The following is a 100,073-nucleotide window of genomic DNA, read 5'->3' on the forward strand; positions in this document are numbered from 1 at the left end:
GGCCCGACCGGCCCGCCCGGGGAACGGCGCGGCGGAACGTTTCCCCTCTATGCGCGTAGAGTCGGCGTGACTCGCGCCCCACCCCCGGCCGGAAGGATTCCCCTCCCATGGACGTCATCTCCGTCATCCGCACCAAGCGGGACCGCGGCGAGCTCAGCCCCGAGCAGATCGACTGGGTCATCGACGCGTACACCCGCGGCGAGGTCGCCGACGAGCAGATGTCCGCGCTGGCCATGGCGATCCTGCTGAACGGCATGAACCGCACCGAGATCGCCCGCTGGACCGCCGCGATGATCGCCTCGGGCGAGCGGATGGACTTCGGCACGCTCTCCCGCCCCACCACGGACAAGCACTCCACCGGTGGCGTCGGCGACAAGATCACCCTGCCGCTCGCCCCGCTGGTCGCCGCGTGCGGTGCCGCGGTGCCGCAGCTCAGCGGCCGGGGCCTCGGGCACACCGGCGGCACGCTCGACAAGCTGGAGTCCGTCCCCGGCTGGCGCGCCCACCTCTCCAACGCCGAGATGCTGGACGTCCTGGACACCACGGGCGCGGTGATCTGCGCCGCCGGTGACGGGCTCGCCCCCGCCGACAAGAAGCTGTACGCGCTGCGCGACGTCACCGGCACCGTCGAGGCGATCCCGCTGATCGCCAGCTCGATCATGTCCAAGAAGATCGCCGAGGGAACCGGCGCGCTCGTCCTGGACGTCAAGGTCGGCTCCGGCGCCTTCATGAAGACGATCGAGGACGCCCGCGAACTGGCCTCCACCATGGTCGCGCTGGGCACCGACAGCGGTGTGCGCACCGTGGCACTGCTCACCGACATGGCGACGCCGCTCGGCCTGACCGCGGGCAACGCCCTGGAGGTGCGCGAGTCCGTCGAGGTCCTCGCCGGCGGTGGCCCCCGCGACGTGATCGACCTGACCCTGGCGCTCGCCCGCGAGATGCTCGACGCCGCCGGACTCAAGGACGCCGACCCGGAGAAGGCCCTGGCCGACGGCTCCGCCATGGACGTCTGGCGCCGCATGATCTCCGCGCAGGGCGGCGACCCGGACGCCGCACTGCCCGTCGCCCGCGAGCAGCACGTGATCAGCGCCCCGTCCTCCGGTGTGCTGACCCGCCTGGACGCGTACGACGTCGGCGTGGCCGCCTGGCGCCTCGGCGCGGGCCGCGCCCGCAAGGAGGACCCGGTGCAGGCGGGCGCGGGCGTCGAGATGCACGCCAAGCCCGGGGACACGGTCACCGAGGGCCAGCCGCTGCTGACGCTGCACACGGACACCCCGGAGAAGTTCGCGTACGCCCTGGAGGCACTGCCCGGCTCGTACGACATCGCCCCGGCCGGCACGCCCTTCACCGCCACACCGGTCGTGCGGGAGCGCATCGCCTGACCCGCGGACACCCCCTGCGGACGGACGGGACCGGCGGACCACCGCCGGTCCCGTCCGGCTTCCCGGACCACCCGCGCCGGATCCGGGCCCCGGCGCGGACACGGGCCCGCCCGGCCGATGAGTTCCGGGCACCCCGCCGGTCTCTGTGGTGTGGACGCCATGACTCCGAACCCCCTCGTCGTCACCGGCCGGGTCACCCGGGCCGAGGTCCCGGGACTCTGCGCCGAACTGGAGGCGCTGCTGGCCGGCGCCCCCGGCGCCGCGGCGGTCGACTGCGACCTGGGCGGGGTGACGCACCCCGATCTCGTCCTGGTCGAGGCGGTGGCCCGGCTGGGGCTCGTCGCCCGCCGCGCCGGGGGCGTTCAGCTGCGGCTGCGCCGCACCCCGGCCGCGCTCCGCGCGCTGCTCGCCCTGGTGGGCCTCGCCGACGTGGTGGGGAACATCCGGACCTTCCCGGAGTGACGGACGCTCAGCGGGGCACGGCGTGGTCCCGGGCCATGCCGCAGCTACGGGCGACCTGCACCGCGTGTCCGTCCGCGTACCCCTCCGGCACCTTCTCCAGGAGCTCCGCGGTGCTCCCCGGGTCCGCCGCCGGGGCCGTGCACGGACCACCCTCCGGCTGCGGCCCCGGGGCGCGGCCGTCGCCGGTGGGGCCGGCGGCCGGGGCGGGGCGCGGGCCCGCCGTGGCGGACGGTTCGCCCAGCCACAGCGTCGCCGCCCAGCCGCCCACCGCCAGCAGCACCCAGCCCGCCACCACGAGCCTCCGCGTCCTCATCGCGCGTCGGCGTCCAGGTGGTCCGGCAGCCCGAACAGCGGGAACCAGCGCGGGGTGTCCAGGAAACAGTGCATCCCGGTGATGGCACCCTCCGAGATGTCGATGATCTGCACCGCCCACGGCACGAACCCCGGACCGTCCGGATTCGGCTTGTAGTGCGCGAAGGCCGGGGTCCCGTTGGCCTCGGTCGCCACCAGCCGTGAACCGGCGCAGCCCGCCCCGATGCTGAGCATGAAGCCGGTGATGTCGTCGTGTCCCCGCAGCCAGAGATCGAACGGCGGCATGGTCATCACGGCGTCCTCGTGGAGCAGCGCCGTCAGCGCCGCCATGTCGTACCCCTCGAACGCCGCCACGTAGCGGTCCAGCAGCTTGCGCTGCTCGTCGTCCAGCGGGTTCGCGGTGTCCGGCGCGGTGCTGTCCGTCTCCGACAGCGTCGCCCTGGCCCGCTGGAGGGCGCTGTTGACCGAGGCGACCGAGGTGTCGAGCAGCTCGGCGACCTCGCTCGCCCTCCACGCCAGCACCTCACGCAGGATCAGCACCGCGCGCTGCTTGGGCGGCAGGTGCTGGAGGGCGGCGACGAACGCGAGGCGCACCGACTCGCGCGCCACGGCGGCCTCCGCCGGGTCCGCCAGGGACGGCAGGATCCGGCCGTCCGGCATCGGCTCCAGCCAGGTGTTCTCCGGGAGGGGGTTCAGCGCGGCCTGGGCCAGCGGGGTCGGACCGGTCAGATCCACCGGCCTGGCCCGCTTGTTGCCCGCGTTCAGCATGTCCAGGCAGACGTTCGTCGCGATGCGGTACAGCCAGGAGCGCAGGGAGGAACGGCCCTCGAACTTGTCGAAGTTGCGCCAGGCGCGCACCAGCGTGTCCTGGACCGCGTCCTCCGCCTCGAAGGCCGAGCCGAGCATCCGGTAGCAGTACCCCGTCAGCTCGACCCGGTGTCCCTCCAGACGGCTGTCGATGTCCGTCGCCGCCGTCAGATCACCCATCGCTCCACCCCTGTTGCGCTGTGACACCGCTCACCCAGCACTCCGGAAGTTACCGCAGGGCACCGACAGCCGGGGCGGGAAGCGAGGAAACCGCCGATCAGGTGCCGGGCTTGCGCCCGTAGACGTAGACGTCGTCGCCGTTCCTCAACAGGTTCCAGTACGCCTTCGCGTCCGCCGGGCGCATGTTGACGCAGCCGGCCGACCCCGGGTTGTTGTACATGGACTTGGTGACCGAGTGGAAGGCCTGTCCGCCGTCGAAGAACTGGGCGTACGGCATGCGGACGTCGTAGAGCGTCGACCAGTGGTCGATGTTGCGCCAGTAGATCTTCTTGGCGCCCGTCCGCGTCTCGGCGCCGTCGCGGCCCGTGCGCACCGGCACCGGGCCGAACTTCAGCTTGGCCCCGTCCTGGATCCAGCTCAGCTGCCGGGTGAGGTCCACGCAGGCGATGCGCCCCTTGTTCGTGGGGCACTTCTTCGCCTTGTTCGGGGTCTTGCCCGCCGCCTTCTGAGCGGTGATCGTCTTCATCGTGCGCCAGGTGACCGGCCCCGCGTACCCGGCGGCCGGGGTGATGCCCGACGCGGACTGGAAGGAGCGGATCGCCTTGCAGTCGGCGGCCGACTGCCTGCCGTCGGCCGTCCGCTTGAGGTACTTCTCCACCTGCTTCTGGTACGGCCCGGCGGACGCCGTGCAGGACGCCGCCGTGGCGGCCGTCCCGGTGCCCAGGACCAGGGCCGGCGCGGCCACCAGCCCGGCGACGGACAGGACTGCCCCGCGCCGGACCCGCGCACCGGGTATCTTCCCCATGGTTCTCATGTACGCCCGCTCCCCTTCGTGTTCGTCCGCGGTGTTTCTCTCCGCTTGTTGGACGTGCGCCGGGGAGCCGCGGTTGTACCGGGGAGGTCTCAGTTGTGCACCGGTGCCGGGGCACCGGTGCGGAGCCGCTCGCTCCTGGCCGCCCGGGTACCGAGCAGGGTGATCGACAGGACGCCGAGGACCGCCAGGACGCCCAGCGCGACCGTGCCGGCCCAGCCCCCCGCGTGGAAGGCGACGGCGCCGAGCGTGCCGCCCGCGCTGGACCCCAGGTAGTACGCGGACTGGTAGAGCGCCGACGCCTGGGCACGCCCCGACGTCGCCGCACGGCTCACCGAGGACGAGGCGACCGCGTGCCCGGCGAAGAAGCCCGCCGTGATCAGGACGAGGCCGGCGAGGACGGCGGCCAGCTGGTCGGCCAGCGAGAGCAGCAGACCCGCCGCCGTCGTGGAGACGGCGAGGTAGAGCGCGCCCCGGCGGCCCAGCCGGGCCACCAGCCGGCCCGCGGCGGCGGAGGAGACCGTGCCCACCAGGTAGACCAGGAAGACCGAGCCGACGATGCCCTGCGGCAGACCGAAGGGCTCGTCGACGAGCCGGTAGCCGATCACGGTGTAGACCGCGCCGAACACCGTCATGAACAGGGCGCCGATCGCGTACAGCCGGCGCAGCAGCGGATCGGAGAGGTGACCGGTGACGGTCCTCGCCAGGGCCTTCGGGTTGAGCGAGGCGGGCGTGAAGTGGCGCGCCCGGGGGATCATGAGGTGGAAGACCACGGCGCAGGCCAGTGCCAGCAGCCCGATCGCGCCGAGCGCCGCCCGCCAGCCCCACAGCTGGGCGACCCAGCCGGCCAGGATGCGGCCGCTCATGCCGCCGACGCTGTTGCCCGCCACGAACAGCCCGATCGCGGCGACCAGGGCCTTGGGCCGCACCTCCTCGGCCAGGTAGGCCATCGCGGAGGCGGGCAGCCCGGCCAGCGCCGCTCCCTGGACCGCGCGCAGCGCGATCAGCCAGCCCAGCGACGGGGCGAAGGGGACGAGCAGCCCGATCACCACGGCGACCGCCAGGGAGGCCGTCATCATCTGGCGCCGCCCGAAGCGCTCGCTGAGCGCGCTCAGAGGCAGGACGCAGAGGGCCAGCGCACCCGTCGCCGCGGAGACCGTCCAGCTGGCCTGGCCGGCCGTCGCGCCGAAGGACGCGGAGACGGAGGGCAGCAGGGCCTGCGTCGAGTAGAGGAGGGCGAAGGTCGCGATCCCCGCCGCGAAGAGCGCGAAGCTCATCCGGCGGTAGCCGGGGCCGCCGGGCGCGAGGCGGTCCGGGACGGACGGGGAGGCGGCGGCGGGCGATGACGGAACGACGGCGTCCAGCGCGATGGTGGACGCCCCGGTACTGGCAGGAGGCATACGGCGAACGTAGAGGGCCCGGTTTCATGCGTCCAATGCATGAAACCCTCATAATCGTTCCCATGGCGCATCAATACAGCTCACAGCCACGGCTGTCACCGGGCAGTTACGAAGAAGACATCCGGGCCGTGCTCGCGCCGCGCCTCGCGTACTTCGAGGCGGTGGCCCGCCACGAGCACGTCACCCGCGCCGCGCACGAGCTCGGCGTCCCGCAGTCGACGCTGTCGCGCGCCATGGTGCGGCTGGAACAGGACCTGGGGGTCGCCCTGTTCGCCCGCCGCGGCCGCACCGTCTCGCTCACCCCCGCGGGCCGCACCTTCCTCGGATCCGCCGAACGCGCCCTGGCGGAGGTGGAGAAGGCCGCCGACTCGGTGCGCGCCGACGCCGACCCCACCGCGGGCAAGGTCGCCTTCGGCTTCCTGCACACCATGGGCTCCGAGACCGTGCCCGCCCTGATCCGCGCCTTCCGCGCCGACCACCCCCGGGTCCGCTTCCAGCTCGTCCAGAACTACGGCGAGGCCATGATCGAGCGGCTGCGGGCCGGCGGCCTCGACCTCTGCCTCACCTCGCCCGTCCCCGACGCCCCGGACCTCGTCGCCATGCGCCTGGACGAGCAGCGGCTGCGCCTGGTCGTCCCCGACGACCACCGGCTGGCCGGCCGGCGCCGCGTCCGCCTCGCCGAGGCCGCCGACGAAACGTTCGTCACCCTCGAACCCGGTTACGGGCTGCGCCGGATCACCGACGACCTCTGCGCCGAGGCCGGGTTCACCCCGCGGGTCGCGTTCGAGGGCGAGGAGGCGGAGACACTGCGCGGCCTGGTCGCCGCCGGGCTCGGGGTGGCCCTGCTGCCGCCGCCCGCCGTCGCCCGGCCGGGCGTGGTCGAGCTGACGGTGACCGCGCCCCGCGCGGCCCGCGAGATCGGGGTCGCCTGGCTGGACGGCCACCCCGACACCCCGCCGGTGGCCGCCTTCAAGCGCTTCCTGCTGTCCCGCCGGGGGAGCCTGCTGCCCGACTGACCCCGCCGCGGCGGCTCAGTGCCGCAGGGACCGCCCGAACCCCGCCGCGAGCGGCATCCTCAGCCCCAGCGGCGGCGGGGCGGCGAACGCGTCGGCGACCGGGCGGGCGTACGACCGGGCGAACAGCGACCCCCGTACGAAGTCCGAGGCCAGGGCCACCACTTCGGACCGGTGCTGGCGCAGGGCGTGCCCGTCGGAGTGGACCTCGAAGCGGCAGGTGTCCCGGTTGGCCTTCTTGGCCCGCTCGGCCATCCGGTAGGAGAGCTCCGGATCCGTCCGCGCGTCGTTGGTGCCGTGGACGATCAGCACCCGGCGCCCCGCCAGCTGTTTCACCGGTTCGGGTTCCCCGCCGCCGCCCTCCGGGAGCCAGGGGGCCATCGCCAGCACGGAGTTGACGGCGGTGTGCCCGGCACCCCGCAGGGCGGCCCGGCCCCCCATGCCGTGCCCCACGAGGCACACCGGGATGTCGCCGTAGCGCCGGACGACCTCGTCGGCCGCCCAGTGGGCGTCGGCCGCAGGGTCGGCGCCGGAGTTCCAGCCCCGCGTCCGGTAGCGCACGACGTGCACCGCGAGCCCGTCCTCCTGGCCCGCCCGGGCCAGGGTCCGGGCGAACGGCAGCTGCGCCGCGTACGAGAGGGTGGAGGGACGGCGTCTGGAGTCGGTCTCGCCGTCCGGGAGCAGCAGGACCACGCCGCTGACCTCGGGTGCTGCTCCGGCCGTGAGGACGGCCCGTCCCAGCCTGGCGGCAGGCAGGGGAAGTGCGCGCTGTGCCATGACAGAACAGTGTCAGAAGGGCAGGTGTATTCCACCTGGCTTCGCGGTCACTGTTACGCATCGACAGCCGCGCTCTACGCGCGTAGGCGTTAGAGTGCCCAGATGACGAGCCAGACCCTGAATGTCCCTGATTCCGACCAGATCCGCCGTGCGCCCAAGGTGCTGCTCCACGACCATCTCGACGGTGGCCTGCGCCCCGGCACGATCGTCGAACTGGCTCGCGCGCAGGGGTACGACGCCCTCCCCGAGACCGAGCCCGACAAGCTCGGCGTCTGGTTCCGCCAGGCCGCCGACTCCGGCTCCCTGGAGCGCTACCTGGAGACGTTCGCCCACACCTGCGCCGTCATGCAGACCCGTGAGGCACTGGTCCGGGTGGCCGCGGAGTGCGCCGAGGACCTCGCCGAGGACGGCGTCGTCTACGCCGAGGTGCGGTACGCGCCGGAGCAGCACCTCACCGCGGGCCTGTCCCTCGAAGAGGTCGTCGAGGCCGTCAACGAGGGGTTCCGCGAGGGGGAGCGCCGCGCCCGCGCCAACGGCCACCGCATCCGCGTGGGCGCCCTGCTGACCGCGATGCGGCACGCCGCCCGCGCGCTGGAGATCGCCGAACTCGCCAACCGCTACCGCGACCTGGGCGTGGTGGGCTTCGACATCGCGGGCGCCGAGGCGGGCTACCCTCCCACCCGGCACCTGGACGCCTTCGAGTACCTCAAGCGCGAGAACAACCACTTCACCATCCACGCGGGCGAGGCCTTCGGCCTGCCGTCGATCTGGCAGGCGCTCCAGTGGTGCGGCGCCGACCGGCTCGGCCACGGCGTGCGCATCATCGACGACATCGAGGTCGCGGAGGACGGCTCGGTGACGCTGGGGCGCCTCGCCTCCTACGTGCGGGACAAGCGGATCCCGCTGGAACTCTGCCCGACCTCCAACCTCCAGACGGGCGCCGCGGCGTCGTACGCCGAGCACCCCATCGGGCTGCTGCGGAAGCTGCATTTCCGCGCCACCGTGAACACGGACAACCGGCTGATGAGCGGGACGAGCATGAGCGGGGAATTCGAGCGGCTGACCGAGACTTTCGGATACACGCTCGACGACATGCAATGGTTCACAGTCAATGCGATGAAATCAGCGTTCATTCCTTTCGATGAACGTCTGGCGATGATCAACGACGTGGTGAAGCCCGGATACGCCGAACTGAAGTCCGAATGGCTTTTCCGGCAGACGTCCGTGACCAGTAGTTCTTCGTCCCTCGCGGGCTGATCCAGTCGAAAAGGGAACGGCCGGGAGCGTGCTGTCCCGGCCGTTTTCCGTGTCCTGGCGTGTTTGCGGAAGGGGTGTGGCGATGGCTAGTTTGCAGAGCCGCTCACATCCCCTTCCCCAAGGATGAATCTCCCATGAAGAAGTCTGCTGTCAGGACCATCGGCGCAGCCGCTCTCGGCGCCGCTTTCGTCGCCGCCGGCGCGGGCAGTGCCTCCGCCGTCGCCGTGCCCGTCGACGCCGTGGCCGGCGCCCTCCCCGCCGGTGTCGCCCTCGACTCCGTCGTCTCCGACGCGCTGCCCGCCGCGCAGAAGGCGGCCGGCGGACTTCTCGACCAGCAGCAGAACCAGCGCGGCGGCGGCAACCTCTCCGCGCCCGGCACCAACCTGCTCGGCGGCCTGCCCGCGGGCGGCCTGACCGGCGCCCTGCCGATCGGCCGCTGACCCGTCGCGCACGCAGAGGGGGCGCACACCCGGTCCGGGTGTGCGCCCCACAGCTCTGTCCCCGTGCCCGGTGATCACCAGGCCGTCGCGGCCGGGTCCTTCTCCGGCGGCAGCAGCACCCACAGCGCCAGGTAGAGCAGGAACTGAGGGCCGGGAAGCAGACACGACAGCAGGAAGATGACGCGCATCGTCCCTGCGGAGGTGCCGAAGCGCCGTGCCAGCGCTGCGCACACTCCGCCGATCATGCGTCCGTCGCGGGGGCGGGCAAGTGCGGCCATGGTGGGCTCCTTCGCGAACCGTTCCGGGGGAGCAGCTCCGTCGTGCTCCCATGACTCCATGGTCGCCCCGCGACGGAGGACAAAGCATCGCTCTACGGGGCGATACCGACCCTGGTAATCGTCGGGGTGGATCCCTGAGTGCCCTCACCCCGGGGCATCCGGGACACGCTCCCGATCCGCGACAGGTCGCCGGCCCCCGCACGGTTGCCCCGGCGCAGCCTCGACCGCGACAGCGGGACGACGAGCAGATGGGCCAGGGCGACGCCCACGGTGTTCAGGAGCAGCGAGTCGACGTCGACGACCTGGCCGGGGACCCCTGTCTGCCCCAGCTCGATGGCCATCGAGATCAGCGCCCCGGCCGCGACCGTACGGGCCAGCGAGGCCCAGGGGGAGACCAGCAGCCTTCCGCCGGCCATGGGGAGCAGCACGCCCAGGGGCGCCAGCAGCAGCAGCCCCTCACCGATGCGCCGCACGGCCTCGGCCCGGCCCAGGGCCAGGTCCGCCCTGATTCCGGCGAACGGCTGGAGGTTGGCGGCCGTCACCCAGGGGACGTCGAGCGGGCGCAGCGTCAGCCAGCAGACGAACAGAAGGTGCGCGAGGAGGAGGAGTACCCCCGCCGCGCGGAAGCGGATGACGGCCGGGCCGTCCGAACTGTGACGCACGTGCACCAAGACGCCACGACCGGCAGGATCGGTTCCGCTCGTTTCGGGGAAGGCGCTGTGACGAGCGGCACGGCCGCCCGGACCGTCCGGCGGCGCCGTCACGGACGCCCCGGCGCGTTCCGACGAGGGCGATCAGGGGCGCCCGGCGGGCCGGGTGAGGACCACCACGGGCACCCGGTGCCCCCGACGCATGCCCACCGGCGGCTTCGGAGCCGCGAAGGTGCCCACGGCCCGAGGCGCGGCCCCTCACGCCCGGCGGCGTGCGGTACGGACGGTCCGGGCGCCCCGGCCTCAGGACAGCCCGACCGCGCCCAGTGTCGGCACCTCGCCCGGACGGCTCTTCGTCTCCGCCGTGCACAGGTATCCCCGCGGGGCGTAGTTCCCCGGCCCGCCGAGCAGCACCGATCCCCCGGAGCCGATCGACCCGCTGTCCGCGTACGAACACACCACCTGTGCCAGTGCCTCCGCCGGCAGGTCGTCCGGCTGCTCACTGAGGCGCAGCGCACCCTTCGGGTCGTCCTTGCGGGCGCCGGTGACCTGGAGCCCGGCCGGCACGACGGTGGAGAAACCGGCGCGCCGCTCCTCGGAGTCCGGCTCCCGCTGGAGTTCGCCGAGCAGGGCCCGCGCGACCAGGAGGGGATCGGAGCGCGACTCGTCGACCCCGACGGTGCGCTCCACCGTGACCAGCTGTGAGGCGCAGACCAGGTAGATCCGCACCTGCACGCTCTCCGGCGGGGGCGCGGTCGCCCGGGCCGCGGTCGTGCGGCACGGCATCCGGGACGGCGCGGCCCCGGCGTCCACCGGGACCGAGGTGCTGCGGATGCCGCAGCCCGAGGCCAGCGCCGCACAGGCCGCGACGGCGGCCAGCGCGGCGAGAGCCCTGCGCGGTGCACCGGACGTCCGCTCGCCACGTGTCACTTCCCGCCGCCCTTCTCGTTCCCGTCGGGATCGTCCGGTCCCGGGGCGCCGGTCAGTGTCTCCGCGTCCCGGGGGAGCCGCAGCACGAACACCGCTCCCTGGCCGTCCGGCAGGTTCGAGGCCGTGATGTCGCCACCGTGGATGTGCGCGTTCTCCACCGCGATGGACAGGCCGAGACCGCTGCCCTCCGAGCGCGGGCGGGAAGCGCTCGCCTTGTAGAAGCGGTCGAACACATGCGGCAGGACTTCCTCGGGGATGCCCGGCCCGTGGTCGCGCACCTCGATGACCAGCTCGTCCTCGTCGGTCCGTACGGACACCCGTACCGGTGATCCGCCGTGCTTGAGGGCGTTGCCGATCAGATTCGCCAGGATCACGTCGAGCCGTCGGGGGTCCAGCCGCACCATGATGCCGCGCTCCGCGTCCAGATCGACCGCGTCCAGCCAGGCACGGGCGTCGATGCAGGCGGTCACCTGGTCGGCGACGTCGACCGTGTCCAGGACCAGGCGGGCCGTACCGGCGTCGAAGCGGGTGACCTCCATGAGGTTCTCGACCAGGTCGTTCAGCCGCCGCGTCTCGCTCACCACCAGGTGCACGGCCGGGGCGATCATCGGGTCCAGGCTGTCCGCCTCGTCCTCCAGCACCTCCGCGACCGCGGTGATGGCCGTCAGCGGGGTGCGCAGTTCGTGCGACATGTCGGCGACGAACCTGCGGCTCGACTCCTCCCGCGCGCTCATGTCCGCGACCTTCTTCTCCAGGGAGCTCGCGGCCTTGTTGAACGTATGGGAGAGGTCGGCGAGTTCATCGGTGCCGGAGACCACGAGACGGGTGTCGAGCTTGCCCTCGCCGAGCTTGCGCGCCGCGTCGCCCAGCCGCTGCACCGGCCGCAGCACGGTCGTCGCCGCGGCCTGGGCGAGCAGCGCCGAACCGACCAGGGCCAGCGCGGTGGCGATCCCCAGCGACCAGGCCAGCGAACCGAGGTCCTCGCGCTCCTGGTCCAGCGACTTCAGCATGTACCCGGCGGGACCACCGCCGATGATCTTCGTCCCGGCCACCAGGTAGGGCGTGTTGCCCAGCGTCGTCCGCTGCCAGAACAGGTGGTACTCGACGGTGTTGGACGACGTCAGCGGCTGCTTCTTGTTCACCTGCTTCTGAAGCGAGGCGGGCACGTCGGCCTTGGTGAACGAGTCCAGGTCGGACGAGCCCGTGACGGGCTTGCCGTCACGGGTGCCGATCAGCAGCACGTGGTAGCCGGCGCCGCTGTCCGCCATCTGCTCGGTGGCGCTCCGCAGATCGTCCGAGGTGGGCTGCAACGGCAGCGAGGCCGCCTGGTTCTGCATCTGGCGGCGGAAGTCGTCGAGCGCGGTGTCCTGCGTACGCGTCAGGACCGCCTCGCGGTTGAGCCAGTACGCGATGCCCGACGCCGAGACCGCCGCCGTGAGCGCCACCAGGGCGAACACGATCAGCAGCCGCAGCCGCAGGCTGGTCCAGCGCAGACCCGCGCGTATGGAGCGCTTCGCGGGATCGCTCACTGAGGAGTGTCCAGCCGGTAACCCACACCGCGCACGGTGCGGATCAGGGTCGGCGAGGACGGCACGTCCTCCACCTTCGCCCGCAGCCGCTGCACACAGGCGTCCACCAGCCGTGAGTCACCGAGGTAGTCGTGCTCCCACACCAGGCGCAGCAACTGCTGCCGCGACAGGGCCTGTCCGGGCCTGCGGCTCAGTTCGAGCAGGAGCCGCAGCTCGGTCGGCGTGAGCTGCAGGTCCTCCCCGTTCTTCGTGACGGTCATCGCCGAGCGGTCGATGACCACACTCCCGAACGTCGCAGAGTCGGTGGACTCCCTCTCCCCACGGCGCAGGACCGCGCGGATACGGGCGTCGAGCACCCGGCCCTGCACGGGTTTCACCACGTAGTCGTCCGCGCCGGACTCCAGTCCCACCACGACGTCGATGTCGTCGCTGCGCGCGGTCAGCAGAATGATCGGCAGCTGGTCGGTGCGCCGGATACGCCGGCAGACCTCGAAACCGTCGATCCCGGGCAGCATCACATCCAGCACGACCAGGTCAGGCCGCTGCTCACGGAGCAGCTCCAGCCCGTCCTCTCCCGTCGCCGCGGTGGCCACACGGTGGCCCTGGCGTGACAGCGAGAGTTCGAGGGCTGTGCGGATGGCGTCGTCGTCCTCGATCAGCAACAGGAAAGGCACACGGGCCATTCTGGCCCATGGTGGTGCCACGTTTCGACAATCCCCCCGACTTGAGCGGCCGGCATGCCCTGTGACAGCCCTGTGACAGTCGGGGGACAGCGCCATGAAACTGCCCCGGCAAGCTCGTTGGCACACGGAACGAACGGACTCCACCGATGGGGGGCGCCAGATGAACGCACTGCACAGCACCACCTCAAGCGCAGTTGTCACACGCCTTCACGACGTCGGGCGGAGCCCGGAGAAGTCCGGTGCCGGACGGGGGCGTGTGCGCGGCGCCGGGCGTCAGCACTCGTCGTACCTGACGATGGTTGACGCGACCACGGGGGAGAACGGGGGAAGCGCGTACGGGGAGGCCACGGGGGAGCGGAAGCCCCAGGCCGTGGCGGAGGACGCGGAAGCCGCGTTCACCGCCTACGTCCAGGAGCGCCGCGCCTCCCTGTACGCAACCGCCTACCACCTGACCGGCGACCGGTTCGAGGCCGAGGACCTGCTGCAGAGCGCCCTCTTCTCGACGTACCGGGCGTGGGACAGGATCAGCGACAAGGCGGCGGTCGGCGGGTACCTCCGCCGCACCATGACCAACCTGCACATCAGCGCGTGGCGCAGGCGCAAGCTGAACGAATACCCGACCGAGGAGCTGCCGGAGACGGTCGGCGACACGGACGCGATGCGGGGCACGGAACTGCGGGCGGTCCTCTGGCAGGCACTCGCCCGGCTGCCTGAACTCCAGCGCACGATGCTGGTCCTGCGCTACTACGAGGGCCGCACGGACCCGGAGATCGCGTCCATACTCGACATCAGTGTCGGCACGGTGAAGTCCAGCATCTGGCGGTCGCTCCGCCGGCTGCGTGAGGACGAGGTCCTCAGCTTCGGACGTGACGAGGAGGAGTCCTTCGGCGAGCTGGTGGCCTGAGGTCTGACGGGGGAACGGGGAACGGGGGAAAGGCCGTCGCTTCGGGGGAGGCGGCGGTACGGGGGTGGAACGCAGCGGGGTCGGACGGGCCGGGGGGTCTCGTCCGGCCCCGTTCGCGTGCGCGCCGGTCTCCGCACCGGGCCGCACGCCGGCCGCGGGCCCGGCCGCCCGGATCCGCCTACTCCGGGACCGGCGCTCCCACCGGGGCGCGGCGGCAGCGTCCCGCCGCGGCGGCGGCCAGGCGGCCCAGGGCCTCCTGACGGGCGCAGGGGTACGCGCCCAGTGCGGCCTGGCGGGCCACGATGCGCCGTTCGGCCCGCATCAGCCGCCATCCGCGGCGCAGCAGGAACGGGACCGACTTCCGCCCCTCCCGCAGGTCGCGCAGCAGCCGGCGGCGGAACGTCGTCGACGGCCGCCCGCGCAGGCACAGCGCGTCCGCGAGCAGACCCAGCTCCTGGCAGCGCCGCACGATGTCCGCGGCGAAGATGCCCTCGGCGACGAACAGCGGGGTGCGTTCGATGTCCAGGGTCTCCTCGCCCGTGCGCGAGCTCGTGGCGATGTCGTACAGGGGAACGGACGTACGACCCGTGGCGCACAGTTCCGCTATGGCCGCGACCGCTCCGTCGGCGTCCCAGGACAGGGCCGAGTCCCAGTCGATGTCCGCGCTGCCGGTGACCCGGGGCAGTGTCGGGTCGTTTCCCTCTTTGTAGAAGTCGTCCAGGCGCAGCACCGGGAGGCCGCTGCGGGCCGCGAGGGAGGACTTGCCGGAGCCGGAAGGGCCGGCGAGCAGTACGACGCGCGTGGGGATCGGTTGGGAACTCACAGAACAGAAGTGTGAGGCATTGACCCGCGTAGGGGATCCCCGGGAGGTCCTGTTGGTATCGAGCATCACACCTCAACTACTCTGCGCGCACGGATGATTACCCGAACCGTCCCGATCAGGTGGGAAAACATGGCACGTCATGCACTGTCCAAGCCCCGGCACCGCGCTCTGCTGCGTGCCGGTCTGACCCTCACCGCGCTCGGCGCGGCACTCGGCGCGGGAGGCGCGGCCGCTCAGGCGGCACCGCTGCCCGCGACCGGCGTGGATACCGCGGACAGCGCGCTGGGGGCGGTCGGCGACGCGGCGATGCCCGCGCTGACCAGTGCGCTCGGCTACGGGCTCGTCGGGGCGGTCAAGCCCGTCACGGACCTCCAGCTCGACCCGCTGGCCGGCACCGGCGCGGACCCGCTGGACAACGCGGTCGGTACCCAGATCGCCGACTTCAAGCCCGTGACCACCGCGCTCGTCACCGGTCCGCTGGCCAGTGGCGCCGCGCTCAGCGACCTGCCCGTGGTGGGAGAGGTCACCGGTCTGATCACCGGCTGACCCGGGCCGCACACGCGTGCGGGGGCCGCCCGGGCGCCCCCCGCACGCGTGGACCGGATCAGTACGACGAGCCGGAGGCGCCCAGCGCCCCCGTCGGGTGCCAGACCGTCTTGGTCTCCAGGAAGGCCGTCAGCCGACGGGTGCCGGGGTCGGCGGACCAGTCGGCCGTGTCCACAGCCTGTGGACGGCCGCCGCCCTCCTCCTGGCCGGAGCGCGCGTGCGCCGGGCGCAGCACGCGCTTGAGGTTGTCGGCCGCGGCGGCCTCCAGCTCCCCGGCCAGCGCGGCGTCCCCCGCCGCGCCCGTGAGGTCGATGGCGTTGACGTCCTGGTGCGCGGCCAGGGGCGCGGCGAGCTCCGCGGTCCTCCCCGACAGGATGTTCACCACACCGCCGGGCAGGTCCGAGGTCGCCAGGACCTCGCCCAGCGACAGCGCGGGCAGCGGGGCGTCGCACGAGGCGACGACGACCGCCGTGTTGCCCGTGGCGATCACCGGGGCGACCACCGAGACCAGGCCGAGGAACGACGACTCCTGGGGGGCCAGGACCGCGACCACACCCGTCGGCTCCGGGGTGGAGAGGTTGAGGAACGGGCCCGCGACCGGATTCGCCCCGCCCACGATCTGGCCGATCTTGTCGGTCCAGCCCGCGTACCAGACCCAGCGGTCGACCGCCGCGTCGACGACGGCCGCCGCCTTGGACTTCGACAGCCCCTCGGCGTCCGCCACCTCCCGCGTGAACTGCTCCCTGCGGCCCTCCAGCATCTCCGCGACGCGGTAGAGGACCTGCCCGCGGTTGTACGCGGTCGCGCCCGACCAGCCGCCGAACGCCTTGCGGGCCGCGACGACCGCGTCACGGGCGTCCTTGCGGGAGGACTGCGGGGCGTTCGCCAGCCACTTGCCCTTCGAGTCCGTCACCTCGTACACCCGGCCGCTCTCGGAGCGGGGGAACTTGCCCCCGACGTACAGCTTGTAGGTCTTGAAGACGCTCAGTCGCCCGTCAGACATCGAGGTAGGCCTCCAGACCGTGACGGCCGCCCTCGCGGCCGAAGCCCGACTCCTTGTATCCGCCGAACGGCGAGGTCGGGTCGAACTTGTTGAACGTGTTGGCCCACACCACGCCGGCGCGGAGCTTGTTCGCCACCGCGAGGATGCGGGAGCCCTTCTCCGTCCAGATGCCCGCGGACAGGCCGTACTGGCTGTTGTTGGCCTTCGCGACGGCCTCGTCCGGCGTGCGGAAGGTCAGCACCGACAGCACCGGGCCGAAGATCTCGTCCCGGGCGACGGTGTGCGCCTGGGTGACCCCGGTGAAGAGGGTCGGGGCGAACCAGTAACCGGCGGACGGGAGTTCGCACGGCGCGGACCACCGCTCGGCGCCCTCCGCCTCGCCGGTCTCGACGAGCGCGCTGATCCGGGCGAGCTGCTCCGCGGAGTTGATCGCGCCGATGTCGGTGTTCTTGTCCAGCGGATCGCCGAGGCGGAGCGTGGACAGCCGGCGCTTGAGGGCGTGCAGCACCTCGTCGTGCACGGACTCCTGCACGAGGAGCCGCGAGCCCGCGCAGCAGACCTGGCCCTGGTTGAAGAAGATGCCGGTCACGATGCCCTCGACGGCCTGGTCGACCGGGGCGTCGTCGAAGACGATGTTGGCGCCCTTGCCGCCCAGTTCGAGCGTGGCCTTCTTGTCCGTACCCGCGATCTGCCGGGCGATGGCCTTGCCGACGGCGGTGGAGCCGGTGAAGGCGACCTTGTTCACGTCGGGGTGCGAGACGAGCGCCTCGCCCGCGTCGCCGTACCCCGTCAGGATGTTGACGACACCCCGGGGCAGGCCCGCCTGGCGGCAGATGTCGGCGAAGAACAGCGCGGACAGCGGTGTCGTCTCCGCCGGCTTCAGCACCACCGTGTTGCCGGTGGCGAGCGCCGGGGCGATCTTCCAGGCCAGCATCAGCAGGGGGAAGTTCCACGGGATGACCTGGCCGGCCACACCCAGCGGACGCGGGTCCGGCCCGTATCCGGCGTGGTCCAGCTTGTCGGCCCAGCCCGCGTAGTAGAAGAAGTGCGCGGCGACCAGCGGGAGGTCCGCGTCGCGGGTCTCCCTGATCGGCTTGCCGTTGTCCAGGGTCTCCAGGACGGCCAGTTCGCGCGAGCGCTCCTGGATGATCCGGGCGATGCGGAACAGGTACTTGGCGCGCTCGGAGCCGGGCAGCGCCGACCACTTCTCGAACGCCCTACGGGCCGCCTTCACGGCCCGGTCCACGTCCTCGGCGCCCGCCCGCGCGACCTCGGAGAGCACCTCCTCGGTGGACGGGCTGACCGTCTTGAAGACCTTCCCGTCGGCCGCCTCGGTGAACTCACCGTCGATGAACAGGCCGTACGAGGGTGCGATGTCGACGACGGAGCGGGACTCCGGTGCCGGCGCGTATGCGAATGCAGATGCCATGGGGATCAGTCCACCGTCACGTAATCGGGGCCGGAGTAACGGCCGGTGCTGAGCTTCTGGCGCTGCATCAGCAGGTCGTTCAGCAGGCTGGAGGCGCCGAAGCGGAACCAGTGGTTGTCCAGCCAGTCCTCGCCCGCGGTCTCGTTCACCAGGACGAGGAACTTGACCGCGTCCTTGGTCGTGCGGATGCCGCCCGCGGGCTTCACACCGACCTGCACGCCCGTCTGCTCCCGGAAGTCGCGCACGGCCTCCAGCATCAGCAGGGTGTTCGCCGGGGTGGCGTTGGTCGCGACCTTGCCGGTCGACGTCTTGATGAAGTCCGCCCCCGCCAGCATCCCGATCCAGGAGGCCCGCCGGATGTTGTCGTACGTGGACAGCTCGCCGGTCTCGAAGATCACCTTCAGCCGGGCGGAGCCGCACTCGGCCTTCACGGCCACGATCTCCTCGTAGACCTTGAGGTAGCGGCCGGAGAGGAAGGCGCCCCGGTCGATCACCATGTCGATCTCGTCGGCCCCCGCCGCCACGGCGTCGCGGACGTCCGCGAGCTTGACGTCGAGCGCGGCGCGTCCGGCGGGGAAGGCCGTCGCGACGGACGCGACCTTCACCCCGGAGCCGGCCAGCGCGGCGACGGCGGTCGCCGCCATGTCGGGGTAGACGCAGACGGCCGCGGTGCGGGGGGTCGTGCGGTCGGTGGGGTCCGGGTTGACGGCCTTGGCGGCGAGAGCCCGGACCTTGCCCGGGGTGTCCGCGCCTTCCAGCGTCGTCAGGTCGATCATCGAGATGGCGAGATCGATGGCGTAGGCCTTGGCGGTCGTCTTGATCGATCGGGTACCGAGGGAGGCGGCACGCGCTTCGAGGCCGACGGTGTCGACGCCTGGCAGCCCGTGCAGGAAGCGGCGCAGCGCACTGTCGGACGCCGTCGCGTCGGCGAATGCAGGAGCAGTGGTGGGCATGGTCACCACCTGAGCATATCTACGCGCGTAGCGACCTGTACAGGGCCCTCCCCGTATCGGGCCCTCCCCGGCCGGCGAGCGGCCGCGCCGCGCCGCGGCCGGCCCGTCAGGCAGAATCGGGACCATGACGAGCCCCACACCCCCCGCCCAGCCCGCCCGAGCCGACCGGACCTTCCGGTCGGGCGGCGGGCTGGTCAGCGGCACGCTGCTGATCCTCCTGGTCGGCTGGATCGGCGGCGACGCGGTGTTCCAGGGCAAGGGATGGGTGCCCTGGCTGGCGCTGGCCGCCCTGCTGACCGTGATCCCGCTCATCGTGGCCTTCACCCTGCGCCCCGCGGTCTTCGCCGACGAGGAGCGCATCCGGATCCGTAATCCGTTCCGCACGATCGTGCTGCCCTGGACGGACGTCAGCTCCGTGCGCGCGGCGTATTCGAGCGAGGTCTTCACCCACGGCGGCGCGAAGTACCAGCTGTGGGCCGTCCCGGTCTCGCTGCGCGAGCGCAAGCGGGCGGCGAGGAGGGCCGGCCAGCAGGCCCACGACGACCCGTACGGCCGCACCTCCGTGCACGCGGACGTCCGGGACTCCCAGGCGCGCGCCGCCGCGGCCGACCGCACGGTGGGCGATCTGCGGGAACTCGCCGAGAAGGCCGGCCGTCACGAGGAGCCGAGCACGGTCACCGCGTCGGTGCGATGGGCCTACGAGGTGATCGCCCCGGCCGTCGTCGGCGCCGTGCTGCTGGTGATCCTGCTCGCGATCGGCTGAGGAGCGGCCGCGACGCGTACGTGCCGGGCGGGCGGGCGGTGCCGCGCGTCCCGCGTGCGCCCGGGGGCGGCCCGTGCCGCGATCCCGGCCGGGCGGTGAGACCCCTGCCGTGCCGGTGACGGCGCTGGGGCGGCCCCGGCCCCGCCGGGTCCTCGACGCGTACGTGCCGGGCGGGCGGTGCCGCGCGTCCCGCGTGCGCCCGGGGGCGGCCCGTGCCGCGATCCCGGCCGGGCGGTGAGCCCCCTGCCGTGCCGGTGACGGCGCTGGGGCGGCCCCGGCCTGCCGGGTTTTGCCCATACTCCTGAGGGGCCGGTCGGCGGCCGTACGCGCCCCGGAGACGGAGATCGCGGGCCGACGGCGACGGGGACCGCGGGCCGACGGGGACCGCGGCCTGACGGCCCCGGGCCGCTGGGTCCTGCCCGTACTCCCGAGGGGCCCGGTCAGCGGCCCGTACGCGCCCTGGCGACGGCCGGCCGACGGGGGGCAGCGGGCCGACGGCGACCGCGGCCTGACGGCCCCGGGCCGCCGGGTCCTGCGCGGCTTCCCGCTGGCCCCGGGCCGCGGCTCTGTCTGCCCGACTGCCCGACTGCCCTGCCGACGGCGACCGCGGCCCCGCGCCCCGGCCCGCCGGGGGGCGCTTTCGTACCCCCTTGCGGGCCGGGGCCTTCGCTCAGATGCCCGCTGCGGCGGCCAGATCGCGCTTGATGCCGGCCAGCAGTTCCGCGCCCTTGGCGGCGGCCCCGGGCAGCTCCGCCGCCGAGCCGACCGGGACGACGACCTCCAGGTAGCACTTGAGCTTGGGCTCGGTGCCGCTCGGGCGGACGATGACCCGCGCGCCCGTCAGGTGGTAGCGCAGCCCGTCCGTGGGCGGCAGGGAGTCCGTGCCCCGGGAGAGGTCCTCGGCCGTGACGACGGGGAGGCCCGCCAGGGCGGTCGGGGGAGTCTCGCGCAGGCGCCGCATGGCGTCCGCGATGACCGTCAGGTCCTCGACCCGGACCGAGAGCTGGTCCGTGGCGTGCAGGCCGTGCTCGATGGCGAGGTCGTCGAGCAGGTCGAGCAGCGTCCGGTCCTTCTCCTTGAGCACCGAGGCCAGTTCGGCGATCAGCAGCGCGGCCGTGATGCCGTCCTTGTCGCGCACGCCCTCGGGGTCCACGCAGTAACCCAGCGCCTCCTCGTAGCCGTAGCGCAGGCCGTCGACGCGGGCGATCCACTTGAAGCCCGTCAGCGTCTCCTCGTAGCCCAGACCGGCCTTCTCGGCGATCCGGCCCAGCAGGGACGAGGAGACGATCGACTCGGCGAACACCCCGTCGGCGCCCCGGTCCACCAGGTGGGCGGCGAGCAGGGCGCCCACCTCGTCGCCGCGCAGCATCCGCCAGCCGCCCTCGGCCGCCGGGTCGGGCACCGCGACGGCGCAGCGGTCGGCGTCCGGGTCGTTGGCGATGACGAGGTCCGGGCGGGCCCGGCGCGCGGTCGCGAACGCCAGGTCCATGGCGCCGGGCTCTTCGGGATTGGGGAAGGCGACGGTCGGGAACGCCGGGTCGGGATCGGCCTGTTCGGCCACGAGCACGGGCTCGGGGAACCCCGCCCGGGCGAAGGCGGCCGTCAGGACGGAGGTGCCGACACCGTGCATCGCGGTGTAGACCGTGCGCGCGGTGCGAGGGGAACCGGGGCTGAGGACGGCGTCCGTACGCTCCAGATAGGCGGCCAGGACCTCGTCGCCGAGGGTCTCCCAGCCGGACTCCGGACGGGGTACGCCGTCCAGCGGGCCGACCGCCGCGATCTCGGCGGCGATCTCCGCGTCGGCCGGGGGCACGATCTGCGAACCGTCACCGAGGTAGACCTTGTAGCCGTTGTCGCGCGGCGGGTTGTGGCTGGCCGTGACCTCCACGCCGGCGACGGCCCCCAGGTGCCGTACGGCGTACGCGAGGACCGGGGTCGGCAGCGGGCGCGGCAGCACGGCCGCGCGCAGGCCCGCCCCGGTCATCACGGCCGCGGTGTCGCGGGCGAAGTCCGCCGACCTGTAGCGGGCGTCGTAGCCGATGACGACGAGCCCGCCGGAGCTGCCCCGGGCCTTCAGGTAGGCGGCGAGTCCGGCGGCCGCGCGGATGACGACGGAGCGGTTCATGCGCATCGGCCCGGCGCCGATCTCGCCGCGCAGGCCGGCCGTGCCGAACTGGAGCGTGCCCGCGAAGCGCTCGGCGAGCGCGGTGAGGTCCCCGGCGTCGATGAGTCCGGCGAGCTCCGCGCGGGTCTCGGGGTCCGGGTCCTCGGCGAGCCAGGTCCTGGCCCGCGTGATGAGGTCCTGCTGCACGGTGTCCGCCTTTCTGCGGGTACGGGTGGGGGCCGGTGCCGCTGCGCGGGGGCCCGGGGGACTCTGCCCCCGGACCCCCGGCCTCGAACGCCGGTGAGGCCGGTTCCGGTCGCCCGGTGCCTCGGGGGAGGGGCGGCTCAGATCCGGTCCAGCACCCGCGCCAGCAGCGCGCCCATCCGCGTGGCGGAGTCACGGCCGGCCTGGAGGACCTCCTCGTGGTTGAGGGGCTCCCCGCTCAGGCCCGCCGCGAGGTTCGTCACCAGCGAGATGCCGAGCACCTCCGCACCCGCCTCACGGGCCGCGATGGCCTCCAGGACGGTGGACATGCCGACCAGGTCGCCGCCCATGACGCGGACCATGTTGATCTCGGCCGGGGTCTCGTAGTGCGGGCCGGGGAACTGCACGTAGACGCCCTCTTCGAGCGTCGGGTCGATCTCCTTGCACAGGGCGCGCAGCCGCGGCGAGTACAGGTCGGTCAGGTCGACGAAGTTCGCCCCCACGATCGGCGAGGCGGCCGTGAGGTTGATGTGGTCGTCGATGAGGACCGGCTGTCCGGGGCGCATGCCCTCGCGCAGGCCGCCGCACCCGTTGGTCAGGACGACGGTCCGGCAGCCCGCCGAGACGGCCGTGCGGACACCGTGCGCGACCGCGGCGACGCCACGGCCCTCGTAGTAGTGCGTGCGGCCCAGGAAGACCAGGACGCGCTTCTCGCCGATCCGGTACGAGCGGATGGTGCCGCCGTGGCCCTCCACCGCCGGGGCGGGGAAGCCGGGCAGCGCGGTGACCGGGAACTCGGCCTCCGGGACGCCCAGCGCATCGCCGGCGGGGGCCCACCCGGAGCCCATCACGAGAGCGACGTCGTGGGTCTCGACGCCGGTGAGCTCGCGCAGGCGGGCGGCGGCGTCGGCGGCGGCGGCGTGGGGGTCGCCCTGGATGTGGTCCGGAATAACAGATGCGTTCACGCGGATGAGGGTAACCGGTGATTCCCTACGCGCGTAGATGTGTCCGCGCAGAGGCTGGCCGGAGGTATTCGTACTTTCGTACAAAAAGGGCCGTGGAGGCGCGGTTCAGCAGGGGCGTTTACGCAGGTTCATCACGTAGTCGTGGGGCGCGCCCGCGGACTCGGCGGCGTCCGCCACCTCGCCCAGGTACCGGGCCGAGGGCAGCCCGCCCTCGTAGCCGTTCAGGACGTACATCCAGGCCGGTTCCTCGCCGTCCAGCGTGTGCACGCGCACCCGCATGCGCCGGTAGATGTCGAGGCCGACACCCTCCCAGCGGTCCATGGAGTCCTCGTCCATCGGCGCCAGGTCGTACAGCGCGACGAAGACCTGGGAGCGGGGCGCCTCCACCACCGTGGCCAGCGCGCCCTCCCAGCCCATCTGCTCCCCGCCGAACGTCAGGCGCCAGCCGTTGAGCCAGCCCGTGCCGCGCAGCGGGGAGTGCGGTGCGCGGCGCGTCATCAGCCGCGCGTCGAGGTTGCCGGCGTACGCGGCGTAGAGCGACATGGGGTCGAGGGTACGGGAGGTGACGGGGAGCGTGCCGGTTCCGGCGGGGAAGACGCCCGCCCGTGGGGCGGTCCGCCGGGAGCCGCGGGCCGTGGCCCGGCCAGGCGCGTTCCCGTATGGAGGGCCCCGGAGCGAAGCGGCTTGGCGCGTGCGGGACAATGAATTACGTACTGCATACGCCGGGGCGATCCCCCGGACCCCCGGCCGGGGCGGCAGACGGCCGTGGGATGACACCACGCGAGGCGGACTTTTCGTGACCCGGATCGTGATCATCGGCGGCGGCCCCGGCGGCTACGAGGCGGCACTGGTGGGCGCCCAGCTCGGCGCGGAGGTGACCGTCGTCGACTGCGACGGCCTCGGCGGCGCGTCGGTCCTCACCGACTGCGTGCCCTCCAAGACCCTGATCGCGACGGCCGAGGTGATGACCACCTTCGACTCCTCCTACGAGGAACTCGGCATCATCGTCGCCGACGACACCCCGCACGCGGAGCAGGCCGCCCGGGTGGTGGGCGTCGACCTCGGCAAGGTCAACCGGAGGGTCAAGCGCCTCGCGCTCGCCCAGTCCCACGACATCACCGCCTCCGTCACCCGCGCGGGTGCGCGGGTGATGCGCGGACGCGGCCGGCTGGAGGGCCTCCAGGCCTCCGACGGATCGCGCCAGGTCGTGGTGACGGCCGCGGACGGCACCGAGGAGCGGCTCACCGCCGACGCGGTGCTGATCGCGACCGGCGGCCACCCCCGGGAGATCCCGGACGCCCAGCCCGACGGCGAGCGCATCCTGAACTGGACCCAGGTCTACGACCTCGACGAGCTCCCCGAGGAGCTCATCGTGGTCGGCTCGGGCGTCACCGGCGCCGAGTTCGCCGGGGCCTACCAGGCGCTCGGCTCGCGCGTGACGCTGGTCTCCTCCCGTGACCGGGTGCTCCCCGGTGAGGACCCGGACGCCGCCGCCGTCCTGGAGGACGTCTTCCGGCGCCGCGGCATGAACGTCATGGCCCGCTCCCGCGCCCAGTCCGCCAAGCGGGTGGGCGACCGCGTCGAGGTCACCCTGGCCGACGGCCGCGTCATCTCCGGCACGCACTGCCTGATGGCGGTCGGCGCGATCCCCAACACCGCGGGCATGGGCCTGGAGGAGTCCGGGGTGCAGCTCAAGGAGTCCGGGCACATCCGGACCGACCGGGTCTCCCGCACCAGCGCCCCGGGCGTGTACGCGGCCGGCGACGTCACCGGCATCTTCGCCCTGGCCTCGGTCGCGGCGATGCAGGGGCGGATCGCGATGTACCACTTCCTCGGCGACGCGGTGGCCCCGCTGAACCTGAAGACGGTCTCCGCGAACGTCTTCACCGACCCCGAGATCGCCACGGTCGGCTACAGCCAGGCCGACGTCGACTCCGGCAGGATCGACGCCCGCGTCGTGAAGCTCCCCCTGCTGCGCAACCCGCGCGCGAAGATGCAGGGCATCCGGGACGGCTTCGTCAAGATCTTCTGCCGGCCCGGCACCGGCATCGTGGTCGGCGGCTGCGTCGTCGCCCCGAGGGCCAGCGAGCTGATCCACCCCATCGCGCTCGCCGTCGACAACAACCTGACGGTGGAGCAGATCGCCAACGCCTTCACCGTGTACCCGTCGCTCTCCGGCTCGATCGCCGAAGTGGCCCGGCAGCTGCACACCCGTAAGAGCGCCGGCGAGGCGTAGTACGCACCGCCTCCGGGCCGCTCGTGGCGACGGTGGGGTCCCCTATACCACCAAGGGGCCCCACCCGTGCACAACTTCTGTTATTCGGCGCAAACTGCTGAAAAGCAACCTACGGCCAGGTTACTGTCAGTTTCGTGTTCGCTGCAGAACGTCGTCAATTGATCCTCGAAATGGTGCGCGCCAACGGGGCGGTATCGCTCCGTGAGCTCGCCCGCGTCGTCCAGACCTCCGAAGTGACCGTACGGCGGGACGTGCGGGCGCTGGAGGCAGAAGGACTCCTCGACCGCCGGCACGGCGGTGCGGTCTTGCCGGGCGGTTTCACGCGGGAGTCCGGCTTTCCGCAGAAATCCCATCTCTCCACCGCGGAGAAGACGGCCATCGCCGATCTGGCGGCCGGGCTGGTCGGTGAGGGCGAGGCCATCGTGGTCGGCGCCGGAACGACCACGCAGGAGCTGGCCCGACGGCTCGCACGGGTGCCCGGCCTGACGGTGGTCACCAACTCGCTTCTCGTCGCCCAGGCGTTGGCCCATGCCAACCGGGTGGAAGTGGTGATGACGGGCGGCACGCTGCGCGGGAGCAACTACGCGCTCGTCGGCAGCGGTGCCGAGCAGTCCCTCCAGGGGCTGCGGGTGAGCCGGGCCTTCCTCTCCGGGAGCGGGCTGACCGCCGAGCGGGGGCTGTCCACGTCCAACATGCTCTCGGCGAGCGTGGACCGGGCCCTGGTGCAGGCCGCGTCCGAGGTGGTGGTCCTGGCGGACCACACGAAGCTCGGTTCCGACACCATGTTCCAGACGGTCCCGACCGAGCTGATCACCCGGCTGGTGACGGACGCGCCGCCGGTCCACGACGAGCGGGCCGCCACGGAGCTGCAGGCCCTGGCCGACCAGGGCGTGGAGATCACCGTGGCCGGGCCGGGCGCGGAGTCCACGGGCGGTGACGGCCTGCCACCGGGGCGGCCGCCCCGGCAGGAGATGCCGCTGCCGGGGCAGCGCCGTACCCAGGGCGGCCACGGCGGGCCGGGAGGACTCGGACCGCAGCTCCGGAGCGCGGCGGCCCTGACGGACGGCCCGGTGGGGCGCGTCGCGGACCTGCGGCGCCGGTAGGCCGCAGGCGGTTGCCGGACCGTCAGCCGCCTTGCGGGGCAGCCGACTTCGGCGCGGTCGGGTCCGCTCCGTCCACGGAGTCCTTCCCGCGGCTCCGGTCCGTCGGGTCCGGCCCGTCCACGGGGCCGGTCCCGTTTCCCGGGTCCGACGGGTCGGCCTTCAGGCCGCGGAGCGTCAGCCGGAGCAGGCGGTCGGCCAGGGCGGGATCGGCCGGGGTCTGCTCCGCGGCCAGCGCGATCGCGTTCGTCAGTTGCAGCAGGTCGTCGATCGACACGTCCGCACGCACCGACCCGCTCGACTGCGCCCGCGTCAGCAGCCTCGCCCCCGCCTGGCGCAGCGGTACATGACATGAGGTCAGTTCCGAGGTCGCGTCCCCCGAAGCCGACATGAGGGCCTGTGCCAGGCCCCGGTACTCACCCGCATGAGTGACGATCGCGCCCAGCCATTCCACCAGCGCACTGCACGGCTGACCGGCGTGCGCCAGCTCGCGGGAGCGGTCGAGCAGTGCGTTCAGGGCGTCCTGGAACACCGCGTTCATCAGGGCCTGACGGTTCGGGAAGTGCCGGTACAGCGTGCCGATGCCTACGCCCGCCCGGCGGGCGATGTCCTCCAGCGAGGCATCCGTGCCGTGGGCGGCGAAGGACGTACGCGCCTCGCTCAGCAGCCGGTCGTAGTTGCGGCGCGCGTCGGCGCGCATCGGCCGGGCCGGTGTCGGTGCCGTGCTCATCGCCATCGCCCTGTCCTCCTGGTGTCCGCCCCGCGTCCCAAGGATGCCACTGGGGGCCCGGCGGTCGCCGGGCCCCCAGTGGAAGAAGAACGAGCACTCAGTCCTTGATCTCGCAGATCGCGGCGCCCGACGAGATCGACGTGCCGACCTCCGCCGCCAGGCCCTTCACCGTTCCGGAACGGTGGGCGTTGAGCGGCTGCTCCATCTTCATGGCCTCCAGGACGACGATGAGGTCGCCCTCCTTGACCTCCTGGCCCTCCTCGACCGCGATCTTGACGATCGTGCCCTGCATGGGCGAGGCGAGGGTGTCGCCCGAGGCCGCCGAGCCGGACTTCTTGGCCGCGCGGCGCTTCGGCTTGGCCCCGGCCGCGAGGCCGGTACGGGCCAGGCTCATGCCGAGCGAGGACGGCAGGGACACCTCCAGGCGCTTGCCGCCGACCTCGACGACGACGGTCTCGCGCTCGGACTCCTCGTCGGTGTCCTGGTCCGCGGGGACCGTGAAGGGCTTGATGTCGTTCACGAACTCGGTCTCGATCCAGCGGGTGTGGATCGTGAAGGGGTCCGAGGTGAACGCCGGGTCGGTGACGACGGCACGGTGGAAGGGGATGGCGGTGGCCATGCCCTCCACGGTGAACTCGCCCAGCGCACGCGCGGCACGCTGCAACGCCTGCTCACGGGTCGCGCCGGTCACGACGAGCTTCGCCAGGAGCGAGTCCCACGCCGGGCCGATGACGCTGCCGGACTCCACGCCCGCGTCCAGGCGCACGCCGGGACCGGTGGGCGGGTCGAACCGGGTGACGGTGCCGGGGGCCGGCAGGAAGCCGCGGCCCGGGTCCTCGCCGTTGATCCGGAACTCGAAGGAGTGCCCGCGCACCGCCGGGTCGCCGTAGCCGAGCTCCTCGCCGTCGGCGATGCGGAACATCTCGCGGACGAGGTCGAGGCCGGTGACCTCCTCGGTGACCGGGTGCTCCACCTGGAGGCGGGTGTTGACCTCCAGGAAGGAGATCGTGCCGTCCATGCCGACGAGGAACTCGACGGTGCCCGCGCCGACGTAGCCGGCTTCCTTCAGGATCGCCTTGGAGGCCGCGTACAGCTCCGCGTTCTGCGCCTCGGACAGGAAGGGGGCCGGGGCCTCCTCGACGAGCTTCTGGTGACGGCGCTGGAGCGAGCAGTCGCGGGTGGACACGACGACCACGTTGCCGTGGGTGTCGGCTAGGCACTGGGTCTCCACGTGCCGCGGCTTGTCCAGGTAGCGCTCCACGAAGCACTCGCCCCGGCCGAACGCCGCGACGGCCTCGCGGACCGCGGAGTCGTACAGCTCCGGGATCTCCTCCAGCGTGCGGGCGACCTTCAGGCCGCGGCCGCCACCGCCGAAGGCGGCCTTGATCGCGATCGGCAGACCGTTCTTCTCCGCGAACTCCACGACCTCCGCCGAACCGGCCACCGGGTCCGGTGTGCCGGCCACCAGCGGCGCGCCGGCACGCTGCGCGATGTGGCGCGCGGCGACCTTGTCACCGAGGTCGCGGATCGCGTGCGGCGGCGGACCGATCCAGGTCAGGCCCGCGTCGAGCACGGCCTGGGCGAACTCCGCGTTCTCCGAGAGGAAGCCGTAACCCGGGTGGATCGCGTCCGCCCCCGAGTCCTTGGCAGCCTGGAGCACCTTGGCCATGTCCAGATAACTGGCGGCCGGAGTGTCACCGCCCAGAGCGAACGCCTCGTCGGCCGCGCGCACATGCAGAGCGTCCCGGTCCGGATCGGCGTAGACGGCTACGCTCGCGATTCCGGCATCCCGGCAAGCCCGAGCAACACGGACAGCGATTTCGCCACGGTTGGCGATGAGCACCTTGCGCACGATGACTCCCTCCTTGAGAACAAGCTGAGTTTAGGGACTACCGACACGGCCGTACGACCCGTCCCCAATAGTGAACTTGCCCACACGGAGTGTGATTCGAGGCTTGCTCGAGTCGCGAAAACCCTTGTCGCACCACGGTACGCCGGGATCCTCAACGGCACAGTAGCCACGAAGTGTGGCCCAAGTCTCTGTCCGGACGGTCAACGGCGCGCGGCGTTTCTTTGTGGACTCCCTACGAACGGCCGAGGGAATCTTTGCCTCGGCCACGGGGGCGGCGTCAGCCGGACAGGCGTCGTGCGCAATCCCTTGTCCCAGCCATTACCCGTTAGTAGGGTCCGCGCTGTACCGGACGTACTACAGGTAACAGGGGGTGGGCGCCGTGGTGCGCAGACCAGTGGCCTTCGTGACCGCGCTCGTTCTGTTCGTGGAAGCCGTGGGCATCGTGATCGTCAACGGCGTCCTCGCGACGGTCGCGGACAACCAGAGCATGTCCCTGGCCGGGATGGACCCGGACGCCATGGTGACCGGGACCTGGGTGCTGGGTGTCGTCTCCGGGGTGCTGCTGGTGCTCTGCGGGCTGATCCCGCTGCTGGCCGGGATACGCGACCGGGCCCCGGGCCGCTTCGGCCGGATCGCGCTCATCGCGGGCGCGGTCGTCCACGGGGTGCTGGGCGCGCTGGCGGTCGGGCTGATCGGCTGGGCGGCCTTCGTGTTCCTGATGGCCGTCCTGGCGCTGATCGTGCTGACCCTGGTGGCCTTCGAGCGGCCCGGCCCGGGAACGGGAGAGGCCGGCGCCGGGGAGGCCCCGGCGCCGGCCTGACGCGTGCGCCACCGCGACGTCCGCGCCGCTCAGACCCACAAGTCGGTGACGGAGAAGCCCAGTTCGCCGAGGAGCGTCCGCAGCAGCGGCAGCGAGAGCCCGATGACGTTGCCGTGGCTGCCCTCGATCGCCTCGACGAACGGCGCCGAGCGGCCGTCCAGGGTGAACGCCCCGGCGACGTGGAGCGGCTCGCCCGAGGCGACGTAGGCCGCGACCTCGGCGTCCGTCGGCTGTCCGAACCGGACCACGGTGGACGCGGTCGCCGAGACCGTACGCCCGGTCGCCGTGTCGACGACGCTGTGCCCGGTCCGCAGGACGCCCGACCGGCCGCGCATGGACTTCCAGCGGGCGGTGGCCTCCTCGGCGTCGGCCGGCTTGCCGAGCGCCTCGCCGTCCAGGTCCAGCACCGAGTCGCAGCCGATGACGAGCGCCCCCGCCGCCTCGGGACGGGCCGCCACCGCGGCGGCCTTCGCCTCGGCCAGGACGAGCGCCAGCTCACCCGGGGTGGGGGCCTCGATCGCGTCCTCGTCCACACCGCTGACGATCACCTCGGGGGCGAAACCCGCCTGACGCAGGAGACCGAGGCGGGCGGGGGAGGCGGAGGCGAGCACGAGGCGGCGCTGAGCAGTCATGCCCGCCATCGTAGGCGGGGCCGTCCCACGGCGGACGCCCGTGCCGGACACCGCTCAGCGGACGCCCAGGACGAACATCGCCACGACCATGGCCAGCGCCAGCAGCAGCCCCGCGCGGCGCATCATGTCCTGGGCGTCGCGCAGTTCCTTCGGCGGCTTGTTCTCGGGGTCGGACCACAGCATGGTTCCGATGGTGCTCCGGGCACGGCCGCGGCGCCTGAGTACGCGTACTCAAGCGCCGCTCCGCGGCCCGCCGTCAGGAGGGCCAGTACGTCCGCGCCCAGGACCGGGGCCCCGGCCTGAGCGCGCCGCGGCGGGCGATCCGCCCCGGGTCGGACCACTGCTCGGGCGGCAGCGGCGCACCGGACCGCGGTGCGGCCACCGCCGCGGCACGCGCCCGGACCACGGCGAGGGCCGCGGCCAGTTCCTCCGGGGTCGGATTGCCCCGTACGACCTTGATCATGGTGGCTCCCGGGTGCTCAGAGGGGGATGTTGCCGTGCTTCTTCGGCGGCAGCGACTCGCGCTTCGTACGGAGCTGGCGCAGGCCCTTCACGAGGTGCGCCCGGGTGTCGGACGGCATGATCACCGCGTCGACGTAGCCGCGTTCCGCCGCGACGTACGGGTTGAGCAGCGCGTCCTCGTAACCGGTCATCAGCTCGGCGCGGGTGGCCTCGGGGTCCTCGGCGGCGGCGATCGTGCGGCGGTGCAGGATGTTCACCGCGCCCTGCGCGCCCATCACCGCGATCTGCGCGGTCGGCCACGCCAGGTTCAGGTCGGCGCCCAGGTGCTTGGAGCCCATGACGTCGTAGGCGCCGCCGAACGCCTTGCGGGTGATGACGGTGATCAGCGGGACGGTGGCCTCGGCGTACGCGTAGATGAGCTTCGCGCCGCGGCGGATGATGCCGCCGTACTCCTGGTCGACGCCCGGCAGGAAGCCGGGCACGTCGACGAAGGTGACGACCGGCACGTTGAAGGCGTCGCAGGTGCGGACGAAGCGCGCGGCCTTCTCGGACGCGTTGATGTCCAGACAGCCGGCGAACTGCATCGGCTGGTTGGCGACGATGCCCACCGGGTAGCCCTCGACGCGGCCGAAGCCGGTGACGATGTTCGGCGCGAACAGGGCCTGCGTCTCCAGGAACTCGCCTTCGTCGAGCACGTGCTCGATGGCGGTGTGCATGTCGTACGGCTGGTTCGCCGAGTCCGGGATGAGCGTGTCGAGTTCACGGTCCTCGTCCGTCGTCGCGAGGTCCGCCTCCTCCGGGAAGGCCGGGGCCTCGGAGAGGTTGTTCGACGGGAGGTAGGACAGCAGGGACTTGACGTACTCGATGGCGTCCTTCTCGTCGCCCGCCATGTGGTGGGCCACGCCCGACGTGGTGTTGTGGGTGCGGGCGCCGCCCAGTTCCTCGAAGCCGACGTCCTCGCCGGTGACCGTCTTGATGACGTCGGGCCCGGTGATGAACATGTGCGAGGTCTGGTCGACCATGACCGTGAAGTCGGTGATCGCGGGGGAGTAGACCGCCCCGCCCGCGCACGGCCCGACGATCAGGGAGATCTGCGGGACGACCCCCGAGGCGTGGACGTTGCGGCGGAAGATCTCGGCGAACAGCCCGAGGGCGACGACGCCCTCCTGGATGCGGGCCCCGCCCCCGTCGTTGATGCCGATGACCGGGCAGCCGGTCTTCATCGCGAAGTCCATGACCTTCACGATCTTCTCTCCGTAGACCTCGCCCAGCGAGCCGCCGAAGATGGTGAAGTCCTGCGAGTACACGCAGACGGGCCGGCCGTCGACCGTGCCGTACCCGGTGACGACCCCGTCGCCGTACGGGCGGTTCTTCTCGATGCCGAAACTGGTCGACCGGTGCCGCGCGAACTCGTCGAGCTCCACGAAGGAACCCTCGTCGAGCAGCAGCCCGACCCGCTCACGGGCTGTCAGCTTGCCCTTCGCGTGCTGCTTCTCGACGGCACGGGCGGAACCCGCGTGCGTGGCCTCTTCGATACGGCGCTGCAGGTCCGCGATCTTGCCCGCGGTGGTGTGGATGTCGCTCTGCGGCTCGGACATCGGGTGGCGGCTCCCTGTCTGTCACGGGACGGCCGGTCCACCGGGTCAAGGTGATGGACCGGTACGTGCTCGACGGCGCCCTGCTCGTCGGCGGGTGGATGCTACTGACCCGTAGCGTATCGGCGTGGATACCGTTCGGCAGTGCGTCGTTTGACACACCTAATCTGGGTTGCATGACACCTCCCGATGCGCCGCACAACCGCTGGTCGGACCTCGACAGGCCGCCCCTGAACGCCGCGGCGCTGCGCCGCGGGCTGCTGAAGCCGGGCAGCCTGTGGACCTCGCTCGACATCGTCGACGCGACCGGTTCCACCAACTCCGACCTCGCGGCCCGGGCCGCCGGCGGCGGTCTGGCCGAAGGGACGGTGCTCGTCGCCGAGGAGCAGACCGCGGGCCGCGGCCGGCTCGACCGCAGCTGGACGGCACCGCCCCGCTCCGGCCTCTTCCTCTCCGTCTACCTGACCCCCGGCGGCGTCCCGGCCGAGCGGTGGGGATGGCTGCCGCTGCTCGCGGGTGTCGCCGCCGCCACCGGCCTCGCGCAGTCGGCCGGCGTCGACATGGCACTGAAATGGCCCAACGACCTCCTGGTGACGATCGGCGGCACGGAACGCAAGACCGGGGGCATCCTCGCCGAACGCGCCGGGGAGGGCGTCGTCATCGGCATCGGCCTCAACGTCTCGCTGCGCGCGGCCGAGCTGCCCGCCCCGCACGCCGGTTCGCTGGCGCTCGCCGGAGCGGTCTCCACCGACCGCGAGACCTTGCTCCGGGCCGTCCTGCGCTCGCTGGAACAGTGGTACGGGCAGTGGCGCGAGGCCGACGGCGACGCCGCCGCGAGCGGGCTCCAGGCGGCCTACGCGGCGGGCTGCGCCACGCTCGACCGGCGGGTGCGGGCCGAGCTGCCCGGCGACCGGTCCCTCATCGGTGAGGCCGTCGCGATCGACGGGGACGGACGCCTCGTGCTGGCCACGGGCGACGGCCTCCAGGAACCCGTCTCGGCCGGCGACATCGTCCACCTGCGCGGGGAGGAGGGCGGGCTCACCTGATCCGTGCCCCCGCACATACGGGTGATGTCACCCGCGACCTGCCCGCGACCGCGCCACCGGGGACGTGAGCCAGGGCACACCTGCCGTATCGTTGAGGCGATCCAGCGACAGATCGGCAGGGCAGTGCGCAGGGAACGGGCAGGAGGCGGCCGGTGACCGTCGACGACACGAACTCCGACGACGGCGCGGAGCCCTCGTCGGGACCGTCCGTCCACTCGACACCGCATCACGAGGTCGACCACACGGCCGAACCGAGCGACGACCCGCTCGCCATCCGGCTGGAGGCCCTGATCCTGGGGGCCGACCGCCACTACACGCCGTTCCAGGCGGCCCGGACCGCCGGTGTCTCCATGGACCTGGCGTCCCGCTTCTGGCGGGCCATGGGCTTCGCCGACATCGGGCAGGCCAAGGCGCTCACCGAGGCCGACGTCCTGGCGCTGCGCCGGCTCGCCGGTCTGGTCGAGGCCGGGCTGCTGAGCGAGCCGATGGCGATCCAGGTGGCCCGCTCGACCGGGCAGACCACCGCCCGGCTCGCCGAGTGGCAGATCGACTCCTTCCTGGAGGGCCTGACCGAGCCGCCCGAGCCGGGAATGACCCGGACCGAGGTCACCTATCCGCTGGTCGAGCTGCTCCTGCCCGAGTTGCAGGAGTTCCTGGTCTACGTGTGGCGGCGCCAGCTCGCCGCCGCCACCGGCCGGGTCGTGCAGGCGGCGGACGACGAGGAGATGGTCGACCGGCGGCTCGCGGTGGGCTTCGCCGACCTCGTCGGCTTCACCCGCCTGACCAGACGGCTGGAGGAGGAGGAGCTCGGCGAACTGGTCGAGGCCTTCGAGACCACCTCGGCGGACCTGGTCGCCGCGCACGGCGGACGGCTCATCAAGACCCTCGGCGACGAGGTCCTGTTCGCCGCGGACGACGCGGGCACGGCGGGCGAGATAGCGCTCCGGCTGGTCGAGGCGATGGCGCAGGACACGACGATGCCCTCGCTGCGGGTCGGCATCGCGTTCGGCACGGTCACCACGCGCATGGGCGACGTGTTCGGCACGACGGTGAACCTGGCCAGCCGGCTGACGTCGATAGCGCCCAAGGACGCGGTGCTGGTCGACGGGGCGTTCGCCGCGGAACTGATCCGCACCGGCGACGCCCCCGCCTCCGAGGCCGAGGAGACCGCCGCCGCGGCGGAGCGGGCACGGCTGGCGGGCGAGGCGGGCCGCCGCCAGGACACCGAGCCTCCGCTGCCGACGTACCGCTTCGGGCTCCAGCCGATGTGGCAGCGCCCGGTGCGGGGGCTGGGCGTGGTCGAGCCGTGGCTGCTCGCCCGGCGCGGCAAGCCGTCGTCCTGACCCGGCGCGACGGGCCCGGCGGGGCCGCACCCTAGGATCCCGGTAACGCTCGTCAACCGGAGGGGTGCAGTCATGGGTGTCACGTCCGAGCAGAGGTTCGGGGAATTCGTCGTCGTACGCCGCCACGGGGACCAGGGGCACGTGGCGGAGCTCGTACTGGACCGGCCCGCGGCGATGAACGCCGTGAGCACCGCGATGGCGCGCGCCCTCGCCGGGGCCTGCGCCGCGCTCGGGGCCGACCCGGGGGTGCGGGCCACCGTGCTCACCTCCACCCACGAGCGGGCCTTCTGCGTGGGCGCGGACCTCAAGGAGCGGAACTCCCTCACCGACGCCGAGCTCGTGCGCCAGCGGCCCACGGCGAGGGCCGCCTACACCGGCGTGCTGGAGCTGCCCATGCCGGTCGTCGCCGCCGTGCACGGGTACGCCCTCGGCGGCGGCTTCGAGCTCGCGCTGGCCTGCGACGTGATCGTGGCCGACCGCACGGCCGTGGTCGGCCTTCCCGAGGTGTCCGTCGGCGTCATCCCGGGCGGCGGCGGTACGCAGCTGCTGCCCCGCAGGGTCGGCGCGGCGCGCGCCGCCGAGCTGGTCTTCACCGCCCGGCGCCTGGAGGCCGCCGAGGCGCGCGAGCTGGGGCTGGTCGACGAACTGGTGGAGGCGGGCCGGGACCGCGAGGAGGCCCTGGCCCTCGGCGGCCGGATCGCGGCGAACTCCCCGGTGGGCCTGCGGGCCGCCAAGCGTGCCCTGCGGCTGGGGCAGGGGCTGGACCTGCGGGCCGGTCTGGAGGTGGAGGACGCCGCGTGGCGGTCCGTGGCCTTCTCCGGCGACCGGGCCGAGGGCGTCGCCGCGTTCAACGAGAAGCGGAAGCCCGACTGGCCCGGCGAGTGACCCGGTGAGCCATCCGAAGATCATCAGCGCTGCCAACTGATCAAATCGTCACAGACCTACCTAAGCTGGGGCGATGGGCGGTGATGATGCGCGGCTGCGCGCCGTGGTTGCGCTGGCACAGACGATGGCGGCGGCCTACACGCCGCGCGAGTCCTGGCATGCCGCGGCGGTGGGGGCGTGCGAGGCGCTGGGAGGCAGCTTCGCCGCCCTCTCCGTGTGGGAACGGGACCGGGGCAGGCTGCGCGTGCTGGTGAACGCGGGCGAGCGGGCCGAGGGGGAGGAGGAGTTCCCCGAGTGCGAGGCCTACCCGGTGCACCAGTTCCCGGAGATCACCGAGTTCCTGCACGAGCGGTGGGCGGGCGGCGGTGAGCCCGACGCCTGGGTGGAGACCGCCGACGGCGCCCCCGGGGCGGGCGCCCCGGCCCGCGGGGCCCGCCCGTACTGCCACCAGCGGGTGGCGGCGCTGCGCCGGAGGGGGCGGGGCTGCTGTGTGGTCGCGCCGATCGTGCTGCACGGGCGCGCCTGGGGGGAGCTGTACGTGGCCCGGCCCTCGGGCGCCCCGGTCTTCGACCGGGACGACGCCGACTTCGCGACCGTACTGGCCGCCGTCGTCGCCGCGGGCATCGCGCAGACCGAACGGCTGGAGGAGGTCCGCAAGCTGGCCTTCACGGACCCGCTGACCGGTTTGGCGAACCGCAGGGCGGTGGATCTCCGCCTCGACGAGGCGGTGGACCTGTACCGGACCGAGGGGGTCGTGGTCAGCCTGGTCGTCTGCGATCTGAACGGCCTCAAGGAGGTCAACGACACGCACGGCCACGCGGTCGGCGACCGGCTGCTGGAACGTTTCGGCTCGGTGCTCTCCCTCTGCGGCGCGATGCTCCCCGGCGCCCTGTCCGCGCGCCTGGGCGGGGACGAGTTCTGCCTGCTGGCCGTGGGGCCCCCGGCGGACGACGTGGTCCGGGTGTCCGAGGAGCTGTGCGCGCGGGCGGTCGTCCTGGACCCCGGCAACGGCGTCGCCTGCGGGGTCGCGTCCACCGGGGACGAGATCGGGCCCGTGCGGTCCGCGCGCCGGCTCTTCCGGCTGGCGGACGCCGCCCAGTACCAGGCCAAGGCGGCCCGCTCCGGGCGGCCGGTCGTCGCGGGGCGCGACGGCGAGGTGATCCGGCTCGCCGACTCCCCGCCCCGGTCGCCGCACGACCGCCGCGGGCTGCGCGGCAATCCGCCGGGCGGCGACGGGTAAGGGGTCAACCGCACGACCACTGATGACATGAACGGTTTCAGTCCGTAGGGTTCTGAATATGGATATGCATACAGTCGTGGTGGGGACGTCCGGCACCACCGCCGAGGACGTCGTCGCCGTGGCCCGGCAGGGCGCCCGGGTCGAGCTCTCCGCCGCCGCCGTCGAGGCGCTCTCCGCCGCACGCGAGGTCATCGACGCCCTCGCCGCCAGGCCCGAGCCGGTCTACGGGGTCTCCACCGGCTTCGGCGCCCTCGCCAGCCGGCACATCAGCCCCGAACTGCGGGCGCAGTTGCAGCGCAACATCGTCCGCTCGCACGCGGCGGGCATGGGCCCGCACGTCGAACGCGAGGTCGTCCGCGCGCTGATGTTCCTGCGGCTCAAGACGCTCGCCTCGGGCCACACCGGCGTACGCCCCGAGGTCGCGCGGACCATGGCCGACGTGCTCAACGCGGGCATCACCCCCGTCGTCCACGCCTACGGCTCGCTCGGCTGCTCCGGCGACCTCGCGCCGCTCTCGCACTGCGCCCTGACCCTGATGGGAGAGGGCGAGGCCGAGGGCTCCGACGGCGTCGTGCGGCCGGCCGGCGAACTCCTCGCGGCGCACGGCATCACCCCCGTCGAGCTGCGCGAGAAGGAGGGCCTCGCCCTCCTCAACGGCACCGACGGCATGCTGGGCATGCTGGTGATGGCCCTCGCCGACCTGGAGAACCTCTACACCAGCGCGGACATCACCGCCGCGCTCTCCCTGGAGGCGCTCCTCGGCACGGACCGGGTCCTCGCCCCGGAGCTCCACGCCATCCGCCCGCACCCCGGCCAGGGCGTCTCCGCCGGCAACATGCTGCGGGTGCTCGCCGGGTCCGGCCTCACCGGCCACCACCAGGACGCCGCCCCCCGGGTCCAGGACGCCTACTCGGTGCGCTGCGCGCCCCAGGTGAACGGCGCCGGCCGGGACACCCTCGCGCACGGGCGGCTCGTCGCCGACCGCGAACTGGCCGCGGCCGTCGACAATCCGGTCGTGCTGCCCGGGGGCAGGGTGGAGTCCAACGGGAACTTCCACGGAGCCCCCGTCGCCTACGTCCTCGACTTCCTGGCCATCGTCGCCGCCGACCTCGGGTCGATCACCGAGCGCCGCACCGACCGGCTGCTCGACAAGAACCGCTCGCACGGCCTGCCGCCGTTCCTCGCCGACGACGCCGGCGTCGACTCCGGGCTGATGATCGCCCAGTACACCCAGGCCGCCCTGGTCAGCGAGCTGAAGCGGCTCGCGGTCCCGGCGTCCGTCGACTCGATCCCGTCCTCCGCGATGCAGGAGGACCACGTCTCCATGGGCTGGTCGGCCGCGCGGAAGCTCCGGGAATCCGTCGACGGGCTCACGCGGATCGTCGCCGTCGAGCTGTACGCCGCCACGCGCGCCGTCGAACTGCGCGTCGCCGAGGGGCTGACCCCCGCACCCGCGTCCCGGGCCGTCATCGCGGCGCTGCGGGCCGCCGGGGTCCAGGGGCCGGGCCCCGACCGCTTCCTCGCCCCGGACCTGGAGGCCGCCGACCGTTTCGTACGCGAGGGCAGGCTGGTCGAGGCCGTGGAGGGCGTGACCGGCCCGCTGGCCTGACCTCCCGCGGTGGGGGCCGGTACGCCGGCCCCCACCCGCCTCAGAGGCCGGTGACCGGCGTGCCGCCCCGGCGGACCGAGTACGCCACGAACCCCGCGCCGACGCACAGCGAGGCGGTGCCGCCGATCAGGTACGGCGTCGTGTCCGTCCCCGTGCCCGTGTCGGCCAGCCTCGCCCCGGAGGCGGACTCCCCGGCCGCGGACGCCTGCCGCACCCCGGTCGCGGATGCCTGCCGGACCCCGGTGGAGGTCGCGGCGGACGTGCCGGCGGGGCCCTCCTCGCCGGTCGCGTTGGCGGAGGGGACGAACCAGAGAGCACAGAGCAGGGTGCCTGCCGCGGTGGTGGTCAGCAGCGTGCGACGAGCCATGGACACAGAATCGATCCCCTTGCGACAACCATCAGTTAGCCCTGCGGGCCGATGCTAAGCAAAGCAGCGGGTCGGAGGAAAGTCAGGGCTCCGGGGAGCCTTACGCTCCCCCTCATGAGCACTTCGACGACACCCTCATTTGTTCGGCTTCGCGTGGAGATGGTGCTGGAGATCAGCGACGCGGACGCCCTGACCGGCACGGCACTGGAGAGCATCGCCGCCGATTTCGCCTCCTCCGGCTCCTCCGCCGACGAGTCCCCGGAGGAGCGCGTGCATGCGGAGGAGACGGTCAGGGAAGACGCAGCGGAGGCCGTCGCCTCGCTGATCGACCCGTTCGATCTGATCAGCCAGGTGCCCGGGGTCGAGCTCGCCCAGGCCTCCTGGAGCAGCGAGACGATCGACTACGACCCCGACGCCGAGGACTGGGCCGCAGGAGAGGACGGGGACCAGGAGTACTACGGGATCGAGGACAATGAGACCGACGACGAAGAAGGCGGCGGGAACACGGAACGCTGACGCCCGCGGGGCACTCCTCGGAGACGGCGGGAACCGCCGTGGACCCGGGCGCGTCGATGAGTGGTGTTCCCCACATCTTCGCGGGATGTGGAACGGAAGACCCGCTCGAGGTGTTCTTGGAACATTGACGGGGGATCGCCGTCCGGCGACCCTGTCCGGGGATCTTGGGGAATCGGCAACGATGGAGAAGCGTGTGATGACGGACAGCAAGCGGCGCCGGGGCCTGATGGCCGCCTCCGCACTGCTCGGCGGCGTGCTGGTGCTTTCGGCCTGCAGCGACGACGGCGGAAGCACGGGTGCCAGCGCCGACGGCTCGAAGACGTCACAGGCGCAGGTCGACGAGGCCGCGGCCAAGGACACCTCCGAGGCCCAGATAACGATCGCGCCGAAGAACGGCGCGACGAACGCGAGCATCAACAGCGCCGCGATGGTCACCGTCGCCAAGGGCAAGCTCACCGAGGTCACCATGACCACGGCGGACGGCACGGCCGTCGAGGGCACCCTGGCGTCCGACGGCTCCAGCTGGAAGCCCAGCGGCCAGCTCGAGCGCTCGACGACGTACAAGATCAGCGCCACCGCGGCCGACTCCAAGGACCGGCAGGCCCACGCCAACAGCTCCTTCACCACGGTCTCGCCCGAGAACAGCTTCATCGGGAACTTCACGCCCGAGGACGGTTCCACCGTCGGCGTCGGCATGCCCGTCTCGATCAACTTCAACAAGGCGATCACCAACCGGAAGGCCGTCCAGGACGGCATCAAGGTGACGTCGAGCAGCGGCCAGGAGGTCGTCGGGCACTGGTTCAACAACCAGCGCCTGGACCTGCGCCCCGAGAACTACTGGCAGGGCGGCTCCACGGTCACCCTGAAGCTGTCCCTGGACGGCGTCGAGGGCGCCGACGGCGTCGTCGGCGTCCAGCAGAAGACGGTCACCTTCAAGGTCGGCCGCAACCAGGTCTCCACCGTGGACGCCAAGGCGCACACCATGACCGTCACCCGTGACGGCAAGACGGTCAAGACCATCCCGATCTCCGCCGGATCCTCCGACAACCCGACGTACAACGGCCAGATGGTGATCTCCGAGAAGTTCAAGGAGACCCGCATGGACGGTTCGACGGTCGGCTTCACGGACGACGACGGCAAGGGCGAGTACGACATCAAGGACGTCCCGCACGCCATGCGGCTGTCCACGTCGGGCACCTTCATCCACGGCAACTACTGGGGCGCCAAGTCGATCTTCGGCAGCGCGAACACCAGCCACGGATGCGTCGGCCTGTCCGACACCAAGGGCGCCGGCGACTCGAACACCCCGGCCGCCTGGCTCTACGACAACTCGATGATCGGCGACGTGGTCGTCGTCACGAACTCCCCGGACAAGACCATCGCCCCCGACAACGGCCTCAACGGCTGGAACATGAACTGGTCGGAGTGGACGGCGGGTTCCGCCGCCTGACGCCGAGCACGCCCCTTCCCCCCGGAGGCGGCGGCACCCGGAACCTTCCGGGCGCCGCCGCCTCCGGCGTAGGCGCTCCGGCAGCGTTCTCATCCAGCTCTCATCGCAGCCTTAACTCCTCATCACGCCCGCTCCATATCTTCGCGCCATGTTCTTCACCTACCTCCGGCGCGAGCTGCGCCGCCGCAGAAAGGCGGCGCTCGTCGTCGCCTCGGGGCTCGCCCTCGGCATTGCGCTCGTCATCATCGTCAGCTCGGTCTCCTCCGGCATGAGCAAGGCCCAGGACAAGGTCCTGGAATCGCTGTACGGCCTGGGCACGGACATGACGGTGACCAAGGCCGCGGCCGCACCGGGATCCGGCGGCACCGAGCGCCCCCGGTTCGAGTTCGACGCCAAGGACGACGACGACGCGACCCAGAGCACCGACCGGGTCATGGTCCAGGGCTTCCAGACACTGGCCGCCGGCACCGTCGGCAAGGTCGGCGAGCAGGACGGCGTCGCGGACGCCGTCGGCGGGCTGAGCCTGACGGTCATGAAGGTCGACGGGCAGTTCAAGCGCGGCGAGTTCAAGCAGGACGGGAGCTCCGGGCAGGGCCAGGGCGGACCCGGCGGCGGCCAGGGCGGCGGCCAGCCGCAGGGCCGGGTCGAGGGCGGCGGAGCCTCCTTCGACGTCAACTCCTTCACCGTGTACGGCACCGACGTCACCCAGCAGGACCTCGGCCCGCTGACCTCGTCCAAGGTCACCTCCGGCCGCACCTTCAAGGCCACGGAGACCGACGCCGAGGTCGCGGTGGTCGACTCCGCCTACGCCAAGGAGAAGGAACTCGCGGTCGGCAAGACCGTCACCATCTCCGGCACCGCCTACGCGATCGTGGGCGTCTCCACGGCGGACAGCGGCGACGCCGCCGCCAACGTCTACATCCCGCTGAAGCAGGCGCAGACCGTCGCCGACGCCAAGGACAAGATCACCACGGTCTACGTCCAGGCCGCCGACTCCCAGCAGATCGACACCGTCAAGGCCGCCATCCAGAAGAACATCTCCGGCACGACGGTCACCACCTCCGCCGACCTCGCCGACACGGTGTCCGGCTCCCTCTCCACCGCCTCCGACCTGGCCTCCAGCGTCGGCAAGTGGCTCTCCGTCGCGGTCCTCGTCGCCGCGTTCCTCGTCGCGGGCCTGCTGACGTCCTCGGCGGTCAGCCGCCGGGTGCGGGAGTTCGGCACCCTCAAGGCCCTCGGCTGGAAGAGCGGACGCGTCACCCGCCAGGTCATCGGCGAGGCCCTCGTCAACGGCCTGATGGGCGGAGTCCTCGGTATCGCCATCGGCCTCGCCGGCGCGTACGCCGTGACCGCCATCAGCCCCACCCTCACCGCCCAGCTCGGCTCCACGGGCGGCGGCGGAGGCGGCGGTGGCATGGGCGGCGGCCCGATGGGCGGTGGCGGCCCCGGCCGCCAGACGGCGGCCAAGACCCTCGACATCGCGCTCACCGCACCGGTCTCCCTCACCACGATCCTCGTCGCCGTCGCCCTCGCGGTGGCCGGCGGACTCGTCGCGGGAGCCTTCGGCGGCTGGCGGGCCTCCCGGCTGCGCCCGGCCGACGCCCTGCGCCGCGTCGCCTGACCCCGCCCCGCCCCTCCCCTTCCGTACGTAGCAGCAGGAGTCCACACGTGTACCAGCTCAAGGGCGTCACCAAGCGCTACATGCGCGGCAAGAACCCCGTCGACGCGCTCGCCGGTGTCGACCTGACCATCGAGGACGGCGGCAGGCTCGTCATCCAGGGCCCGACCGGCGGAGGCAAGTCCACCCTCCTCCAGATGCTCGGCGGGCTGGACCGGCCCACGTCCGGCACCGTCGAGCTCGACGGCGTCGACCTCGCCGGACTCCCGGAGTCCCGCCTCACCAAGGTCAGGGCCGAGTCCATCGGCTTCGTCTTCCAGAGCTTCAACCTGATCCCGACGCTCACCGCCCAGGAGAACGTCGAGACCGCGCTGGTTCCCCTCGGCCTCGGGGCGAGGTCCCGCCGTGAACGCGCCGCGGAGGCCCTGGAGTCGGTGGGCCTCGGCGACCGGCCCACCCACCTGCCCAGCGAGATGTCCGGCGGTCAGCAGCAGCGCGTCGCCATCGCCCGCGCCCTGGTCAAGCGGCCGAAGGTGCTCCTCGCCGACGAACCGACCGGCAACCTCGACGAGTCCATGCGCGACGAGATCATGGAACTGCTCGACGGGCTGTGGAAGGAGCACGGACTGACCTTCGTGATGGTCACGCACGACAGCTCCCTCGCCCGCAAGGCGCCCCGGGTGGCGACGATCCGCAAGGGCAAGGTCACCGTGACGGAGAACGCGGCCGCCTGAGCGGCAGGGCGCGGACCTCACAGCCGTCCTCCTCCGGCTGTGAGGTTCGCCACCCGCACGGCCCCGCGGCGCGGGCGCCGTGCGGCCCCCCGGCCCCGGCGGGAACGGGCACGGACGGGCCGGGGCGCGTCCACCGGGGCGGCCGGCCGTGGCCACTATGTGGATGTCGTCCGGGCAAGGCGGGGCCGCACTGCGAGACTTGCCGGGTGCAGCGGCCCCCACGGGCCGGTGGCGCCTCCGGGGACAGGGAGCGCCGACGCGCATGAGCCCACCCACGGAAGGTCTTGATCAGATGCCGGCCAGTTCCGACTCCCTCACCCCGCGCACCGCCGAGAACCGTGTCATCGAGCCGCTGTACGCGGAGATCCTGCGGCGCAACCAGGGCGAGGGCGAGTTCCACCAGGCGGTGCGCGAGGTCCTCGAAACCCTGGGCCCCGTGCTGGCCCGGCGCCCGGAGTTCGTCGACGCCCGCATCATCGAGCGGATCTGCGAGCCCGAGCGCCAGCTCATCTTCCGGGTGCCGTGGTCGGACGACGCCGGTGACATCCACGTCAACCGCGGATTCCGCGTCGAGTTCTCCAGCTCGCTCGGCCCGTACAAGGGCGGGCTGCGCTTCCACCCCTCCGTCAACCTCGGCATCGTGAAGTTCCTCGGCTTCGAGCAGATCTTCAAGAACGCCCTCACCGGCATGCCGATCGGCGGCGGCAAGGGCGGCGCCGACTTCGACCCCAAGGGCCGGTCGGACGCCGAGGTCATGCGGTTCTGCCAGTCGTTCATGACGGAACTCCACCGCCACCTCGGCGAGTACACCGACGTCCCCGCCGGTGACATCGGCGTCGGCGGCCGGGAGATCGGCTACCTCTTCGGCCAGTACAAGCGGATCACCAACCGCTACGAGTCCGGCGTGCTCACCGGCAAGGGCCTCGGCTGGGGCGGCGCCCAGGCCCGCACCGAGGCGACCGGTTACGGCTGCGTCCTCTTCACCGCCGAGATGCTCCGGGTGCGCGGCGAGTCCCTCGACGGCCAGCGCATCGCGGTGTCCGGCTCCGGCAACGTCGCGATCTACGCCGTCGAGAAGGCCCAGCAGCTCGGCGCGACCGTCGTGACCTGCTCCGACTCGGGCGGCTACGTCGTCGACGAGAAGGGCATCGACCTCGGTCTGCTCAAGGAGGTCAAGGAGACCGGCCGCGGCCGGATCTCCGAGTACGCCGAGCGGCGCGGCGGGCACGTGCGGTACGTCGAGGGCACGGGCGTGTGGAACGTCCCCGTCGACGTGGCCCTGCCCTGCGCCACCCAGAACGAACTCCACGAGGCGGACGCCGTCGCCCTCGTACGCAACGGGGTGAAGGCGGTCGCCGAGGGCGCCAACATGCCGACCACCCCCGAGGCCGTCCAGGTCCTCCAGAAGGCGGGCGTCGCCTTCGCCCCCGGCAAGGCGGCCAACGCGGGCGGTGTGGCCACCAGCGCCCTGGAGATGCAGCAGAACGCGTCCCGCGACTCGTGGACCTTCGCCCACACCGAGGAGCGGCTCGCGCAGATCATGCGCCACATCCACGACTCGTGCCACACGACGGCCGAGAAGTACGGCAGCCCGGGCAACTACGTGGCCGGCGCGAACATCGCGGGCTTCGAGATCGTCGCGGAGGCGATGCTGGCCCAGGGCCTGATCTGACCTGCCGCGCCGCACCGCCCGGGGGACCGCCCCGGGCCGTGCGGCGCACGGCGTCCGTCCGCCCCCGGGCAGCCGCCGGTTCCGCCCGTCCGCCCGCGGCGGGGAGGCGACCGCCCTTCTGCCGACAGCAGATCCGCCCGGCGCGCGGGCACTTCCCCTCCCGTACCGGGCCCGCCGCTCCTACGCTGGGGCGATGAGCAGCCCCGCGACCGGCCGAGCCCGTGTCATCCCCCTGCGCCCCGTCCCCGCGACCCCCGCCCCCAGGGAGCCCCTCTGGCGGGACGTCGTCGGGGACGTGCTGCGCCGTGAGCGGCTCGCGCAGAAGCGGACCCTCAAGGACGTGTCCGAGGCCGCCCGTATCTCCATGCCGTACCTCTCCGAGGTCGAGCGCGGCCGCAAGGAGGCCTCGTCGGAGGTCCTCGGGGCGGCTGCCCGTTCGCTCGGGCTCGGCCTGGCGGACGTGCTGTCCCTGGCACAGGACGAGCTCGCCCGCCGCGGCGCGCCCTCCCGTACGTCCCCGGTCCGCGCCTCGACGGTCGAGGTGCGACTGGCCGCCTGATCTCCCCGCGCGGGCGGACGGGGCGTTCGTCAGGCGGCGGCCACCGGGGCCCGTCGGCTGAGGACCTCGTCCGCGAGCCCGTACTCCACCGCCTCCCGCGCCGTGAAGAACCGGTCCCGGTCGGTGTCCGCCCGCAGGGTCGCGGCGTCGTGGGGTGTGTGCCGGGCCAGGACCTCCTCGACCTGCGAGCGGATCCTGAGCATCTCCCGCGCGTGCAGCCGCAGATCGGACACCGTGCCCTGCTGTCCGCCGCTGGCCGGCTGGCCCAGCAGCACCCGGGAGTGCTCCAGGACGAACCGCCGCCCGGGGTCCCCGCCGGCCAGGAGCACCGCCGCGGTCGACGCGGCCTGGCCCACGCAGAACGTCGCGATGGGCGCCGAGACGAAGCTCATCGTGTCGTAGATCGCCATGAGCGAGGTGAACGAGCCGCCGGGCGAGTTGAGGTAGACCGCGATCTCTGCCCCCGGACTCGCCGACTCCAGGTGGAGCAACTGGGCGATGACGACGTTGGCGACCCCGTCGTCGATCTCCGTACCGATGAAGACGATCCGCTCGGACAGGAGCCGGCTGAAGACGTCGTAGGACCGTTCCCCCTGCGGGGTGCGCTCGACGACGTTCGGAATCGTGTACTGGCCCATGTCAGAGTCCCATCCGTCGTCGCGAGCCGGCCGGGCGGACGTCGGCGAGCGACTCGACGACGTGATCGACCATGCCGTACGCCTTCGCCTCCTCCGCCGTGAACCAGCGGTCCCGGTCGCCGTCCCGGGAGATCGTCTCCGCGGACTGCCCTGTGTGGGCCGCCGTGATCCGCTCGACGGCCCGCTTCGTGAACTCGAGGTTCTCCGCCTGGATCGCGATGTCGGAAGCGCTGCCGCCGATGCCGGCCGACGGCTGGTGCATCATGATCCGCGCGTTCGGCAGGGCGAACCTCTTGCCCGCGGTCCCGACGGTGAGCAGGAACTGCCCCATGGACGCGGCGAACCCCATGGCGAGGGTGGAGACGTCGTTCGGGACGAGCCGCATCGTGTCGTAGATGGCCAGCCCCGCCGTCACGGAGCCGCCGGGGCTGTTGACGCAGAGGCTGATGTCGGTGCGCGGGTCCTCGGCGGACAGGAGCAGCAGTTGCGCGCAGACCCGGTTCGCCGAGACCTCGTCCACCTGGGTGCCCAGGAACACGATCCGCTGGGCGAGGAGCCGGGCCGCGAGATGGTCGTCGAACCGTGTCGCCGGTGTGTCCTCTTCGGCGGCGCGTGGGCGGGCAGCGGGGTGGGGCGACATCGGACCTCCCGGTGGTGGGGCGGCCGGTACGGCCGCGTTCCCTCCACTCTTGGCCCACCGGGGCCCCCGCATCACCGATCTCTGCCCGCGGCGGATTCGCCGCGGGCAGAGCGGCCGTCTACTTCACCGCGACCGCGTCACCGGTGGAGACGACCTTCATGGTCGTCGTCGTACCGAGGAACGCCCAGCGCCAGCTGCCCGACGCGGAGGCCTTCACGGTCGTCCGCAGGTTGCCCCTGCCGTCCGTCGTCGCCGTCTTGACCGTGCGGTACGAGCCGCCGGGCTTCTTGTACTGCAGCTTCACCACCTGCCTGGTGAACCCGTGGTACCTGAGATCGGTCCAGTCGGCCCGGGACAGTGTGCCCACGACGGTGAGCGTTCCGCCCTTCCGCACCGGCTCGGGCGCCGCGTCCGTCGTCAGTGTCGCGGCGCGCTTCACCTTGAACGTGGCGATGCGGTCGGAGATCCAGTAGTCCTTGTCGTTGGCCTGGACCGTGGCGTTGACCTGCCAGGTCCCGGCCACCGCGTTGGCGTCCCAGCCCTCGTTGCCGCTTCCGTAGGAGTCGATCCACGACGGGTCGATCTCCATCGTCGCGGTGCACACGGACGTGGTGGAGCTGCTCCTCCTGCACGACGTGCCCAGGTACGACACCGGCCCGTGGGCGTTGGCCGTGTTGAAGGCGGACACGTGCGCCACGCCCTTCACACCCGAGTTGTCCTTGATCGTCATGACGATCGGGAACCGCTTCACGTTCTTGACGCCGACGATCACACTGCCGCCCGCGTTCACGACCGTCCTGACGACCCGGATGTCCCCCCGGCCCTCGGCGTGTGCGGCCGGAGCCGTCACCACCGCGGCGCCCACGGCCGCCACCGCCGCGAGTGCGGCGATCCCTCTGCGCATGTCCCACCCCTGTGTGTCCCCCCGCCCGCAACCGGGCGGGGGGACACAGTAGCGATCACGCGGCCACGGAGGCGCCCGGACTCCCGTCCGCGGACTCCGTGCGGCGGACGGGGCTCAGCTCTCCGTCGGCGCCGGGGCGATGCCCGTCGGGCAGGCACGGCCCCAGTTGGTCTCCGAGGGGGACTCCAGGGTGGCGCCGGTGCCGCCGATGCCGCAGTAACCGTCGGGGTTCTTGTCCAGGTACTGCTGGTGGTACGCCTCGGCGGGCCAGAACGTACGGCCCTGGGCCGGGAGGATCTCCGTGGTGATCGTGCCGAGACCGGCGCCGGTCAGCACCTGCTGGTACGCCTCACGGGACGCCTCCGCGGCCTCCGCCTGCTCGGGGGAGTGGGTGTAGAGGGCCGAGCGGTACTGCGTGCCCACGTCGTTGCCCTGGCGGAAGCCCTGGGTCGGGTTGTGGGACTCCCAGAACAGCTTCAGGAGATCCGCGTAGCTCACGGCCTTCGGGTCGAAGACGACACGGACCGCCTCGGTGTGACCGGTCAGGCCGGAGCAGGTCTCCTCGTACGACGGGTTCTCGGTGGAGCCGCCCTGGTAGCCGACGAGCGTCGTCCAGACGCCCTCCGTCTGCCAGAACTTGCGCTCGGCGCCCCAGAAACAGCCCAGCGCGAAGTCGGCGACCTCCAGGCCCTGCGGATACGGGCCGGTCAGCGGGTTGCCCAGCACCGTGTGGCGGGACGGCACCGTGAATTCGGGGGTGGGGCGGCCGCGCAGGGCCTCCTCGGGGGTGGGGAGCTGCGGGGTGCGGTGGGTCAGGAACATGCGGGGGCTCCTCCGGGGTCGGGGTTCGCTTCGTACAACGTCACGGGGGCGCCGCGGATTCCGGTGGACTGGGTGGGTCTCAGGCCGCCGGGGCCGGGGGGTCGCGGCGCTCATCGCCCTCGCGGCGCCCGTCACCCGCGCGGTCCGCGCCGGCCGGGTACTCGTAGGAGGCCAGGTAGTCGGCCGTCTTCCTGCGGGCCCGCAGCCAGAAGAAGACGGCGAGCCCCAGCAGGATCAGCGGGATCAGTCGTGCCATGGTGTGCCGGTCCAATCCGGAGGGCGGGTGTGCCGGGTCAGTGGAGCAGGGTCGCGGGGCTGCCGCCGTTCGCCTCGTACCCGGCGACGGCCAGCGCCCGGTACACCGTGTACTCGGCGGCCGGGTCGGGGTTCTGGGTCCAGGGCAGGGCGCCGACGTGGCCGTCGATGTGGACGAACTGGTGCATCGCCTCCGACCAGCGCTCCATGCGGACGAGGAAGAGGACCAGCAGGTGCCGGACGTGCGCGAGCACCGGGTCGTCGGCGCGGGCCGCGTGCACCGCGAACATCGCGCCCTCGACCGCCTTCGTCACGACCACGCTGCGGTAGAACCCCTGCACCAGATTGACCTCGGGCAGGTGCTCGTACAGTGCGAAGAGCGGCAGCGCGGCGAGCAGCGAGCCCTGCGGGGCGCGGGCGGCGGCAGCCGTGGCGAAGCGCTCGGCCTCCTCCCGGGAGCCGTGCCACTTCTCGCACCAGAAGTGCAGCGCCGCGATGTGCGCGCCCATGTGCCCCGGGGCCCGGTCGATGATCTTCGCCCAGGCCTGGTCGAACTGCTCGTGGGAGTAACCCAGGCCGCGCGCGACGGCCAGCTCCACGATGTAGGGGACGGGGTCGCCGGGAGCCAGCAGGGCCGCCTCACCGCAGACCGTACGGGCCTCCTCCAGGATGATGCGGAAGTCGTCCGTGCCCACCGTGCCGGTGCGCCACGCCTGCTGCACCAGGAACTCCGCGTGCACCGCCGCCGCGCCCGCGTCCTTCGGGGCCTCGGCGCGCCACGCCCTGAGCCACGCCCCGCCGGCGCCGGGCCGCTGCGCCAGCTCCAGGGAGGCCGCACCGGCGAAGGCCTGCACCCGCTGCCAGCGGATCTCGCTCTCCTTGGGCGTGCCCGCGAGCAGCTGGGAGGCCGCCTTCCAGCTCTGGGTGGCCTGGACGACGTCGAGGACGTCGAGCAGGTCCTGGTCGGGACCCGGCATCCGGACGTCGAGCTCCTCCTGGCGTGCGAAGCCGTACGTATCCGGGTCGGCCGCGTCGGGCGAACCGGGCGCGACCTGGCGGATACCGCCACGGCGACGCAGCATGATCGGGCCGACGACGGCGCCGAGCATGCACAGGGCGAGCAGGAACCACAGAATCTCCATGCGGTCCATTGTCCCCGGACGGGTAACCGGGCGGCGAGTGGCCCGTGACACCCCTCCTGACGAACTACGCTCGGGCCCCATGAGCGACCAGCACAGCTTCGAGACCCTTGCGATCCACGCCGGCAACACGGCGGATCCCCTCACCGGCGCGGTGGTCCCGCCGATCTACCAGGTGTCCACGTACAAGCAGGACGGCGTGGGCGGGCTGCGCGGCGGTTACGAGTACAGCCGCAGCGCCAACCCCACCCGCACCGCGCTGGAGGAGAACCTGGCGGCACTGGAGGGCGGCCGTCGCGGGCTCGCCTTCGCGTCGGGCCTCGCCGCGGAGGACTGCCTCCTGCGTACGCTGCTGACCCCCGGTGACCACGTCGTCATCCCGAACGACGCCTACGGCGGCACGTTCCGGCTGTTCGCCAAGGTGGCGTCGCGCTGGGGCGTGGAGTTCTCGGTCGCGGACACCTCGGACGTCGGCGCGGTGCGGGCCGCCCTCACCCCGCGCACCAAGGTGGTCTGGGTGGAGACGCCGTCCAACCCGCTGCTCGGCATCACCGACATCGCCGCCGTCGCCGGGGTGGCACGGCAGGCGGGCGCGCGGCTGGTCGTCGACAACACCTTCGCCAGCCCCTACCTCCAGCAGCCGCTCTCCCTCGGCGCCGACGTCGTGGTGCACTCCACCACGAAGTACATGGGCGGCCACTCGGACGTCGTCGGCGGCGCGCTCGTCGTCGGCGACCCGGGGCTGGCCGAGGAACTGGCCTACCACCAGAACGCGATGGGTGCGGTGGCCGGGCCGTTCGACGCGTGGCTGGTGCTGCGCGGCATCAAGACCCTGGCGGTCCGCATGGACCGCCACGACGAGAACGCGACGAAGGTCGCCGACCTGCTGACCCGGCACCCCAAGGTGACCCAGGTCCTCTACCCGGGGCTGCCGGAGCACCCGGGGCACGAGATCGCCGCCAAGCAGATGAAGGCCTTCGGCGGGATGGTGTCGTTCCGGGTCGCGGGCGGCGAGGAGGCGGCGGTGGAGGTCTGCAACCGCGCGAAGCTCTTCACGCTCGGGGAGTCGCTCGGGGGCGTCGAGTCGCTCCTGGAGCACCCGGGCCGCATGACGCACGCGTCCGCGGCGGGCTCCCCGCTGGAGGTGCCGGCCGACCTGGTCCGGCTCTCCGTCGGCATCGAGAACGCCGACGACCTGCTGGCCGACCTGACGCAGGCACTCGGCTGACGGGCGGCCCCTCCGGCGGCCGGGCGAGCCCCGGCCGCCGGAGGGGCACGCGGCGCTGTGCCGGGCGCACCGTGGCGGCGCCGGCCGTCCACCCGGCGGTTCCGCAGCCTCCCCCGCGTTCAGCAGATCCGGTCGAGGAACAGCGCCGCCGCGAACAGCGGTTCGCTGCCCCCGGCCCGCAGGCCGCGCGAGCGGAGCTCCTCGTCCAGGGCGTACAGCGCTTCGCGCCCTGTGGCCGTGCCCGTGCCCCCGGCGTCCAGGACGGTGCGTGCCCCGCTCTGGACGAGCCGCAGCCCGTGCGGGCCCGCACGGTAGAGGAGACCGGTGTCCTGAAGGGTGCTCATGACGCCCAGCAGTGCGTCCAGCCGGGCGTCCTCCTCGTCGGTCCCCCGGCCCCGCGAGCCGCGCAGTGCCTCCAGGGCACGCCGGGCGTGCGGGAATCCGGCCCGCGCCTCGCCCTTCGCCCCGGCGGCTCCGTAGCGCGCGGAGACCGAGGAACCCGGCGACGGGACACGGGGCGCCCCGCGGTCGCGGAGCAGGGCCAGCGATCTCGCCGTCGCTGTCACCTCGGCGGCCGCCGCCCCCTCGTCCAGGGCCGCCGCCGAGACCAGGAGCCCCAGGGCCCAGACCGCTCCCCGGTGCTGCCGGGTGCCGCACGCGGCCACCCGTGCCGTCCGTTCGGCGGCCCTGCCGATCGCCCCCAGTTCCTCCCGGAGCCGGCCGGTGGCCGCACCGGTGCGCGCCGCGGCCCCGGCCATCGCCGCGAGACCCGGACGCAGCGCGAGGGCCGCCCAGCGGGCCGTGGCGGCGTCGGGCGCCCCGGGACCCGGGCCGGCGCGGTCCGTCAGCCCCGGGGTGGGGGTGAGGGCGACCGCTTCGACCAGGGCGCTCACGGCCGCCTCCGCGAGGCGCGCCGCCCGGGCCGCCGTGCTGTCCGCCGTCAGGGCCTTCCGCCCGCCCGCACCGCTCTCGTCCATGGCCGGGACGGTACGGCGGCCACCTGGGCTTCCCCCGTGCGACGCCTGTGGCCCGGCTGTGCGGACGACGGCCCGCGCCGCTCGCCCCCGGCCCAGGCTCTTCGCGCCCCCGCCGACGCCGTACCGCCCCCGCACAGCCGACGTCCGGCGGCCGGGAGTGTGCTCCCGGCCGCCGGACGGTGCGTACCACGCTCAGACGGCGACCTTCTCGTCCTCCAGCGTGCCGCGGATCTGCTCGCGCAGTTCCGGGCTGTCCGTGTGCTCGTGGACCGAGACCGCGTGTTCGGCTGCGGCCCGGACCACCTCGTCCTCCTCACCGGAAATGGTGAGCGTGCAGTGCGAGACGCTCGGATACCTGCGGCAGTCGGCGATCTTCCGTGTCATCACGGCCTCCTCGACTCGCGGGTCCAGTCCCTTCCAGCGTAGGCCCGCGGAACGCGGGGGACAGCCGGGCGGGGCGGCCGGGACCGCGGGTCGGCCGGTCAGTTCTCCGGGGTCTGCTGGGCCGCCGTCTGCCGCGCAGCCAGCGAGGCGTTGAACCGGGTGAGCAGCGTGCAGAAGGTGTCCCGCTCCTCCGGGGTCCACTCGCCGGTCACCTGCGACATCAGCTCACGCCGGGAGGCGCGGACCTCCTCCAGGCGGGACTGGCCGCGGGGGGAGAGCTGGAGCACCACGGCACGCCCGTCCTCCGGGTGCGAGGTGCGCTTGACCAGGCCGGTGTCGACGAGCGGCGCGACCTGCCGGGTCACGGTCGAGGAGTCGATCCCCATACCCGCGGCCAGCGCCTTGACGCCCATGGGGCCTTCCACGTCGAGCCGGTTGAGCAACAGGTAGGCCGCCCGGTCCATCGAGTTGCGGACCTGGCCGACACCGCCGAGGCGGGTCTGCTCGGCACGGCGGGCGAACACGGCCACCTGGTGCTGGAGGGTGTCGAGGAGGTGGTCCGTTCCCGGATGTCCGGGGGCCGTGCCCCCGGAAGGAGACGCAGCAGTCGTCATGTCCTGAGGGGGCATGGCCGGGGGCTCTCTTCGTGCGGTGTCGGATGGGTGGGGGACAGAGTACGCGGCCACGGGGCAACGTGTAGCAGCGCTGCACAAACCTGTGGACACCACCGCAGGCCGCCCTGAGACGCTACGGCTCCGAGGGCTCCGAGCTGCAAGACTTGCTGTCATGACCTTCCGTACGTCAGGCCCCTTTCCTCCGCTGATCCTCGACGACATCCGAGGGGCGCAGAAGATGCTGTCCGGGGTGGCCAGAACGACCGGGATGGAAGGCAGCCGCCATCTCAGTTCACTCGTGGGCGCGCCCGTCCACCTCAAGTGCGAGAACCTCCAGCGCACCGGCTCGTTCAAACTGCGCGGCGCCTATGTGCGCATCGCCGGCCTCAGCCCCGTCGAGAGGGCGGCCGGAGTGGTGGCCGCGAGTGCCGGAAACCATGCGCAGGGTGTCGCACTCGCGTCTTCGCTGCTCGGCGTACGTTCCACGGTCTTCATGCCGGTCGGCGCACCCCTGCCGAAGGTCGCGGCGACCCGGGAGTACGGGGCCGAGGTCCGGCTGCACGGACACGTCGTCGACGAGACGCTCGCCGCCGCCCAGGAGTACGCGGAGCAGACCGGCGCCGTCTTCATCCACCCCTTCGACCACCCGGACGTCATCGCCGGCCAGGGCACGGTGGGCCTGGAGATCCTCGAACAGTGCCCGGAGGTCCGCACCATCGTGGTGGGCGTCGGCGGGGGCGGCCTCGCCGCGGGGATCGCGGTCGCGGTGAAGTCCCTGCGCCCCGACGTCAGGATCGTCGGCGTCCAGGCGGAGGGCGCGGCAGCCTTCCCGCCCTCGCTCTCCGCCGGCCACCCCGTGGCGCTCGACCCGGTGCAGACCATGGCCGACGGGATCAAGGTGGGACGGCCCGGCGACCTGACGTTCCCGCTGGTCCAGGAGCTGGTGGACGAGGTCCGCACGGTCTCCGAGGACGAGCTCTCCAGCGCGCTCCTGCTCTGCCTGGAGCGGGCGAAGATGGTCGTCGAGCCGGCCGGCGCGATCCCCGTCGCGGCGCTGCTGAGCGATCCCGGGGCCTTTCGCGGACCCGTCGTCGCGGTGCTCTCGGGCGGCAACGTCGACCCCCTGCTGATACAGCGCATCCTGACGCACGGCATGGTCGCGGCGGGCCGCTACCTGAGCCTGCGGCTGCGGCTCACCGACCGGCCGGGAGCACTGGCCGCGATGCTCGCCACCCTCTCCGTCGCCGACGCCAACGTGCTCGACATCAGCCACGTGCGGACCGATCCCCGGCTGGGGCTCACCGAGGCGGAGGTGGAACTGCACCTGGAGACCAAGGGGCCGGAGCACTGCGAGGAGGTCGCCGCCGCGCTGCGGGCCGCCGGCTATCTCGTACGGTCCTGAGCGGTCCGGGACTCCTTCGCGAAACCTGTTGTGGGTCGCGATGTATCGCGTTACGGTGCATCGCCGAACACTCCGGTGTTCCCCGCCCCGAGGGGCCGGGAACCCTACGATCCGCTCAGGAATCCACGCGAAGCAACTGGGGGAGTCCCGAATGCCAGGCGCCATCTACGCCGAAGGCCTGGTGAAGACCTTCGGCGATGTACGAGCACTGGGCGGCGTCGATCTCGACGTACCCGAAGGCACCGTCCTCGGGCTGCTGGGGCCCAACGGCGCCGGCAAGACGACAGCCGTGCGTGTCCTGACCACCCTGCTCCGGCCCGACAGCGGGCGGGCCGTCGTGGCGGGCATCGACGTCCTGAGGAATCCCGATTTGGTCCGCCGCTCGATCGGCCTCTCCGGCCAGTTCGCGGCCGTCGACGAGTACCTCACCGGCCGCGAGAACCTCCGGATGGTCGGCCAGCTCTACCAGATGACCTCGCGCGACGCGAAGAAGCGGGCCGGGGAGCTCCTGGAGAAGTTCCACCTCGCCGACGCGGCCGACCGCCCCGCGAAGACGTACTCGGGAGGCATGCGCCGCCGCCTCGACCTGGCGGCGGCGCTCGTCATCTCCCCGCCGGTGATGTTCATGGACGAGCCCACCACCGGACTCGACCCGCGCAACCGGCAGCAGCTGTGGGGGGTCATCGAGGAACTCGTCGCGGGAGGCACGACGCTGCTGCTGACCACGCAGTACCTGGAGGAGGCCGACCACCTCGCCCACGACATCTGCGTCATCGACCACGGCGAGGTGATCGCCCGCGGCACCTCGGACCAGCTCAAGGCCCGCACCGGCGGTGAGCGCGTCGAGGTCGTCGTCCACCGGCCCGACCGGATCGCCCCCGCCCGCTCGGTGCTCGCCGCGTTCGGCAAGGGCGAGATCTCGGTCGCCGAGCACACCCGCAAGCTGACCGTCCCGGTCACCGGCGGCGCCAAGCTGCTCGCCGAGGTCATCCGCGACCTCGACGCCAACGGCGTGGAGATCGACGACATCGGCCTGCGCCGCCCCACCCTCGACGACGTCTTCATCTCGCTCACCGGCCACGCCGCCGAGCTGGAGAAGAACGCCGGCACCACACCGACCGAGGCCGCGACGGGCCGGAAGGAGGACGCGCGATGAGCGCCGTCACGGATACGCCGGACCTGGCACCGCTCACGTCCCGGGGGGCCCTCGCCCGTTCGGTCGCGGACTCGCTGGTCGTCGCACGGCGCAACCTGATCCGCATGGCCAGGATCCCCGAGATGGTGATCTTCGGCCTGGTCCAGCCCATCATGTTCGTGGTGCTGTTCACCTACGTGTTCGGCGGTTCCATCAAGGTGGGCAGCTCCCTGTCGTCCACGGCCTACAAGGAGTTCCTGATGGCCGGGATCTTCGCCCAGACCGTCACCTTCGCCACCGCGGGCGCCGGAGCGGGCATCGCGGACGACATGCACAAGGGGCTGATCGACCGCTTCCGGTCACTGCCGATGGCCCGGGGCGCGGTCCTCACCGGACGTACCCTCGCGGACCTCGTGCAGACCGCGCTCACCCTCGTCGTCCTGGCCGGTGTCGCACTCATCATCGGCTGGCGCACCCACGAGAACCTCGGCAAGGTGCTGATCGGCTTCCTGCTGCTGCTCCTGCTCGGCTACGCGTTCTCCTGGATCGGCGCGCTCATCGGCCTCGTCGTGCGCACACCGGAGGCGGCCACCTCCGGCGGACTGATCTGGCTGTTCCCGCTGACGTTCATCTCGAACGCCTTCGTGGACGCGAACCAGATGCCGACCGTCCTGCGCTACATCGCGGAGTGGAATCCGTTCAGCGCCACCGTGGCCGCCTGCCGTGAGCTGTTCGGCAACGTCCCGCCCGGCTTCGTCGCCTCGGACGCCTGGCCCATGCAGCACCCGATCTTCGCCTCGGTGATCTGGTCGGTCCTGATCGTCGTGGTCTTCCGCACCCTGGCGGTCCGCAGATACCGCTCGGCCACCGCCTGACCCCGGACACGGGAGAGCCCCGGCCGCACGTGCGGCCGGGGCTCTCCCGTGTGCTTGTGCGGGTCAGCCCTGGTAGGGCTTCGCCGAGACGATCCTCACCGTGGCCTTCTTGCCGTTCGGCAGCTCGTACTCCGCGTCGTCGCCCACCCGCTTGCCGTTCACGCCCGTGCCGAGCGGGGACTGGGGGGAGTACGTCTCGATGTCGGTGCTCGCGTACTCGCGGGAGGCGAGCAGGAAGGTGACCGTGTCGTCCGGGTCGCCGTCGAAGGCGATGGTCACCACCATGCCGGGCTCGACCACGCCGTCGTCGGCCGGGGCCTCGCCGACCTTCGCGTGCTCCAGGAGCTGGGTCAGCTGACGGACCCGGAGCTCCATCTTGCCCTGCTCCTCCTTGGCCGCGTGGTAGCCGCCGTTCTCGCGGAGGTCACCCTCCTCGCGGGCCGCCGCGATCTTGACGGAGATCTCCGTGCGCGCGGGACCAGACAGGTACTCCAGCTCCGCCTTCAGCTGGTTGTACGCCTCCGGCGTGAGCCAGGTGACGTTATCGCTGGTCTGGGTCACAGGGTGCTCCTCGTCGGTGCTGGGAATACAAAGCAACGCCCTACCCCAAGCATGCGCTGCCACGGGTGGGCGAAACAACGAGCCTAACAATTCCGCGCGAAAAGGGGGAGAAGGTAAAACGTCACACGCGCGTCCGCGCAGGCCGGCGCGGGATCCCGGCGCTCAGGAGCGGCGCGCGCCCCCGGATGCGGTCACCCGCCGGCGGTGCACCCCGTCAGCTCCACCGCGGTCGCCCTGGAGGTGGTGCGCAGCGAGACGACCCGGTCGATCCGCTCCGAACGCTCGTCGAACCGGAAGTCCGCCCGCCCGACCTCGGCGCCCTCCTCGCTCAGGGCGCGGAGCGTGCAGTTCGCGTCCGTGCCGAGGTCCTTGCGGACCTCCAGATGGGCCTCGGCGCGACTGTCCGAGACGATCTTGGACTTGATGAGCTCGGCGCTGACGTCGGAGTTCGCCACGTAGTGGTAGCCGAACCAGCCGATCAGGGCGAGGAGGGCGGCACCCAGCACGGAGCCGATGATCCGCAGCCTGCGGTCCGCGCGCTGGTCCCGCGACCGGCCGTAGCGCCCCTCGGGCAAGGCCTCGCGCACCGCTGCCATGATCGTTCCTCCCGTACCGGGGATCGAGGAATTTTCCACCCCCCGGTTCAGTCACTATAGAAGCCGACCACCGCGACGAATCACTGAGGACCGAGTCTTGACCGAGCAGCTGCGACTGATGGCCGTTCACGCCCACCCCGACGACGAGTCGAGCAAGGGCGCGGCCACCATGGCCAAGTACGTGTCCGAGGGGGTGGACGTCCTGGTCGTCACCTGCACGGGAGGGGAGCGGGGATCCATCCTCAACCCGAAGCTCCAGGGCGACGCGTACATCGAGGCGAACATCCACGAGGTGCGCCGGAAGGAGATGGACGAGGCCCGGGAGATCCTCGGCGTCAAGCAGGAGTGGCTCGGCTTCGTCGACTCGGGTCTGCCCGAGGGCGACCCGCTGCCCCCGCTTCCCGACGGCTGCTTCGCCCTGGAGGACGACGTGACGGCCGCGGGGCGGCTCGTCGCGAAGATCCGCGCGTTCCGGCCGCAGGTGATCACCACCTACGACGAGAACGGCGGCTACCCGCACCCCGACCACATCAAGACCCACACGATCTCGATGATCGCGTTCGAGGGCGCCGCGGACACCGAGAAGTTCCCCGAGGCGGAGTTCGGCCCGGCCTTCCAGCCGCGGAAGCTCTACTACAACCAGGGCTTCAACAAGCCCCGCACGCTCGCCCTCCACGAGGCGCTCCTCGCCCGCGGGCTGGAGTCCCCGTACGGCGACTGGCTGGAGCGCTGGAAGGAGTTCGAGCGCGCCGAACGCACGCTGACCACGCACATCCCGTGCGACGACTTCTTCGAGATCCGCGACAAGGCGCTGATCGCGCACGCCACGCAGATCGATCCGGACGGCGGCTGGTTCCGGGTGCCGATGGACGTCCAGCGGCAGGTCTGGCCCACCGAGGAGTACGAGCTGGCGAAGTCCCTGGTCGATACTTCCCTCCCCGAGAGCGACCTCTTCGCGGGCATCCGCGACAATGCCTGATATGTACGCGACCCAGGCACTGACGCAGCTCGTTCCGCTCGCCGCCGATGAGCTCGACAAGAACAAGGTGACCCCCGGCGTCCTCGGCTTCCTCGTCTTCGCGGCACTCGCCGTCGGCGTGTGGCTCCTGATGAAGTCGATGAACCGCCACATGGGCAAGGTCGACTTCGAGGAGGCGCCCGACCCGAAGGCGGAGCGCACGGCCACCGAGGCCGTGCCGGAGGCGGCCGCCTCCGGCACGGCGAAGGCGAACGCCTCGGGCAAGGGCTGACGGGGCGGGGCCGGCGACGGCCCCTTCCGGCCCTTGCCCCCGGGTGACCCGGCCGTTCCGGGGGGCCGCCGTCCCACGGGTGCGCCGGCTCAGGGCCGTACGCCCACCGGCACTCCCATCACCTCGCGGGCGTGCCGGGACGGCGTCAGGCCCAGGCGCCAGGCCTGCCAGCCGTCGTCCAGGTCCACGCCCCGGTTGAGGACCACCCGGAAGGCCTCCGCGCAGTCCTCCAGCTTGCCGTCCCGCAGCGGGTGGGCGGCCGCCAGCAGGTCCGCGAGTTCCTGCTGCGCCACCGCCGTGCCCACCTCGCTGCCGCCCGGTGAGGCGTACGGCAGCAGCGTGCACCGCAGGAACGCCGCCCAGTCGCCGCCCCGGACGTCGCCGTAGGAGGCGAACAGGGCGACCGCCTCGCCGCAGAGCTCCAGCGCCTGCGCCGCGCGGTCGTTCCCGCCGTCGATCAGCGCCAGCTCCAGGCAGGTCCACGCCTCGCCGTGGGCGACCCCGATGCGGCGGAAGTCGGCCCTGGCGTCCACCAGGAGCTGCCGCGCGAAACCGGAGTTGCGCAGGTTGCCCGTCTGCGCGGCCCGCTGGTCGCGGGTCACGCGCCCCGAGTGGTGGCGGGCGCACGCCAGTCCGTACACGTCCCGCATGCGGGAGAACATCGTGCGGGCCCGCTCCAGCTCCCGTACCGCCGTGTCGGTGTCGCCGTCCTCCTCCAGCGCCTGCCCCAGGTAGTAGCGCGTCCACGCCTCGCCCCGGGCGTCCTCGTTGCCCCGGTGCCGGGCGAGGGCGCCGCGGAGCTGCTCCACCGCGGGCGCGGGGTCGCCGTCCAGCAGCCGGGCGCGGGCCAGCTGGGTCAGGGCCCACGCCTCCCCGCGCTCGTCCCGGGTGCGGCCGTACAGGTCCAGCGCCGTGGACAGCTCCTCCTCGGCCCTGGCGACCTCGCCCATCCGCAGGCAGACCTGGCCGAGCTGGAAGTGCGACCAGGCCTCGCCGTGCAGCGACTCACCCTCGCGGTGCAGGGCCAGCGCGGTGTCCAGCAGGGTCAGGGCCTCGGAGAGATTGGCGCGGTCGCGTTCGACGGCGGCCAGGGCGTGCAGCGACCAGGCCCGGTCCTCGGCCTGCTCCGGGGACGCCTGGAGGGCGATCGCCTCCCGCAGCCGCGCCGAGGCCTCCGTGAGATTGCCCTGGTGGTGCAGGGTGATGCCGAGCGAGCACAGCGCGAGGGCGGCGCCCGCGTCGTTCTGCGCCTCGCGGTAGAGGCCGACGACGGAGGACAGGGTGGTGCGGGCCTTGTCGAGCTCCCCGAGCTGACGGGCCGCGATGCCCGTACGCCACTGGACCGACCGCTCCAGCAGCCCCTGGTCGACCGCGCGGGTCAGCTCGCTGATCTCGCCGAGCCGGTAGAGGTCGCCGCGCAGCAGGCAGTAGTCGCACAGGGCGCCCAGCAGATGGAGCACGGCCCGCTGGTCGACGCCCTCCGTGTGGCGCAGCGCCGCGGTGATGAAGCTGGACTCGTCGTCCAGCCAGCGCAGGGCGGAGTCCAGCGAGCTGAAGCCGTGCGAGCCGAACTGCCCGGCGCGGGTGGACATCTTGCCGTCCACCATGCGGATCACCGCGTCGGCGAGCTCCGCGTAGTTCTGGATGAGGCGTTCCTGCGCGGCCGTACGCTCGGCCGCCGGCTCCTCGTCCAGCAGCCGCGCCAGGGCGAAGTCCCGTACGAGGTCGTGCAGCCGGTAGCGGGCGCCCCGTACGTGGACGAGGAGCCCGGCGCGGGCCAGGGCGTCCAGCAGGCGGCCGGCCTCCTGCTCGTCGGAGGACAGCAGCGAGGCCGCCGCCGCGGCCCCGAGGCTGGAACGTCCGGCGAGGGCGAGCCGCCGCAGCAGCGTGCGGGCCTGCTCCGGCTGGTCCGTGTAGCGCAGCCACAGGGCGCGCTCGACGGGGCCCACCGGGCCGTACGCCCCGAGCGCGGAGGCGAGTTCGGCACGGGTGCGCGCGCCGAGCGAGGAGCCCGCGACACGCAGGGCGAGCGGCAGCGCGCCGCACAGCTCCACGACGCTGTCGGTCGAGGGGTAGTCGTACGGGCCGCCCTCCTCGTCCTCGGCGGACTCGCGCAGCAACTCCTCGGCGCCCGCCGCGTCCAGACCCCCGACAGCGAGGTGGTGGACCCGTGCCGGGATGTCGTCGGGCAGGTCGAGGGGTTCGCGGGCGGTGACGAGGACCAGGCTGTCGGAGCGCTCGGGCACGAGCGTGCGGACCTGGGCGGCGTCGGTGGCGTCGTCCAGGACGATCGTGACCGGCGTGCCCGTCAGATGCTGGTGGTAGAGGTCGCTCAGGCGCCGCACCTGCTGTTCGGCGGAGGACCTCTCCCTGAAGAGCAGCTGTTCGCGCGGTGCCCCCAGCCGGTTGAGCAGGTGCAGCAGGGCGTCCCGGGTCGACAGCGGGGTCTCCCCTGCCACCTCGCCGCGCAGGTCGACCACGCACGCGCCGCGGAACTGGTCCTTGAGCGCGTGCGCCGCCCGCACGGCGAGCGCGGTGCGCCCGGCGCCCGGCGTGCCGTGCAGCACGACGACGGTCGGCCTGGTCTCCGTCGCGGCGCGTGCGGCGTGCACCCACTGGGCGATCTGGGCCAGTTCACCGCGGCGCCCCGCGAACGGGCCCTCCGCGGCGGGCAGATGACCGAAGGACTGTTCGAGGAGTGAGCGGGTGCGGGCTGCCGCGCTGCGGTCCCCGCCGCGCAGTTGCGCCACCACCGAGGCGCTCGCCTTCTTCGGCGGGCGCGCGGAGGCGGTCAGCATCCGCTGCTGGTCGAGGAACGGGCGGATGCCCCGCACCTCCAGTGCCGTCAGCCACTCCAGCCGCAGCTGCTCCGGCCCGCCCGGCTGGTTCCGCTCGCCCGCCCTGCGATGGGCGGCGGGCCAGTGCGAGGCGGTCACCCGGGCCATCGTCGCCGTGGTCCCCGCGACGGCGACCACCGCGCCCGCGCCCAGGGCCAGGCCCGTCGCGGTGCCGAGTGCCAGGTCCGCCCCGAACGCGGCGGCGGCGGCAACGCCCGTCACCAGCAGCGGTGTTCCCAGCGTCGCCCGGCTGAATCTCGCCGACAGCGGCTGCTGGCCGGCCCCCGCGGCGTCGAGCGCCCGGGTGTAGGCGGCGTACTCGTCGGCCGCGCCCGACGCCATGGTGTCGAGTGCGCCCCGCGCACGCGCCAGCAGTACGCCGGAGTCCGTCCGGCCCCCTGTCCTGCGTGCCTCTTCCTCCACGGCACGTACCAACAGCCGTTCGGCTTCCGCCCGATGGCTGTCCCGCATGCGTCCCCCTAGGTTCCAGCGACTTCGATCCGTCCGGCTGTCACGAGCCCCCAGTGTCCTGCGTACGGCCCGTCAGCGCGAGGGAGCGAGGCGGTCGGCCGTCGGGAGAACGCTGCGCGTCACCCGACCGGGCGGCGGCCGGAACGCGGTTCGGGCGAGCGGGGCGGCCCTGACCGGTCGGTGTCCGGCACCGGATCGGGGCGCCCTGCGCCGCCCCCGTGGAGCGGATCGCACCCGGCCGGGAGAGCCGGCCACGGCGCGAGGCGCCCCGGGGCGCGCCGGGCTGTCCGCCGGCCGGTGTTCCCCACCCGACGCCGGTGCGCCCGGAGGGCGGTACCGCAGCACGCCGAGGACCCGTCGACCGGTGTCCCCCGAGCGAGTGGACGTGCCGAACTCGAAAGCCGCGCCGTGGCACTGACGGTCAGGCTTCGCCGGCGGGGCGGCTTCTCGGTCCTTACACGATCCCGAGATCGACCGTGATGGGGAAAGGCGCGGTGGCCTTCACCGTGCCGGTGAACATCTCGCCGTCCCGGTAGGCCTTGGTGGCGGGGTCGAGGACGTAGGTGTAGACGATCGGGACCCCGGTGGCGGCCTGTTCAAGGCGCCAGTAGAAGGGGATGCCCGCCTTGGCGTACTGGTCCACCTTCACGATCCGGTCGGTGGTCTCCGAGCCGGGCGACACGACCTCGACGACCAGGAGTACGTGCTCGGGACGGGTGGGCGTGAGGTCGATGGTTTCTGCCCGGTAGACGATGACGTCCGGGCGGCGGTTGGTGAGGGGGACGTCCTGCAGGCGGACGTCGAAGTCGGTGTCGGCGTTCCAGTCCGGGCCTGCGGCGGCGTCCAGGGCGTTGGCCAGGATGCGGGCCGGCCGGTTGTGGCGCTTGGAGGCGCTCGGGCTCACGACGACCATCCCGTCCACGATCTCGATGCCGGCGCACTGCTCCTCGGACCAGGAGTCGTACTGCTCCGCGCTGATCTGCGTGTGCATCCACGCGGGCGCCACCATCTCGGCGGTCATGGTGTACCTCCTTCGAGAGGCCTCGGCAGGTCCGGCGCTGCTGCGCCAAGCCTACTGTTCCGAGGTGCCGGGCTGCCCGGTCCGGAAGGGGAGGAGCCGCCCGCCGCGTCATGGCGCCTACGTGCAATTCGGCCAAGTGAGGCGGGCGCGTCAGTGTTTCACCGGTCGCGGCAGACGCTGTGAGAGGCTGGGGCGTATGAACCGGTTGGCTGGTGTGACCTCGCCTTATCTGCTTCAGCATGCCGACAATCCGGTCGACTGGTGGCCGTGGGGACCTGAGGCGTTCGAGGAAGCGGAACGGCGCGATGTACCCGTTCTGCTGTCGGTCGGCTACGCCGCCTGCCACTGGTGCCACGTCATGGCCCACGAGTCGTTCGAGGACCCGGCCCTCGCCGACTACCTCAACGCGCACTTCGTCCCGGTCAAGGTCGACCGGGAGGAGCGGCCCGACGTCGACGCCGTGTACATGGAGGCCGTGCAGGCCGCGACCGGTCAGGGCGGGTGGCCGATGACCGTCTTCCTGACCGCGGCGGCCGAACCCTTCTACTTCGGCACCTACTTCCCGCCCGAGCCCCGCCACGGCATGCCCTCCTTCCACCAGGTGCTCGAAGGCGTCGTGGCCGCCTGGACCGACCGGCGCGAGGAGGTGGCGGAGGTGGCCGGGCGCATCGTCCGCGACCTCGCGGGCCGCTCCCTGGCCGCGGCCGAGGGGAGCCTGCCGGGCGAGGCCGAGCTGGCGCAGGCCCTGCTGCGGCTGACCCGTGACTACGACGAGAAGCACGGCGGTTTCGGCGGCGCGCCCAAGTTCCCGCCGTCCATGGTCATCGAGTTCCTGCTGCGCCACTACGCCCGTACGGGCTCCGAGGGCGCCCTGCAGATGGCCGCCGACAGCTGTGCGGCCATGGCGCGCGGCGGGATCCACGACCAGCTCGGGGGCGGCTTCGCCCGCTACTCCGTGGACCGGGAGTGGGTCGTGCCGCACTTCGAGAAGATGCTGTACGACAACGCGCTGCTGTGCCGGGTGTACGCCCATCTGTGGCGGGCCACCGGCTCGGACCTGGCCCGCCGGGTGGCCCTGGACACCGCCGACTTCATGGTGCGTGAGCTGCGGACCGCCGAGGGCGGTTTCGCCTCCGCGCTGGACGCCGACAGCGACGACGGGCAGGGGCGGCACGTCGAGGGCGCGTTCTACGTCTGGACGCCCGCGCAGCTGCGCGAGGTGCTGGGCGAGGAGGACGGAGCCTTCGCCGCCGCGTACTACGGGGTGACCGAGGAGGGCACCTTCGAGGAGGGCTCCTCCGTGCTGCGGCTCGCGCGGACCGGGGAGACGGAACCCGGCGACGCCGAGCGGATCGCCGGGGTGCGGGAACGGCTGTTCGCGGCGCGTGAGCTGCGGGTCCGGCCCGAGCGCGACGACAAGATCGTCGCCGCCTGGAACGGACTGGCGATCGCCGCGCTCGCCGAGACGGGGGCCTACTTCGACCGCCCGGACCTCGTCGAGCGGGCCACCGAGGCCGCGGACCTGCTGGTGCGGCTGCACATGGGCGATGCGGCCCGGCTCTGCCGCACGTCGAAGGACGGGCGGGCCGGGGACAGCGCCGGGGTCCTGGAGGACTACGGCGACGTCGCCGAGGGGTTCCTCGCGCTGGCCTCCGTCACCGGCGAGGGCACCTGGCTGGAGTTCGCGGGCTTCCTGCTGGACATCGTGCTGGAGCACTTCGGCGGGGAGAACGGGCAGCTCTTCGACACCGCCGACGACGCCGAGCGGCTGATCCGGCGCCCGCAGGACCCCACCGACAACGCGACCCCGGCCGGCTGGACCGCCGCCGCGGGCGCGCTGCTCTCCTACGCCGCGCACACCGGCTCCGAGGCGCACCGGACGGCGGCCGAGGGCGCCCTCGGGATCGTCGGGGCACTGGGCCCGAAGGCGCCCCGGTTCACCGGCTGGGGACTGGCGGTCGCCGAGGCGCTGCTGGACGGCCCGCGCGAGGTCGCGGTGGCCGGTCCGGTCGCCGGGGAGCTGCACCGCACGGCCTTGCTGGGGCAGGCACCCGGCGCGGTCGTCGCGGCGGGCGAGGGCCCGGACGCGGGCGCGGAGTTCCCGCTGCTGGCCGGCCGGCCGCCGGTGGGCGGCGCTCCGGCCGCGTACGTCTGCCGGCACTTCGTGTGCGACGCGCCGACGACCGACGCCGGGGAGCTGGCCGCGAAGCTGACCGGCTGAGGCCGCGAGCGGTACGGCGAAGGGCCCGGCCGTCGGACGGCCGGGCCCTTCACCGCGTTCGCGGCCGGGTCACTGCTGGTAGGCGACGAGCGAGATGCCGACGTAGTGCACGACGAACGCGGCCAGCGTCAGCGAGTGGAACACCTCGTGGAACCCGAACCAGCGCGGGGACGGGTTCGGCCGCTTCAGGCCGTAGATGACGCCGCCCGCGCTGTAGAGCAGCCCGCCGACCACGACCAGGACCAGCACCGCGATGCCGCCGGTGCGCATGAAGTCCGGCAGGAAGAAGACCGCGGCCCAGCCCATGGCGATGTAGCACGGGGTGTAGAGCCAGCGCGGGGCGCCGACCCAGAAGACGCGGAAGGCGATGCCCGCCGCCGCCGCGCCCCAGACCGCCCACATGAGCGGGCGCCCGGTGGCCTCGGGCAGGAGGAGGAGCGTCAGCGGGGTGTAGGTGCCCGCGATGATCAGGAAGATGTTCGCGTGGTCCAGCCTGCGCAGCACGGCCTCGCCCCGCGGGCCCCAGGTGCCCCGGTGGTAGACGGCGCTCACACCGAACAGCAGGCAGGCCGTGAGTATGTAGACGGCGCAGGCCACCCGGGCGCGCGTGCTGTCCGCCAGGACGATCAGGGTGATGCCCGCGATGAGCACCGCGGGGAACATCCCGGCGTGCAGCCAGCCGCGCATCCGCGGTTTCACGGGGACGGGGTCGTCCAGTTCGACAGGTCCGGACGCGGCGGCAGAAGTCATGGACGCCATGCTACCTACGCTTCCGTAGGTAACCGTTCCGAGTGGCGATGCTCACGTGTGCGGCCCTCTGGACATATGGGCGCACGCGTCGGATGATCAAATGAGTGCGGTCGGCACCGGATGAGCGCCAGGGGATTTCGAAGGGGTCAGCATCCGGGTCGCAGCCCCCACGGGGCCGGACAACACACCCTCTCGACTAGGAGCGATCGTGGCGCGAGACATCGCTGCTCCCCTCACCCTTCCCACTCGGCACCAGGAGCTCCTCTCCTGGGTGGACGAGATCGCCGCCCTCACCCAGCCCGACCGAGTGGTCTGGTGCGACGGCACCGAGGCCGAGTACGAGCGCCTGTGCGGGGAGCTCGTCGCCAAGGGCACGTTCACGGCGCTGGACCCGGTCAAGCGGCCCAACTCGTACTACGCCGCCTCGGACCCGAGCGATGTCGCCCGCGTCGAGGACCGCACCTTCATCTGCTCCGAGAAGGAGGAGGACGCGGGCCCGACCAACCACTGGAAGGCCCCCGCCGAGATGCGGGAGATCTTCGCGGGGCGGGACGGCGTCTTCCGCGGCTCCATGCGCGGCCGCACGATGTACGTCGTCCCCTTCTGCATGGGCCCCGTCGGCTCGCCGCTCTCCGCGATCGGTGTCGAGATCACCGACTCCGCGTACGTCGCCGTCTCCATGCGCACGATGACGCGCATGGGCCGCGAGGTCCTGGACGAGCTCGGCACCGACGGCTTCTTCGTCAAGGCCGTCCACACCCTCGGTGCCCCGCTGGCCGAGGGCGAGGCGGACGTGCCGTGGCCCTGCAACTCCACCAAGTACATCTCGCACTTCCCCGAGGACCGCGAGATCTGGTCCTACGGCTCGGGCTACGGCGGCAACGCCCTGCTCGGCAAGAAGTGCTACGCGCTGCGCATCGCCTCCGTCATGGCCCGCGACGAGGGCTGGCTCGCCGAGCACATGCTGATCCTGAAGCTCACCCCGCCGCGCGGGAGGAGCACGTACGTCGCCGCCGCGTTCCCGAGCGCCTGCGGCAAGACCAACCTGGCCATGCTGGAGCCCACGATCCCCGGCTGGACCGTCGAGACCATCGGCGACGACATCGCCTGGATGCGCTTCGGCGAGGACGGCCAGCTGTACGCGATCAACCCCGAGGCCGGCTTCTTCGGGGTGGCCCCCGGCACCGGTGAGCACACCAACGCCAACGCCATGAAGACCATGTGGGGCAACTCCGTCTTCACCAACGTCGCGCTCACCGACGACGGCGACGTGTGGTGGGAGGGCATGACCGAGGAGCCGCCCGCGCACCTCACGGACTGGAAGGGCAACGACTGGACCCCCGCGTCCGGTACGCCCGCCGCCCACCCCAACGCCCGCTTCACCGTTCCCGCCGGCCAGTGCCCGATCATCGCGCCGGAGTGGGAGGACCCGAAGGGCGTGCCGATCTCGGCCATCCTCTTCGGAGGCCGCCGCGCCTCCGCCGTCCCGCTGGTCACCGAGTCGTTCAGCTGGCAGCACGGTGTCTTCCTCGGCGCCAACGTGGCCTCCGAGAAGACCGCCGCCGCCGAGGGCAGGGTCGGCGAGCTGCGCCGCGACCCGTTCGCCATGCTGCCGTTCTGCGGCTACAACATGGGCGACTACATGAAGCACTGGATCGAGGTCGGCGCCGACAAGGCGGACCGGTCCAAGCTGCCGAAGATCTACTACGTGAACTGGTTCCGCAAGAACGCGGCGGGCTCGTTCGTCTGGCCCGGCTTCGGCGAGAACAGCCGGGTCCTCAAGTGGATCGTCGAGCGCCTGGAGGGAACCGCCGAGGGCGTCGACACCCCGATCGGCGTCCTGCCGGCCAAGGGCTCCCTGGACACCGAGGGCCTCGAACTCTCCGAGTCCGACCTCGACTTCCTGCTCGACGTCGACAAGGAGGTCTGGCGCGAGGAGGCGGCGCTCATCCCCGAGCACCTGAACACCTTCGGCGACCACACGCCGCAGGAACTGTGGGACGAGTACCGCGCACTGGTCCAGCGCCTGGGCTGACCCTCCTCCCGGCCCCGCGGCCGGGCCTCGTGGCATCCGCCCTGACCTGTGGGGCCGACGGCCCGCCGCGGCACGGCACCCGGAGCCCCCTCATGGTTCCGGGTGCCGCTGGTTCCCAGGAGACCCTTTCGTGCGGCGCTCCGCCCCATTTCGGCGGGAACGTCCATGCATCGCCGACAACTCGCGCACATGAACTCCACATCCGCCCCGGCGCCGAGGGGTGAGTGCGAGGGGGAGCGCTGCCGCGCGGGCCCGGCTCGCGCGTGGCACCCGGTCCACGCGTCCCCGTGACCCGTGGGCCGGAGCCGTCAGCGGGCGCCGGCCAGGAGGGCCGGCGCCGCGGGGGCGGACAGGGCAGCGGTGTGGGCGTCCATGGCCTCGGCCGCGAGGATCGCCACGGCGGTGTCGGCGCGGGACGCGGCCACCACGAGGACGCGGCCGGCCAGGGCGTGGGCGCGCCGGTGCAGGGCGGCCGGGGGTGCCTCGCTGCGCCCCGCGTGGCGGGCGGGCGGCGCGGTGCGGAGCCGGGCCACCTGCCCGGCGATGCGGTCGCCCATGGCGGACAGGCCCAGCTCGTCGGTGACGGCGAGCAGTGCCGCGAGATGGCCGGCGAGCTGGATGTCCAGCTCGTCCTCACGGCTGCGGTGCGGGAAATCGGCGTTGTCGGCCGATGTGTGGACCGACTTGGTGCGGATCGGCTCGTACATGGGTGGCCTCCTGGCGTATCAGTAAGGCCATCCTATCTTAGATTGAGTCTAATGTTGTGTTCGATCCGGAGGTGTGTGGCCGCTCAGGGCTGGCTGTAGCCGTCCAGGAAGTTGCCGATCCGCGTCACCGCGTCGGTCAGGTCCTTCGCCGGCGGCAGGGTGACCACCCGGAAGTGATCGGGTTCCGGCCAGTTGAAGCCCGTGCCCTGCACCACCATGATCTTCTCGGCCCGCAGCAGGTCGAGCACCATCTGCCGGTCGTCCTTGATCTTGAAGACCTTGGGATCGAGCCTCGGGAAGAGGTACAGCGCGCCCTTCGGCTTCACACAGGTCACCCCGGGGATCTGCGTCAGCAGGTCGTACGCCACGTCCCGCTGCTCCAGGATCCGCCCGCCGGGCAGCACCAGCTCGTTGATCGACTGCCGTCCGCCGAGCGCGGTGGCCACCGCGTGCTGCGCGGGCATGTTGGCGCACAGGCGCATGTTGGCCAGGATCGTCAGGCCCTCGATGTACGAGGAGGCGTGCGCCTTCGGCCCGCAGACCGCCATCCAGCCGGAGCGGTAACCCGCGATCCGGTAGTTCTTGGAGAGCCCGTTGAAGGTGAGCACCATCAGATCCGGGGCGATGGCCGCGGTCGGGGTGTGCGTCGCGCCGTCGTACAGGATCCGGTCGTAGATCTCGTCGGAGCAGACGACCAGGTTGTGGCGCCGGGCGATCTCGGTCAGCCCGCGCAGCATCTCGTCGTCGTAGACCGCGCCGGTCGGGTTGTTCGGGTTGATGATCACCAGGGCCTTGGTGCGGTCGGTGATCTTCCGCTCGATGTCGGCGAGGTCCGGCATCCAGTCGGCCTGCTCGTCGCACCGGTAGTGCACGGCCGTGCCGCCGGCCAGCGAGACCGAGGCCGTCCACAGGGGGTAGTCCGGGGCGGGGACGAGCACCTCGTCGCCGTCGTCGAGCAGCGCCTGCATCGACATCTGGATCAGCTCGGAGACGCCGTTGCCGAGGTAGACGTCCTCGACGTCCAGCTCGATCCCCTTGGTCTGGTAGTGCTGCATCACCGCGCGGCGCGCCGACAGCAGGCCCTTCGCGTCGCCGTAGCCGTGGGCGCCCGAGAGGTTGCGGAGGATGTCCTCGAGGATCTCGGGCGGGCACTCGAAGCCGAACGCCGCCGGGTTGCCCGTGTTGAGCTTGAGGATGCGATGACCCGCGGCTTCGAGCCGCATCGCTTCCTCCAGCACGGGGCCGCGGATTTCGTAACAGACGCCGGAGAGCTTCGTGGACTGGATGACCTGCATGTCAGCGAGCTTACGACCGTGTTTCGGACGGTGCTCCCGGTTCGCGTGCCGGTTGCTCCCAACGGGGACGTGTGGCGGCGCGCCGGGTCTTCCATCGGCATGCCGCCCCGGCCGCCCGCCGTGGGAACGGCCGGTCGCGGCGGCGCCGCGGCTTGGAATGCGGGCGTCGGCCGCGCGGCCGGGTGAGATGCGCCACGCGCCGGGGCGGACCCGGTCCCCGGGACCGCCTCCGGCGGCGGGCGCGCGCCGGTCAGTCCGGCAGGACGGTGTCCTCGGGGAGGCGTACGCCGAAGTCCTCGGCGAGCACGCGCAGCACCTCGGCCCGGCCGCCCAGCTCCCGCTCCACCACCGTGCCGTCGTCGGCGGTCTCCACCAGCGTCCGCCCGGACAGGGCCCGGTGCAGACCCGGCAGGGTGCGCTGGACGTGGACCGTCCGCCGGAACGGTGAGCGCGGGTGGGTGGCGATGTGCCAGTTGATGACCTCGTAGTCCGGGGCCTCGAACGGCTCCAGGGTGAACTCGTACTGCGGTTCCCAGTAGCCGCCCTTGTCCGTCTGGAGCTCCCACATCTCCAGCGGCCCGTCGTGCGGGGCGTGCACGAGGCGGTGGCGTCGCGGGGTGTCGAGCAGCTCGGCGTCCACCGCCAGGGGGATCGGCTCCAGCAGCGCGCCCTGCGAACCGAAGCCGACGTCGGCCAGCCAGGGGGTGGACTCACCCTCGGCGTGCACCTGCATCAGCATGTGCGTACGGGGCCTGATGTCACCGGGCGCGGCGCCCACCACCACCCGCGCGGTCAGCAGCGTCACCCGGAATCCGAGCTGCGTCAGGACGGCGGTGAGGAGGGTGTTGTGCTCGTAGCAGTACCCGCCGCGCTCGCTGCGGACGAGCTTCTCCTCCAGGTCCGGGAGGGCGAGGGAGGGGGCGCTGCCGAGGACGGGTTCCAGATTCTCGAACGGGATGCCCAGCATGTGGGCGCGGTGCACGGACCGCAGCACCTCCACGGTGGGGCGGCGCTCACCGGACCAGCCGATGCGGGCGAAGTAGGCGTCGAGGTCGAGTGTCATACCCCGACAGTACGCAGACAGCGCACGGGATTTCCTCCGTCCCGTGCGCACCGGAGGCGCGGGGGCGGGGCCGTCCGCCGCCGGGTGGCCGGGCCCTCCCGGTGGGGGCCGCCCGCTCCTCCCGGTGTCAGGCGCCCGGCCGGGGCGGCTCGACCCGGGCCAGCCAGACGGTCAGCAGCCGCTCCAGCCCGGCGGCCTCCTCCGGGGACAGGGCGTCCAGCAGGCGGCGTTCGTTCCGCATGTGGGCGGCGAACGCCTCGTCGATCAGGTCCCGTCCCGCCGGGGTGAGCGCGACGACCCGCCCCCGGCCGTCGGCCGCCGACCGGCGGCGCGTCACGAGGCCGTCGCGCTCCAGGCGGTCGATCCGCTTCGTCATGGCGCCCGTCGTGACCATGGTGCGCGCCGCGAGCTCACCCGGGGCGCGCTCGTAGGGCTCGCCCGCGCGGCGCAGCGCCGCGAGCACGTCGAACTCGCCCTCGCTCAGGCCGTGCCGGCGGTACACGGTGCACAACTGCTCGGTGAGCAGGGCCCCCAGTCGGTGGAGCCGTCCGATCACGGCCTGGGGGCCCACGTCGACATCCGGGCGCTCCCGGGCCCACTCGGCCTGGATGCGTGCCACGTGGTCCAGCGGTTCCCCGGGAATCTCCTGCATCCCCCCACTATAGCTTCCAGGGAAGATACATTAGCTTCCATGGAAGCTAATCTTCGCTGGACGCTCGTCACGGCTGTGGCTCCGGTCTCCTGGGGCACGAACTACTTCGTCACCCACGCCTATCTGCCCGCCGGCGACCCCCTCTACGGCGCCGCGATCAGGGCTCTCCCGGCGGGTCTGCTGCTCCTGGCGGTCCGCAGGCGGCTGCCGCGCGGCTCGTGGTGGTGGCGCAGTGCCGTGCTCGGCCTGCTCAACGCGGGCCTCTTCTTCGCCCTCGTCTACATCGCGGCCCAGACGCTCCCGACCAGCCTGGCCTCGACGGTCATGGCCACCTCGCCGATGGTGATGATGGCGGTCGCCTGGGGGCTCGTCGCGGAACGGCCGCGGGCGCGGCACCTGGCCGGGGCGGTGCTCGGTGCCGGGGGAGTCGCCCTCATGCTGCTCAGCGGTACGGCGTCCGCGTCGCCCGGCGGGGTGGCGGCCTCCGTGGCGGCCATGCTCCTGTCGTCCCTCGGGTACGTCCTCGCCAAGCGGTGGGGCGGAGAGGTCGACGCACTCGCCTCCACGGCCTGGCAGTTGATCGCCGGAGGGCTGTTGCTGCTGCCGTTCGCCGTACTCGTCGAGGGTGCGCCGCCCCCTCTGGACGGACCGGCCCTCCTGGGCTTCGGCTACGTCGCCGTGGTGGCGACGGCGCTGGCCTTCGCGGCCTGGTTCGCCGGTCTGCGGCACCTGCCCGCCGCGACGGTCGGCCTGGTGGGCCTGCTCAACCCGGTGACCGGGGTGCTGCTGGGGACGCTGCTGGCGGGCGAGGTCCTCACGGCCCGTCAGTTCCTCGGCCTGGCCCTGGTGCTGGCGGGGGTCCTCCTCGGGCGGCCGGCGGCCGGGAAGGCGCGGACGGGGCCGGCCGCCCTCGGCCCGGGCCGCGCGGCGGGCCGGCGGGCGGGCCGGGTGCCCTGAAGGCCGCCTCCCTCGCGGTCCGGCGCGGGCGGACGGGTCCGGTCCGGCGCGGACGCCTCCTCGTGGACGGCGGCGGCCCGGACCGGACGCTCCCGCCGCCGGACGGCCGGCCCGCCGCGCCCCCTCGCCCGGCCCGTGCCGACGGCTTGAATCAGCCCCTTGTCGCCCTCCGGTCGATACGGAAGCATGCGCATGTCAAAAACCGGAAGAACTCCGGTCACGGGCACCTCTGGAGGGGACTCCCCACATGAACAAGCCTCTCGTCGGCGCACTTCTTTCCGTGCTGCTCCTCGGCGCGGGTGTCGCACCCGCCGCCGCGTCCACGGCCACGAGCCCGGACGCGGCCGGAGTCCGCGCCAAGGCCGTCACCTTCGCCGGCACGGTCGCGCTCAGCAACTGCTCCGGTTCGGTGGTACGGACGGCCTCGTCGCTGCCCGGCGATCCCGCGCTCGTCATGTCCAACGGGCACTGCCTGGAGACCGGCTTCCCGGCCCCGGGCGCGGTCGTGCTCAACCGGGCGTCGACCCGCAGCTTCACCCTGCTCAACGCGGCGGGCACCGGTGTGGGCACCCTGCGGGCCTCCAAGATCGCGTACGGGACGATGACGGACACCGACGTCTCGCTGTACCAGCTGACCAGCACCTACGCCCAGATCGAGAGCTCCTACGGCATCAAGGCCCTGGAGCTCGACTCCGCCCACCCGGTGAAGGGGACGGCGATCACGGTCGCGTCCGGCTACTGGAAGCGCACCTACAGCTGTGCCGTCGACGGGTTCGCCTACCGCCTCAAGGAGGGCTCCTGGACCTGGAAGGACTCGGTCCGCTACACCTCCGCCTGCCAGACCATCGGCGGCACGTCCGGGTCCCCGGTGATCAGCGACGCGACGGGCAAGGTCGTCGCCGTCAACAACACCGGCAACGAGGACGGGCAGCGCTGCACGGACAACAACCCGTGCGAGGTGGACGAGAACGGCACCGTGACCGTGCGCAAGGGCATCAACTACGCCCAGCAGACCTACGGCATCGTGCCGTGCATCGGCACCGGCAGCCAGATAGACCTGAACCGGACGGGCTGCGCACTGCCCAAGCCGTAGGGACGGCGAAGGGGCGGCGGGCCCTGCCCGCCGCCCCCGGTCGCCCGTCTCCGAGCCCCGGCCCGCGCGCCGGGGCTCCGTGCGCCCCCCCGGCCTCAGACCCGGGCGCCCGTGCCCCGCACCGCCCGGCCCGCGAGCGTGGAGGTCCGCCTGCCGTCCTCGATGACGAAGCGGCCGTCGATCAGCACGTGCGGGATGCCCACCGGGAGGGCGCGCGGCTCGTCGAAGGTCGACCCGGCCGCCACCGTGGCCGGGTCGAAGAGGACCAGGTCCGCGCGGTACCCCTCCCGGACGTACCCGCGGTCCGGCAGGCGCAGCCGGGCCGCCGGGCGGGAGGTGAGGTGGGCGACGCACTCCTCCAGGGAGAGGATGCCCAGCTCCCGGACGTACCGGCCGAGGTACTGGGGGAACGTGCCGTACGCGCGGGGGTGCGGCTTGTCGCCCTGGAGGATGCCGTCGCTGCCGCCGGTGTGGACCCGGTGGCGCATGATCTGCCGGACGTTCTCCTCGTGGCCGACGTGCTGGAGGATCGTCGTGCCCAGCCGGTCCTCGACGAGCAGCCGACGGGCCGTCACCCAGGGCTCCTCGCCGCGCAGAAGGGCCGACTCGGCCACCGTACGGCCGACGTGGCCGGACAGCTCCGGGTTGCCGACGCCGGAGATCTCGATCCTGTCCCACTCGATCGGGACGCCGTGGCAGCCGTCGGAGCCCAGCACCTCCACGTGGTGGCGGATCCGCTCCGCCGTCGCCCCGTCCGCGAGCCGGGTCAGCACCGACGCCGGCCCGCCCTCGCTCGACCAGCTCGGCAGCATCGCCACGAGGGTCGTGCAGCCGGGCGTGTACGGGTAGGTGTCCAGGGAGATGTCGGCGCCCGCGTCGAGGGCGTCGTCCAGGAGGGAGAGGAGTTCGGGGGCCTTGCCCTCGTTCACGCCGAAGTTCATGGTGGCGTGGGCGAGATGGAGGGGACACCCGGCGTCGCGGGTGAGCCGCACCATCTCCTCGTACGCCTGGAGGGCCCCGGCGCCGTACGAGCGGTGGTGGGGGCAGTAGTAGCCGCCGTGCGCGGCCACCACCCGGCACAGCTCGGTGAGTTCGGCGTCCTTCGCGTACATCCCCGGGGTGTACGTCAGGCCCGAGGACATGCCGGCCGCGCCCTCGGCCATGCCCTGGGCGACGAGTTCCCTCATCCGGTCCAGCTCGGTGTCCGTGGCGGGCCGGTCGTCCCAGCCGACGGCGAGCATCCGCACCGTGCCCTGCGGGATGAGGTAGGCGGCGTTGACGGCGATGCCCTGGCCGCCGAAGTTGCGGTCGAGGCGGTCCAGGTAGCCGCCGACGGTACGCCAGTCGAAGTCGATGTCACCGCCGTCGCCGTTCCAGCCGGCGATGGAGCGGCGGACCTCGGCGAGGGTGCGGTCGTCGGCGGGGGCGTACGAGAGGCCGTCCTGGCCGAGGACCTCCAGGGTGACGCCCTGGGCGGCCTTCGCGCTGTGGTCGGGGTCGCGCAGCAGGGCGAGGTCGCTGTGCGCGTGCATGTCGATGAAGCCCGGCGAGAGCGCGAGGCCGTCGGCGTCCAGGGTGCGGGCGGCCGAGAGCCGGGGGCCGTCGCCCTCCGGGCGGATCTCGGCGATCCGGCCGTCCGTGACGCCCACGTCGGCGCGGTAGGAGGGGGCGCCGGTGCCGTCGACGACGCGGGCGTCGCGGATGACCAGGTCCATGGGTGTCGCCTTTCGGGAGGGGGCGCGGGGATCGTTCCGCGGGGATCGTGCCGCCGGGGCCGCTCGGCCGGGGCCGTCCGGCCGGGATCAGAAGAAGGTGCGGATGTAGTCGGTGACCGTGCCGTCCGCCTCCACCAGCGGGATCAGCTGCCACTTGTCGAAGGACGTACAGGGGTGCGAGAGGCCCATGCCGATCCAGTCGCCGACCTCCAGCTCGGCGCCCGGGTCCGTACGCACCCAGCCGTGCTGGTCGGACAGCCCGCTGACGGTGATCCCGGTGGCCGGCCGCACCGAGCCGTCGCGCGCGGAGCGCACGACCTGCGCCTCGGGCAGGTCCAGGTCGTAGGCGGCGTCGCGCTTGCCCGCGTTGACGAAGGCCTGCTCGGGCGTGGGGCGGGAGACGACCTGCGCCCAGAGCCGGAACGCGGGTCGCAGCGCACCCTCCTCGGGGATCCGGTTGAAGGGGGTCAGATGGCGGTAGTGGCCGTCGTCATGACTGACGTACGCGCCGGAGCGCAGCAGCTTCAGGACGGGCCGGCTGAGCGGGGGGACGTGGGCGAAGACGTCCGCGACCGCGTCGAACCACGCGCTGCCGCCCGCGCTGATCAGGATCTCCCCGCCGTCGGCCGGATCGCCGAAGCGGCCCTCGGCGTCGAAGGAGGCGGCCAGCGCCACGAGCCGGCGCAGCCACTCGCGCACCCGCTCGGGGGAGGCGTCCGGGACTTCGCCCTCGTAACCGGCGACGCCCACCAGGCGCAGCGCCGGGGTGGCGGCGACCGCGTCGGCGACCGCCGCGCAGTCGGCCTCCGTACGGGCGCCGGTGCGGGCGCCCCGGCCGGCGCCCAGCTCCACCACGACGTCCACGGGGCGCACCGCGCCGGCCGCGCGCAGCGCCTCGTCCATCAGCTCGACGCCGCGTACGGAGTCGACGTAGCAGGCGAACGTGAAGTCCGGGTCGGCGTCCAGCTCGCCGGCCAGCCAGCGCAGCGCCACCGCGTCCACGAGCTCGTTGGCCAGGAAGATCCGCCGGATGCCGTGGGCGCGGTACACCCGGGCCTGGTGGGGGACGGCCGCGGTGATGCCCCAGGCGCCGTACTCCAGCTGGCGTGCGAAGAGCTGCGGGGACATCGACGTCTTGCCGTGCGGGGCGAAGGCCAGGCCGTGCCGCTCCGCGTACGTCTCCAGGAGGGCGAGGTTGGCCTCGACCGACTCGGCCGACAGGGCCAGCACGGGGGTGGTGAAGCCGCCCGAGAAGAGGTTGCGGCGCTCGGCCGCCAGCGCCCCCACGGTCAGTCCCTCCGCGTCGGGCGGCAGCGCCTTGAAGCGGTGGTCGACCCGTTCGCCGGCGAGTGCCGTCACGGACTGTTCGGAGGACTGCTCGGCGGCCAAGGGGATCTCCTCGGAAAATTGTCGTTGCATTCTGTGCAACAGGCGTTGCGTATATCGCTCAGGGCTGTCTAACATCCGAGCCGATGCCGGGTCAATGGTGAGCACCGGCGCGCACGGCCGACCATGAGGAGCCCAGAGTGTCCGGATCCGCAGCCGGGACAGCCACCGCGGACGTCGTCTGCCTCGGCGAGTCCATGGTGACGTTCCTGCCCTCCAGGCCGGGCCCCCTCGCCGGCGTCCCCTCCTTCGGGCGGGGCATCGGCGGCGCCGAGTCCAACGTCGCCTGCGCGCTCGCCGCCGCGGGCCACCGGGCGAAATGGGTCGGCCGGGTCGGCGCCGACGGCTTCGGCGACCACCTCGTCGACACGATCGCCGGCTACGGGGTCGACACCTCCGCCGTGCGCCGCGACCCCGGCCGCCCCACCGGCATCTACTTCCGCACGGCGACGGACCGGGCCACCGACACCCACGAGGTCGCCTACTACCGGGCCGGTTCCGCGGCCTCCGCCATGTCCCCGCGGAACGTCCCGTACGAGGACCTCCTGCCCACCCGCGTCCTGCACCTGTCCGGCATCACCGCCGCGCTCTCCGCCGACTGCCTGGCACTCCTGCACGACCTCACCGCCCCCCGCGAAGGGCGCCCCACCGTCTCCTTCGACGTCAACCACCGCCCCGGCCTCTGGCGCGAGGGGGAGGCGGGCCCGGAGGTGCTGCTCGACCTCGCCCGCCGCTGCGACCTCGTCTTCGTCGGTGAGGACGAGGCGGAGGAGGCCTGGGGCGTCCACGGCACCGAGGCGATCCGTGAGGCCCTGCCCGAGCCCGGCGTGCTGGTCGTGAAGCGGGGCTCCGAGGGCGTCACCGTCTTCTCACGCACCGGCACCGGCGCGGCGGGGGACACCGTCACCACCGTGCCCTCCCTCCGCGTCGACGTCGTCGCCGCCGTCGGCGCGGGCGACGCCTTCGCCGCCGGATTCCTCTCCGCCACCCTGCGCGGGCTGCCCGTACGCGACCGGGCCCGGCACGGCCACCTCATGGCCGCCGCCGTCCTCACCGTCCCCGGCGACCTCACCGACCCTCCGGCACGGGCGCACGCCGACCGCCTCGCCGCCCTCGACGACGAGGCCTGGGGGACACTTCGTCTCGGCCCCGGCTGGACAGCCGCCGACGGGGCGAACGAGGAGGTACGAGTCACATGAGCCAGACCGTCGACCGCGCGCTGAGCATCCTGCCGCTGCTCGCCCAGGGCCCCGCCGACCTCGGCCAGGTCGCCGAACGGCTCGGCGTCCACAAGTCCACGGCGCTGCGCCTGCTCCGTACGCTCCACGAACACGGCCTCGTCTACCGGCAGGAGGACCAGCGCTACCGCCTCGGCGCGCGCCTCTTCGCGCTCGCGCAGGAAGCCGTCGAGAACCTCGACGTCCGCGAGATCGCCCACGGCCACCTCGTCGCGCTCAACGAGCAGTGCGGGCACACCGTCCACCTCGCGGTGTACGAGGAGAACGAGGTCCTCTACATCGACAAGGTCGAGAGCCGCTACCCCGTGCGCATGTACTCACGGATCGGCAAGCCCGTCGCGATCACCGTCGCCGCGGTCGCCAAGCTGCTCCTCGCCGACCTCTCCGAGCCCGAGCGGCGCGCCGTCGCCGAACGGCTCGACTACCCCATGTACACGTCCCGTTCGGTCCCGAACGCCGGTGCCTTCCTCAAGGAACTCGCCGTCGTACGTGACCAGGGATGGGCCACCGACCTCGGCGGCCACGAGGAGTCCATCAACTGCGTCGGCGCCCCCATCCGGGGCGCGGACGGCCGGGTCGTCGCCGCGATGTCGGTGTCCGCGCCGAACGTGGTCGTCACGGCCGAGGAACTCCTCACCCTGCTCCCGCTGGTGCGCCGCACCGCGGACACCATCAGCCGGGAGTACTCCGGCACCACCCCCGTCAAGAAAGCCTGAACCGCCATGACCGAGAAGACCGCCCTCACCCCCAGCACCCACACCACGCCGCCCGCGAAGTTCTCGCACGGCGTGAAGAAGGGGAACATCCTCCAGGTCGCCGGTCAGGTCGGTTTCCTGCCCGCCGTGGAGGGCCAGGCCCCCACCCCGGCCGGACCCACGCTGCGCGAGCAGACCCTCCAGACCTTCGCCAACGTCAAGGCGATCCTGGAGGAGGGCGGCGCGAGCTGGGACGACGTGATGATGATGCGCGTCTACCTCACGGACGTCGACCACTTCGCCGAGATGAACGCCCTCTACAACGAGTACTTCGAGGAGCAGGGCCTCACGGCACCCGCCGCCGCGCGTACGACGGTGTACGTCGGCCTGCCCAAGGGGCTGCTCATCGAGATCGACGCCCTCGCGGTCCTCGGCTGATCACCTGATCTGCCGAGCCGGCGCTCCGCCCCCGGAGAGCCGGCTCCCCCGAACCGCTCACTCACGGCACGGCGCCCCGTCCCTTCCCCCGAGGGGCGCCGTGCCGCGCTCCCCCCTGCCCCGAAGGACCCCGTCACCAACGGAGTTGACCGCTCATGCTGCTCGCCGCCGCCCCCGCACCCGAGGCACCACCCCACACCGGTGGACTGCTCCTCCTGATCGGCGGGACCCCCGGTCTGCTGACCGTCGCCGCCCTCGGGATCGTGCTCCTGCTCTTCCTGATCATCAAGGTCAGGCTGCAGCCGTTCGTCGCCCTGCTCGCCGTGTCCATAGCCGTCGGCCTGGGCGCGGGTCTCTCCGTCACCGAGCTGTTCGGCACGGTCCAGAAGTCCGCCGCGGTCTCCGTCATCGAATCCGGCATGGGCGGCATCCTCGGGCACGTCGCGATCATCATCGGGCTCGGCACGATGCTCGGCGCGATCCTGGAGGTCTCCGGCGGGGCCGAGGTCCTGAGCGCCCGGCTGCTCAACCTCTTCGGCGAGAAGCGCGCCCCCCTCGCCATGGGCCTCACCGGCCTCATCTTCGGCATCCCGGTCTTCTTCGACGTCGGTATCTTCGTCCTCGCGCCGATCGTGTACGCCGCCGCCAAGCGCTCCGGCAAGTCCGTCGTCCTGTACGCGATGCCGCTGCTCGCCGGCCTCTCGATGACCCACGCGTTCCTGCCGCCGCACCCCGGCCCGGTCGCCGCCGCGGGCCTCTTCAACGTCTCCCTCGGCTGGGTCATCCTGATGGGCGCCCTCGTCGGCCTCCCGTCCGTCCTCGCCGCCTGGGGCTACGCCGCCTGGATCGGCAAGCGCGTCTTCGTCGAGGTGCCCCAGGACATGGTCGAGGCGGCCGAGGAGTCCAAGGCCGCCGTCGTCGCCGAACAGCGCGCCGCCGGTGTCACCCCGCACGAGAAGCCCGTCCCGCTCGGCACGGTGCTCGCCATCATCGGCACCCCGCTGGTGCTCATCCTGGCCGCGACGTTCTCCTCCATCGCGCTGGACCCCTCCACCCCGCGCTCGGTCGTCGAGTTCTTCGGCAACCCCTTCGTCGCGCTGACGATCGCGCTGCTGCTCGCCTACTACCTGCTGGGCATCCGCCGCGGCTGGTCCCGCAAGTCCCTGGAGTCGGTCTCCACCTCCTCGCTCAAGCCCGTCGGCAACATCCTGCTCGTCGTCGGCGCGGGCGGGATCTTCGGAGCGGTCCTCAAGGGCAGCGGCATCGCCGACGCGCTCGCCGACACCTTCAACGACGTCGGCCTGCCGGTCATCCTGCTCGCCTGGCTGATCTCCGTCGTCCTGCGGGTCGCGCAGGGCTCGGCGACGGTCGCCATCGTCACCACGGCGGGCATCGTCGTCCCGCTCGTCGAGGGCCAGGACATGTCGCAGGCGCACCTCGCGCTGATCATCATGGCGATCTCGGCGGGCTCGATCTTCGCCTCGCACGTCAACGACGGCGGGTTCTGGATGGTCGCGAAGTACTTCGGCATCTCCGAGCGCGACACCCTCAAGACCTGGACGGTCCTGGAGACGGTCCTCTCGGTCGCCGGGTTCGTGGTCGCCGCCGCGCTGAGCCTGGTGATCTAGAGCCTCCCGCACCCGGCCGGCCCCGAGGAAGCCCCGGGGCCGGCCCCGCCCACCGGGGCCCCCGGGACCTCAGACCCACCGGACGCAGAGCACCGTCCGGTCGCCGTCCACCTCGAACCGCCAGTAGTCCTCCCGGTCGTCCTCGCTCTCCGCGCAGTAGCCGGGCGGGTACGCCGACTCCGCGCGCCAGCGGCCGGTGATCTCCAGGATCGCGTTGTACCCCTCCGGCACGCTGCCCCTGCCGCAGCCCCACACCGTCAGGAGCCGGCCGTCCACCATCCGGTCCCCCCGGTGCTTCGCGGGGAAGCACTGCCCGACGCGGAACTGGCGCTGCACGCAGAGCGTGGTGCCGAACTCCGGCTTCGAGCCGGAGTGGGTCCAGTGCGACGCGCCCGAACCGCTCGGGCAGTCGGAGGAGCTGACCCCGCTGCCGGCCGAGGTCACCCTCAGATAGGCGTCGGCGGCGTCGCAGTCCACGGTCTCCGGGGTGTCGGTCGACCAGTCTCCGTAGCCGTCGTCCGACGCCGTCAGGCAGTCCCCGGAGGACACGGCGCCGAACGCCTCGTCGTCCTCGTCAGGAGCCGGCTCCGGCACCGGGCGGGGTGAGGAAGCGCCCGTACCGCCGCTCGGCTCCGGGCCCGTACCGCTGCCGGTGGTCGCGCTCGCGCTCGCGTCCGCTCCCGCGCCGCTGCCGGAATCCGTACCGCCGTCCGGCCGTCCGGCCATCCACAGGACCATGGCGACGACGGCCAGCACCACCAGCAGGCTCAGACCGGAGAAGCCCCTGGCGGACGGGGGCGCGGGCGGCCGGGCCGGAGCCGGGCGAGGGGGTGCGGCGGAGGCCGGGGACGCCTGCTGCCCGGCCCTCACCGCGGCGTCCCCCGCCCGGGCGGCCTGCTTCCGTACCCGCATCCGCCCGTTGCCCTCCGCCGCCTCCCGCAGCCGGTCCCGCGCGCGCCGGGCCTGCTCCCGCTCGGCCCGCCCGTGATCCTGCGGGTGCGCGCGGGCCGGTCCCGTGGGCAGGGCCACGGCCGTGCCCCCGTCGGGACCGGTGCCGTCCCGGGCCAGCTCCCGTCCCTGGTGTCCGTACGCCCCGATCAGGCTCGTCCAGTCCGGCGGCAGCCAAGCGCGGCCGCCCCGCGCCTGCGGGAGCCCGGCCAGCGACCGCCGGAAGCGCGCCAGCATCTCGGCCGGGGTGGGACGCCGCGCGGGATCGGCCTCCAGGCAGGGGCGGATCAGAGCCGTCAGTTCCCCGGGCAGGCCGTCGAGGTCGAGCCGGCCCCGCTGCACCTGGGCCAGCAGGGCGAGCGTGTCGCTGCCGGCCCGGTAGGGAGGCCTGCCGAGCGTCAGGTGGAAGAGGGTCGCCCCGAGCGAGTACACGTCCGACGCCTCGGTCGACGGCTCGCCCCGCGCCTGCTCGGGCGAGGTGAAGGCGATCGTGCCCAGGGTGAGCGTCGTGCGGGTGAGGTCGTGCGCGTGCGAGATGCCGAAGTCGATGACCCGCGGCCCCGGGAGCGGCAGCAGGATGTTCCGGGGCTTCAGGTCCCGGTGGATGATGCCCACGCCGTGCAGCGCGACCAGGGCCTCCGCCGTGCCCGCGGCCACCCACTGCACGGCCGACGCGGACAGCACCCCCGCGGTCCGCACCAGTTCGGAGAGGGACGGTGCGGCGACGTAGTCGATCGCCATCCACGGGCGCTCCGCCCCGGGGTCCGCGTCCCGCACCCTCGCCGTGAACGCGCTGTCCACGCGCTGGGCCAGCTCCACCTCCCGGGCGAACCGGCGCCGGTCGTCGTCGCCGACGACCCCCTCGGCGAGCAGTGTCTTCACGGCCGCGAGCTGCCCCGCCGCGTCCCGGGCGAGGTAGATGCGCCCCATGCCGCCCGAGGCGAGCCTCCCGATCAGCCGGTACCTGCCGAGCGTCGCCGGATCCCCGCCTCCCAGCGGTTCAACTCGCGCGCCTGCCATGTCACTTCCCCCGTCCAGCGCCCTGCGGTCCTGCGCGACAAGCGTCGCACGGGGACCCGGGGCGGGTGCACCGCCGTCCCCTGTCACGGAACGTCCACAGCTGTACGCGGCCCGAGGGGGCCCGGCGGGGGTGTCACACGCCCTCTTGTGCGAAGCGGAACTTTACGCTTCGTTGACCGGCATGGCCGAGACAAGCGGAACCACAGAGACCGGGGAGCCGGACTCCCGTCCACGTCAGTCCAGTTGGAAGTACATCGGCCCCGGAATCGTCGTGGCGGCGACCGGGGTCGGAGCCGGGGACCTGGTCGCGACGCTCATCGCGGGCAGCAGATTCGGGTACACCCTCATGTGGGCGGCCGTGATCGGCTGCCTCGTCAAGATCTCCCTCGCGGAGGCGGTGGGCCGCTGGCACCTCGCGACGGGCCGCACCCTCTTCGACGGCTGGCGCACGCTCGGCGGCTGGACCACCGGCTACTTCGCCGTGTACGTCGTGGTCTGGGGCTTCGTCTACGGCGCGACGGCCATGTCCTCCAGCGCGCTGCCCATCGTGGCCCTCTTCCCCGACGGGCCGGGCCTCAAGACCTGGGCGATCCTCACCGGGCTGGTCGGTCTGGTCTTCGTCTGGTTCAACCGGTACGCCGTCTTCGAGAAGGTCATGACGGTCCTGATCGGCGTGATGTTCGTCGTCGTGGTCTACGTCGCGGTCCGGGTGGTGCCCGACGCCGGCGCCTCGTTCGCCGGACTGCTCCCCGTGCTCCCGGACGGCTCGCTGATCTACACGCTCGGACTGATCGGCGGGGTCGGCGGCACCATCACCATGGCGGCCTACGGGTACTGGGTGAACGCCAAGGGATGGTCCAACTCCTCCTGGATGAAGGTGATGCGGATCGACAACCGGGTCGCCTACCTCACGACCGGCATCTTCGTCGTCGCGATGCTCGTGGTCGGGGCCGAGCTGCTGCACTCCTCGCAGATCGCGCTGACGAAGGGCGACCGGGGGCTGGTCGACCTCGGACAGGTCCTGGAGGACCGGTTCGGCGCGGGCACCGCGAAGCTGTTCCTGGTCGGCTTCTTCGCCACGTCGTTCTCGTCGCTCATCGGTGTGTGGCACGGCGTGAGCCTGATGTTCGCCGACTTCGTGGAGCGGATCCGGGCCGGCCGCGGCGGTGCCTCGGCCGTGGAGGGGGCGGGCAGCGGGACGGTCGGCAGGCAGGAGCGCTCGGTGCCCTTCCGCGCCTACCTGCTCTGGCTGACCTTCCCGCCGATGACGCTCCTGTGGCTGGACGAACCCTTCGGACTGGTCATCGGCTACGGGGTCCTGGGCGCCTTCTTCATGCCGTTCCTGGCCCTGACCCTGCTGTGGCTGCTGAACTCCTCCCGCACCCCGAGGGAGTGGCGCAACGGCTGGCTCAGCAACGGGATGCTGGCCGTCGCGGGGCTGCTGTTCGTCGTGCTGTGCGTCCAGCAGGTCCGCGAACTCCCCTGGTGACGCCGGGCGCCGGCGGGGCCCCGGGGGTCCCGCCGACGCGACACGCCCGCCGCACCGGGTATGCGCCTTGTGGCGCGGGGAACGCCGGTGACAAGGTGGGAGGCATGGCGCACCCCCTTCACCCGCCGGATCACGCGGCGGTCCTCGCGGAGGTGCGGACGACACGGCGGGCGGGGGTCGTGGGGCTGCGCGGGCTCGCCACCCCCGAGCTGTCCCGCGTCGCGGCGCTGAAGAGCTCCGGCGCGGCCGGGAGCCGCCCCCTCACGGTCGAGGAACTGCTGCGGGCCGCCGTCGCCAGGACCGGCGGCGGCACCCTGCGGGACGCCGCCGAACTGAGCCTCGGCCTCGCCGACGGAACGAGGGACCGGCCAGCGGCGGACCGTCGCCGGCTCGCCGCCCGCGTCTACGGGGTGAGCGTCGAGCGGTTCCGCAAGCACCACGAACTGATGGTCCTCGGGCAGGTGGCGGAGCAGGTCCTGCTCATCGCCGCCGAGGCGGCGGCCGGGGAACGCCGCCCGGACCCCGCGGACGCCCCGGCGCACCCCGCGCTGCCCGCCGCGCACCGGGTGCTCACCCCGCTGGTGCACGGCCGCCGGGCCACGGTCACGGTCCACGTCCACTCCGTGGACCTGCTGCGGGACATCGACGTCGTGGTCTCCCCGTCCAACGTCTACTTCGCCCTGCCCGCCCCCTACAAGTCCTCCGTCGCCGCCACCCTGAGACGGGCCGGGGCGCGCAAGGACCCCACCGGGGCGCTCGTGGAGGACCACCTCCACGACGAGCTGCGGGAGTGGGCCGTACGCAACGGGATGCCGGGCAGGGCCGCCCTGCCCGGGACCGTGGCCGCCACCTCGGCGGGGGCGCTCGGCGACCAGGGCGTACGCCGCGTCTACCACGCGGCCACGGCCGTCCCGCGGCCCGACAGCAACGACTACGACGTCCGGCCGGTCGACGTCACGCGCTCGGTGACGGCGGTCTTCGCCCTCCTCGCCCGGGAGTCGCCCGCCCACACCCCGCCGCTCCGCAGCCTCTGCCTGCCGCTCCTCGGCGCGGGGCGCGGCGGCCTCACACCCGTGGAGAGCTTCGGGGCCCTGTGGACCGCCGTGGAGGCCGAGCTGGCGCGCGGGGCCCCGTGGGACATCCACCTCGTGGTCCGCCGGCCCGCCCGCGCGGACCTGGTCGCACGGCTCCTCGCCGGACCCGGCACGGCACCTGCCGCCGGGGGAGTCTGAGGCGGGCGGGAACCGCCGCGCACCGACGGGACCTGGCGGACCTGCGCCCGCAGCGCCGCCGGGGGAGCGGCGGCGCTGCGGGGCCTTCGGGGCCGGGGCTACGGAAGCCCGTGGACGTGCGGGCCGACCGCGCCGGACCACGCGTTGCCCGCGGTGGCGTCCCAGTTCGTGGACCAGGTCATCGCGCCGCGCAGGTCCGGGTAGGTCCTGGAGGGCTTGAACGAGCCGCAGGAGGTGCCCTTGGCCAGGCAGTCCAGGGCCGCGTTCACGACGGAGGGGGCGACGTAACCGCTGCCCGCGCCGCGGGTGGAGGCGGGGACACCGAGGCCGACCTGCGACGGGGCGAGGCCGCCCTCCAGCTGGATGCAGGCGAGCGCGGTGAGGAAGTCCACCGAGCCCTGGGAGTAGACCTTGCCGTCGCAGCCCAGCATCGAACCGCTGTTGTAGTACTGCATGTTGACGACGGTCAGGATGTCCTTGATGTTCAGCGCCGTCTTGAAGTACTCACCGGACGTCGACTGCATGTCGATGGTCTGCGGCGCCATCGTGATGACGAGGCCGGAGCCCGCCTTCGAGGAGAGGGAGCGCAGCGCCTTCGTCATGTAGGTGGAGTTGAGGCCGTTCTCCAGGTCGATGTCGACGCCGTTGAAGCCGTACTCCTGGATGAGCGCGTACACCGAGTCGGCGAACGCGGTCGCGGAGGCGTCGCTGTTGACGGCGACGGACCCCTTCTCACCGCCGACGGAGATGATGACGTTCTTGCCGGCGGCCTGCTTGGCCTTGATGTCGGCCTTGAACTGGGCGACCGTGTAGCCGTTCAGGCCCGCCGAGTCCAGGTTGAAGGTGACCGCGCCGGGCGTGGCCGTGGCGTCCGCGAAGGAGACGGCGATGATGTCGTAGTTCGCCGGGACGTCGCTGAGCTTCTGGACGGTGGCGCCGTTGTTGAAGTTCTGCCAGTAGCCGGTCACCGCGTGCTTGGGCACGGAGGTGCTGGGGCCGGGGCCCGGGTCGGTGGCCTTCGCCGTACGGCCGCTCACGGTCGCCGACTTCACGGACTCACCGGCGGAGTTCGTCGCGCTCACGGAGAACTGGTACGCCGTGTCGGCGGCCAGCCCGGTCACCGTCGCCGAGGTGCCGGTGGAGGTGGTGGCCTTCGCCCCGTCCCGGTAGACGGTGTAGCCGGTGGCGCCGGAGACCGCGGTCCAGCTCAGGGCGACCGAGGAGCTGGTCGTCGCTCCCACGGCCAGTCCCGCGGGGGACCCCGGGATCGCGGGCCCCGGGTCCGTACCGCCGCCGCCGTCGGGTCCGGTCACCTGGACGTCGTCCGCGAAGTAGGCGGCCTGGCCGTACCAGCCGTGGGTGTAGACGGTCACGGAGGTGGTGGAGGGGCCGGTGGTGAAGCTGGTCTTCAGCTGGGTCCAGGTGCTGGACCCGGGCGACCAGGTGGAGACGTCCGTCGTGCCCGTGCCGCTCGCGCCGATGTAGGCGTAGCCGCCCTGCACCCAGGAGCTGAGCGTGTAGGTGGAGCCGGGCTTCACGGCCACGGTCTGCGTGCACTTGGCGTTGTCCTGCCCGGCCGGGGTCGCCTTGAGCGCGGAGGTGCCGCCGTGCACGGGGGAGGAGACGGTGGTGCCGCTTCCCCCGGAACAGGTCCAGTTGGCGAGGCCGGACTCGAAGCCGGCGTTCTTCGCCACGTTGACATCGGCCGCCTGCGCGGTGCTGACGAGCCCGGTGACGGCCAGCGTCCCGGCCGCGACGACGGCGACGGCCCCGCCGAGGAGCGGCCGGACCCGGCTTCTTCTGTGCCTGCTGCTGCCTGCGGAGCGTTCCACTTGCTGCCTCCGGTGGGGGAGTTGGGGGTGCTGGCGGGGAACGGTGGCCACCGTTGGCCGATAAACTGGTCCAGACCAATCAAGTTGTCAAGACCTCTGGTGGTACGGATGCGTCCGGCGGGCGGAACAGGGTGACCGAACCGTGTCCTTGTCCACCGTCCGGGTGACCGTTCGAGAACCCCGGCACGCACTCGCACGGGTGATGCGGCCGGAGCCTCCGGACCGTGACCGGGGGGAAATGCCGAGGCGCCGGGGAAATCGGATCCGGCCCGTTCTGACGTGCGCGGATGAATTCCCCCGGATTTCAAACATCAACGGTCCGGGTAACTCTGCGCAGTGGTACAGGAGTTAACGAATCTGCTTTTCGTCCGATTTCGTACGGGCGCACCGCGAAGGGCTGCCGAGCACGACTTCGTGCGGGGTTCCGATATCTGTTCTCCGCCTGGTATGACGTGGCTAAAGTGCTGGGCAAGATGCACGGAGCAGGAGCGATTGCGGCCGGAGTCACCTCCGACGACGGCCGGAGCCGAACGGGGAAGAGCGTGCCGACCGCAATAGCAGTGACCAGTGCTGATCTGGTGCTACCGCCGACCGACCAGCAGACGCCGCCCGCGGCGCTCCTGCGGGCGCCGGGCGACCAGGGCCTGGACGCCGCGCTCTCCGACATGCAGCTGCTGCTCGACCAGCACGGCTACGTGATCGCCGTCTATCCCGCGAACCTCGCCCCGGCCCACGAACGCCGCCTGCACACCATCAGGTCGGTGCTGGAGAGCGACCGGATCGCCCTCCTCAAGGTGGACCTCCCGCCGCTCGGGGTGGCCGTGCTCGTCCGGCAGCTGAGGCAGCTGTCGGTCTGCGACTTCAGCGCCGGGGTGGTGGCGTCGGCGGCCCGGCTGCTCTCCCACTACATCCACGCCGGTGCCCAGCTGAACTCGGTGACCAAGCTCGACCGGGTGCCCGTGAGCCTGAAGGCCCACGCCAGGTCGTGGATGCCGGGGACCCAGTTCGGCGTACTGGCCAATCCGGCCCCCCAGCTCGTCAAGGTCGGCACGGGTGAACTGACCGGACCCGATTTCGGCACGCATCTCCTGGTCGCCAAGGGGCAGTTGCAATCCGACTGGGTCACCGCCACGGTGGCACCCGCCTGGCAGGTCCAGGCGGTCCACGAAGTCGCCCCGCTCGCGGATTCGCCGGGCTGGTGGGGCACCTCGAAGATGGTGGAATTCGCCGCCTTCCTGCCCGACATCTCGGTCGTCTACCAGCTGGTTTCCTCGGTCCGCAGGGAGGTCTGCACCTGGTGCCGGAACGAACTCATCGGTGACCGCTGCGGGTTGTGCTCGGCCCCGCTGAGACCGCAGGAGAGCAGGACGCGCGGTCCCGGAGCCCCGAGCCGCGCACTCGCGGTGCGGCAGAAGCCGTAGGAACACCCGCACGCCCCCGCGCCTTCCGGCCGGGGACGGGGCGGCCGGGCACCGGCTTCCCGGCACCGCACCCGCCGCACCTCCCGCACCCGGAACGCCACCGCGTCCCCACCGCACGTCCGCCCGACCGTCGGCCCACGTCTCCCACGAGGTTGCTCCGCCCATGAACTCACGGCAACGCCGCGGCGTCATCCTTCTGCTCCTCTCGGTCCTCTGCGCCTTCGGCGCCTTCGCCGGTGTGCTCTCGGTGATCAGCGACGTCAACTCGAAGGTGGGGCCGGAGGTCACCGCCTACCAGGTGAAGTCGGACGTGGCGCCGTACACGGCCCTGACCCCCGCGCAGTTCGAGAAGGTCGAGATGCCCAAGCGCTGGCTGTCCGAGAACGCGGTCACCGACCTCGCGGTCCTCAACGGGAAGATCGCCGTCACCCAGCTCCACAAGGGCTCCCTGCTCCAGGACGACATGCTGGTCAGGCGGCCCGCGGTGGAGAACGGCGAGCAGGAGATAGCCATCATGATCGACGCCGCGACCGGCGTCGCGGGCAAGATCCGCCCCGGCAACCTCGTCAACATCTTCGCGACCTTCGCCGCCGAGAACGAGGGCGACAAGGCCTCCTCCCGCGTCATCGTGCCGAACGCCCGGGTCATCGACGTGGGCCGGCTGACCGCCCTGGAACCGGACCGGGACGACCGCAACAGCGGCCCCACCGAGGCGGTGCCGATCACCTTCGCCCTCAACACCACCGACGCCCAGCGCGTCGCCTACGCCGAGTCCTTCGCCGAGCACGTGCGCCTCGCCCTCCTGCCGGAGAACAGCCCCACCACCCTCCGCCCGGGCGAGGGCAGCTACGACCTCGACGAAGACAAGAACAAGTGAGGGCCGGATGAGCACGAGAATCCTCCCGGCCGTCGGTGACCCCGACGCCGCCCGATCCATCACCACACTCCTCAGCCAGCTCCCGGACGCCGAGCCGGCCGGGCCGCTGGGCGACTCGACCGCGCTGCTCGACACCCTGGCCCGGCTGGCCGGCGAGTCCCTGGACGAGCTGCCCGAGGTCGTGCTGGTCCACGAACGGATCGGCCCGGTACCGGCACTGGAACTGATCCGCGAGGTGTCCCTGCGCTTCCCCGCGGTCGGGGTCGTCCTGGTCACCGCCGACACGAGCCCCGGGCTCTACTCGGCGGCGATGGACTCCGGCGCGCGGGGGCTGGTCGCCCTGCCGCTCTCGTACGAGGAACTGGTCCAGCGCGTCCAGGCGGCGGCGGGCTGGTCCGTCGGCGTCCGCCGGCATCTGAGCCAGGGGGCCGACGTCTTCACCGGCCCCGGCGGCACGGTCGTCACCGTCAGCGGCGCCAAGGGCGGTGTCGGGACCACCGTCACCGCCGTCCAGCTCGCCCTGGCCGCCGGCGCCTCCGGCAACACGGTGGCGCTGGCCGACCTGGACCTTCAGTCCGGTGACGTGGCGTCCTACCTCGACGTCCAGTTCCGCAGGTCGATCGTGGACCTCTCCACCATCCAGGACATCTCCCCGCGCGTGCTCCAGGACGCCCTGTTCGAGCACGACACCGGGCTGGGGCTGCTGCTCGCCCCGAACGAGGGCGAGCGGGGCGAAGAGGTCAGCGAGCGGGTCGTACGCCAGACCATCAGCGCCCTGCGGCACCGCTTCGACGTGGTGGTCATCGACTGCGGTACGCACATGAACGCGGCCAACGCCGCCGCGATCGAGATGGCGGACCGGGCGCTCCTGGTGACCACCCCGGACGTGGTGACCGTCCGCGCCGCCAAACGGCTGGTCCGGCTCTGGGACCGCCTCCAGGTGCGGAAGGCGGAGGAGACGATCACGGTCGTCAACCGGTACACCCGGAACACGGAGATCCAGCCGCCCCTGATCGAGAAGATCACCGCCACCAAGGTGGCCCGGATCGTGGTCCCCGCGAACTTCAAGGAACTCCAGTCCGTCGTGGACGCGGGCCGAATGCAGGATTTGGAAGCCAAGTCCACGGTGAAACAAGCACTGTGGGGACTCGCCGGAGACCTGGGACTCGTCAGGAGCGACGCGGCGGTTCCCGGACAGGGCAGGTCCAGGGGCGACCGGGGCGCGGCCGGCGGCCGGCGCGGACGTGCCAGATGACGACCGGAACGGTGAACGACCCAGCCGAGGGGGACAGTTGAACCATGAGACTTCCAGGAACAGGACCCGCCAGGGGCCCAGGAGGAGCAGCCGTACCCGTCTTACCCGGCGCCCGGGGACCGGCCGGTGACCCGGCCGCGCCCGCTCCGGGGCTGCGGGCCGCACTCCGCGGTGACCGGGGGCAGGCCGCCATCGAGTTCACCGGGACACTCCCGCTGATCCTGGTCACCCTCGCCCTGATGTGGCAGGCGGCCATGGTCGGCTACACCTTCATGCTCGCGGGCAACGCGGCCGACAAGGCCGTCACCGCGGCCACCACCGCCGACGGCAGCCGGCAGGCGGCCTGCGTGCGGGCCGGTGAGGAGGACCTGCCCGGCGCGTGGCAGGCCGACTTCCACTGCACGCAGGAGGGAGACCTCGTCCGGGCCCGGGCCGACGTCAAGGTGCCGCTGTTCTTCCCCGGCGGCTTCAACCTGCCCATCACGCTGCCCGGTGAGGCCGCAGCCAACACGGAGAGCCGCGGATCATGGTGACGGACACCCTGCGCACCGAACCCGCCCCGGCCGCGGGGACACATGTCGGACCCCGGCCCGTGACACGCGCCGCACCCGCCCCGGCCCCGGGGACACGGCCCGGCCCGAGGGCCCGCGTCGCCGCCCAGCGGGGGCAGGCCGCCATCGAGTACGTGGGCGTCCTCACCCTCCTCCTCGTCGTCACCCTGGCCGTCGTCCAGCTGGGCATCGCGGTGTACGCCGCCCAGCAGGCCGGCACGGCCGCCCGGGCGGGAGCCCGCGTCGCCTCGTACGACCGCGCGTCCATGGGCGCCGACCAGGCGGCACGCGCCTCCATGAGCGGATGGCTGGCCGACGGGGCGTCCGTCGAGGAGCGGCCCGGCTTCGACGGGACGACCGTGACCGTGAAGGTCCCCATCCCCGCCCTGCTCCCGATGTTCGACTTCGGATCGGTCACGAAGAGGGCCACCATGCCGCGCGGCTGACCGCCGTACCACCGCACGACGCAAGGGAGTTGAGGGCATGAGCCTGCGGGCGCGCATCACCGGTCCCGAACCGGCCAAGGGGCTGAGCGAGGAGAGCCGGCTGGTCGGGATCTACCGCGCCAAACTGCTGGAGGAGATCGACCTCGCCGAGATGTCCGCCCTCGCGGCGGCCGAGCGCAGAGCGCGCCTGGAGCGCGTACTGGGCCACATCATCAGCCGCGAGGGCCCCGTCCTCTCCTCCACGGAGCGCTCGCAGCTCATCCGCAGGGTCGTCGACGAGGCCCTCGGCCTCGGCATCCTGGAACCGCTGCTCGAGGACGCCTCCATCAGCGAGATCATGGTCAACGGCCCGGAACAGGTCTACGTGGAACGCGGCGGGCGCCTCGAACTGCTCCCCATGCGCTTCTCCTCCAACGACCAGCTGATGCAGACCATCGAGCGCATCGTGTCCACGGTCAACCGCCGCGTCGACGAGGCGAACCCCATGGTCGACGCGCGCCTGCCCTCCGGCGAACGCGTCAACGTCATCATCCCGCCGCTCTCCCTCAAGGGGCCGGTCCTCACCATCCGCCGGTTCCCCCGGGCCTTCACCCTCCAGGAGATGATCGGGCTCGGCTCGCTCGACGACCAGATGCTGGTGCTGCTCGCCGGACTCGTACGCGCCAAGTTCAACGTGATCGTCTCCGGTGCCACCGGCACCGGCAAGACCACCCTGCTCAACGCGCTCTCCGGGCTGATCCCCGACGGCGAGCGCATCGTCACCATCGAGGACTCCGCCGAACTCCAGCTCCAGCAGTCCCACGTGATCACGCTGGAGAGCCGCCCGTCCAACGTGGAGGGCAAGGGCCAGATCACCATCCGCGACCTGGTCCGCAACTCCCTGCGCATGCGCCCCGACCGGATCATCGTGGGTGAGGTCCGCGGCGGGGAGACCCTCGACATGCTCCAGGCCATGTCCACCGGCCACGACGGCTCGCTCGCCACCGTCCACGCCAACAGCGCCGAGGACGCGCTGATGCGCCTCCAGACACTGAGCTCCATGTCCGAGGTCGAGATCCCCTTCGTCGCCATCCACGACCAGATCAACAGCGCCGTCGACGTGATCGTGCAGCTCACCCGCCACGCCGACGGCTCCCGCCGCATCACCGAGATCGCGGTCGTCGACTCCCACGGGCGCGAGGACTACCGCATCGTGTCCGTCTGCCGCTTCGAGGCCCGGCCGATGGCCCCGGACGGACGCGTCCACGGCCGGTTCGCCTACCACCCGCTGCCCCGCAGGATCGCCGAACGCCTCTACATGACGGGCGAGGCGATCCCCGCCGCCTTCGGCGTCGCCCGGTCGGAGGACCAGCTGAGCGTACGCAGATCCACCGCCTGAGCCGCCCGGTCCCACACCCCACTCCGCCGCCCACCGAGAAGGTCCCGCCCGACATGGATAATCTTCCGCTCCTGACGATCGGAGCCACGCTGCTCGCCGGCCTGTTCGCCGTCATCGGGGTGCACGTCTACTCCTCGGGCAACGCGCAGCGGCAGATCCTGTTCGACCGGATGTCCCAGACGGGTCAGATCACCATCGGGGGGCGCACCCGCCGATTCCGCGGGGTCGACCGGCGGCTGCGCAGGACGCGCCTGGGCAAGCGCATCGAGCGCAAGATCTCGGCGACCGGCCTGGACCTCACCCCCGGCGAGTACGCCGTCTACGTCGTGGCCGCGCTGCTCGGCCTCTACTTCGTCGTCGGCTCGGTCTTCGCCCCGTTCTTCGGCCTGCTCGCCGCCGTCATCGGTCTGTGGGGCGGCAACGCCTTCCTCAACTGGCAGCGTGCCAAACGCACCGAGGCGTTCATCAACCAGCTGCCCGAACTGACCCGTGTCCTGGCCAACGCGACCCAGGCGGGCCTGGCCCTGCGCACCGCGATCGCCATGGCGGTCGAGGAGCTCGACGACCCGGCCCACGAGGAACTGCGCCGCGTCGCCGACCGGCTGGCCGTGGGCCACACCCTCGACGACGCCCTGAACGAACTGGTGGAACGGCTGCCCTCGCGGGAGCTGACCGTACTGGTCTCCACCCTCATCCTCTCCAACCGGGCCGGCGGCACCATCGTCTCCTCGCTGCGCAACCTCACGGAGACGCTGGAGGAACGCAAGGAGACCCGGCGAGAAGTGACGACCCTCCTGTCACAGGTCAAGGTGACAGCCGTCGCGGTCCCCGTCCTCGGCATGGGCTTCCTGCTGATCATCAACGGCATGCGGTCCGGAGCGCTCGACGACATGACCGCGGCCACACCGGGACGCATCGCCGTCGTCGTCGCCGCGGGCCTCTACGGCCTGGGCTTCTTCCTCATCAGCCGGCTCACCCGCGTCCGCATCTGAGACCGACGGCCCCACGAAAGAGGAGAGGACACAGCATGGACCTTCTGATCGCGGCCGTCTTCGGACTCGCCGTCTACGGGGCCTTCCAGGGCATCCGTATGTACCGGGCCGACGCCGAACTCCCCGGCGACCTCGCCATCGCCCTGGAGGTCGGCGCCAGCCGCACCACCGCCACCGGTTCCGCGATCGACCGCATGGGCATGCGGTACGCGCCCCGGGTCCTGCGGATGATGGGCCCCAAGCGGGTCGACAAGGTACGGCGCAAACTGGATATGGCGGGCAACCCGGGCGGGATGACGGTCGACCGGTACGCGGCACGCCGCGCCGTCTACACCGGGCTCGGCACCGTGGCGTCGCTCTCCATGCTCATGAACGGGCAGACGGTCCTCGCCGTCCTCCTGCTCGTCTACGGCTACTTCTGGACCGATGTCATCATCCGTTCCGCCATCAGCCGCCGCAAGGACGACATCGACCGCACGCTCCCCGACTTCCTCGACGTCCTCGCCGTCGTCGTCTCGGCCGGACTCGGATTCCGGCAGGCCCTGGAGCGGGTCGCGGAGAAGTACGCCGGCCCCTGGGCCGACGAACTGCGCATCACACTGCGCCAGATGGACATGGGCGTCAGCCGCCGCGAGGCCTTCGACCAGCTCCGCAGGCGCAACCAGTCCGAGCAGGTCTCGATGTTCGTCTCCGCCCTCCAGCAGGGGGAGGAGCTCGGCGCCCCGATCGTCGACACCCTCATCCAGATCGCCAACGACATGCGGCGCACCGACGCCCAGAACGCCCGGCGCAAGGCGGCGAAGGCCGTGCCCAAGGCGACGCTCATCATCACCAGCTTCATGCTCCCCGGCACGATGATCCTCATCGCCGTCGGCTTCTACTACGCGGCCGACGTCAACATCGGCGACGTCTTCGGATCCTGACCACCACCCCGCACACCGCACCACCGGCAGCCAGGAAGGAGGTGAGAGGCCCATGGGACCACGACGGGCGGGACCCGCACTCACCGGAGGACCCGACGCGACCACCGCCGGCGGCACACCCGGCCACGTCCCTGCGCTGCCCATCCAGGTCAACGCCCTCCAGGCGCTCTGCCGCCAGCTGTTCGGCTTCCGCCTCGCCATGACCGCCCTGGCCGCCCCCTTCGCCCTGGCAGGCGTCCACGACGAACTCGGCAGCTGGCTGGTGGGAGCCGCCGTCCTCGTCACCGTCATGGTGTCGTACGCCCTGATGCGGGACTGGGAACGCTTCGGGCCGGTCCTCCTGCGCCACCCCGCGCTGCTCGCCGCGGACATGCTCTTCGGCGCCCTCCTGCTCTTCGCCGCCACCCCCGGCTCCACCCTCACCTACGTCACGGTGTGCACCCCCCTGCTGGCCGGTCTGGTCTACGGCTGGCGCGGAAGCGCGATCTTCGCGGTCCTCCAGTCACTCCTGCTGGCCGCCGCCTACGGGGTCAGTGACGAGGCCGAGGCGGACGCGTCGGCGCTCCTCCTCGTGGGCCTCTGCATCATGGCCGGCGCGGTCGGCAGCGCCCTGCGGGGACTGCTGCTCCGCTTCGGCGCCGCCTCCCAGGCGCTCACGGAAACCCGGGCCCGCCTCGCGGTCAGCGGCGCGGTGGAGAAGGAACGGGCCCGCCTCGCCCGCGAGATGCACGACTCCGTCGCCAAGACCCTGCACGGCCTCGCGCTCGCCGCCGACGGGCTCGCCGGCTCGGCCGGCCGGATGGACCCGCTCACGGTCAGGCACCAGGCCGAACTCGTCGCACGCGCCGCCCGCCGCGCCGCCGCCGAATCCCGCGAGCTCCTCTCCGACCTGCGCCGGGAGTCCGGCCTCGACGGAGGCGTGGACCTGCTGGGCGAACTCGCCGCGCGGACGGCGGACTTCGAGCGGCGCCACGGGGTCAGGGCCGTCTTCCGCAGGCTCGGCGACGGCCCCGTACCGCCCGTCCCGCACGCCGTGGCCCGGCACGCGCTCACCATCGCCACCGAAGCCATGGAGAACGCCCGGCGCCACGCACACCCCAGCTACCTGGACGTCTCCGCCGGCCTGGTCCGCGACGTGGTGCGGATCAGCGTCTACGACGACGGGGAGGGCCTGCCCCCGGGCACCTCCCTCGCCGAGCTGCGCAAGGCCGGGCACTTCGGCCTGGTCGGCATGGTCGAGCGGGCCGCGTCCATCGGCGCCCGCATCCGGATCGGCCGGGGCCGGGCGGCACGGGGCACCGAGGTGCGGCTCGACCTCTCGCTCGCCGCGATGAACCCGGCACCGCCCGGCCTGCCCGCCCACCCCCCGTACCCACCCCCGCTCGGGCAGGTACCCGGCTGACACCCCCGACCGCGCACGACCCGCCCCCCCACGGCCGACGCCCACCGGGCAGCGGCGCACGACACAGTCCCCACCCTTGAGAGGAGGCCGCACCATGCCGGACGAGATCTCCCGCAGTTCCGGGGAGCAGTGGACACAGCACCCGCATGTCTCGCAGCACACGTCCTCGCACCTCGGCCCGCTCAGCTCACCCCCCACCCCCGGTACCCCCGCACCCGCGGCACCCGGAGAGCCCCCCGCGTTCCCCGGCCCCGACACCCCGCCCGCCGCGCAGCCGCTCAGGGTCGTCGTGGCCGACGACAACCCGGTCGTCAGAGCGGGCCTCACGGTCCTGCTCCAGGGGCGCGCGGACATCGACGTGGTCGCCGAGGCCGGAGACGGCCGGCAGGCCTACGAGGCTGCGGTGCGGCACCGCCCGGACGTCATCCTGCTGGACGTGCGGATGCCCGGCGTCGACGGCATCTCCGCCCTGCCCCACCTGGTGCGCCTGGCCCCGGTGCTGATGATGACGTACAGCCGTGAGAGCGCGATCGTGCACGAGGCCCTGCGCCTGGGCGCCGGCGGCTATCTCGTGCACGGCGAGTTCACCGCCGACCAGCTGGTGGCGGCCGTACGGGACACCAGGGACGGGCGGGCCCACTTCACGTACTCCGCCACGAGCGCGCTCCTGGAGTCGGTACGCGGCGGGGGAGCGACGGGCCAGGGCGCCCAGGCCCTCCCCGACGGACTGGGTACGGCCTTCGGCAGTCCCGGCCACCTTCCGGCCGGCCCGCCCGGGCAAGCGTCTGCATCCGCACACGAAGGGCGAGGGCTTTCCGTGGACGGATCCGGCGGTATCCCTCAGCCGGGCGCTCCCCAGGGGGAGTTGAGTACACGCCGATTCCCGCAAAATGCTTCGCTTCCGCAACCTTCTGTGGGACATTCGTCTCCGGAGACCCCTGTGGCGGTGGCCCGGGGGCCGGTCGGCGAGCTGAGCGAACGGGAGGTGGAGGTCATGGACCTGATCGCGTCGGGCATGACGAACCAGCAGATCGCCGCCGCCTGCTTCATCAGCCAGAAGACGGTCAAGAACCACATCAACCGCATCTTCGCCAAGCTCAACGCCGGCAGCCGCGGCGAGGCCATCGCCGTCTGGCACCGCCTGTCGTCCGGGGGGTCGACGAGACATGCCTGAGAATCCCGTGGGCCCGAAGACCCACCCCGCGAAGTGGGCCCGGAGTTGGGTCCGCAGACCCATGTGCGCGAGTGCGGCCCCGGCGTACGTTTCCCGTGTCGAAGGCGAGACCGGCCAGGAGGAAGCCGGAAGCGCGGACGGCAGGCGAACGTACGCAGCAGCGTCGGCCGATCCCAGGTCGGCCGAACTCGGAGGGGAACACCATGTCGAACATCACCCTGAAGGCCGCCACCACGACGCAGGCCTACGTCAACGGCTGGAAGAACACCGCCGTGGAGGCCATGAAGCGCCGGAGCGACAAGGGCCAGGGCGCGATCGAGTACGTGGGCATCACCATCCTGGTGGTGGCGATCGTGGTGGCGCTGCTGCAGACGAACCTGGGCGCCACGATCGGCAACAAGTTCACCTCCAAGATCAACGAAGTGCTCAACGGGTGATCCGTCGGGCGAAGTCCGAGGCAGGGCAGGCCGCACCGCTGTACATCACGGCGGTGGTCGGCCTGCTCTTTCTCGCGTTGATCTTCTTCGTGTTCGGCGAGGCGGACGTCAGGCGCAACGGAGCCCAGACCGCGGCGGACTCCGCGGCGCTTGCCGCGGCCCAGGAGTCCCGCAGCCTGGAAGAGGCGGAGCTACGGGCCCACATCTCGGACAGGGTCTACCTCGCCTACCTGTTCAACGGTCCGTTTCCCGGTACCCACAGCGGCTGCGCGCAGGCGTCGGGTTTCGCCGCGCGGAACGACGCCACCCGTCTCGCGTGCAGCCCGGTCTTCGGCGGGCGCTGGGGATTCGAGGTCGGAGTCAAGTCCAACAAGGGGATGAGCGCGAACCTGGTTCCGGGCACCGAGGGCAAGCACGCGACGGCATCGTCGGTGGCGGTCGTCGAGTCGCGCTGCAAATTTGTTCCGAACCCGGACACGACCGGGGTGTCACCCGGCACACTCTTCTGCGGCGCCAGAAACTGGGTGATCAACCCCAAGGACATGGCACTTCTGCCTGACATGGTCGACCTCTTCACTGTACGGCTGGCCGAAGACTGACCGCGATCGAAAAGGACCTTGACCAATGAGCATTCCGCATGTGGGGAAGCTGCGTCGAGCAGCCACTGCCGTGATCCTGGCAGCGGGCCTCACCCTGTCTGTGGCCGCCTGCGGCGGTGATTCAGGCAAGAGTGAGGAGAAGGCGCCCGCGGCGGCTTCGTCGAAGCCCCCCGAGGACTCCGGAAACGGTGACGGCGAGACCGTTCCCGACACCAGCAAGGTTCTGGTGACGGTCAAGGGTGATTCCGGCATCGACATGGTGATCAACTCGGCGAAGCGCGACTCCGGCGGCTTCCTCACCATCAGCGGACAACTCAAGAACACCGGCAGCGGTCTGTACACCACGCCCATTCAGTGGAGTGGTGACGAACAGGCCGTCGCCGGCACCGGACGGTCGCTCGCGGGGATGACCCTGGTGGATTCCCAGGAGAAGAAGCGCTACTACGTGCTGCGCGACACCGACAACCGTCCGCTGACGACGAGCGGGTTCGACCCGAGCATCGAAGCGGGGAAGAGCCTCACGTTCTTCGCGCAGTTCCCGGCACCTGCGACGTCGACCAATCAGGTCGATCTGCAGTTTCCCGGCTTCTCCAACGCGACGATTGAGATCTCTTGATGAGCAGCGCCATCATCGGTACCCAGCGGGCACGGGTGGCGATGACCGTGCTGGCCGGGGTGATGACCCTCTCCATCGCCGCTGTGCCGGACGCCGTGGCGGATGACAGCCCCTACCCTTCCGCTTCCGCGGAGGTCCCGGTCCAGGTCGACGCCAACGACTCCGACCTCAAGCTGCCGGAAGGCGCCACGCTGGCCGCACCCAAGGTCCTCGACATCAAGTCCGTCATCGAGGACCTCGGAGGCGAGGAACGTCGCGAGGACACCAACTCGGACATCAAGTTCGCCCTCCAGGCCGAGGTCCTGTTCGGCAAGGACAGCGCCAAGCTGAGCTCCGCCGCCAACGGCCGCATCAGCGCCATCGCCGCCGAGATCAAGAAGCAGGACGCGAAGAAGGTCCGTGTCTTCGGCTTCACCGACAACCTCGGCTCCTCCGCGCACGGAGACGTCCTCTCCAAGCAGCGGGCCGACGCCGTGCACAACGTCCTGGAGTCGTCGCTGACCGGCTCCGGCATCACCTTCGAGATCCGTGGCTACGGCGAGCAGTACCCGATCGCCGACAACAGCACGGAGGACGGCCGCAAGAAGAACCGCCGTGTCGAGGTCTCCTTCCTGCGCGGCGAAGGCTCGCAGAGCTGACCGGCCGCGGCAGGTGAGGCAGCCCCCGTCCGGGGGGGGGGGGGGGGGGGCCCGGCCCCCCCCCCCCCCCGGGGGGGGGGTGTTTAAAAAAAAAAAAACCCCCCACACCCCAAAAAAACAACGAAAGGGGGTTGTGGTTGGAATAGA

General features: G+C 72.4%; 98 protein-coding genes. 52 read left to right on the forward strand and 46 right to left on the reverse strand.

Annotated features, from left to right (window positions below):
• Positions 1–107 precede the first annotated feature (107 nt).
• Entirely contained in the window at positions 108–1,385 is a 1,278-nt protein-coding gene (locus ACFVS9_RS01725) for a thymidine phosphorylase (RefSeq protein ID WP_383119067.1), read from the forward strand.
• Between the two features lie 117 nt (positions 1,386–1,502).
• On the forward strand, positions 1,503–1,847 hold the full coding sequence (locus ACFVS9_RS01730; RefSeq protein WP_389929441.1) for an STAS domain-containing protein: 345 nt from the start codon (positions 1,503–1,505) through the stop codon (positions 1,845–1,847).
• A gap of 7 nt (positions 1,848–1,854) precedes the next feature.
• Here ACFVS9_RS01730 and ACFVS9_RS01735 read toward each other — a convergent pair whose 3' ends face one another.
• The 4 genes from ACFVS9_RS01735 to ACFVS9_RS01750 all read right to left on the reverse strand — a co-directional run bounded on the left by ACFVS9_RS01735 (position 1,855) and on the right by ACFVS9_RS01750 (position 5,357).
• Positions 1,855–2,160 carry a hypothetical protein gene (locus ACFVS9_RS01735; protein WP_389929442.1) on the reverse strand — a complete coding sequence of 102 codons (306 nt, stop codon included), beginning with the start codon at positions 2,158–2,160 and terminating at the stop codon, positions 1,855–1,857.
• The gene (locus tag ACFVS9_RS01740) at positions 2,157–3,146 is read right to left on the reverse strand and encodes a sigma-70 family RNA polymerase sigma factor (protein WP_383118880.1); all 990 of its coding nucleotides are present in this window, start codon (positions 3,144–3,146) and stop codon (positions 2,157–2,159) included. Before ACFVS9_RS01740 ends, ACFVS9_RS01735 begins: the two co-directional genes overlap by 4 nt.
• A 97-nt stretch (positions 3,147–3,243) precedes the next feature.
• A complete protein-coding gene (locus ACFVS9_RS01745; protein WP_383118879.1) occupies positions 3,244–3,960 on the reverse strand; it encodes a L,D-transpeptidase family protein in 717 nt (238 codons plus the stop codon).
• A gap of 89 nt (positions 3,961–4,049) precedes the next feature.
• A complete protein-coding gene (locus tag ACFVS9_RS01750) occupies positions 4,050–5,357 on the reverse strand; it encodes an MFS transporter (protein ID WP_389929444.1) in 1,308 nt (435 codons plus the stop codon).
• Positions 5,358–5,419: 62 nt separating this feature from the next.
• On the opposite strand from ACFVS9_RS01750, the gene ACFVS9_RS01755 reads away from it, so the two are divergent.
• Positions 5,420–6,373 (forward strand): LysR family transcriptional regulator, encoded by a 954-nt coding sequence (locus ACFVS9_RS01755; RefSeq protein ID WP_383118877.1) that lies wholly within the window; start codon positions 5,420–5,422, stop codon positions 6,371–6,373.
• Positions 6,374–6,388: 15 nt separating this feature from the next.
• Here ACFVS9_RS01755 and ACFVS9_RS01760 read toward each other — a convergent pair whose 3' ends face one another.
• Complete coding sequence (locus ACFVS9_RS01760; RefSeq protein ID WP_389929445.1) at positions 6,389–7,147, reverse strand: alpha/beta hydrolase; 759 nt, start codon at positions 7,145–7,147, stop codon at positions 6,389–6,391.
• 102 nt (positions 7,148–7,249) lie between these two features.
• Between ACFVS9_RS01760 and ACFVS9_RS01765 the strand changes: the two genes are divergently transcribed.
• Both ACFVS9_RS01765 and ACFVS9_RS01770 read left to right on the forward strand, forming a co-directional pair.
• Positions 7,250–8,404, forward strand: coding sequence for an adenosine deaminase (locus ACFVS9_RS01765; RefSeq protein ID WP_389929446.1), 1,155 nt, complete (start codon positions 7,250–7,252; stop codon positions 8,402–8,404).
• A 134-nt stretch (positions 8,405–8,538) separates the two neighbouring features.
• Positions 8,539–8,844 carry a hypothetical protein gene (locus ACFVS9_RS01770; RefSeq protein ID WP_383118874.1) on the forward strand — a complete coding sequence of 102 codons (306 nt, stop codon included), beginning with the start codon at positions 8,539–8,541 and terminating at the stop codon, positions 8,842–8,844.
• Between the two features lie 74 nt (positions 8,845–8,918).
• Here the strand turns inward: ACFVS9_RS01770 and ACFVS9_RS01775 are convergent, their stop codons facing one another.
• The 5 genes from ACFVS9_RS01775 to afsQ1 all read right to left on the reverse strand — a co-directional run bounded on the left by ACFVS9_RS01775 (position 8,919) and on the right by afsQ1 (position 12,905).
• The gene (locus ACFVS9_RS01775; protein WP_389929447.1) at positions 8,919–9,122 is read right to left on the reverse strand and encodes a PspC domain-containing protein; all 204 of its coding nucleotides are present in this window, start codon (positions 9,120–9,122) and stop codon (positions 8,919–8,921) included.
• Between the two features lie 92 nt (positions 9,123–9,214).
• On the reverse strand, positions 9,215–9,790 hold the full coding sequence (locus ACFVS9_RS01780; RefSeq protein ID WP_389929791.1) for a VanZ family protein: 576 nt from the start codon (positions 9,788–9,790) through the stop codon (positions 9,215–9,217).
• Between the two features lie 285 nt (positions 9,791–10,075).
• On the reverse strand, positions 10,076–10,702 hold the full coding sequence (locus ACFVS9_RS01785) for a hypothetical protein (RefSeq protein ID WP_383118934.1): 627 nt from the start codon (positions 10,700–10,702) through the stop codon (positions 10,076–10,078).
• The gene (locus ACFVS9_RS01790; RefSeq protein WP_389929449.1) at positions 10,699–12,231 is read right to left on the reverse strand and encodes an ATP-binding protein; all 1,533 of its coding nucleotides are present in this window, start codon (positions 12,229–12,231) and stop codon (positions 10,699–10,701) included. The genes ACFVS9_RS01785 and ACFVS9_RS01790 overlap by 4 nt, the downstream gene beginning before the upstream one ends.
• Positions 12,228–12,905 carry a two-component system response regulator AfsQ1 gene (afsQ1, locus tag ACFVS9_RS01795; protein WP_176724363.1) on the reverse strand — a complete coding sequence of 226 codons (678 nt, stop codon included), beginning with the start codon at positions 12,903–12,905 and terminating at the stop codon, positions 12,228–12,230. The genes ACFVS9_RS01790 and afsQ1 overlap by 4 nt, the downstream gene beginning before the upstream one ends.
• A 169-nt stretch (positions 12,906–13,074) precedes the next feature.
• On the opposite strand from afsQ1, the gene ACFVS9_RS01800 reads away from it, so the two are divergent.
• Complete coding sequence (locus tag ACFVS9_RS01800) at positions 13,075–13,818, forward strand: SigE family RNA polymerase sigma factor (RefSeq protein WP_389929451.1); 744 nt, start codon at positions 13,075–13,077, stop codon at positions 13,816–13,818.
• 178 nt (positions 13,819–13,996) lie between these two features.
• On the opposite strand, the gene ACFVS9_RS01805 is transcribed toward ACFVS9_RS01800, so the two are convergent.
• Positions 13,997–14,707, reverse strand: a complete 711-nt coding sequence (locus tag ACFVS9_RS01805; RefSeq protein ID WP_389929453.1) for a uridine kinase — start codon at positions 14,705–14,707, stop codon at positions 13,997–13,999.
• Between the two features lie 63 nt (positions 14,708–14,770).
• On the opposite strand from ACFVS9_RS01805, the gene ACFVS9_RS01810 reads away from it, so the two are divergent.
• Positions 14,771–15,187, forward strand: a complete 417-nt coding sequence (locus ACFVS9_RS01810) for a hypothetical protein (RefSeq protein ID WP_383118930.1) — start codon at positions 14,771–14,773, stop codon at positions 15,185–15,187.
• Positions 15,188–15,245: 58 nt separating this feature from the next.
• Here the strand turns inward: ACFVS9_RS01810 and ACFVS9_RS01815 are convergent, their stop codons facing one another.
• The 3 genes from ACFVS9_RS01815 to deoC are packed head-to-tail and all read right to left on the reverse strand — an operon-like array spanning position 15,246 to position 18,572.
• Positions 15,246–16,190, reverse strand: a complete 945-nt coding sequence (locus tag ACFVS9_RS01815; protein ID WP_389929455.1) for an aldehyde dehydrogenase family protein — start codon at positions 16,188–16,190, stop codon at positions 15,246–15,248.
• Positions 16,183–17,619, reverse strand: a complete 1,437-nt coding sequence (locus ACFVS9_RS01820; RefSeq protein ID WP_389929457.1) for an aldehyde dehydrogenase family protein — start codon at positions 17,617–17,619, stop codon at positions 16,183–16,185. The genes ACFVS9_RS01815 and ACFVS9_RS01820 overlap by 8 nt, the downstream gene beginning before the upstream one ends.
• A 5-nt stretch (positions 17,620–17,624) precedes the next feature.
• On the reverse strand, positions 17,625–18,572 hold the full coding sequence (gene deoC / locus ACFVS9_RS01825; protein WP_383117238.1) for a deoxyribose-phosphate aldolase: 948 nt from the start codon (positions 18,570–18,572) through the stop codon (positions 17,625–17,627).
• A gap of 124 nt (positions 18,573–18,696) precedes the next feature.
• On the opposite strand from deoC, the gene ACFVS9_RS01830 reads away from it, so the two are divergent.
• Positions 18,697–19,335: a PH domain-containing protein gene (locus ACFVS9_RS01830; RefSeq protein WP_383117239.1), complete on the forward strand. Its 639-nt coding sequence runs from the start codon at positions 18,697–18,699 to the stop codon at positions 19,333–19,335.
• Between the two features lie 670 nt (positions 19,336–20,005).
• Here the strand turns inward: ACFVS9_RS01830 and ACFVS9_RS01835 are convergent.
• From ACFVS9_RS01835 to ACFVS9_RS01845, 3 genes are all read right to left on the reverse strand, one after another.
• Positions 20,006–21,646, reverse strand: coding sequence for a phospho-sugar mutase (locus tag ACFVS9_RS01835; protein WP_389929459.1), 1,641 nt, complete (start codon positions 21,644–21,646; stop codon positions 20,006–20,008).
• Positions 21,647–21,783: 137 nt separating this feature from the next.
• Complete coding sequence (locus ACFVS9_RS01840; RefSeq protein WP_383117241.1) at positions 21,784–22,608, reverse strand: purine-nucleoside phosphorylase; 825 nt, start codon at positions 22,606–22,608, stop codon at positions 21,784–21,786.
• A gap of 105 nt (positions 22,609–22,713) precedes the next feature.
• The gene (locus ACFVS9_RS01845; protein ID WP_033297850.1) at positions 22,714–23,151 is read right to left on the reverse strand and encodes a gamma-glutamylcyclotransferase; all 438 of its coding nucleotides are present in this window, start codon (positions 23,149–23,151) and stop codon (positions 22,714–22,716) included.
• A gap of 253 nt (positions 23,152–23,404) precedes the next feature.
• Here ACFVS9_RS01845 and ACFVS9_RS01850 point away from each other — a divergent pair, with 253 nt between their 5' ends.
• Together ACFVS9_RS01850 and ACFVS9_RS01855 are read left to right on the forward strand one after the other, a co-directional pair.
• Positions 23,405–24,844 (forward strand): NAD(P)H-quinone dehydrogenase, encoded by a 1,440-nt coding sequence (locus tag ACFVS9_RS01850; protein ID WP_383117242.1) that lies wholly within the window; start codon positions 23,405–23,407, stop codon positions 24,842–24,844.
• 134 nt (positions 24,845–24,978) lie between these two features.
• Positions 24,979–25,947, forward strand: coding sequence for a DeoR/GlpR family DNA-binding transcription regulator (locus ACFVS9_RS01855; protein WP_383117243.1), 969 nt, complete (start codon positions 24,979–24,981; stop codon positions 25,945–25,947).
• 22 nt (positions 25,948–25,969) lie between these two features.
• On the opposite strand, the gene ACFVS9_RS01860 is transcribed toward ACFVS9_RS01855, so the two are convergent.
• Together ACFVS9_RS01860 and ACFVS9_RS01865 are read right to left on the reverse strand one after the other, a co-directional pair.
• Positions 25,970–26,680, reverse strand: coding sequence for a TetR/AcrR family transcriptional regulator (locus ACFVS9_RS01860; RefSeq protein WP_383117244.1), 711 nt, complete (start codon positions 26,678–26,680; stop codon positions 25,970–25,972).
• A 91-nt stretch (positions 26,681–26,771) separates the two neighbouring features.
• Positions 26,772–28,526, reverse strand: a complete 1,755-nt coding sequence (locus tag ACFVS9_RS01865; RefSeq protein ID WP_383117245.1) for an acetyl/propionyl/methylcrotonyl-CoA carboxylase subunit alpha — start codon at positions 28,524–28,526, stop codon at positions 26,772–26,774.
• A 379-nt stretch (positions 28,527–28,905) separates the two neighbouring features.
• On the opposite strand from ACFVS9_RS01865, the gene ACFVS9_RS01870 reads away from it, so the two are divergent.
• A complete protein-coding gene (locus ACFVS9_RS01870) occupies positions 28,906–29,346 on the forward strand; it encodes a hypothetical protein (protein ID WP_389929462.1) in 441 nt (146 codons plus the stop codon).
• Positions 29,347–29,375: 29 nt separating this feature from the next.
• On the opposite strand, the gene ACFVS9_RS01875 is transcribed toward ACFVS9_RS01870, so the two are convergent.
• The 4 genes from ACFVS9_RS01875 to ACFVS9_RS01890 all read right to left on the reverse strand — a co-directional run bounded on the left by ACFVS9_RS01875 (position 29,376) and on the right by ACFVS9_RS01890 (position 32,038).
• Complete coding sequence (locus tag ACFVS9_RS01875) at positions 29,376–29,987, reverse strand: nucleoside triphosphate pyrophosphatase (protein ID WP_389929464.1); 612 nt, start codon at positions 29,985–29,987, stop codon at positions 29,376–29,378.
• A 45-nt stretch (positions 29,988–30,032) separates the two neighbouring features.
• Positions 30,033–30,161, reverse strand: a complete 129-nt coding sequence (gene mmpB / locus ACFVS9_RS01880; RefSeq protein WP_383117248.1) for a morphogenic membrane protein MmpB — start codon at positions 30,159–30,161, stop codon at positions 30,033–30,035.
• Positions 30,162–30,234: 73 nt separating this feature from the next.
• The gene (locus ACFVS9_RS01885) at positions 30,235–30,441 is read right to left on the reverse strand and encodes an acyl-CoA carboxylase epsilon subunit (protein ID WP_383117249.1); all 207 of its coding nucleotides are present in this window, start codon (positions 30,439–30,441) and stop codon (positions 30,235–30,237) included.
• Between the two features lie 16 nt (positions 30,442–30,457).
• Positions 30,458–32,038, reverse strand: a complete 1,581-nt coding sequence (locus ACFVS9_RS01890) for an acyl-CoA carboxylase subunit beta (RefSeq protein WP_389929466.1) — start codon at positions 32,036–32,038, stop codon at positions 30,458–30,460.
• A 173-nt stretch (positions 32,039–32,211) separates the two neighbouring features.
• Between ACFVS9_RS01890 and ACFVS9_RS01895 the strand changes: the two genes are divergently transcribed.
• The 5 genes from ACFVS9_RS01895 to hutH all read left to right on the forward strand — a co-directional run bounded on the left by ACFVS9_RS01895 (position 32,212) and on the right by hutH (position 38,158).
• Positions 32,212–33,081, forward strand: a complete 870-nt coding sequence (locus ACFVS9_RS01895) for a biotin--[acetyl-CoA-carboxylase] ligase (RefSeq protein WP_389929468.1) — start codon at positions 32,212–32,214, stop codon at positions 33,079–33,081.
• Positions 33,082–33,233: 152 nt separating this feature from the next.
• Positions 33,234–34,424, forward strand: a complete 1,191-nt coding sequence (locus ACFVS9_RS01900; RefSeq protein WP_383117252.1) for an adenylate/guanylate cyclase domain-containing protein — start codon at positions 33,234–33,236, stop codon at positions 34,422–34,424.
• A 72-nt stretch (positions 34,425–34,496) separates the two neighbouring features.
• Positions 34,497–35,309 carry an enoyl-CoA hydratase/isomerase family protein gene (locus ACFVS9_RS01905; RefSeq protein WP_389929470.1) on the forward strand — a complete coding sequence of 271 codons (813 nt, stop codon included), beginning with the start codon at positions 34,497–34,499 and terminating at the stop codon, positions 35,307–35,309.
• 73 nt (positions 35,310–35,382) lie between these two features.
• Entirely contained in the window at positions 35,383–36,549 is a 1,167-nt protein-coding gene (locus tag ACFVS9_RS01910) for a diguanylate cyclase domain-containing protein (protein WP_383117254.1), read from the forward strand.
• Positions 36,550–36,607: 58 nt separating this feature from the next.
• Positions 36,608–38,158, forward strand: coding sequence for a histidine ammonia-lyase (gene hutH, locus ACFVS9_RS01915; RefSeq protein WP_389929471.1), 1,551 nt, complete (start codon positions 36,608–36,610; stop codon positions 38,156–38,158).
• A gap of 40 nt (positions 38,159–38,198) precedes the next feature.
• On the opposite strand, the gene ACFVS9_RS01920 is transcribed toward hutH, so the two are convergent.
• Entirely contained in the window at positions 38,199–38,531 is a 333-nt protein-coding gene (locus tag ACFVS9_RS01920) for a hypothetical protein (protein ID WP_383117256.1), read from the reverse strand.
• Positions 38,532–38,684: 153 nt separating this feature from the next.
• Here ACFVS9_RS01920 and ACFVS9_RS01925 point away from each other — a divergent pair, with 153 nt between their 5' ends.
• The 6 genes from ACFVS9_RS01925 to ACFVS9_RS01950 all read left to right on the forward strand — a co-directional run bounded on the left by ACFVS9_RS01925 (position 38,685) and on the right by ACFVS9_RS01950 (position 45,074).
• Entirely contained in the window at positions 38,685–39,041 is a 357-nt protein-coding gene (locus ACFVS9_RS01925; RefSeq protein WP_383117269.1) for a hypothetical protein, read from the forward strand.
• Between the two features lie 181 nt (positions 39,042–39,222).
• The gene (locus ACFVS9_RS01930) at positions 39,223–40,491 is read left to right on the forward strand and encodes an Ig-like domain-containing protein (protein WP_383117257.1); all 1,269 of its coding nucleotides are present in this window, start codon (positions 39,223–39,225) and stop codon (positions 40,489–40,491) included.
• A 148-nt stretch (positions 40,492–40,639) separates the two neighbouring features.
• On the forward strand, positions 40,640–42,112 hold the full coding sequence (locus ACFVS9_RS01935) for an ABC transporter permease (RefSeq protein WP_383117258.1): 1,473 nt from the start codon (positions 40,640–40,642) through the stop codon (positions 42,110–42,112).
• 47 nt (positions 42,113–42,159) lie between these two features.
• Positions 42,160–42,843, forward strand: a complete 684-nt coding sequence (locus ACFVS9_RS01940; protein WP_383117259.1) for an ABC transporter ATP-binding protein — start codon at positions 42,160–42,162, stop codon at positions 42,841–42,843.
• Positions 42,844–43,135: 292 nt separating this feature from the next.
• Entirely contained in the window at positions 43,136–44,515 is a 1,380-nt protein-coding gene (gene gdhA, locus ACFVS9_RS01945) for an NADP-specific glutamate dehydrogenase (protein WP_383117260.1), read from the forward strand.
• Positions 44,516–44,708: 193 nt separating this feature from the next.
• A complete protein-coding gene (locus ACFVS9_RS01950) occupies positions 44,709–45,074 on the forward strand; it encodes a helix-turn-helix domain-containing protein (protein WP_389929475.1) in 366 nt (121 codons plus the stop codon).
• 29 nt (positions 45,075–45,103) lie between these two features.
• On the opposite strand, the gene ACFVS9_RS01955 is transcribed toward ACFVS9_RS01950, so the two are convergent.
• The 6 genes from ACFVS9_RS01955 to ACFVS9_RS01980 all read right to left on the reverse strand — a co-directional run bounded on the left by ACFVS9_RS01955 (position 45,104) and on the right by ACFVS9_RS01980 (position 49,475).
• Positions 45,104–45,712, reverse strand: coding sequence for a ClpP family protease (locus tag ACFVS9_RS01955; RefSeq protein WP_389929477.1), 609 nt, complete (start codon positions 45,710–45,712; stop codon positions 45,104–45,106).
• A gap of 1 nt (position 45,713) precedes the next feature.
• Positions 45,714–46,352 carry an ATP-dependent Clp protease proteolytic subunit gene (locus tag ACFVS9_RS01960; RefSeq protein ID WP_389929479.1) on the reverse strand — a complete coding sequence of 213 codons (639 nt, stop codon included), beginning with the start codon at positions 46,350–46,352 and terminating at the stop codon, positions 45,714–45,716.
• Positions 46,353–46,470: 118 nt separating this feature from the next.
• Positions 46,471–47,256: a hypothetical protein gene (locus ACFVS9_RS01965; protein ID WP_389929481.1), complete on the reverse strand. Its 786-nt coding sequence runs from the start codon at positions 47,254–47,256 to the stop codon at positions 46,471–46,473.
• A gap of 114 nt (positions 47,257–47,370) precedes the next feature.
• Complete coding sequence (msrA, locus tag ACFVS9_RS01970) at positions 47,371–48,078, reverse strand: peptide-methionine (S)-S-oxide reductase MsrA (RefSeq protein WP_389929483.1); 708 nt, start codon at positions 48,076–48,078, stop codon at positions 47,371–47,373.
• Between the two features lie 79 nt (positions 48,079–48,157).
• The gene (locus ACFVS9_RS01975; protein WP_383117266.1) at positions 48,158–48,334 is read right to left on the reverse strand and encodes a hypothetical protein; all 177 of its coding nucleotides are present in this window, start codon (positions 48,332–48,334) and stop codon (positions 48,158–48,160) included.
• 37 nt (positions 48,335–48,371) lie between these two features.
• Positions 48,372–49,475: a hypothetical protein gene (locus tag ACFVS9_RS01980; protein ID WP_389929485.1), complete on the reverse strand. Its 1,104-nt coding sequence runs from the start codon at positions 49,473–49,475 to the stop codon at positions 48,372–48,374.
• A 79-nt stretch (positions 49,476–49,554) separates the two neighbouring features.
• Here ACFVS9_RS01980 and ACFVS9_RS01985 point away from each other — a divergent pair, with 79 nt between their 5' ends.
• Complete coding sequence (locus ACFVS9_RS01985; protein WP_383117268.1) at positions 49,555–50,700, forward strand: cystathionine gamma-synthase; 1,146 nt, start codon at positions 49,555–49,557, stop codon at positions 50,698–50,700.
• 119 nt (positions 50,701–50,819) lie between these two features.
• On the opposite strand, the gene ACFVS9_RS01990 is transcribed toward ACFVS9_RS01985, so the two are convergent.
• The 3 genes from ACFVS9_RS01990 to ACFVS9_RS02000 form a co-directional block, all read right to left on the reverse strand.
• On the reverse strand, positions 50,820–51,677 hold the full coding sequence (locus ACFVS9_RS01990) for a triphosphoribosyl-dephospho-CoA synthase (RefSeq protein ID WP_389929487.1): 858 nt from the start codon (positions 51,675–51,677) through the stop codon (positions 50,820–50,822).
• A gap of 192 nt (positions 51,678–51,869) precedes the next feature.
• Positions 51,870–52,061 carry a DUF1059 domain-containing protein gene (locus tag ACFVS9_RS01995; protein ID WP_383115548.1) on the reverse strand — a complete coding sequence of 64 codons (192 nt, stop codon included), beginning with the start codon at positions 52,059–52,061 and terminating at the stop codon, positions 51,870–51,872.
• 98 nt (positions 52,062–52,159) lie between these two features.
• Positions 52,160–52,690: a MarR family winged helix-turn-helix transcriptional regulator gene (locus ACFVS9_RS02000; protein WP_383115547.1), complete on the reverse strand. Its 531-nt coding sequence runs from the start codon at positions 52,688–52,690 to the stop codon at positions 52,160–52,162.
• Positions 52,691–52,847: 157 nt separating this feature from the next.
• Between ACFVS9_RS02000 and ilvA the strand changes: the two genes are divergently transcribed.
• The 3 genes from ilvA to ACFVS9_RS02015 all read left to right on the forward strand — a co-directional run bounded on the left by ilvA (position 52,848) and on the right by ACFVS9_RS02015 (position 56,087).
• Complete coding sequence (ilvA, locus tag ACFVS9_RS02005) at positions 52,848–54,077, forward strand: threonine ammonia-lyase (protein ID WP_389929489.1); 1,230 nt, start codon at positions 52,848–52,850, stop codon at positions 54,075–54,077.
• 151 nt (positions 54,078–54,228) lie between these two features.
• A complete protein-coding gene (locus tag ACFVS9_RS02010; RefSeq protein ID WP_389929491.1) occupies positions 54,229–55,233 on the forward strand; it encodes an ATP-binding cassette domain-containing protein in 1,005 nt (334 codons plus the stop codon).
• On the forward strand, positions 55,230–56,087 hold the full coding sequence (locus ACFVS9_RS02015; RefSeq protein WP_389929493.1) for an ABC transporter permease: 858 nt from the start codon (positions 55,230–55,232) through the stop codon (positions 56,085–56,087). The genes ACFVS9_RS02010 and ACFVS9_RS02015 overlap by 4 nt, the downstream gene beginning before the upstream one ends.
• 63 nt (positions 56,088–56,150) lie before the next feature.
• Here the strand turns inward: ACFVS9_RS02015 and greA are convergent, their stop codons facing one another.
• Both greA and ACFVS9_RS02025 read right to left on the reverse strand, forming a co-directional pair.
• Positions 56,151–56,648 (reverse strand): transcription elongation factor GreA, encoded by a 498-nt coding sequence (gene greA, locus ACFVS9_RS02020; protein WP_383115543.1) that lies wholly within the window; start codon positions 56,646–56,648, stop codon positions 56,151–56,153.
• A 191-nt stretch (positions 56,649–56,839) separates the two neighbouring features.
• Positions 56,840–57,244, reverse strand: a complete 405-nt coding sequence (locus tag ACFVS9_RS02025; protein ID WP_383115542.1) for a DUF4307 domain-containing protein — start codon at positions 57,242–57,244, stop codon at positions 56,840–56,842.
• A gap of 97 nt (positions 57,245–57,341) precedes the next feature.
• Here ACFVS9_RS02025 and mca point away from each other — a divergent pair, with 97 nt between their 5' ends.
• Complete coding sequence (gene mca / locus ACFVS9_RS02030; RefSeq protein ID WP_389929495.1) at positions 57,342–58,223, forward strand: mycothiol conjugate amidase Mca; 882 nt, start codon at positions 57,342–57,344, stop codon at positions 58,221–58,223.
• Between the two features lies 1 nt (position 58,224).
• Positions 58,225–58,494 (forward strand): hypothetical protein, encoded by a 270-nt coding sequence (locus ACFVS9_RS02035; RefSeq protein WP_383115540.1) that lies wholly within the window; start codon positions 58,225–58,227, stop codon positions 58,492–58,494.
• An 89-nt stretch (positions 58,495–58,583) separates the two neighbouring features.
• On the opposite strand, the gene ACFVS9_RS02040 is transcribed toward ACFVS9_RS02035, so the two are convergent.
• Together ACFVS9_RS02040 and ACFVS9_RS02045 are read right to left on the reverse strand one after the other, a co-directional pair.
• A complete protein-coding gene (locus ACFVS9_RS02040) occupies positions 58,584–61,802 on the reverse strand; it encodes a tetratricopeptide repeat protein (RefSeq protein ID WP_389929497.1) in 3,219 nt (1,072 codons plus the stop codon).
• A gap of 454 nt (positions 61,803–62,256) precedes the next feature.
• Positions 62,257–62,823, reverse strand: a complete 567-nt coding sequence (locus ACFVS9_RS02045; protein WP_383115538.1) for a Uma2 family endonuclease — start codon at positions 62,821–62,823, stop codon at positions 62,257–62,259.
• A 196-nt stretch (positions 62,824–63,019) separates the two neighbouring features.
• On the opposite strand from ACFVS9_RS02045, the gene ACFVS9_RS02050 reads away from it, so the two are divergent.
• The gene (locus ACFVS9_RS02050; RefSeq protein ID WP_389929499.1) at positions 63,020–65,044 is read left to right on the forward strand and encodes a thioredoxin domain-containing protein; all 2,025 of its coding nucleotides are present in this window, start codon (positions 63,020–63,022) and stop codon (positions 65,042–65,044) included.
• 69 nt (positions 65,045–65,113) lie between these two features.
• On the opposite strand, the gene ACFVS9_RS02055 is transcribed toward ACFVS9_RS02050, so the two are convergent.
• Entirely contained in the window at positions 65,114–65,794 is a 681-nt protein-coding gene (locus ACFVS9_RS02055; protein ID WP_383115531.1) for a hemolysin III family protein, read from the reverse strand.
• Positions 65,795–66,002: 208 nt separating this feature from the next.
• Here ACFVS9_RS02055 and ACFVS9_RS02060 point away from each other — a divergent pair, with 208 nt between their 5' ends.
• Positions 66,003–67,829: a phosphoenolpyruvate carboxykinase (GTP) gene (locus ACFVS9_RS02060; protein WP_389929501.1), complete on the forward strand. Its 1,827-nt coding sequence runs from the start codon at positions 66,003–66,005 to the stop codon at positions 67,827–67,829.
• A gap of 308 nt (positions 67,830–68,137) precedes the next feature.
• Here ACFVS9_RS02060 and ACFVS9_RS02065 read toward each other — a convergent pair whose 3' ends face one another.
• The 4 genes from ACFVS9_RS02065 to ACFVS9_RS02080 form a co-directional block, all read right to left on the reverse strand.
• Positions 68,138–68,536, reverse strand: coding sequence for a hypothetical protein (locus ACFVS9_RS02065; protein ID WP_389929503.1), 399 nt, complete (start codon positions 68,534–68,536; stop codon positions 68,138–68,140).
• An 83-nt stretch (positions 68,537–68,619) separates the two neighbouring features.
• Entirely contained in the window at positions 68,620–69,831 is a 1,212-nt protein-coding gene (locus ACFVS9_RS02070; protein WP_383115528.1) for a pyridoxal phosphate-dependent aminotransferase, read from the reverse strand.
• Positions 69,832–70,081: 250 nt separating this feature from the next.
• Positions 70,082–70,894 (reverse strand): arylamine N-acetyltransferase, encoded by an 813-nt coding sequence (locus ACFVS9_RS02075; RefSeq protein ID WP_389929505.1) that lies wholly within the window; start codon positions 70,892–70,894, stop codon positions 70,082–70,084.
• Positions 70,895–71,021: 127 nt separating this feature from the next.
• Positions 71,022–71,546 carry a MarR family winged helix-turn-helix transcriptional regulator gene (locus tag ACFVS9_RS02080; RefSeq protein WP_389929507.1) on the reverse strand — a complete coding sequence of 175 codons (525 nt, stop codon included), beginning with the start codon at positions 71,544–71,546 and terminating at the stop codon, positions 71,022–71,024.
• A 39-nt stretch (positions 71,547–71,585) separates the two neighbouring features.
• On the opposite strand from ACFVS9_RS02080, the gene ACFVS9_RS02085 reads away from it, so the two are divergent.
• Both ACFVS9_RS02085 and ACFVS9_RS02090 read left to right on the forward strand, forming a co-directional pair.
• Positions 71,586–72,503, forward strand: coding sequence for an EamA family transporter (locus ACFVS9_RS02085; protein ID WP_389929509.1), 918 nt, complete (start codon positions 71,586–71,588; stop codon positions 72,501–72,503).
• A 247-nt stretch (positions 72,504–72,750) separates the two neighbouring features.
• Positions 72,751–73,596 (forward strand): serine protease, encoded by an 846-nt coding sequence (locus ACFVS9_RS02090; RefSeq protein WP_389929511.1) that lies wholly within the window; start codon positions 72,751–72,753, stop codon positions 73,594–73,596.
• Positions 73,597–73,691: 95 nt separating this feature from the next.
• Here the strand turns inward: ACFVS9_RS02090 and ACFVS9_RS02095 are convergent, their stop codons facing one another.
• Together ACFVS9_RS02095 and ACFVS9_RS02100 are read right to left on the reverse strand one after the other, a co-directional pair.
• Positions 73,692–75,311 carry an amidohydrolase family protein gene (locus ACFVS9_RS02095; RefSeq protein ID WP_389929513.1) on the reverse strand — a complete coding sequence of 540 codons (1,620 nt, stop codon included), beginning with the start codon at positions 75,309–75,311 and terminating at the stop codon, positions 73,692–73,694.
• A gap of 87 nt (positions 75,312–75,398) precedes the next feature.
• Complete coding sequence (locus ACFVS9_RS02100; protein ID WP_383115522.1) at positions 75,399–76,730, reverse strand: amino acid deaminase; 1,332 nt, start codon at positions 76,728–76,730, stop codon at positions 75,399–75,401.
• Positions 76,731–76,837: 107 nt separating this feature from the next.
• Between ACFVS9_RS02100 and ACFVS9_RS02105 the strand changes: the two genes are divergently transcribed.
• The 4 genes from ACFVS9_RS02105 to ACFVS9_RS02120 all read left to right on the forward strand — a co-directional run bounded on the left by ACFVS9_RS02105 (position 76,838) and on the right by ACFVS9_RS02120 (position 80,696).
• Positions 76,838–77,896, forward strand: coding sequence for a sugar kinase (locus tag ACFVS9_RS02105; RefSeq protein ID WP_389929515.1), 1,059 nt, complete (start codon positions 76,838–76,840; stop codon positions 77,894–77,896).
• Positions 77,893–78,651, forward strand: a complete 759-nt coding sequence (locus ACFVS9_RS02110; RefSeq protein WP_389929517.1) for an IclR family transcriptional regulator — start codon at positions 77,893–77,895, stop codon at positions 78,649–78,651. The genes ACFVS9_RS02105 and ACFVS9_RS02110 overlap by 4 nt, the downstream gene beginning before the upstream one ends.
• Positions 78,652–78,657: 6 nt before the next feature.
• On the forward strand, positions 78,658–79,068 hold the full coding sequence (locus ACFVS9_RS02115; RefSeq protein WP_383115519.1) for a RidA family protein: 411 nt from the start codon (positions 78,658–78,660) through the stop codon (positions 79,066–79,068).
• Between the two features lie 155 nt (positions 79,069–79,223).
• Positions 79,224–80,696: a GntP family permease gene (locus ACFVS9_RS02120; RefSeq protein ID WP_383115518.1), complete on the forward strand. Its 1,473-nt coding sequence runs from the start codon at positions 79,224–79,226 to the stop codon at positions 80,694–80,696.
• A 69-nt stretch (positions 80,697–80,765) separates the two neighbouring features.
• Here the strand turns inward: ACFVS9_RS02120 and ACFVS9_RS02125 are convergent, their stop codons facing one another.
• Entirely contained in the window at positions 80,766–82,664 is a 1,899-nt protein-coding gene (locus ACFVS9_RS02125; protein ID WP_389929519.1) for a serine/threonine-protein kinase, read from the reverse strand.
• Positions 82,665–82,845: 181 nt separating this feature from the next.
• On the opposite strand from ACFVS9_RS02125, the gene ACFVS9_RS02130 reads away from it, so the two are divergent.
• Together ACFVS9_RS02130 and ACFVS9_RS02135 are read left to right on the forward strand one after the other, a co-directional pair.
• Positions 82,846–84,153, forward strand: a complete 1,308-nt coding sequence (locus ACFVS9_RS02130; RefSeq protein ID WP_389929521.1) for an Nramp family divalent metal transporter — start codon at positions 82,846–82,848, stop codon at positions 84,151–84,153.
• A gap of 104 nt (positions 84,154–84,257) precedes the next feature.
• Positions 84,258–85,385: a hypothetical protein gene (locus tag ACFVS9_RS02135; RefSeq protein WP_389929523.1), complete on the forward strand. Its 1,128-nt coding sequence runs from the start codon at positions 84,258–84,260 to the stop codon at positions 85,383–85,385.
• 98 nt (positions 85,386–85,483) lie between these two features.
• Here ACFVS9_RS02135 and ACFVS9_RS02140 read toward each other — a convergent pair whose 3' ends face one another.
• The gene (locus ACFVS9_RS02140; RefSeq protein WP_383115514.1) at positions 85,484–87,217 is read right to left on the reverse strand and encodes a chitinase; all 1,734 of its coding nucleotides are present in this window, start codon (positions 87,215–87,217) and stop codon (positions 85,484–85,486) included.
• A 560-nt stretch (positions 87,218–87,777) separates the two neighbouring features.
• Between ACFVS9_RS02140 and ACFVS9_RS02145 the strand changes: the two genes are divergently transcribed.
• The 14 genes from ACFVS9_RS02145 (at position 87,778) to ACFVS9_RS02210 (ending at position 99,926) form a co-directional block, all read left to right on the forward strand.
• Entirely contained in the window at positions 87,778–88,638 is an 861-nt protein-coding gene (locus ACFVS9_RS02145) for a hypothetical protein (protein WP_383115513.1), read from the forward strand.
• Between the two features lie 163 nt (positions 88,639–88,801).
• Positions 88,802–89,515 (forward strand): Flp pilus assembly protein CpaB, encoded by a 714-nt coding sequence (gene cpaB, locus ACFVS9_RS02150; protein WP_383115512.1) that lies wholly within the window; start codon positions 88,802–88,804, stop codon positions 89,513–89,515.
• A 7-nt stretch (positions 89,516–89,522) separates the two neighbouring features.
• Positions 89,523–90,770, forward strand: coding sequence for a CpaE family protein (locus ACFVS9_RS02155; protein ID WP_383115511.1), 1,248 nt, complete (start codon positions 89,523–89,525; stop codon positions 90,768–90,770).
• Between the two features lie 44 nt (positions 90,771–90,814).
• Entirely contained in the window at positions 90,815–91,303 is a 489-nt protein-coding gene (locus tag ACFVS9_RS02160; RefSeq protein WP_383115510.1) for a TadE family protein, read from the forward strand.
• Positions 91,297–91,767 (forward strand): TadE/TadG family type IV pilus assembly protein, encoded by a 471-nt coding sequence (locus tag ACFVS9_RS02165; RefSeq protein ID WP_389929526.1) that lies wholly within the window; start codon positions 91,297–91,299, stop codon positions 91,765–91,767. The genes ACFVS9_RS02160 and ACFVS9_RS02165 overlap by 7 nt, the downstream gene beginning before the upstream one ends.
• A 37-nt stretch (positions 91,768–91,804) precedes the next feature.
• Positions 91,805–93,145: a CpaF family protein gene (locus ACFVS9_RS02170; RefSeq protein WP_389929528.1), complete on the forward strand. Its 1,341-nt coding sequence runs from the start codon at positions 91,805–91,807 to the stop codon at positions 93,143–93,145.
• A gap of 53 nt (positions 93,146–93,198) precedes the next feature.
• Entirely contained in the window at positions 93,199–94,137 is a 939-nt protein-coding gene (locus tag ACFVS9_RS02175) for a type II secretion system F family protein (RefSeq protein ID WP_383115507.1), read from the forward strand.
• 35 nt (positions 94,138–94,172) lie between these two features.
• The gene (locus tag ACFVS9_RS02180; RefSeq protein ID WP_383115506.1) at positions 94,173–95,060 is read left to right on the forward strand and encodes a DUF5936 domain-containing protein; all 888 of its coding nucleotides are present in this window, start codon (positions 94,173–94,175) and stop codon (positions 95,058–95,060) included.
• Positions 95,061–95,112: 52 nt separating this feature from the next.
• A complete protein-coding gene (locus ACFVS9_RS02185; RefSeq protein WP_383115505.1) occupies positions 95,113–96,462 on the forward strand; it encodes a sensor histidine kinase in 1,350 nt (449 codons plus the stop codon).
• Between the two features lie 94 nt (positions 96,463–96,556).
• Positions 96,557–97,636, forward strand: a complete 1,080-nt coding sequence (locus tag ACFVS9_RS02190; RefSeq protein WP_389929531.1) for a response regulator — start codon at positions 96,557–96,559, stop codon at positions 97,634–97,636.
• A gap of 203 nt (positions 97,637–97,839) precedes the next feature.
• The gene (locus ACFVS9_RS02195) at positions 97,840–98,073 is read left to right on the forward strand and encodes a hypothetical protein (RefSeq protein ID WP_389929533.1); all 234 of its coding nucleotides are present in this window, start codon (positions 97,840–97,842) and stop codon (positions 98,071–98,073) included.
• Positions 98,070–98,672 (forward strand): pilus assembly protein TadG-related protein, encoded by a 603-nt coding sequence (locus tag ACFVS9_RS02200; protein ID WP_389929535.1) that lies wholly within the window; start codon positions 98,070–98,072, stop codon positions 98,670–98,672. The genes ACFVS9_RS02195 and ACFVS9_RS02200 overlap by 4 nt, the downstream gene beginning before the upstream one ends.
• Before the next feature lie 25 nt (positions 98,673–98,697).
• Positions 98,698–99,288, forward strand: a complete 591-nt coding sequence (locus tag ACFVS9_RS02205) for a hypothetical protein (RefSeq protein WP_389929536.1) — start codon at positions 98,698–98,700, stop codon at positions 99,286–99,288.
• A 62-nt stretch (positions 99,289–99,350) separates the two neighbouring features.
• Complete coding sequence (locus ACFVS9_RS02210) at positions 99,351–99,926, forward strand: OmpA family protein (RefSeq protein ID WP_389929792.1); 576 nt, start codon at positions 99,351–99,353, stop codon at positions 99,924–99,926.
• Positions 99,927–100,073: the final 147 nt, after the last annotated feature.

Source organism: Streptomyces sp. NPDC058008 (assembly GCF_042886395.1).
Lineage (GTDB): Bacteria > Actinomycetota > Actinomycetes > Streptomycetales > Streptomycetaceae > Streptomyces.

Coding starts and splice junctions, on each gene's coding strand:
- ACFVS9_RS01725 (WP_383119067.1), top strand. CDS start 108: ATGGACGTCATCTCCGTCATCCGCACCAAGCGGGACCGCGGCGAGCTC.
- ACFVS9_RS01730 (WP_389929441.1), top strand. CDS start 1,503: ATGAGTTCCGGGCACCCCGCCGGTCTCTGTGGTGTGGACGCCATGACT.
- ACFVS9_RS01735 (WP_389929442.1), bottom strand. CDS start 2,160: ATGAGGACGCGGAGGCTCGTGGTGGCGGGCTGGGTGCTGCTGGCGGTG.
- ACFVS9_RS01740 (WP_383118880.1), bottom strand. CDS start 3,146: ATGGGTGATCTGACGGCGGCGACGGACATCGACAGCCGTCTGGAGGGA.
- ACFVS9_RS01745 (WP_383118879.1), bottom strand. CDS start 3,960: ATGAGAACCATGGGGAAGATACCCGGTGCGCGGGTCCGGCGCGGGGCA.
- ACFVS9_RS01750 (WP_389929444.1), bottom strand. CDS start 5,357: ATGCCTCCTGCCAGTACCGGGGCGTCCACCATCGCGCTGGACGCCGTC.
- ACFVS9_RS01755 (WP_383118877.1), top strand. CDS start 5,420: ATGGCGCATCAATACAGCTCACAGCCACGGCTGTCACCGGGCAGTTAC.
- ACFVS9_RS01760 (WP_389929445.1), bottom strand. CDS start 7,147: ATGGCACAGCGCGCACTTCCCCTGCCTGCCGCCAGGCTGGGACGGGCC.
- ACFVS9_RS01765 (WP_389929446.1), top strand. CDS start 7,250: ATGACGAGCCAGACCCTGAATGTCCCTGATTCCGACCAGATCCGCCGT.
- ACFVS9_RS01770 (WP_383118874.1), top strand. CDS start 8,539: ATGAAGAAGTCTGCTGTCAGGACCATCGGCGCAGCCGCTCTCGGCGCC.
- ACFVS9_RS01775 (WP_389929447.1), bottom strand. CDS start 9,122: ATGGCCGCACTTGCCCGCCCCCGCGACGGACGCATGATCGGCGGAGTG.
- ACFVS9_RS01800 (WP_389929451.1), top strand. CDS start 13,075: ATGAACGCACTGCACAGCACCACCTCAAGCGCAGTTGTCACACGCCTT.
- ACFVS9_RS01805 (WP_389929453.1), bottom strand. CDS start 14,707: ATGCTCGATACCAACAGGACCTCCCGGGGATCCCCTACGCGGGTCAAT.
- ACFVS9_RS01810 (WP_383118930.1), top strand. CDS start 14,771: ATGGCACGTCATGCACTGTCCAAGCCCCGGCACCGCGCTCTGCTGCGT.
- ACFVS9_RS01815 (WP_389929455.1), bottom strand. CDS start 16,190: ATGTCTGACGGGCGACTGAGCGTCTTCAAGACCTACAAGCTGTACGTC.
- ACFVS9_RS01820 (WP_389929457.1), bottom strand. CDS start 17,619: ATGGCATCTGCATTCGCATACGCGCCGGCACCGGAGTCCCGCTCCGTC.
- deoC (WP_383117238.1), bottom strand. CDS start 18,572: ATGCCCACCACTGCTCCTGCATTCGCCGACGCGACGGCGTCCGACAGT.
- ACFVS9_RS01830 (WP_383117239.1), top strand. CDS start 18,697: ATGACGAGCCCCACACCCCCCGCCCAGCCCGCCCGAGCCGACCGGACC.
- ACFVS9_RS01845 (WP_033297850.1), bottom strand. CDS start 23,151: ATGTCGCTCTACGCCGCGTACGCCGGCAACCTCGACGCGCGGCTGATG.
- ACFVS9_RS01860 (WP_383117244.1), bottom strand. CDS start 26,680: ATGGCGATGAGCACGGCACCGACACCGGCCCGGCCGATGCGCGCCGAC.
- ACFVS9_RS01875 (WP_389929464.1), bottom strand. CDS start 29,987: ATGGCGGGCATGACTGCTCAGCGCCGCCTCGTGCTCGCCTCCGCCTCC.
- mmpB (WP_383117248.1), bottom strand. CDS start 30,161: ATGCTGTGGTCCGACCCCGAGAACAAGCCGCCGAAGGAACTGCGCGAC.
- ACFVS9_RS01885 (WP_383117249.1), bottom strand. CDS start 30,441: ATGATCAAGGTCGTACGGGGCAATCCGACCCCGGAGGAACTGGCCGCG.
- ACFVS9_RS01890 (WP_389929466.1), bottom strand. CDS start 32,038: ATGTCCGAGCCGCAGAGCGACATCCACACCACCGCGGGCAAGATCGCG.
- ACFVS9_RS01895 (WP_389929468.1), top strand. CDS start 32,212: ATGACACCTCCCGATGCGCCGCACAACCGCTGGTCGGACCTCGACAGG.
- ACFVS9_RS01905 (WP_389929470.1), top strand. CDS start 34,497: ATGGGTGTCACGTCCGAGCAGAGGTTCGGGGAATTCGTCGTCGTACGC.
- ACFVS9_RS01910 (WP_383117254.1), top strand. CDS start 35,383: ATGGGCGGTGATGATGCGCGGCTGCGCGCCGTGGTTGCGCTGGCACAG.
- hutH (WP_389929471.1), top strand. CDS start 36,608: ATGGATATGCATACAGTCGTGGTGGGGACGTCCGGCACCACCGCCGAG.
- ACFVS9_RS01925 (WP_383117269.1), top strand. CDS start 38,685: ATGGTGCTGGAGATCAGCGACGCGGACGCCCTGACCGGCACGGCACTG.
- ACFVS9_RS01930 (WP_383117257.1), top strand. CDS start 39,223: ATGGAGAAGCGTGTGATGACGGACAGCAAGCGGCGCCGGGGCCTGATG.
- ACFVS9_RS01935 (WP_383117258.1), top strand. CDS start 40,640: ATGTTCTTCACCTACCTCCGGCGCGAGCTGCGCCGCCGCAGAAAGGCG.
- gdhA (WP_383117260.1), top strand. CDS start 43,136: ATGCCGGCCAGTTCCGACTCCCTCACCCCGCGCACCGCCGAGAACCGT.
- ACFVS9_RS01950 (WP_389929475.1), top strand. CDS start 44,709: ATGAGCAGCCCCGCGACCGGCCGAGCCCGTGTCATCCCCCTGCGCCCC.
- ACFVS9_RS01955 (WP_389929477.1), bottom strand. CDS start 45,712: ATGGGCCAGTACACGATTCCGAACGTCGTCGAGCGCACCCCGCAGGGG.
- ACFVS9_RS01960 (WP_389929479.1), bottom strand. CDS start 46,352: ATGTCGCCCCACCCCGCTGCCCGCCCACGCGCCGCCGAAGAGGACACA.
- ACFVS9_RS01965 (WP_389929481.1), bottom strand. CDS start 47,256: ATGCGCAGAGGGATCGCCGCACTCGCGGCGGTGGCGGCCGTGGGCGCC.
- msrA (WP_389929483.1), bottom strand. CDS start 48,078: ATGTTCCTGACCCACCGCACCCCGCAGCTCCCCACCCCCGAGGAGGCC.
- ACFVS9_RS01975 (WP_383117266.1), bottom strand. CDS start 48,334: ATGGCACGACTGATCCCGCTGATCCTGCTGGGGCTCGCCGTCTTCTTC.
- ACFVS9_RS01980 (WP_389929485.1), bottom strand. CDS start 49,475: ATGGAGATTCTGTGGTTCCTGCTCGCCCTGTGCATGCTCGGCGCCGTC.
- ACFVS9_RS01985 (WP_383117268.1), top strand. CDS start 49,555: ATGAGCGACCAGCACAGCTTCGAGACCCTTGCGATCCACGCCGGCAAC.
- ACFVS9_RS01990 (WP_389929487.1), bottom strand. CDS start 51,677: ATGGACGAGAGCGGTGCGGGCGGGCGGAAGGCCCTGACGGCGGACAGC.
- ACFVS9_RS01995 (WP_383115548.1), bottom strand. CDS start 52,061: ATGACACGGAAGATCGCCGACTGCCGCAGGTATCCGAGCGTCTCGCAC.
- ACFVS9_RS02000 (WP_383115547.1), bottom strand. CDS start 52,690: ATGCCCCCTCAGGACATGACGACTGCTGCGTCTCCTTCCGGGGGCACG.
- ilvA (WP_389929489.1), top strand. CDS start 52,848: ATGACCTTCCGTACGTCAGGCCCCTTTCCTCCGCTGATCCTCGACGAC.
- ACFVS9_RS02010 (WP_389929491.1), top strand. CDS start 54,229: ATGCCAGGCGCCATCTACGCCGAAGGCCTGGTGAAGACCTTCGGCGAT.
- ACFVS9_RS02015 (WP_389929493.1), top strand. CDS start 55,230: ATGAGCGCCGTCACGGATACGCCGGACCTGGCACCGCTCACGTCCCGG.
- ACFVS9_RS02025 (WP_383115542.1), bottom strand. CDS start 57,244: ATGGCAGCGGTGCGCGAGGCCTTGCCCGAGGGGCGCTACGGCCGGTCG.
- ACFVS9_RS02035 (WP_383115540.1), top strand. CDS start 58,225: ATGTACGCGACCCAGGCACTGACGCAGCTCGTTCCGCTCGCCGCCGAT.
- ACFVS9_RS02040 (WP_389929497.1), bottom strand. CDS start 61,802: ATGCGGGACAGCCATCGGGCGGAAGCCGAACGGCTGTTGGTACGTGCC.
- ACFVS9_RS02045 (WP_383115538.1), bottom strand. CDS start 62,823: ATGACCGCCGAGATGGTGGCGCCCGCGTGGATGCACACGCAGATCAGC.
- ACFVS9_RS02050 (WP_389929499.1), top strand. CDS start 63,020: ATGAACCGGTTGGCTGGTGTGACCTCGCCTTATCTGCTTCAGCATGCC.
- ACFVS9_RS02055 (WP_383115531.1), bottom strand. CDS start 65,794: ATGACTTCTGCCGCCGCGTCCGGACCTGTCGAACTGGACGACCCCGTC.
- ACFVS9_RS02065 (WP_389929503.1), bottom strand. CDS start 68,536: ATGTACGAGCCGATCCGCACCAAGTCGGTCCACACATCGGCCGACAAC.
- ACFVS9_RS02070 (WP_383115528.1), bottom strand. CDS start 69,831: ATGCAGGTCATCCAGTCCACGAAGCTCTCCGGCGTCTGTTACGAAATC.
- ACFVS9_RS02075 (WP_389929505.1), bottom strand. CDS start 70,894: ATGACACTCGACCTCGACGCCTACTTCGCCCGCATCGGCTGGTCCGGT.
- ACFVS9_RS02080 (WP_389929507.1), bottom strand. CDS start 71,546: ATGCAGGAGATTCCCGGGGAACCGCTGGACCACGTGGCACGCATCCAG.
- ACFVS9_RS02085 (WP_389929509.1), top strand. CDS start 71,586: ATGGAAGCTAATCTTCGCTGGACGCTCGTCACGGCTGTGGCTCCGGTC.
- ACFVS9_RS02090 (WP_389929511.1), top strand. CDS start 72,751: ATGAACAAGCCTCTCGTCGGCGCACTTCTTTCCGTGCTGCTCCTCGGC.
- ACFVS9_RS02095 (WP_389929513.1), bottom strand. CDS start 75,311: ATGGACCTGGTCATCCGCGACGCCCGCGTCGTCGACGGCACCGGCGCC.
- ACFVS9_RS02100 (WP_383115522.1), bottom strand. CDS start 76,730: ATGCAACGACAATTTTCCGAGGAGATCCCCTTGGCCGCCGAGCAGTCC.
- ACFVS9_RS02110 (WP_389929517.1), top strand. CDS start 77,893: ATGAGCCAGACCGTCGACCGCGCGCTGAGCATCCTGCCGCTGCTCGCC.
- ACFVS9_RS02115 (WP_383115519.1), top strand. CDS start 78,658: ATGACCGAGAAGACCGCCCTCACCCCCAGCACCCACACCACGCCGCCC.
- ACFVS9_RS02120 (WP_383115518.1), top strand. CDS start 79,224: ATGCTGCTCGCCGCCGCCCCCGCACCCGAGGCACCACCCCACACCGGT.
- ACFVS9_RS02125 (WP_389929519.1), bottom strand. CDS start 82,664: ATGGCAGGCGCGCGAGTTGAACCGCTGGGAGGCGGGGATCCGGCGACG.
- ACFVS9_RS02130 (WP_389929521.1), top strand. CDS start 82,846: ATGGCCGAGACAAGCGGAACCACAGAGACCGGGGAGCCGGACTCCCGT.
- ACFVS9_RS02135 (WP_389929523.1), top strand. CDS start 84,258: ATGGCGCACCCCCTTCACCCGCCGGATCACGCGGCGGTCCTCGCGGAG.
- cpaB (WP_383115512.1), top strand. CDS start 88,802: ATGAACTCACGGCAACGCCGCGGCGTCATCCTTCTGCTCCTCTCGGTC.
- ACFVS9_RS02155 (WP_383115511.1), top strand. CDS start 89,523: ATGAGCACGAGAATCCTCCCGGCCGTCGGTGACCCCGACGCCGCCCGA.
- ACFVS9_RS02160 (WP_383115510.1), top strand. CDS start 90,815: ATGAGACTTCCAGGAACAGGACCCGCCAGGGGCCCAGGAGGAGCAGCC.
- ACFVS9_RS02165 (WP_389929526.1), top strand. CDS start 91,297: ATGGTGACGGACACCCTGCGCACCGAACCCGCCCCGGCCGCGGGGACA.
- ACFVS9_RS02170 (WP_389929528.1), top strand. CDS start 91,805: ATGAGCCTGCGGGCGCGCATCACCGGTCCCGAACCGGCCAAGGGGCTG.
- ACFVS9_RS02175 (WP_383115507.1), top strand. CDS start 93,199: ATGGATAATCTTCCGCTCCTGACGATCGGAGCCACGCTGCTCGCCGGC.
- ACFVS9_RS02180 (WP_383115506.1), top strand. CDS start 94,173: ATGGACCTTCTGATCGCGGCCGTCTTCGGACTCGCCGTCTACGGGGCC.
- ACFVS9_RS02185 (WP_383115505.1), top strand. CDS start 95,113: ATGGGACCACGACGGGCGGGACCCGCACTCACCGGAGGACCCGACGCG.
- ACFVS9_RS02190 (WP_389929531.1), top strand. CDS start 96,557: ATGCCGGACGAGATCTCCCGCAGTTCCGGGGAGCAGTGGACACAGCAC.
- ACFVS9_RS02195 (WP_389929533.1), top strand. CDS start 97,840: ATGTCGAACATCACCCTGAAGGCCGCCACCACGACGCAGGCCTACGTC.
- ACFVS9_RS02205 (WP_389929536.1), top strand. CDS start 98,698: ATGAGCATTCCGCATGTGGGGAAGCTGCGTCGAGCAGCCACTGCCGTG.
- ACFVS9_RS02210 (WP_389929792.1), top strand. CDS start 99,351: ATGACCCTCTCCATCGCCGCTGTGCCGGACGCCGTGGCGGATGACAGC.